Origin of the sequence: Brevundimonas vesicularis (assembly GCF_014204545.1) — a bacterium.
Classification (GTDB): Bacteria; Pseudomonadota; Alphaproteobacteria; order Caulobacterales; family Caulobacteraceae; genus Brevundimonas; species Brevundimonas vesicularis_B.
On the sequence record NZ_JACHLJ010000001.1, the window covers coordinates 558061 to 669532 of the forward strand.

Annotated in this window: 114 protein-coding genes and 4 tRNA genes (2 of these 118 running past the window's edge); 54 read left to right on the forward strand and 64 right to left on the reverse strand. The window is 64.9% G+C overall.

Going from position 1 to position 111472, the window contains the following annotated elements:
• Both HNP47_RS02770 and HNP47_RS02775 read right to left on the reverse strand, forming a co-directional pair.
• Positions 1 to 477 carry the 5' portion of a uracil-DNA glycosylase gene (locus HNP47_RS02770; protein ID WP_184278196.1) on the reverse strand. The gene continues 162 nt to the left of window position 1, outside the view, so the window shows 477 of its 639 coding nt (coding positions 1–477); its start codon is at positions 475 to 477; its stop codon lies beyond the left edge, outside the window.
• Complete coding sequence (locus HNP47_RS02775; protein ID WP_017504890.1) at positions 474 to 1010, reverse strand: NYN domain-containing protein; 537 nt, start codon at positions 1008 to 1010, stop codon at positions 474 to 476. Before HNP47_RS02775 ends, HNP47_RS02770 begins: the two co-directional genes overlap by 4 nt.
• Between HNP47_RS02775 and folK the strand changes: the two genes are divergently transcribed.
• The 13 genes from folK to recO all read left to right on the forward strand — a co-directional run bounded on the left by folK (position 1009) and on the right by recO (position 11952).
• On the forward strand, positions 1009 to 1572 hold the full coding sequence (gene folK / locus HNP47_RS02780; protein WP_184278198.1) for a 2-amino-4-hydroxy-6-hydroxymethyldihydropteridine diphosphokinase: 564 nt from the start codon (positions 1009 to 1011) through the stop codon (positions 1570 to 1572). The two genes, HNP47_RS02775 and folK, sit on opposite strands and share 2 nt — an antisense overlap.
• 84 nt (positions 1573 to 1656) lie before the next feature.
• Positions 1657 to 2016: a DNA-directed RNA polymerase subunit omega gene (gene rpoZ, locus HNP47_RS02785; RefSeq protein ID WP_017504892.1), complete on the forward strand. Its 360-nt coding sequence runs from the start codon at positions 1657 to 1659 to the stop codon at positions 2014 to 2016.
• A gap of 134 nt (positions 2017 to 2150) precedes the next feature.
• Positions 2151 to 4310, forward strand: coding sequence for a bifunctional (p)ppGpp synthetase/guanosine-3',5'-bis(diphosphate) 3'-pyrophosphohydrolase (locus HNP47_RS02790; protein WP_184279080.1), 2160 nt, complete (start codon positions 2151 to 2153; stop codon positions 4308 to 4310).
• The gene (locus HNP47_RS02795) at positions 4307 to 5065 is read left to right on the forward strand and encodes a TIGR00730 family Rossman fold protein (protein ID WP_184278200.1); all 759 of its coding nucleotides are present in this window, start codon (positions 4307 to 4309) and stop codon (positions 5063 to 5065) included. Before HNP47_RS02790 ends, HNP47_RS02795 begins: the two co-directional genes overlap by 4 nt.
• A 50-nt stretch (positions 5066 to 5115) precedes the next feature.
• Entirely contained in the window at positions 5116 to 5700 is a 585-nt protein-coding gene (gene pyrE / locus HNP47_RS02800) for an orotate phosphoribosyltransferase (RefSeq protein WP_184278202.1), read from the forward strand.
• A gap of 4 nt (positions 5701 to 5704) precedes the next feature.
• Positions 5705 to 6442 (forward strand): pyridoxine 5'-phosphate synthase, encoded by a 738-nt coding sequence (locus tag HNP47_RS02805; RefSeq protein ID WP_184278204.1) that lies wholly within the window; start codon positions 5705 to 5707, stop codon positions 6440 to 6442.
• The gene (acpS, locus tag HNP47_RS02810) at positions 6439 to 6840 is read left to right on the forward strand and encodes a holo-ACP synthase (protein ID WP_184278206.1); all 402 of its coding nucleotides are present in this window, start codon (positions 6439 to 6441) and stop codon (positions 6838 to 6840) included. Before HNP47_RS02805 ends, acpS begins: the two co-directional genes overlap by 4 nt.
• Positions 6841 to 6895: 55 nt before the next feature.
• The gene (lepB, locus tag HNP47_RS02815) at positions 6896 to 7789 is read left to right on the forward strand and encodes a signal peptidase I (RefSeq protein ID WP_184278209.1); all 894 of its coding nucleotides are present in this window, start codon (positions 6896 to 6898) and stop codon (positions 7787 to 7789) included.
• Positions 7789 to 8499: a ribonuclease III gene (gene rnc / locus HNP47_RS02820; RefSeq protein ID WP_184278211.1), complete on the forward strand. Its 711-nt coding sequence runs from the start codon at positions 7789 to 7791 to the stop codon at positions 8497 to 8499. The genes lepB and rnc overlap by 1 nt, the downstream gene beginning before the upstream one ends.
• On the forward strand, positions 8496 to 9443 hold the full coding sequence (gene era, locus HNP47_RS02825) for a GTPase Era (RefSeq protein WP_184278213.1): 948 nt from the start codon (positions 8496 to 8498) through the stop codon (positions 9441 to 9443). The genes rnc and era overlap by 4 nt, the downstream gene beginning before the upstream one ends.
• A gap of 15 nt (positions 9444 to 9458) precedes the next feature.
• Positions 9459 to 10697 carry a serine hydrolase domain-containing protein gene (locus tag HNP47_RS02830; RefSeq protein ID WP_311770010.1) on the forward strand — a complete coding sequence of 413 codons (1239 nt, stop codon included), beginning with the start codon at positions 9459 to 9461 and terminating at the stop codon, positions 10695 to 10697.
• Positions 10698 to 10744: 47 nt separating this feature from the next.
• On the forward strand, positions 10745 to 11221 hold the full coding sequence (locus tag HNP47_RS02835; RefSeq protein WP_184278217.1) for a nuclear transport factor 2 family protein: 477 nt from the start codon (positions 10745 to 10747) through the stop codon (positions 11219 to 11221).
• On the forward strand, positions 11221 to 11952 hold the full coding sequence (gene recO, locus HNP47_RS02840) for a DNA repair protein RecO (RefSeq protein WP_039245096.1): 732 nt from the start codon (positions 11221 to 11223) through the stop codon (positions 11950 to 11952). Before HNP47_RS02835 ends, recO begins: the two co-directional genes overlap by 1 nt.
• On the opposite strand, the gene HNP47_RS02845 is transcribed toward recO, so the two are convergent.
• Positions 11949 to 13679, reverse strand: coding sequence for a cytochrome c biogenesis protein DipZ (locus HNP47_RS02845; protein WP_184278219.1), 1731 nt, complete (start codon positions 13677 to 13679; stop codon positions 11949 to 11951). The two genes, recO and HNP47_RS02845, sit on opposite strands and share 4 nt — an antisense overlap.
• A 133-nt stretch (positions 13680 to 13812) precedes the next feature.
• On the opposite strand from HNP47_RS02845, the gene parC reads away from it, so the two are divergent.
• Entirely contained in the window at positions 13813 to 16014 is a 2202-nt protein-coding gene (gene parC, locus HNP47_RS02850; protein ID WP_184278221.1) for a DNA topoisomerase IV subunit A, read from the forward strand.
• A gap of 17 nt (positions 16015 to 16031) precedes the next feature.
• On the opposite strand, the gene HNP47_RS02855 is transcribed toward parC, so the two are convergent.
• The 4 genes from HNP47_RS02855 to metC are packed head-to-tail and all read right to left on the reverse strand — an operon-like array spanning position 16032 to position 22100.
• A complete protein-coding gene (locus HNP47_RS02855; protein WP_184278223.1) occupies positions 16032 to 17444 on the reverse strand; it encodes an FAD-binding oxidoreductase in 1413 nt (470 codons plus the stop codon).
• A gap of 48 nt (positions 17445 to 17492) precedes the next feature.
• Complete coding sequence (gene parE, locus HNP47_RS02860; protein WP_184278225.1) at positions 17493 to 19577, reverse strand: DNA topoisomerase IV subunit B; 2085 nt, start codon at positions 19575 to 19577, stop codon at positions 17493 to 17495.
• Entirely contained in the window at positions 19552 to 20898 is a 1347-nt protein-coding gene (locus HNP47_RS02865; protein ID WP_184278227.1) for an O-antigen ligase, read from the reverse strand. Before HNP47_RS02865 ends, parE begins: the two co-directional genes overlap by 26 nt.
• Before the next feature lie 23 nt (positions 20899 to 20921).
• The gene (gene metC / locus HNP47_RS02870; RefSeq protein WP_184278229.1) at positions 20922 to 22100 is read right to left on the reverse strand and encodes a cystathionine beta-lyase; all 1179 of its coding nucleotides are present in this window, start codon (positions 22098 to 22100) and stop codon (positions 20922 to 20924) included.
• A 104-nt stretch (positions 22101 to 22204) separates the two neighbouring features.
• Here metC and HNP47_RS02875 point away from each other — a divergent pair, with 104 nt between their 5' ends.
• Positions 22205 to 23272 (forward strand): amino acid ABC transporter substrate-binding protein, encoded by a 1068-nt coding sequence (locus tag HNP47_RS02875; RefSeq protein WP_221414896.1) that lies wholly within the window; start codon positions 22205 to 22207, stop codon positions 23270 to 23272.
• Between the two features lie 33 nt (positions 23273 to 23305).
• Positions 23306 to 24628: a dicarboxylate/amino acid:cation symporter gene (locus HNP47_RS02880; protein WP_184278231.1), complete on the forward strand. Its 1323-nt coding sequence runs from the start codon at positions 23306 to 23308 to the stop codon at positions 24626 to 24628.
• Between the two features lie 2 nt (positions 24629 to 24630).
• Here HNP47_RS02880 and sseA read toward each other — a convergent pair whose 3' ends face one another.
• From sseA to HNP47_RS02895, 3 genes are read right to left on the reverse strand one after another with little or no spacing between them, the layout of a single operon-like run.
• Positions 24631 to 25455 (reverse strand): 3-mercaptopyruvate sulfurtransferase, encoded by an 825-nt coding sequence (gene sseA / locus HNP47_RS02885; protein WP_184278233.1) that lies wholly within the window; start codon positions 25453 to 25455, stop codon positions 24631 to 24633.
• Entirely contained in the window at positions 25452 to 26672 is a 1221-nt protein-coding gene (locus HNP47_RS02890; RefSeq protein ID WP_184278236.1) for a cyclopropane-fatty-acyl-phospholipid synthase family protein, read from the reverse strand. Before HNP47_RS02890 ends, sseA begins: the two co-directional genes overlap by 4 nt.
• A 32-nt stretch (positions 26673 to 26704) precedes the next feature.
• A complete protein-coding gene (locus tag HNP47_RS02895; protein WP_184278238.1) occupies positions 26705 to 28162 on the reverse strand; it encodes a deoxyribodipyrimidine photo-lyase in 1458 nt (485 codons plus the stop codon).
• Positions 28163 to 28273: 111 nt separating this feature from the next.
• Here HNP47_RS02895 and kdsA point away from each other — a divergent pair, with 111 nt between their 5' ends.
• The 7 genes from kdsA to HNP47_RS02930 all read left to right on the forward strand — a co-directional run bounded on the left by kdsA (position 28274) and on the right by HNP47_RS02930 (position 35683).
• Positions 28274 to 29152 carry a 3-deoxy-8-phosphooctulonate synthase gene (gene kdsA, locus HNP47_RS02900; protein ID WP_026108227.1) on the forward strand — a complete coding sequence of 293 codons (879 nt, stop codon included), beginning with the start codon at positions 28274 to 28276 and terminating at the stop codon, positions 29150 to 29152.
• Positions 29153 to 29170: 18 nt separating this feature from the next.
• Positions 29171 to 30625, forward strand: coding sequence for a D-glycero-beta-D-manno-heptose 1-phosphate adenylyltransferase (gene rfaE2 / locus HNP47_RS02905; RefSeq protein ID WP_184278240.1), 1455 nt, complete (start codon positions 29171 to 29173; stop codon positions 30623 to 30625).
• An 8-nt stretch (positions 30626 to 30633) separates the two neighbouring features.
• On the forward strand, positions 30634 to 31623 hold the full coding sequence (rfaD, locus tag HNP47_RS02910; protein ID WP_184279082.1) for an ADP-glyceromanno-heptose 6-epimerase: 990 nt from the start codon (positions 30634 to 30636) through the stop codon (positions 31621 to 31623).
• Entirely contained in the window at positions 31623 to 32714 is a 1092-nt protein-coding gene (locus tag HNP47_RS02915; protein WP_184278242.1) for a DUF3089 domain-containing protein, read from the forward strand. Before rfaD ends, HNP47_RS02915 begins: the two co-directional genes overlap by 1 nt.
• Positions 32715 to 32789: 75 nt before the next feature.
• Entirely contained in the window at positions 32790 to 33779 is a 990-nt protein-coding gene (locus HNP47_RS02920) for an SPFH domain-containing protein (protein WP_055809997.1), read from the forward strand.
• Positions 33780 to 33796: 17 nt separating this feature from the next.
• The gene (locus HNP47_RS02925) at positions 33797 to 34255 is read left to right on the forward strand and encodes an NfeD family protein (RefSeq protein ID WP_184278244.1); all 459 of its coding nucleotides are present in this window, start codon (positions 33797 to 33799) and stop codon (positions 34253 to 34255) included.
• Between the two features lie 30 nt (positions 34256 to 34285).
• Positions 34286 to 35683, forward strand: coding sequence for an MFS transporter (locus tag HNP47_RS02930; protein ID WP_184278246.1), 1398 nt, complete (start codon positions 34286 to 34288; stop codon positions 35681 to 35683).
• Here the strand turns inward: HNP47_RS02930 and rnhA are convergent.
• Positions 35680 to 36132: a ribonuclease HI gene (gene rnhA / locus HNP47_RS02935; protein WP_184278248.1), complete on the reverse strand. Its 453-nt coding sequence runs from the start codon at positions 36130 to 36132 to the stop codon at positions 35680 to 35682. The two genes, HNP47_RS02930 and rnhA, sit on opposite strands and share 4 nt — an antisense overlap.
• Positions 36133 to 36242: 110 nt before the next feature.
• On the opposite strand from rnhA, the gene HNP47_RS02940 reads away from it, so the two are divergent.
• From HNP47_RS02940 to tatC, 3 genes are read left to right on the forward strand one after another with little or no spacing between them, the layout of a single operon-like run.
• Positions 36243 to 36461: a twin-arginine translocase TatA/TatE family subunit gene (locus HNP47_RS02940; protein WP_017503863.1), complete on the forward strand. Its 219-nt coding sequence runs from the start codon at positions 36243 to 36245 to the stop codon at positions 36459 to 36461.
• A 23-nt stretch (positions 36462 to 36484) separates the two neighbouring features.
• Positions 36485 to 37042: a Sec-independent protein translocase protein TatB gene (tatB, locus tag HNP47_RS02945; protein ID WP_184278250.1), complete on the forward strand. Its 558-nt coding sequence runs from the start codon at positions 36485 to 36487 to the stop codon at positions 37040 to 37042.
• Complete coding sequence (tatC, locus tag HNP47_RS02950) at positions 37039 to 37929, forward strand: twin-arginine translocase subunit TatC (RefSeq protein WP_184278252.1); 891 nt, start codon at positions 37039 to 37041, stop codon at positions 37927 to 37929. Before tatB ends, tatC begins: the two co-directional genes overlap by 4 nt.
• 99 nt (positions 37930 to 38028) lie before the next feature.
• Here the strand turns inward: tatC and glnA are convergent, their stop codons facing one another.
• Both glnA and HNP47_RS02960 read right to left on the reverse strand, forming a co-directional pair.
• A complete protein-coding gene (gene glnA / locus HNP47_RS02955) occupies positions 38029 to 39435 on the reverse strand; it encodes a type I glutamate--ammonia ligase (RefSeq protein WP_184278254.1) in 1407 nt (468 codons plus the stop codon).
• Between the two features lie 81 nt (positions 39436 to 39516).
• Positions 39517 to 39855, reverse strand: coding sequence for a P-II family nitrogen regulator (locus HNP47_RS02960; RefSeq protein ID WP_008261682.1), 339 nt, complete (start codon positions 39853 to 39855; stop codon positions 39517 to 39519).
• 114 nt (positions 39856 to 39969) lie between these two features.
• Between HNP47_RS02960 and HNP47_RS02965 the strand changes: the two genes are divergently transcribed.
• Positions 39970 to 40806 (forward strand): NAD(P)H-hydrate dehydratase, encoded by an 837-nt coding sequence (locus HNP47_RS02965; protein WP_184278256.1) that lies wholly within the window; start codon positions 39970 to 39972, stop codon positions 40804 to 40806.
• A 29-nt stretch (positions 40807 to 40835) separates the two neighbouring features.
• On the opposite strand, the gene HNP47_RS02970 is transcribed toward HNP47_RS02965, so the two are convergent.
• The 5 genes from HNP47_RS02970 to HNP47_RS02990 all read right to left on the reverse strand — a co-directional run bounded on the left by HNP47_RS02970 (position 40836) and on the right by HNP47_RS02990 (position 50048).
• A complete protein-coding gene (locus HNP47_RS02970; RefSeq protein ID WP_184278258.1) occupies positions 40836 to 44189 on the reverse strand; it encodes an error-prone DNA polymerase in 3354 nt (1117 codons plus the stop codon).
• Complete coding sequence (locus HNP47_RS02975; protein ID WP_311770012.1) at positions 44186 to 45742, reverse strand: DNA polymerase Y family protein; 1557 nt, start codon at positions 45740 to 45742, stop codon at positions 44186 to 44188. Before HNP47_RS02975 ends, HNP47_RS02970 begins: the two co-directional genes overlap by 4 nt.
• A complete protein-coding gene (locus tag HNP47_RS02980; protein WP_184278260.1) occupies positions 45651 to 46430 on the reverse strand; it encodes an ImuA family protein in 780 nt (259 codons plus the stop codon). Before HNP47_RS02980 ends, HNP47_RS02975 begins: the two co-directional genes overlap by 92 nt.
• 415 nt (positions 46431 to 46845) lie before the next feature.
• Positions 46846 to 49359 carry an ABC transporter permease gene (locus tag HNP47_RS02985; protein ID WP_184278262.1) on the reverse strand — a complete coding sequence of 838 codons (2514 nt, stop codon included), beginning with the start codon at positions 49357 to 49359 and terminating at the stop codon, positions 46846 to 46848.
• Entirely contained in the window at positions 49356 to 50048 is a 693-nt protein-coding gene (locus HNP47_RS02990) for an ABC transporter ATP-binding protein (protein ID WP_184278264.1), read from the reverse strand. The genes HNP47_RS02985 and HNP47_RS02990 overlap by 4 nt, the downstream gene beginning before the upstream one ends.
• Positions 50049 to 50288: 240 nt before the next feature.
• Between HNP47_RS02990 and HNP47_RS02995 the strand changes: the two genes are divergently transcribed.
• The 3 genes from HNP47_RS02995 to HNP47_RS03005 all read left to right on the forward strand — a co-directional run bounded on the left by HNP47_RS02995 (position 50289) and on the right by HNP47_RS03005 (position 53189).
• On the forward strand, positions 50289 to 50828 hold the full coding sequence (locus HNP47_RS02995) for an arylesterase (RefSeq protein WP_311770013.1): 540 nt from the start codon (positions 50289 to 50291) through the stop codon (positions 50826 to 50828).
• Between the two features lie 143 nt (positions 50829 to 50971).
• A complete protein-coding gene (locus HNP47_RS03000; protein WP_184278266.1) occupies positions 50972 to 52291 on the forward strand; it encodes a cation:proton antiporter in 1320 nt (439 codons plus the stop codon).
• Positions 52292 to 52892: 601 nt separating this feature from the next.
• Complete coding sequence (locus HNP47_RS03005) at positions 52893 to 53189, forward strand: hypothetical protein (RefSeq protein ID WP_159851325.1); 297 nt, start codon at positions 52893 to 52895, stop codon at positions 53187 to 53189.
• Between the two features lie 63 nt (positions 53190 to 53252).
• On the opposite strand, the gene HNP47_RS03010 is transcribed toward HNP47_RS03005, so the two are convergent.
• Entirely contained in the window at positions 53253 to 53486 is a 234-nt protein-coding gene (locus tag HNP47_RS03010; protein ID WP_159851327.1) for a hypothetical protein, read from the reverse strand.
• Between the two features lie 726 nt (positions 53487 to 54212).
• On the opposite strand from HNP47_RS03010, the gene HNP47_RS03015 reads away from it, so the two are divergent.
• Positions 54213 to 54509: a nucleotidyltransferase family protein gene (locus HNP47_RS03015; RefSeq protein WP_184278268.1), complete on the forward strand. Its 297-nt coding sequence runs from the start codon at positions 54213 to 54215 to the stop codon at positions 54507 to 54509.
• A 38-nt stretch (positions 54510 to 54547) separates the two neighbouring features.
• On the opposite strand, the gene HNP47_RS03020 is transcribed toward HNP47_RS03015, so the two are convergent.
• From HNP47_RS03020 to HNP47_RS03030, 3 genes are all read right to left on the reverse strand, one after another.
• The gene (locus tag HNP47_RS03020; RefSeq protein ID WP_184278270.1) at positions 54548 to 54886 is read right to left on the reverse strand and encodes a hypothetical protein; all 339 of its coding nucleotides are present in this window, start codon (positions 54884 to 54886) and stop codon (positions 54548 to 54550) included.
• A gap of 220 nt (positions 54887 to 55106) precedes the next feature.
• A complete protein-coding gene (locus HNP47_RS03025) occupies positions 55107 to 55907 on the reverse strand; it encodes a DUF1365 family protein (protein ID WP_184278272.1) in 801 nt (266 codons plus the stop codon).
• Positions 55904 to 57241: an NAD(P)/FAD-dependent oxidoreductase gene (locus HNP47_RS03030; RefSeq protein ID WP_184278274.1), complete on the reverse strand. Its 1338-nt coding sequence runs from the start codon at positions 57239 to 57241 to the stop codon at positions 55904 to 55906. The genes HNP47_RS03025 and HNP47_RS03030 overlap by 4 nt, the downstream gene beginning before the upstream one ends.
• A gap of 166 nt (positions 57242 to 57407) precedes the next feature.
• Here HNP47_RS03030 and HNP47_RS03035 point away from each other — a divergent pair, with 166 nt between their 5' ends.
• From HNP47_RS03035 to HNP47_RS03045, 3 genes are read left to right on the forward strand one after another with little or no spacing between them, the layout of a single operon-like run.
• Positions 57408 to 57986 (forward strand): sigma-70 family RNA polymerase sigma factor, encoded by a 579-nt coding sequence (locus HNP47_RS03035; RefSeq protein WP_039245158.1) that lies wholly within the window; start codon positions 57408 to 57410, stop codon positions 57984 to 57986.
• The gene (locus HNP47_RS03040; protein ID WP_184278276.1) at positions 57983 to 58621 is read left to right on the forward strand and encodes a ChrR family anti-sigma-E factor; all 639 of its coding nucleotides are present in this window, start codon (positions 57983 to 57985) and stop codon (positions 58619 to 58621) included. The genes HNP47_RS03035 and HNP47_RS03040 overlap by 4 nt, the downstream gene beginning before the upstream one ends.
• A 50-nt stretch (positions 58622 to 58671) precedes the next feature.
• Positions 58672 to 59424 (forward strand): DUF1295 domain-containing protein, encoded by a 753-nt coding sequence (locus tag HNP47_RS03045; RefSeq protein ID WP_260394571.1) that lies wholly within the window; start codon positions 58672 to 58674, stop codon positions 59422 to 59424.
• A 7-nt stretch (positions 59425 to 59431) separates the two neighbouring features.
• On the opposite strand, the gene HNP47_RS03050 is transcribed toward HNP47_RS03045, so the two are convergent.
• The 9 genes from HNP47_RS03050 to HNP47_RS03090 form a co-directional block, all read right to left on the reverse strand.
• Complete coding sequence (locus HNP47_RS03050; protein ID WP_184278278.1) at positions 59432 to 60388, reverse strand: rhodanese-related sulfurtransferase; 957 nt, start codon at positions 60386 to 60388, stop codon at positions 59432 to 59434.
• A gap of 27 nt (positions 60389 to 60415) precedes the next feature.
• Positions 60416 to 60492: transfer RNA gene (locus HNP47_RS03055), tRNA-Arg, on the reverse strand.
• A 19-nt stretch (positions 60493 to 60511) separates the two neighbouring features.
• On the reverse strand, positions 60512 to 60817 hold the full coding sequence (locus tag HNP47_RS03060) for an ETC complex I subunit (protein ID WP_039245189.1): 306 nt from the start codon (positions 60815 to 60817) through the stop codon (positions 60512 to 60514).
• A gap of 77 nt (positions 60818 to 60894) precedes the next feature.
• Positions 60895 to 60971, reverse strand: a tRNA-Pro gene (locus HNP47_RS03065).
• Between the two features lie 45 nt (positions 60972 to 61016).
• Entirely contained in the window at positions 61017 to 61454 is a 438-nt protein-coding gene (locus tag HNP47_RS03070) for a DUF192 domain-containing protein (protein WP_260394572.1), read from the reverse strand.
• Between the two features lie 63 nt (positions 61455 to 61517).
• Positions 61518 to 62057 carry a cold-shock protein gene (locus HNP47_RS03075; protein ID WP_184278280.1) on the reverse strand — a complete coding sequence of 180 codons (540 nt, stop codon included), beginning with the start codon at positions 62055 to 62057 and terminating at the stop codon, positions 61518 to 61520.
• Between the two features lie 219 nt (positions 62058 to 62276).
• Positions 62277 to 62351, reverse strand: a tRNA-Glu gene (locus HNP47_RS03080).
• A 79-nt stretch (positions 62352 to 62430) separates the two neighbouring features.
• Entirely contained in the window at positions 62431 to 64242 is a 1812-nt protein-coding gene (recJ, locus tag HNP47_RS03085) for a single-stranded-DNA-specific exonuclease RecJ (protein WP_184278282.1), read from the reverse strand.
• A 39-nt stretch (positions 64243 to 64281) separates the two neighbouring features.
• A complete protein-coding gene (locus HNP47_RS03090; RefSeq protein WP_221414899.1) occupies positions 64282 to 64707 on the reverse strand; it encodes a hypothetical protein in 426 nt (141 codons plus the stop codon).
• Between the two features lie 108 nt (positions 64708 to 64815).
• Here HNP47_RS03090 and phaC point away from each other — a divergent pair, with 108 nt between their 5' ends.
• Positions 64816 to 66756, forward strand: coding sequence for a class I poly(R)-hydroxyalkanoic acid synthase (gene phaC, locus HNP47_RS03095; RefSeq protein WP_184278286.1), 1941 nt, complete (start codon positions 64816 to 64818; stop codon positions 66754 to 66756).
• The gene (locus HNP47_RS03100; RefSeq protein WP_184278288.1) at positions 66753 to 67130 is read left to right on the forward strand and encodes a hypothetical protein; all 378 of its coding nucleotides are present in this window, start codon (positions 66753 to 66755) and stop codon (positions 67128 to 67130) included. The genes phaC and HNP47_RS03100 overlap by 4 nt, the downstream gene beginning before the upstream one ends.
• On the opposite strand, the gene msrB is transcribed toward HNP47_RS03100, so the two are convergent.
• The 4 genes from msrB to rplM form a co-directional block, all read right to left on the reverse strand.
• On the reverse strand, positions 67127 to 67630 hold the full coding sequence (gene msrB / locus HNP47_RS03105) for a peptide-methionine (R)-S-oxide reductase MsrB (RefSeq protein WP_184278290.1): 504 nt from the start codon (positions 67628 to 67630) through the stop codon (positions 67127 to 67129). The genes HNP47_RS03100 and msrB overlap by 4 nt on opposite strands.
• Positions 67631 to 67668: 38 nt before the next feature.
• A complete protein-coding gene (gene argC, locus HNP47_RS03110) occupies positions 67669 to 68619 on the reverse strand; it encodes an N-acetyl-gamma-glutamyl-phosphate reductase (protein ID WP_184278291.1) in 951 nt (316 codons plus the stop codon).
• A 101-nt stretch (positions 68620 to 68720) separates the two neighbouring features.
• Positions 68721 to 69215 (reverse strand): 30S ribosomal protein S9, encoded by a 495-nt coding sequence (gene rpsI / locus HNP47_RS03115; protein WP_017503896.1) that lies wholly within the window; start codon positions 69213 to 69215, stop codon positions 68721 to 68723.
• 2 nt (positions 69216 to 69217) lie between these two features.
• Positions 69218 to 69694: a 50S ribosomal protein L13 gene (gene rplM / locus HNP47_RS03120; RefSeq protein WP_055809236.1), complete on the reverse strand. Its 477-nt coding sequence runs from the start codon at positions 69692 to 69694 to the stop codon at positions 69218 to 69220.
• Positions 69695 to 69955: 261 nt separating this feature from the next.
• Between rplM and HNP47_RS03125 the strand changes: the two genes are divergently transcribed.
• A complete protein-coding gene (locus HNP47_RS03125; protein ID WP_184278293.1) occupies positions 69956 to 71341 on the forward strand; it encodes an alkaline phosphatase PhoX in 1386 nt (461 codons plus the stop codon).
• Here HNP47_RS03125 and HNP47_RS03130 read toward each other — a convergent pair.
• A complete protein-coding gene (locus HNP47_RS03130; RefSeq protein WP_184278295.1) occupies positions 71310 to 72410 on the reverse strand; it encodes a COX15/CtaA family protein in 1101 nt (366 codons plus the stop codon). The two genes, HNP47_RS03125 and HNP47_RS03130, sit on opposite strands and share 32 nt — an antisense overlap.
• 134 nt (positions 72411 to 72544) lie before the next feature.
• Here HNP47_RS03130 and HNP47_RS03135 point away from each other — a divergent pair, with 134 nt between their 5' ends.
• Together HNP47_RS03135 and HNP47_RS03140 are read left to right on the forward strand one after the other, a co-directional pair.
• Positions 72545 to 72796 carry a hypothetical protein gene (locus tag HNP47_RS03135; protein ID WP_017503900.1) on the forward strand — a complete coding sequence of 84 codons (252 nt, stop codon included), beginning with the start codon at positions 72545 to 72547 and terminating at the stop codon, positions 72794 to 72796.
• Complete coding sequence (locus HNP47_RS03140) at positions 72796 to 72990, forward strand: DUF2842 domain-containing protein (RefSeq protein WP_184278297.1); 195 nt, start codon at positions 72796 to 72798, stop codon at positions 72988 to 72990. Before HNP47_RS03135 ends, HNP47_RS03140 begins: the two co-directional genes overlap by 1 nt.
• A 77-nt stretch (positions 72991 to 73067) precedes the next feature.
• On the opposite strand, the gene HNP47_RS03145 is transcribed toward HNP47_RS03140, so the two are convergent.
• From HNP47_RS03145 to HNP47_RS03175, 7 genes are all read right to left on the reverse strand, one after another.
• A tRNA-Pro gene (locus HNP47_RS03145) sits at positions 73068 to 73144 on the reverse strand.
• Positions 73145 to 73203: 59 nt separating this feature from the next.
• Entirely contained in the window at positions 73204 to 73611 is a 408-nt protein-coding gene (locus tag HNP47_RS03150) for a MerR family transcriptional regulator (protein ID WP_184278299.1), read from the reverse strand.
• Positions 73612 to 73616: 5 nt separating this feature from the next.
• Complete coding sequence (locus HNP47_RS03155) at positions 73617 to 73925, reverse strand: integration host factor subunit alpha (RefSeq protein WP_184278301.1); 309 nt, start codon at positions 73923 to 73925, stop codon at positions 73617 to 73619.
• A 77-nt stretch (positions 73926 to 74002) separates the two neighbouring features.
• Positions 74003 to 74980, reverse strand: coding sequence for a beta-ketoacyl-ACP synthase III (locus tag HNP47_RS03160; RefSeq protein WP_184278303.1), 978 nt, complete (start codon positions 74978 to 74980; stop codon positions 74003 to 74005).
• Positions 74977 to 76020 carry a phosphate acyltransferase PlsX gene (gene plsX, locus HNP47_RS03165; RefSeq protein ID WP_409360146.1) on the reverse strand — a complete coding sequence of 348 codons (1044 nt, stop codon included), beginning with the start codon at positions 76018 to 76020 and terminating at the stop codon, positions 74977 to 74979. The genes HNP47_RS03160 and plsX overlap by 4 nt, the downstream gene beginning before the upstream one ends.
• 139 nt (positions 76021 to 76159) lie before the next feature.
• Positions 76160 to 76678: a DUF177 domain-containing protein gene (locus HNP47_RS03170; protein ID WP_184278305.1), complete on the reverse strand. Its 519-nt coding sequence runs from the start codon at positions 76676 to 76678 to the stop codon at positions 76160 to 76162.
• Between the two features lie 5 nt (positions 76679 to 76683).
• On the reverse strand, positions 76684 to 77208 hold the full coding sequence (locus tag HNP47_RS03175; RefSeq protein ID WP_184278306.1) for a ubiquinol-cytochrome C chaperone family protein: 525 nt from the start codon (positions 77206 to 77208) through the stop codon (positions 76684 to 76686).
• Between the two features lie 91 nt (positions 77209 to 77299).
• On the opposite strand from HNP47_RS03175, the gene HNP47_RS03180 reads away from it, so the two are divergent.
• Positions 77300 to 77779 carry an outer membrane protein assembly factor BamE gene (locus tag HNP47_RS03180; RefSeq protein WP_184278307.1) on the forward strand — a complete coding sequence of 160 codons (480 nt, stop codon included), beginning with the start codon at positions 77300 to 77302 and terminating at the stop codon, positions 77777 to 77779.
• A gap of 76 nt (positions 77780 to 77855) precedes the next feature.
• On the opposite strand, the gene HNP47_RS03185 is transcribed toward HNP47_RS03180, so the two are convergent.
• The 13 genes from HNP47_RS03185 to HNP47_RS03245 all read right to left on the reverse strand — a co-directional run bounded on the left by HNP47_RS03185 (position 77856) and on the right by HNP47_RS03245 (position 89242).
• Positions 77856 to 80003, reverse strand: coding sequence for a sodium-translocating pyrophosphatase (locus tag HNP47_RS03185; protein WP_184278308.1), 2148 nt, complete (start codon positions 80001 to 80003; stop codon positions 77856 to 77858).
• 177 nt (positions 80004 to 80180) lie between these two features.
• Entirely contained in the window at positions 80181 to 80612 is a 432-nt protein-coding gene (locus HNP47_RS03190; protein WP_184278309.1) for a hypothetical protein, read from the reverse strand.
• A 42-nt stretch (positions 80613 to 80654) separates the two neighbouring features.
• Entirely contained in the window at positions 80655 to 81644 is a 990-nt protein-coding gene (thiL, locus tag HNP47_RS03195) for a thiamine-phosphate kinase (protein WP_184278310.1), read from the reverse strand.
• Entirely contained in the window at positions 81644 to 82168 is a 525-nt protein-coding gene (gene nusB, locus HNP47_RS03200; protein ID WP_066627734.1) for a transcription antitermination factor NusB, read from the reverse strand. The genes thiL and nusB overlap by 1 nt, the downstream gene beginning before the upstream one ends.
• Positions 82165 to 82626, reverse strand: coding sequence for a 6,7-dimethyl-8-ribityllumazine synthase (gene ribH / locus HNP47_RS03205; RefSeq protein WP_017503913.1), 462 nt, complete (start codon positions 82624 to 82626; stop codon positions 82165 to 82167). Before ribH ends, nusB begins: the two co-directional genes overlap by 4 nt.
• On the reverse strand, positions 82623 to 83759 hold the full coding sequence (ribB, locus tag HNP47_RS03210) for a 3,4-dihydroxy-2-butanone-4-phosphate synthase (protein WP_184278311.1): 1137 nt from the start codon (positions 83757 to 83759) through the stop codon (positions 82623 to 82625). Before ribB ends, ribH begins: the two co-directional genes overlap by 4 nt.
• The gene (locus HNP47_RS03215; protein ID WP_184278312.1) at positions 83759 to 84349 is read right to left on the reverse strand and encodes a riboflavin synthase; all 591 of its coding nucleotides are present in this window, start codon (positions 84347 to 84349) and stop codon (positions 83759 to 83761) included. The genes ribB and HNP47_RS03215 overlap by 1 nt, the downstream gene beginning before the upstream one ends.
• Positions 84350 to 84414: 65 nt before the next feature.
• Positions 84415 to 85035 (reverse strand): RibD family protein, encoded by a 621-nt coding sequence (locus HNP47_RS03220; RefSeq protein WP_184278313.1) that lies wholly within the window; start codon positions 85033 to 85035, stop codon positions 84415 to 84417.
• A complete protein-coding gene (gene nrdR, locus HNP47_RS03225; protein WP_039245113.1) occupies positions 85035 to 85505 on the reverse strand; it encodes a transcriptional regulator NrdR in 471 nt (156 codons plus the stop codon). Before nrdR ends, HNP47_RS03220 begins: the two co-directional genes overlap by 1 nt.
• Positions 85506 to 85512: 7 nt before the next feature.
• Positions 85513 to 86796 carry a serine hydroxymethyltransferase gene (glyA, locus tag HNP47_RS03230; RefSeq protein WP_174085132.1) on the reverse strand — a complete coding sequence of 428 codons (1284 nt, stop codon included), beginning with the start codon at positions 86794 to 86796 and terminating at the stop codon, positions 85513 to 85515.
• A 69-nt stretch (positions 86797 to 86865) separates the two neighbouring features.
• Positions 86866 to 87051 carry a DUF6898 family protein gene (locus HNP47_RS03235; RefSeq protein ID WP_184278314.1) on the reverse strand — a complete coding sequence of 62 codons (186 nt, stop codon included), beginning with the start codon at positions 87049 to 87051 and terminating at the stop codon, positions 86866 to 86868.
• Entirely contained in the window at positions 87048 to 88274 is a 1227-nt protein-coding gene (gene hemA, locus HNP47_RS03240; protein WP_017503921.1) for a 5-aminolevulinate synthase, read from the reverse strand. The genes HNP47_RS03235 and hemA overlap by 4 nt, the downstream gene beginning before the upstream one ends.
• A gap of 131 nt (positions 88275 to 88405) precedes the next feature.
• On the reverse strand, positions 88406 to 89242 hold the full coding sequence (locus tag HNP47_RS03245) for a class I SAM-dependent methyltransferase (protein WP_260394573.1): 837 nt from the start codon (positions 89240 to 89242) through the stop codon (positions 88406 to 88408).
• A gap of 148 nt (positions 89243 to 89390) precedes the next feature.
• Between HNP47_RS03245 and hemB the strand changes: the two genes are divergently transcribed.
• A complete protein-coding gene (gene hemB, locus HNP47_RS03250; protein WP_184278316.1) occupies positions 89391 to 90389 on the forward strand; it encodes a porphobilinogen synthase in 999 nt (332 codons plus the stop codon).
• Complete coding sequence (locus tag HNP47_RS03255; RefSeq protein WP_184278317.1) at positions 90389 to 90880, forward strand: GNAT family N-acetyltransferase; 492 nt, start codon at positions 90389 to 90391, stop codon at positions 90878 to 90880. The genes hemB and HNP47_RS03255 overlap by 1 nt, the downstream gene beginning before the upstream one ends.
• A gap of 3 nt (positions 90881 to 90883) precedes the next feature.
• Here HNP47_RS03255 and HNP47_RS03260 read toward each other — a convergent pair whose 3' ends face one another.
• Positions 90884 to 91744, reverse strand: coding sequence for an NAD(P)-dependent oxidoreductase (locus tag HNP47_RS03260; protein WP_184278318.1), 861 nt, complete (start codon positions 91742 to 91744; stop codon positions 90884 to 90886).
• A 116-nt stretch (positions 91745 to 91860) separates the two neighbouring features.
• Here HNP47_RS03260 and HNP47_RS03265 point away from each other — a divergent pair, with 116 nt between their 5' ends.
• From HNP47_RS03265 to HNP47_RS03285, 5 genes are all read left to right on the forward strand, one after another.
• On the forward strand, positions 91861 to 92751 hold the full coding sequence (locus HNP47_RS03265) for a flagellar motor protein MotB (RefSeq protein WP_184278319.1): 891 nt from the start codon (positions 91861 to 91863) through the stop codon (positions 92749 to 92751).
• Between the two features lie 114 nt (positions 92752 to 92865).
• Entirely contained in the window at positions 92866 to 93603 is a 738-nt protein-coding gene (locus HNP47_RS03270; RefSeq protein WP_184278320.1) for an arginyltransferase, read from the forward strand.
• Positions 93604 to 93678: 75 nt separating this feature from the next.
• The gene (yaaA, locus tag HNP47_RS03275; RefSeq protein WP_184278321.1) at positions 93679 to 94449 is read left to right on the forward strand and encodes a peroxide stress protein YaaA; all 771 of its coding nucleotides are present in this window, start codon (positions 93679 to 93681) and stop codon (positions 94447 to 94449) included.
• A 53-nt stretch (positions 94450 to 94502) separates the two neighbouring features.
• Positions 94503 to 95345: a 3-hydroxybutyrate dehydrogenase gene (locus HNP47_RS03280; RefSeq protein WP_184278322.1), complete on the forward strand. Its 843-nt coding sequence runs from the start codon at positions 94503 to 94505 to the stop codon at positions 95343 to 95345.
• Between the two features lie 18 nt (positions 95346 to 95363).
• Entirely contained in the window at positions 95364 to 96431 is a 1068-nt protein-coding gene (locus tag HNP47_RS03285; protein WP_184278323.1) for a patatin-like phospholipase family protein, read from the forward strand.
• Here the strand turns inward: HNP47_RS03285 and HNP47_RS03290 are convergent.
• Positions 96428 to 97345: an L-threonylcarbamoyladenylate synthase gene (locus tag HNP47_RS03290; protein ID WP_184278324.1), complete on the reverse strand. Its 918-nt coding sequence runs from the start codon at positions 97343 to 97345 to the stop codon at positions 96428 to 96430. The two genes, HNP47_RS03285 and HNP47_RS03290, sit on opposite strands and share 4 nt — an antisense overlap.
• Entirely contained in the window at positions 97342 to 97893 is a 552-nt protein-coding gene (locus tag HNP47_RS03295; RefSeq protein WP_137721589.1) for a cytochrome b, read from the reverse strand. Before HNP47_RS03295 ends, HNP47_RS03290 begins: the two co-directional genes overlap by 4 nt.
• Before the next feature lie 134 nt (positions 97894 to 98027).
• Between HNP47_RS03295 and HNP47_RS03300 the strand changes: the two genes are divergently transcribed.
• From HNP47_RS03300 to HNP47_RS03320, 5 genes are all read left to right on the forward strand, one after another.
• On the forward strand, positions 98028 to 99812 hold the full coding sequence (locus tag HNP47_RS03300; protein ID WP_184278325.1) for an acyl-CoA dehydrogenase: 1785 nt from the start codon (positions 98028 to 98030) through the stop codon (positions 99810 to 99812).
• 79 nt (positions 99813 to 99891) lie between these two features.
• A complete protein-coding gene (locus HNP47_RS03305; RefSeq protein ID WP_184278326.1) occupies positions 99892 to 102111 on the forward strand; it encodes a S9 family peptidase in 2220 nt (739 codons plus the stop codon).
• A 5-nt stretch (positions 102112 to 102116) separates the two neighbouring features.
• Positions 102117 to 102674, forward strand: a complete 558-nt coding sequence (locus tag HNP47_RS03310) for a GNAT family N-acetyltransferase (RefSeq protein WP_184279087.1) — start codon at positions 102117 to 102119, stop codon at positions 102672 to 102674.
• A gap of 45 nt (positions 102675 to 102719) precedes the next feature.
• A complete protein-coding gene (locus tag HNP47_RS03315) occupies positions 102720 to 103052 on the forward strand; it encodes a hypothetical protein (RefSeq protein WP_221414900.1) in 333 nt (110 codons plus the stop codon).
• Between the two features lie 57 nt (positions 103053 to 103109).
• Positions 103110 to 104462, forward strand: a complete 1353-nt coding sequence (locus HNP47_RS03320) for a hypothetical protein (RefSeq protein ID WP_184278328.1) — start codon at positions 103110 to 103112, stop codon at positions 104460 to 104462.
• Position 104463: 1 nt separating this feature from the next.
• Here the strand turns inward: HNP47_RS03320 and HNP47_RS03325 are convergent, their stop codons facing one another.
• From HNP47_RS03325 to tpiA, 4 genes are all read right to left on the reverse strand, one after another.
• Entirely contained in the window at positions 104464 to 104628 is a 165-nt protein-coding gene (locus tag HNP47_RS03325; protein WP_184278329.1) for a hypothetical protein, read from the reverse strand.
• A gap of 98 nt (positions 104629 to 104726) precedes the next feature.
• Positions 104727 to 106379, reverse strand: coding sequence for a CTP synthase (locus tag HNP47_RS03330; RefSeq protein ID WP_184278330.1), 1653 nt, complete (start codon positions 106377 to 106379; stop codon positions 104727 to 104729).
• Between the two features lie 122 nt (positions 106380 to 106501).
• Positions 106502 to 106933, reverse strand: coding sequence for a preprotein translocase subunit SecG (gene secG / locus HNP47_RS03335; protein ID WP_017503940.1), 432 nt, complete (start codon positions 106931 to 106933; stop codon positions 106502 to 106504).
• 64 nt (positions 106934 to 106997) lie between these two features.
• A complete protein-coding gene (gene tpiA / locus HNP47_RS03340) occupies positions 106998 to 107750 on the reverse strand; it encodes a triose-phosphate isomerase (RefSeq protein WP_184278331.1) in 753 nt (250 codons plus the stop codon).
• 140 nt (positions 107751 to 107890) lie between these two features.
• Between tpiA and HNP47_RS03345 the strand changes: the two genes are divergently transcribed.
• Together HNP47_RS03345 and trpE are read left to right on the forward strand one after the other, a co-directional pair.
• A complete protein-coding gene (locus tag HNP47_RS03345; protein ID WP_184278332.1) occupies positions 107891 to 109798 on the forward strand; it encodes a peptidylprolyl isomerase in 1908 nt (635 codons plus the stop codon).
• Positions 109795 to 111312, forward strand: coding sequence for an anthranilate synthase component I (gene trpE, locus HNP47_RS03350; protein ID WP_184278333.1), 1518 nt, complete (start codon positions 109795 to 109797; stop codon positions 111310 to 111312). The genes HNP47_RS03345 and trpE overlap by 4 nt, the downstream gene beginning before the upstream one ends.
• Here trpE and HNP47_RS03355 read toward each other — a convergent pair.
• On the reverse strand, positions 111309 to 111472 hold the 3' portion of the coding sequence (locus HNP47_RS03355) for a peptidoglycan-binding protein (RefSeq protein ID WP_174085151.1). Its footprint extends 40 nt past the window's final position; 164 of the gene's 204 nt are visible here — the last part of the coding sequence; the start codon falls outside the window, past its right edge — the gene reads right to left on this strand; the stop codon is at positions 111309 to 111311. The genes trpE and HNP47_RS03355 overlap by 4 nt on opposite strands.

Sequence of the window (111472 nt, forward strand, 5' to 3'; positions counted from 1 at the left end):
AGGCCGTCCAAAGGCTTTCAGGATATTGCGGCGTGAAACGTCGCCCAGGGTCACGATCACCTTCAGATTCGGCAGCAGTTTGAGCCGGTCGATCAGGAAGGGCCTGCAGGTGGTCTCCTCGATCGGCAGAGGCTTGTTGCCGGGCGGGGCGCACCGGACCGCATTGGTGATCATGCAGTCCGTCAGCGTCAGGTCATCGTCGCTGTTGGGATCGTAATGGCCGTGCGCAAAGCCGGCCTTATTCAGCGTGTCATACAGCAGCCAGCCGGCGTGATCGCCGGTGAAGGGACGTCCCGTGCGGTTTGCGCCGGTCCGGCCGGGTGCGAGTCCGGCGATCAGCAGGCGCGCGTTCGGATCGCCGAACGAGGCGGCTGGTCCGTTCCACCAGTCTGGATTCTGACGCGCATTCTCCTGACGATAGGCGACCAGGCGCGGGCACAGGGGGCAGTCACGGGGCGGTTCGGGCGTCAATGTCATTGGGCGGCCTTCGGTCGGCCGAAGTCGGCCATCAGATCGTTCAGGTCCAGGAAGGCGTCGGCCTGACGACGCAGTTCGTCAGCGATATGCGGCGGTTGGGTCTTCTGGGTCGAGATGACAGTGACCCGCACGCCCCGGGCCTGGATCGCCTGAACCACTCGCCGGAAGTCGCCGTCGCCGGAGAACAGCACCGCATGGTCGATGTGCGGCGCTAGCTCCAGCATGTCCACCGCGATCTCGATGTCCATATTGCCCTTGATCCGGCTATGGCCGCTGTTGTCCGTGAACCGCTTCACCGGCTTGGTGACGACCGAGAAGCCGTTGTAGTCGAGCCAGTCCACCAGAGGCTTCACCGGCGAGAATTCTTCGCCCTCGACCACGGCCGTATAGTAGTATGCGCGGGTCAGGATGGACCTCTCGCGGAACCAGTCCAGCATCCGCCGGAAGTCCATGTCGTGCTGCAAGGCGCGGGCGGCGGAGTAGAGGTTCGAGCCGTCGATGAAGATCGCCAGCCGGTCGGTGGGATGAAACATGGTCGAAGCCGTCGAAAGAGATGAAAAATCGGATCGCGCGGTCGCTGTCGGAATCGATGACGGGTTCGACCTGAATGACGCAGTCATCGTGGCCCTGGGCTGCAATGACAAGGGGGCATGGTCGTCCTGCACCGAAGCGCTGGAGGCGGCGCTTGCGCGTTTTCGCAGCGAGGGGATTGATGTCGTCGCACGCTCGTCGTGGTGGTCGTCACTGGCCTGGCCCGATCCGCACGATCCCGCCTTCCTGAACGGCGTGGTCATCGTCCGCACAGAACACGATCCGCATGCCCTAATGGCGGCGCTCGGCCGGATCGAGGACGCGTTCGGCCGCGAGCGGTCGGTTCGCAATGCGCCGCGGACGCTGGATCTTGACCTGATCGCCTACGGACGATTGAGCGGTGATCTGCAGGGATTGATCCTGCCCCATCCCCGCGCGGCCGAGCGGCGGTTCGTCATGGGCCCCATCGCCGAGATCGCCCCAAGTTGGGTGCATCCGCATGGCGGGGCCGCGAGCGACCTAGCCGCTCTGGCCACCGTCGGCGCCGACGCCCGCCCGACCTGACGCCTAACTTCCGCCCCTGTAGCGTTGCAAAAAGCCGTCCTCATCTGTATTTGACGCGGTTCTCCCCCGCGTTCGAGGAATTTCATGGCCCGCGTCACCGTCGAAGACTGCATCGAGAAGGTTCCGAACCGCTTTGGTCTGGTGCTGATGGCTGGCCACCGCGCCCGCAGCATCGCCAATGGCGCCGCCCTGACGATCGACCGCGACAACGACAAGAACCCTGTCGTCGCCCTGCGCGAAATCGCCGACGACACTGTCGTGCCGGACGAACTGCGCGAGACCATCATCACCACGCTGCAACGCGTCGATGAGCGGACGGAAGCCGAGGACGAGGCGGAAACGGTCGCCCTGCTGGCTTCGCCGCAGCACATGAATATGGCCGAAGCGGAGCTGATCCGCGCCCTGCAAAGCGACCGCGACGGCGGTCAGGAGGAGCGGTACTGACGCCCGAAGGAGCCCCTGGCGTCACTATCCTGCCGGCGCGGACCGAGACGGTTTCGCCGGCGCCCCAAGCTGCAAACAAAAACGACCTTCAGACGGCGCTCGTTGATCCGGCGCCGCAGCCCAAGCGCGCGCCGATCCTTCGTCAGTTTGAGCTGATCGAGGCCGTCAAGGCTTATGACCCTACCGCCGACGAAGCGCTTCTGAACCGCGCCTACGTCTATGCGATGAAGATGCACGGCTCGCAGTTGCGAGCCTCGGGCGATCCCTATTTCGCCCACCCCATTCAGGTCGCGGGCATACTGACCGACTATAAGCTCGACACCGCGACCATCGTCACCGCCCTGTTGCATGACGTCGTCGAGGACACGTCCGCGACGCGCGATGACATCGCCGGCATGTTCGGCGAAGAGGTCGCCGTCCTGGTCGAGGGCGTGACCAAGCTGTCGCGGTTGGAGCTTCAGGCGGAACACACGCGCCAGGCCGAGAACCTGCGCAAGTTCATCCTGGCCATCAGCCGTGACGTGCGGGTGTTGCTGGTCAAGCTGGCTGACCGTTTGCACAACATGCGGACGCTCCAGTTCGTGAAGCCGGAGAAGCGCGAGCGGATCAGCCGCGAAACGCTGGAAGTCTATGCGCCTCTGGGACGGTCGATCGGCATCCACTCGATCGCGTCAGAACTGGAAGAGCTGGCCTTCACCCATTTGAACCCAACGGCCAAGACCGCCATCGAGCGTCGGTTGGAAGCGTTGAAGCTGGAGCACGGTCGCGCCATCGACGGCGTGGCGAGCGAGGTCGAGCGCGTCCTGTCCGAGGCTGGCCTGAAGGCCAATGTCTATGGCCGGCAGAAGACGCCCTATTCGATCTGGCGCAAACTTCAGCGCAAGTCGGTCGGCTTTTCGTCCCTGTCCGACATCTACGGCTTCCGCGTTATCGTCGAGGCGGAGGACGACTGCTACCGCGCGCTGGGCGTGATCCACCGCGAATGGCCGATGGTGCCTGAGCGGTTCAAGGACTTCATCTCGACGCCCAAGTCTAACAACTATCGCTCGTTGCACACGACGGTCGTGGGCCCCCGTGGTCTGCGGATTGAGATGCAGATCCGCACCGAGGATATGGATCGGATCGCCGAGGACGGGGTCGCCGCCCACTGGCGCTACAAGAACCAATCCTACGGCTTCGACCGCGAGGCGATGGAGCAAGGCGGCGGGCGTGACCCGCTTCAGAACCTGCGCCACCTGGTTCAGGTGATCGAGCACGGCGAGGGCGGCGAAGACTGGGTCGAGCACGCCAAGCTCGAAATGTATCTGGACCAGGTCTTCGTCTTCACGCCGAAGGGGCAGCTGGTCACCCTCCCTCGCGGGGGAATGCCTCTGGACTTCGCCTATGCTGTCCACACCGAGGTCGGGGACACGGCGGTGGGGGTCAAGGTCAATGGCGAGTTGAAGCCCATGCGCACGCCGCTCCAGAACGGTGACGTGGTCGAGATCATCCGCGGCTCTAAACGCGAAGTGCCTGCCGACTGGCGCAGTCTGACGGTCACGGGTCGTGCGCGCTCCGCCATTCGCCGCCATATCCGCACCTCCGAGCGCGAAGAGTTCATCAAGCTGGGCCGCGTGGCGCTGGATCAGACCCTGGGCCGCGTCGACAAGACGCTGACCGAGGTGTCGTTGAAGCCGGTTCTGGAACTGCTGGCGGTCGCGAGCGATGACGATCTTTTCGAAGGCCTAGGACGCGGACGATTGTCGCCGACGACGGCGGCCGAAATCCTGTTCCCCGCGCTGAAGGGGAGGCTGAAGGCCGGGCCTGAGAAGCAGCGCATCGAGGGCGATAAGGCGCGGCTGTTCGTGCGCGGCGGGGGGTTGACGCCCGGCGTCTCGGTGCATTTCGGTCAATGCTGCACGCCCGTTCCGGGCGACCGGATCGTGGGCATTCTGGAGCCGGAATCCGGCCTGACCGTCCACACCATCGATTGCCAGACCCTGGCCGCCTTCGCCGATGATGATTCGGTCTGGCATGATTTGCAATGGACCCCTCAGGCCGAAACGGACGCGGTCGCCGCCGCCCGTATTCGCGCGACGATCCGAAATGCGCCGGGCGTGCTGGGTCAGGTCACGACCCTGATCGGCGAGGCTGGCGGCAACATCATCAACCTGTCGATGGCGCACCGTCAGCAGGACTTCTTCGACGTGGACGTGGATGTCGAGGTCGAAGACGCCAAGCATGCGACCATGATCATGGCGGCGCTGAGGGCCAATCCGTCGGTCGATTCCGTCGAGCGTGCGCGGGGCGAATGAGCGACCCGATAAAGCCGAACGCGGCGCAGATGGCCTCGCCGTCCTATCGCATGGCGGCGATGGATCAGGACTTCCTGCTGGGCGATTCGATGCGCGGCGTGCGGTTCCTGATGGAATACGCCAAGCCCGAGGAGGGGTTGAGGGCCTGGGGCGTGCGCTCGACCATCGTCGTCTTCGGCAGCGCTCGCATCCGCGAAGGGCACCGTTGGTATGACGAGGCGCGCGCTTTTGGTCGATTGGCGTCCGAGCGGGGCGGGGCGTTTCGGGGTTCCGTGGGCGAGCCGCGCGACAACGTCATCGCCACCGGCGGCGGACCGGGCATCATGGAGGCGGCCAATCGCGGCGCCGTGGACGCCGGTGCGCCCTCCGTCGGGTTCAATATCATCCTGCCGCACGAGCAGGAGCCGAACGCCTATTCGACGCCGGAACTGACCTTCCTGTTCCACTATTTCGCGATGCGGAAGATGCACCTGGCGATGCGAGCCAATGCGCTGGTCGTCTTCCCCGGCGGGTTCGGCACATTCGATGAGATGTTCGAGATGTTGACCCTGCGCCAGACGAACAAGGCGCCGCCGGTTCCGGTCGTTCTGGTGGACAAGGCCTACTGGACCTCGGTGATCGGTTTCGACGCCCTGGTCGAACATGGAATGATCGCGGCCTCCGACCTAAATCTGATCGGATTCGCCGAGGACGCGGAGGGCGTCTGGGCCGAACTTCTGGCGCGCGGGCTGCGGCCGAACGAAAACATCGAATGAAGCGTCGCCGGAGGGTTCATCCGCGCGCGATCCGGGTCTAGAACCCTGTCATGAACACCCAAGACGTCCTCAACGAGTTCCGTGACGCCGGCGCCCTGCGCGAAGGCCATTTCGTCCTGTCGTCGGGTCTGCACAGCCCGGTCTTCCTGCAGAAGAACTTGGTCTTCATGGACGGCGCGCGATGCGAGCGCCTGTGCAAGGCGCTGGCGGACAAGATCACAGCCACGGTCGGCCCTGTCGATGTCGCCATTTCGCCGGCCGTGGGTGGCATCATACCCGGCTACGAGACGGCCAAACACCTGAAGGTCCGTTCGATGTATGTCGAGCGCGAAGGCGGTGCGTTCAAACTCCGTCGCGGCTTCTCGGTCGAGCCGGGCGAGAAGGTCGTCATGGTCGAGGACATCGTCACGACTGGCCTGTCGTCGCGCGAATGCATCGCCGCTATCCAGGCGGCCGGGGGCGAGGTGATCGCCGCCGCCTGTATCGTCGATCGCTCGGGCGGCAAGGCGGATGTGGGCGTGCCGCTGATCGCCCTGGCGTCGCTGGACGTGCCCGCTTACCCAGCCGATGCTCTGCCTCAAGAGTTGGCCGCGCTTCCGGTGGAAGATCCCGGCAGCCGCAGATTGTCGAAGTAGAGCCATGCGCGAACGGGTCAGGCTGGGAGTCAACATCGACCACGTCGCCACGGTGCGAAATGCGCGGGGAGGGACGCATCCCGATCCTGCGCGCGCGGCCGAGGCGGCGCTGGCGGCTGGCGCCGACGGAATCACTGCGCACCTGCGCGAAGACCGCCGCCATATCACCGACGCTGACATCGATGTGTTGAGCGCTCTTTGCGCCCGCGCTGGCAAGCCGCTGAATCTGGAAATGGCGGTGACGGACGAGATGCTGGCCATCGCTCTGCGCCACCGGCCGCACGCCGCCTGTCTGGTGCCAGAGCGGCGCGAAGAGGTCACGACCGAAGGCGGTCTGGCGGTCGCCGGTCAGGAGGCGCGCATCACGCCTGTGGTCAAGGCGTTGGCGGGCGCCGGCATCCGGGTCTCCCTCTTCATCGAACCGTCCGAAGCGCAGGTCGAGGCCGCCGCCGCCGTCGGCGCCCAGGTGGTCGAGTTCCACACCGGCCGCTACTGCCACCTGACCGATCCGGCAGAGCGGGAGGTCGAGTTCGAACGCCTTGCCGCCGCCGCCGCCCAGGCCGACATCCTGGGCCTGGAGGTCCATGCGGGCCACGGGCTGGATTACGACACGGCTCCGCGCATGCTGGCGATCCCGGAAATCCGCGAGCTGAACATCGGCCATTTCCTGATCGGCGACTCGATCTTCATCGGCCTGGACGGGGCGATCCGCCGGATGCGGGCTGCGATGGATGCGGCATGATCATCGGCGTCGGCGCGGATCTGTCGGACATTCGTCGCATCCAGACGTCGCTGGATCGGTTTGGGGATCGCTTCAAGACCCGCTGCTTTACCGAGTTGGAACGCGCCCGCTCGGACCGGAAGCCGGACCCGGCCTGGAGCTACGCCAAACGGTTCGCCGCCAAAGAGGCCTGCGCCAAGGCCCTGGGGACAGGTATGCGGGCCGATGTCTATTGGCGCGACATGGGGGTGGTGAACCTGCGTTCGGGGCAGCCGACGATGGCGTTGACCGGCCATGCGGCCGAGCATCTGGCGCGTCTGACACCGCCCGGGCACGAGGCGAAAATCCACCTGACGCTGAGCGACGAACATCCCTATGCGCTCGCCTTCGTGGTGATCGAAGCCTTGCCGCAGTCGTAATCAGGTTATAGGCGTGCGCGATGACCGCGCGGACGCGGCGAGGATGCCTGATCGCATGAGCGAAGACCAAAAGCCCGACGACGCCAATCGCGACGCCACCCCCGAAGAACGATTTGCGGCCTCGGAGGCGGACGCTCCGGTCAAGTCGGTGCAGGAGCCGACAACGGCGAACCAGACGGTCTATGCCAAGACGCCCAAGGGCGGCGACAAGGCGACCTCGGCGGCCGGCGAAACCGGCGAAATCTTCAAGACCATTGTCTTCGCCCTGCTGATCGCGATGGTGCTGCGGATCTTCCTGTTCCAGCCTTTCACCATCCCTTCGGCCTCGATGGAGCCGAACCTGTACGAAGGCGACTATATCGTCGTCTCCAAGTGGTCGTATGGCTTCTCCAAGCACTCGATCCCGTTCAGCCCGCCGCTGTTCGATAGCCGGATCATGGGCTCGGCACCCAAGCGTGGCGACATCGTTGTGTTCAAACTGCCGCGCGACAACAAGACCGACTTCATCAAGCGCGTGATCGGCCTGCCCGGCGACCGCATTCAGATGATCGCCAACAAGCTGTATATCAACGACAAGCCCGTGCAGGACGTCGTGGTCAGCGAGCAGGAGATCAACGACATCTTCGGCCCGCGCCCGGTGACGGAGGTCCGCGAGACCCTGCCGGAAGGTAAGAGCTTCATGACCCAGGACTTCGGTCCCGGAAACGATCTGGACGACACCCCGGTCTATGAGGTCCCGGCTGGCCACTACTTCATGATGGGCGACAACCGCGACAACTCGATCGACAGCCGCGTCGAACAGTCCAGCGGCGTGGGCATGGTCCCGGCCGAAAACCTGGTCGGCAAGGCGCAGATCATCCTGTTCTCGTGGAAGCCCGGTTCGTCGCTGTGGAACCCGGTCAGCTGGTTCAACGTGCGGCTCGACCGGTTCTTCAACGTCCTTCACTGATGGCCAATCTGAGAGCCGAAGCGGTTGCGGCGCTGGAAACGCGCCTGGGACACAGGTTCAAGGACAAGGCCCTGCTGGAGCGCGCCCTGACCCACGCCAGTGTGGGCGAGGGAGCACCCGTCGGCATCCACGGTCCACGCGACAACGAGCGGCTGGAGTTCCTGGGCGACCGGGTGCTGGGTCTGCTGGTCGCCGAGCGCCTGTCGGCCCAGTTTCCGACGGCGGACGAGGGCCAACTCTCGTCCAGCTTGCACGCCCTGGTCGACAAGGGCGCCTGCGCCCGAGTTGGTGAAGCGCTGGGCGTGGGGCCTGCGCTGCGGCTCTCGCCCGGCGAGACGAAGACCGGCGGGCGCCGCAAAGCCGGCGTCATCGCCGATGCGGTCGAGGCCATATTGGCGGCTGTCTATCTGGACGGCGGGTTGGATGCGGCCAAGGCCGTGTTCGAACGGGCCTGGTCCGACGAACTGGCGGCGCCGCCGTCCCGCAGCGTGACCAATCCCAAGTCCGCCTTGCAGGAGTGGGCGCAAGGGCAGGGCCGGCCGCTGCCGACCTATCGCGTGGCGGATCGGACGGGTTCGGATCATGCGCCAACCTTCACGGTCGAGGTCGAGGTTGATGGCGTGCGGCCCTTGACCGCACAGGGGCGTTCGCGTCAGGAGGCGGAGAAGGCGGCCGCAACGGCTCTCCTCAAACGTGAAGGCGTCATTTGACCGATTTCGAAAACCAGCGCGCAGGCTTTGCCGCCATCATCGGCGCACCCAACGCCGGCAAGTCCACGCTGGTGAACCGGCTGACCGGGTCCAAGGTCTCGATCGTCACGCAAAAGGTGCAGACGACGCGCTTTCCCGTGCGCGGCATCGCCATGGAAGGCGACGCCCAGATCGTGCTGGTGGACACCCCTGGCATCTTCACGCCGCGTCGTCGCCTGGACCGGGCCATGGTCGCCTCAGCCTGGGGCGGCGCGGAAGATGCGGACATCGTCGTTCACCTGATCGACGCCCAGTCCCACATCAACGCCGAAGGCCGGGAGGGCACGGCGGCCGATCGTCGCTCGGCCGAGGACACCGAGACCATCATCGCCAACCTGCAGGCCACCGGGACCAAGGTTGTTCTGGCGCTGAACAAGATCGACGGCATGCGCCGCGACACCCTTCTGGCCCTGTCACAGAAGCTGTTCGAGAGCGGCGTCTATTCCGAGGTCTATATGATCTCCGCCGCCAACGGCGACGGCGTTGAGGACCTGAAGCAGCGTCTGGCCCTGTCTATGCCCAAGGGGCCTTGGCTCTATCCCGAGGACCAGGCGGCCGACGTGCCGGTTCGCGTGCTGGCGGCCGAGATCACGCGCGAGAAGGTCTATCTGCGCGTTCACGAAGAGCTGCCCTATTCTGCGGCGGTGGAGACCACCAGTTTCGAGGACCGCACCGACGGCTCGGCCCGGATCGAACAGACCATCTATGTCGAGCGCGAGAGCCAGCGGCCCATCATCCTGGGCAAGGGCGGCCAGACGCTGAAATGGATCGGCCAGAAGGCGCGCGAGGAGCTGAATGAAATCCTCGGCCGTCAGGTGCACCTGTTCCTGACCGTCAAGGTCGATCCGAAGTGGCAGGACAGCCGCGCCCTCTATGCCCAGTTCGGTCTAGATTTCGACGTCTGAATTCCTGTGTTTGATGTGCCGCGTACCGCCGGGGGGCATCCCCGGATCGTTCTGGGCGTCGTTGGGGCGCTGATTCTCGGCGGCGCGGTCTGGGGCGGCATCGCCACGGCCGTGGCCCCCAAGACCGATGTGGAACTGGCGACCGAGCGCGCCGATGCGCCGCCGAGACCGCCCGTGGTCGTGGTTCAGGACCTGCCGCAACTGGCCGCGCGCTTGGATCGCGAGGCCGCTTCAGGCCGCTTCATGGGCGCGGTTCTGGTGGCCAAGGGCGACAAGGTTCTGTTCCGCCAGGTCTATGGCAAGGCCAACTATGGGCAAGACCAGCCGCTGGCGCTGGGCTCGCGCTTCCGCTTGGCCTCCATCTCCAAACAGTTCACGGCAACGGCGATCCTGAAGCTTCAGGACGAGGGCAAGCTGAACGTCTCCGACCCGGTTTGCAAATGGATCCAGCCCTGTCCGCAGGCTTGGGCGCCGATCCGTATCACCCATCTGTTGTCGCATACGTCGGGCATTCCCGACCTGATGGCGCGGCCCGGTTGGGGCATGCGCCGCACGACGCCGGCGACGCTGGACGAACTGACCGAGGACTCAAAGCGGTTCGGTCTTCAGTTCGAGCCGGGCGCCAAGGTTCAGTACGACAACGCCGGTTTCAACCTGGCCGCCGCCATCGTCGAAAAAGCCAGCGGCAAGCCCTTCCAGACCTATATGCGCGAGACCTTCTTCAAGCCTCTCGGCATGACGGATAGCGGGCTTGATCTCGATGGCGGCGATCACGGCGTCATCATGGGCTATGCCAACTTCCCCGGCGGCCTGGCAGCCCAGCCGAACGCCAACACCTCCATCGTAGCGGGCGCCGGCGCGGTCTATTCGACGCTGGACGATCTGCTGGTTTGGCAACGGGCGCTGCACCGCGGCGGCCTGCTGATCCCCGCCAGCTATCAGCAGATGCTGGCCGACCACGCGCCGGCCGACACCAAGCCGAATGAGCGCAGCCATCCGCGCCGCGACTGGGGCTTCGGAATCTTCGCCAACCGTCTGGGCGATCAGGTACGGCCCAGCTTCCAAGACCGTCAAATCTATCACACCGGCAGCTGGGGCGGGTTCCGCAACCTGATGCTCTATCAGCCGGACGCCGACGTCACGGTGATTGTCCTGTCCAACAACTATCACCTGCGCGACCAGGTCTTCTTGGTCAGCCAGCAGGCCATGGCCGAAGCCTTGGGTCACGAGTTTCCGACGACACTGGCGCGCTGAGGCATCCGACTGTTTCCCGGCGAGGAGAACAGGAGTAGAACAGACCCATGATCGCTCTTTTTGCCGCTCTTGTCCTTTCCGCTTCGTCGACGCAGGCCGCAGGCGATCCCTTCGTCGACGCCGGCGCCGTTCTCGACCGAATGCACGCGGCGGCTTCGCGTGCGGACGGCGACGCCTATTTCGATCTGTTCACGTCTGACGCCCGGTTCATCGGCACGGATGCGACCGAGCGCTGGTCGCTGGCTCAGTTTCGCGTCTATGCCACGCCTTATTTCTCGCAAGGGAAAGGCTGGACCTATCGCCCGCATGACCGGGTGGCGACCTTGGTGCCGGGCGATTGCCGCTGCATCGTCTGGTTCGATGAGTTGCTGGACAACGACGCCTATGGCCTGACGCGAGGCTCAGGGGTGCTGCGCCTGACAGATGATGGCTGGAAGATCGAGCAATATGTGCTCAGTTTCACCGTGCCGAACGACAAGGCCAAGAGCGTGGTCGGGCTGATCGCCCTAGGTCCGGCGGACTGATGGACTTCCACGAAGAGGCGTTCGTCCTGTCGGCGCGCAGTCACGGCGACACGGGCGCCGTGGTCGATCTGCTGACCGAGAATCACGGCCGGCGGTCGGCCTATGTGGCGGGCGGAGCATCGCGCAAGATGAAGCCGTTCCTGCAGGCGGGCGCGCGGGTCGTGGCCGATTACCGCGCCCGCACTTCGGATCACCTCGGCGCGGTGCGGCTGGAGCCGGTAGGCGAGGGGCCCAGCGCCCTCTTCGACGACGCCTTGGCGCTGACAGGGCTGGCGGCGGCGGCGGGCGTGACGCAAGGCGCGTTGCCGGAGCGTGAACCGCATCCCGGCGTCTTTTTGGCGTTCGAGGCGCTGATGGCGGCGTTCGAGATGCCGGCGGTCTGGCCAGCGATCTTTGTGCGGTTCGAAGCTGGCCTGCTTGAAGATCTGGGCTTTGGCCTGGATCTGTCGAAATGCGCTGCGACCGGCACCGCCGACGACTTGATCTACGTCAGCCCTCGCACGGGCCGGGCGGTCAGCCGCGACGCCGGCGCACCCTATGCCGACAAGATGCTGACCCTGCCGCCCTTTATGCTGGGCGCCCAATCCGGTCTGATCGAGGGCGACGTCCGGGCCGGGTTCGACCTGACGGGGCATTTCCTCGAACAGTTCGTGTTTCATCCGCAGAACAAGCCCCTGCCGCCTGCGCGCGTGTGGATGCTGGACAAGCTGGGCGACGCTGGTCGGCTCTAGCCGAAAGTGAAGGCGAAGACCTGAACGCCGGGATCCAGGAACTCGATCTCGAACGTCCGTTCGCGCACCGCGCCCGTCTGACGGACCAGCTGGTAGAGCCGCTCGCCGTCGACCCGGCCAAGGCCTTGGGCGTCGATGTCGCTGCCGGCGTTGGCGCCCGGCGCCGCGCCATCGATCCGGACGCGGAAGCGGACGGGTGCGCCCGGCTTGCTGGGGCCCATGACCAGATGGAGATCACGCGCCTTGAAGCGGAAGGCGATACGGCCGCCGGCCGTCTGCAGGTCGGCATGCTCACGCGTCACGCGCCAGCGGCCCGACAGGTTCCAATCGTTCAGCTTCAGCGGCGCGGCGACATAGTCCTTGATCACGTCGTTGGCCAGGCCGCCGGGAGAGCGGAAGTTGTCGGCGCGGCCATAGCCGACGTAGGTCTCCGGCGATTCGACCCGGGCCATGTCGGCGGCGGCCTCTGCGCCCTGGGCCTGGATTGTGACGACGTTGCTGGCGACGTTCGCGGCGCCCGCTTCCTTCAGAAGTTGCTGGATCACGCGTTCGGAGCCCGCATAGTCGCCTTCGCCGAAGTGGTGGTGACGGATCTGCCCCTTGGCGTCGATGAAATAGTGGGCGGGCCAGTACTGGTTCTTGAACGCCCGCCAGATCGCGAACTCATTGTCCATGGCGACCGGATAGGTGATGCCAAGGCGCTGGACGTTTTGGCGGACGTTGGCCTCGGATTTCTCGAAGGCGAACTCGGGCGTGTGCACGCCGATCACCACCAGACCCTGGTCCTTGTACTTCTCGGCCCAGGCGCGGACGTAGGGGATGGAGCGGATGCAGTTGATGCAGGAGTAGGTCCAGAAATCGACGACCACCACCTTGCCCCTCAGTTGTTCGGTCGTGAGCGGCGGGGTGTTGATCCAGGTCGTCGCCCCGGTCAGCGGCGGCATCACCCCTTCGACGGGCAGATTGGCCAGATCGGCCGGGGCCTGGTTCGTCGGCATGCCGCGCCCGATCCCACCCAGCAGCGCCTGTTCGATCCGGCCCGTGCTGGCGGCCGAAATCCGGGTCAACAGTCCCGTGTCCGCACCCAGGCCAATCACGATCACGCCGATCAGCACCAGAACGCCCAGGCCGCGCCGCACCCATTCGCCGACGCCCAACGCGCCCTTCATGGCCTTGAACACGCGGCCGCCCACCAGCAGGGCCAGACCCAGTGATGTCGCCGCGCCTGCTGCATAGGCCAGCAGCAGAACCGTCGTTCCGACGCCTGCGCCCTGAAGCGCTGCGCCCGTCAGGATCACGCCCAGAATAGGTCCGGCGCACGGCGCCCAAAGCAGTCCTGTCGCGACGCCGAGCAGCAGGGATGAGCGCACGTCGCCCTGATCGCCACCCTGACGCTCGGCGCGATCGGTCAGCCAGGACCCCGCCGCCACGAACGGCCGCATCAGGCGATCGCCCACGGCCGGAAACAGCAGGCTGACGCCCAGCACCGCCATGACGGCCAGGGCGATCCAGCGCCCGACCTCATTGGCCCGAACCGCCCAGCCGCCGCCCAGCGCCGCCAGCGTCGCCACGCCCGCGAAGGTCACAGCCATGCCGACCAACAACGGCAAACCGTTGCGGATGAACGGCCGATCCGCCCGCGCAAAGACGAAGGGCAGAACCGGCAGGATACAGGGACTGACGATGGTCAGAACGCCGGCGAGATAGGACAGCAGGAACAGGATCATGGCGCGGCCTGACGAGAGTGTGTCACTCACATACGCACGGCGGAGCGGTTTGGTGACTCCCCAGCGCGCTTATCCCCCAATCTGGCGCCTTACGGGCTAGACTTCCCGCTTCCGATCCCCGATTCGCAGAGCCATGACGATCCACGCCCCGCCGCCGGAAGGCGGCCGCATCATCGACGAACCGATGGAGACGGCGCTTAGCCGCCGCTATCTGGCCTACGCCCTGTCGACCATCACGAACCGCGCGCTGCCGGACGTGCGTGACGGGTTCAAGCCCGTGCACCGGCGCATCCTATATGCCATGCATCAGATGCGGCTGAACCCGCAGGCGGCGGCGCGCAAATGCGCCAAGGTCGTCGGCGAGGTGATGGGCGGATACCACCCTCACGGCGACGCCTCGATCTATGAGGCCCTGGTGCGCCTGGCCCAGGATTTCGCCCAGCGTTATCCGCTGGTCGACGGACAGGGGAACTTCGGCAACATCGACGGCGATAGCGCCGCGGCCATGCGCTACACCGAGTGCAAGCTGACGCCCGCCGCAGTCCTGCTGCTGGACGGCATCGATCAGGACGCCGTCGATTTCCGGCCCACCTACGATGATCAGGACGAAGAGCCCATCGTCCTGCCCGCTGGCTTCCCAAATCTCTTGGCCAATGGTTCGTCCGGCATCGCGGTTGGCATGGCCACCTCGATCCCGCCGCACAATGTCGGCGAACTGATCGACGCCTGCCAACTGCTGCTGGAGCGGCCGGACGCGACGACCGAGGACCTGGTCCAGCATGTGCCCGGCCCCGACTTCCCGACCGGGGGCGTTGCGGTTGAAGGTCATGCCTCCATCCTGGATGCCTATGAAACGGGGCGGGGCGGGGTGCGTCTGCGCGCGCGCTGGGAGGCCGAGGACCTGGGGCGCGGCGTGTGGCGGATCATCGTCACCGAAATGCCCTATCAGGTGCAGAAGTCGCGTCTGATCGAGGCGTTGGCGGACCTGATCGAGCACAAGAAGGCGCCTTTGCTGGGTGATGTTCGTGACGAGTCGGCCGAAGACATCCGCCTCATCCTGGAGCCCAAGAACCGCACCATCGAGCCTGAAATGCTGATGGAAAGCCTGTTCAAACTGTCCGATCTGGAGGTCCGCTTCCCGATCAACATGAACGTGCTGGACGCCAGCGGCACGCCGCGCGTCATGGGTCTGAAAGACTGCCTGCGTGCCTTCCTGGATCACCGGCGCGAGGTGCTGAACCGGCGTTCACAATGGCGGATCGAGCGGGTCGAGAAGCGCCTGCACCTGCTGGAAGGCCTGCGCATCGTCTTCCTAAACCTGGACGAAGTGATCCGCATCGTTCGCGAGGAAGAGCAGCCCAAGGCTGTCCTGATCGCGCGCTTCGGCCTGACGGAGGTTCAGGCCGACTTCATCCTCGACACCCGACTGCGTCAGTTGGCGCGTCTGGAAGAGATGACGATCGAAAAGGAATTCAACGCCCTGTCCGAAGAACTTGCCAACCTGAAGGCGCTGACGTCGTCTGAAGGCAAGCAGTGGAAGGCGATCTCCAAAGAACTGGAGGCCGTGCGCAAGGCGCTGATCTCGCCGCGCCGGACCACAATCGCCGAGGCGGTGGACACGTCCGCCTTCGTCGCGCCCGAGGCCTTCATCCCGCGCGAGGCGATCACCGTTATCCTGTCGGAACGCGGCTGGATTCGCGCGGCCAAGGGCAAGGTCGAGGATCCGTCGGAGCTGAAGTTCAAGGAAGGCGACCAGCTTGCCTACCTCGTCCCGGCCTATACGACCGACAAGCTGCTGGTGGCGGCCTCGGACGGCCGTATCTTCACCATTGGCGCGGACAAGCTGGCGTCCGGACGCGGCCATGGTGAGCCGCTGCGCCTGATGATCGATCTGGACGAGAAGGCCGAGATCATCAACGTCCTGGCGCATCAGCCGGGCGGCAAGCTTCTGATCGCATCAAAGGCCGGATACGGCTTCATCGCACCGGAAGACGACACGCTGGCGCAGAAGCGCGGCGGCAAGCAGGTGCTGAACGGCGAAATGCTGGCGGTGCTGCGAGTGACCGGCGATCACGTCGCGACCATCGGCGAGAACATCAAGACGCTGATCTTCCCTCTTGCTGAACTGCCCGAGATGGGACGAGGCAAGGGCGTCAAGCTGCAAAGCTTCAAACAAGGCGGCCTCGCCGATATCGCAGTCTTCAACGCCGAGAACGGGCCGGAATGGGCCGACGGCGGCGGACGTCGTCGCAACTGGCCCGACTGGAAGGACTGGCTGGGCAAACGCGCTGGCTCGGGTCGCCAAGGACCAAGAGGCCTGCGGAAGTTCAGATAGGCGGCCCGCCGTCGGTTCTAGAACAGGACCGACGGGTTCATGATCCGCTTGGGATCGATGGCGCGGCGGATGGCGGCCATGGTTTCGATCTCGAGCGGGGACTTGTAGCGCTTGACCTCTTCGGTCTTCAGCCGGCCCAACCCGTGTTCGGCGGAGATGGAGCCGTCGTAGGTTCCGACAACATCGTGAACCACTTGCGAGCCTTCCTTCCAGCGGCCGATGAAGGCGGGAATGTCCTGACCGACACCCGGCAGGATATCGTAATGCAGATTGCCGTCGCCGACGTGGCCGAAGACCGAGATGCGGGCGCCGGGGTGGAAGCGTTCGACGGCGGCCGACGCTTCGTCGATGAAGTCGGCGATGCGGCTGATGGGGACGGAGACGTCGTGTTTCCAGCCGCCGCCTTCGGGCTTCAGCGCCGCTGAATGTTCTTCGCGCAGGCACCAGAAAGCAGCGCGCTGGGCGTCGTTCTGAGCGATGGCGGCGTCAGTGATCAGGCCTTCCTCGAAAGCGACCTCCAGCAGGGCCTCCATCTGGGCCTCGGCTCCGCCCGGGGTGCCCGAGGCGATCTCGATCAGGACATACCAGTCGGGGGTCGAATCCAGCGGCTCGCGTGTGTCGGGAATGTTCTTCAGCACCAGTTCCATGCCGAGGCGCTTCATCAGTTCGAAGGCCTCCACCCCGCCGCCCGTCTCGGCCTTAGCGCGGGCGAGCAGTTCGACCGAGGCGGCGGCTGTTTCCAGCCCGACCACCGCGACGGCGCGCGAGCGCATGATGGGGAAGAGTTTCAGGGTGGCGGCGGTGACAACGCCCAGCGTGCCCTCGGCGCCGATCAGCAGCTGTTTCAGATCGTATCCGGTGTTGTCCTTACGCAGCCGCTTCAGGCCCCGGAAGATTTCGCCGTTCGGCATAACCGCCTCGAGGCCCAGCACCAGGTCGCGCATCATGCCGTAACGCAGCACCTGGGTGCCCCCGGCGTTGGTGGAGATGACGCCGCCGATGGTGGCAGAGCCTTCGGCCGCCAGGCTGAGCGGGAAATGGCGGCCGGCTGCCGTCGCCGCCTGCTGCGCCTCCAGCAGGGTCAGGCCGGCTTCGACCGTCATGGCGTCGTCAAGCGGAGTCACATCGCGGACGGCGCGCATCTTGCGGGTCGACAGCAGGACCTCGCCGAAGGGGATCTGGCCGCCGACCAAGCCGGTGCCGCCGCCTTGGGGCGTGATGGCGACGCCCTCTCGAGCGCAGATCGTCACAGCGCGCGCAACCTCTTCCGTCGAACGCGGGGTCAACAGGATCGCCGTATTGCCCGTCCAGCGATTGCGCCATTCGGTCAGATGCGGCGCGATGACATCAGGATCCTGGGTCCAGCCGCCCGGACCGAGCGCGGCTTTCAGTTCGTCAAGCACGGTGGCGGAGGGGGCGGGCGTCTGCATGCCCCCTTTTGTCAGGGGTCGCCTTGCGTTGGAAGGGCGGCGAGGCCCCTAGACGTCGAGTTCTTCTTTCACGAACTGAGCGTTTTCCTGAATGAACTGGAAGCGCGCGTCGGCGCGCTTGCCCATCAGGCGTTCGACTAGGTCCTCGATGCTGGCCTCGGCGTCGGGCACCGTAATGCGGGCCAGGGTGCGCTTCTTCGGATCCATGGTGGTCTCCTTCAGCTGGGAGGCCATCATTTCGCCCAGGCCCTTGAACCGGCCGATCTCGGTTTTCTTGCCCTTGAACACGGTCGCCAGCAGTTCGTCGCGGTGGGCGTCGTCGCGGGCGTACTCGCTCAAGGGACCGGCGCTGATGCGGTAGAGCGGTGGCAGAGCCATGAACACTCGTCCCTGACGGATCGTCTCAGGCATGACGCGGTAGAAGAAGGTGATCAGCAGGGCCGCGATGTGGGCGCCGTCCACGTCGGCGTCGGTCATGATGACGATCCGCTCATAGCGCAGGTCGTCGATATTGAACCGGTTGCCGGGCTGGACGCCCAAGGCCAGGGCCAGGTCGGACAGTTCGACATTGGCGCGCAGCTTGTCGGCGGTGGCGGAAGCGACGTTGAGGATTTTGCCGCGCAGGGGCAGTATCGCCTGGGTGGTGCGGTCGCGCGCCTGTTTGGCCGAGCCGCCGGCCGAATCGCCTTCGACGATGAACAGTTCGGTGCCCTCGGCGGCCTGGCGGCTGCAGTCCGACAGCTTGCCGGGCAGACGCAGCTTGCGGGTGGCGGCGGCGCGCTGGACCTCCTTGTCCTTGCGGCGGCGCAAGCGCTCTTCGGCCCGATCAATGACGAACCCTAGCAGGGCGTTGGCCTGTTTCGGACTCTCGGTCAGCCAGTGGTCCAGAGGGTCGCGCAGCAACTGCTCCACGATCCGCGCGCCCTCCGGCGAGGACAGGCGATCCTTGGTCTGGCCCTGGAACTCGGGATTGCGGATGAAGACGCTGATCAGGGCGCCGGCGTTGGCGATGACGTCCTCGGCCGTGATGACCGAGGCGCGTTTCTCATTGGTCAGTTCCCCGTACGCCTTCAGCCCCTTGACCAGGGCCGCGCGGAATCCGGCTTCGTGCGTACCGCCGTCGGGTGTGGAGACGGTGTTGCAGTAGGACTGGATAAAGCCGTCCGCCTCTCCGAAACCGGCGGGCGACCAGGTGACAGCCCATTCGAAGGCGCCCGCTTCGCCTTGACGCTCAGCGCGGCCGGCGAAGGTCGGGGTGACGGTCTCCAGCTGACCGATGCGGTCGATCAGGGCGTCGGCCAGGCCGCCGGGGAAGTGCAGACTGGCTTGGGCCGGCGTGGCGTCGGTGATCCGCTCCGGCGCGCAGGTCCAGCGGATCTCTACGCCCCGAAACAGATAGGCCTTTGACCGCGCCATGCGGAATAGACGAGCAGGCTTGAAGGCCGCGCCCATACCGAAGATTTCGTCGTCGGGCTTGAAGCGGATAAGGGTGCCGCGCTTCTTGGATGGACCGATCTGCTGGATCGGGGCCAGGACGTGGCCCCGGCTGAAGGCCTGTTTCCATTCGAAACCGTCGCGCCAGACGGTGACCTCGACGCTTTCGCTCAGAGCGTTGACGACCGAGACGCCGACGCCGTGCAAACCGCCAGACGTTTCATAGGCTTTGCCGGAAAACTTGCCGCCGGAGTGCAGGACCGTCATGACGACTTCCAGGGCCGACTTGCCGGGATGCTTTGGATGTGGGTCGACCGGAATGCCGCGACCGTCATCACGCACCGACAGATAGCCGTCGGCGTCCAGATCGACGGTGATCAGCTTGGCATGCTTCGCCACCGCTTCGTCCATGGCGTTGTCCAGGACTTCGGCGAACAGGTGGTGCAGGGCGCGCTCGTCGGTGCCGCCGATATACATGCCGGGGCGTTTGCGAACGGGTTCCAGCCCTTCCAACACCTCGATGGAGGAGGCGGAATAGCCGGTGGCGGCCGCCGTCGTGGCCGTGGCCTGAACAGCAGGCGGCGCGGGCGTGGGGACGATAGAGGGCGCAGCCGCAGGCGGAGCTGCCACAACAGGCTTGGGCGGCTCGGGTTTGCGAGCTTCGGGTTCGTCGTCAAAAGCGAAGAGGTCGGCGGCCATTCACATAGTCTGAGGCGATTCGGGACCGGGTCTGGTAGGCCCGTGAGGCCGGTCGAGCAAGCGGCGCACGAACCGGGGCCGGATCGAAGGTCACGGCGCGAGCCATAATCGCCAGCATCAGGATCCACGGCAGGTTGGCGTGGGTCAGAAGAACGCTCTCTGAAAGGCTCAAAGCGGTGAAGGCGGATAGATAGGCGATGCTCCAATAGCCTTCGCGCGCACCGAGGCCGTTCGTGCGCGCGATGACGAAGATCGCAGAGAGCGCCATGATGGCCCCTACCGCCACCGCGCCGGGCCAGCCCAGTTGAACGAGCAGATCGATCCAGCCGTTGTGGGCGGAAGGCACGGGCCATTGGGTCTCGATGCGGATCTCGCGCGCGGGGATCGAGTCCACGCCCCAGAAGGCGCTGAAGCCATATCCGGTCCAAGGGCGCTCAGCGACCTTCCGCATCAAGGCCTCCCAGATCAGGGTGCGGCCTGTCAGCGATGGGTCCTTGCCCAGCGCCTCCAGGATAGCGGCGGAGTCGGAGTTCCACAGCCAGGTTGCGCCCGCTGCAATGATGACGGCAAGCCAGATTCCAATGACGGTGATGACGGCGCCGCCTTGTTTCAACGCCCACCATCCGCCGATCATGCCCAGGCCCAGGCCCCAGCATAAAAGCGATGTCTTGGATTGGGTGGCGAGCACCAGAAGCGTGGTCAGACCCAATGTCAGCAGGCAAATCCAGAACCGATGGCTGCGTCCGGCGATATGATCGGCCGCCAGTGTCGCAGCGGCCGAGACGGCGCCGATGACCATGACCAGCCCCATCTGGTTTTTCTCGTACCAAAGACCGCGCCACAGGCCGGCGTTGTCGAACTGGTGGACGCCCACCTTGGGATAGCCGAACACCATCATCAGGCTGCCGACCGCCATCACAAGACACGTGTACATCAGGACGCGCGGCAGGGCGTCGTCACGGAAGCGGGCGCCCAGATAGACGGCGAAGGCGCTGTTGATCGCCATGGCGATGACACGGCGCTCCGTGACCTCGGGATCGATGGACCAGTATTTCGAGACGAAACACAGGACGACCAAGGCGAACATCATCAGCCAAGCGGGCCAGGCGCGGATGACCTTGTCGAAGCGAAAGACGATAAGGCCCGCGATGACGGCATAGACGGGCAACCAAATGAACCGCAGGATCGGCGTCTCGACCTGGGTCGGCGCGATGACGGGCGCGATAAGGGCGCCGGTCAGCATGAAGACGACAAAGCCGGCCGCCCACTGTTCCCACAGCGGCGGCGAATCATCCTGGATCTGAACGGGCGGTTCACGCACGGGCGCACAGTCCTTTGCGGCGCTTAAGGAACCGTGAGCGCGGCCGCGAAGGCAGCGAGACCTCGTTCCAGATCGGCGATCAGGTCGGAGGGGTCTTCCAGACCGACATGGAGGCGGATCAGTTCGCCCTCAAGCACGGGCGGATGATCGCGATAGGCCATCTGATGGGTCTCGTGGGTGATCAGACTTTCGAACCCGCCCCAGGAATAGCCCAGCCCGAACAGGGTCAGAGCGTTCAGGAAGGCCTCGCCCGCCGCCTTGTGACCACCCCTCATGACCACGCCCATCAAAGACGCGCCGCCTGTGAAATCTCGCCGCCAAAGATCATGACCGGTTGAGCCGGGCAGGGGCGGGTAGAGCACGCGAGACACCTCGGGCCGGGCTTGCAACCATTCCGCCACAATCAAGCCTGACCGCGCCTGTTCGCCATAGCGCAGCGGCAAGGTCCGCAGGCCGCGCAGCGCCAGCCAGGCGTCGTCGGGCGAGACATGCCAACCGAGATCCTCAATGGTGTCGCCGATGACGCGCAGGCAGGTGGGATTGTTCGAAGCGATACTGCCCATCAGCACGTCCGAATGACCGCCGACATATTTGGTGACGGCCTGAACGCTGACATCCACGCCATGGGCCAGCGGGCGATAGGCCATGCCAGCGGCCCAGGTATTGTCCACCACCGTCAGCACGCCTCGCGCGCGGCAGGCCTGGGCCAGGGCGGCGACATCGACCATTTCGAATGTCAGAGAGGCTGGCGACTCCATCAGCACCAGCCGCGTGCGCTCGCCGATGGCGGTGACAGCATCCCGCGCGTCGGCGTCTGCGGGCAAAAAGCGGGTCGTGACGCCGCGGGTCGATTGATACCGGCTCAGGAACCGACGCGTCGGACCATAGACGGCGTCTGTCGTAATCACCTCATCGCCCGGTCTCAAAAGCGCCAGTAGCGGAACCGTGACGGCCGCAAGACCCGACGGAACGAGGAAGGCGTCCTTTGCGTCCTCCAGATCGGCCAGGGCGTGGCGAAGATCGCGGGCAGCGCTGGTTCCGCTGAGCCCATAGGTCGGTCCGTCGGTCTCGTCGCGCATGACGGCCGCACTGTCGCTCAACATCGTCGAGGCGCGTTCGATCGGGGGATTGACGCCGCGTCGACCCTGGCCGCGTCGCGTGGCGGCGGCGATCAGGCGGGTGCGGTCCGAAAGCGGCGACATGGCCCCTCCGATGGGTTGCGGATCGGCCCCTAAAGGCCTCTAAAGCCAGCGGGGCGCAAGCGGCGAGGGATAGGAACGCGATGCGGTGCTGGACGATCGGAGCGATGGCCGTTGTGCTGATGACGACGGCTTGCGGGCGCAAGGACGCCAGCCCTGCGTCGGAAACCAGCCCCGCCACGCCCGCGCAAGCGTCTTCGACTGCGGTCGCAAAAAGCCCGACGCTGGCCGCCATCAAACGCCGCGGCCGCCTGAATTGCGGCGTGCATCAGGGGTTGGTCGGCTTCGCCTACACCGACAATCGCGGCCAGTGGCGCGGCTTCGACGTGGACTTCTGTCGCGCGACGGCGGCGGCGGTGCTGGGCGATGCTGAGGCGGTGCGGTTCGTGCCTCTGTCGGCGTCTGATCGTTTCACGGCGCTAAACGACGGCCGCATCGATGTCCTTTGGCGCAACTCATCCTGGACCATGAGCCGCGACGCGGGCGAGGGCTTCGTCTTTGCCGGCGTCAACTATTACGACGGCCAGGGCTTTCTGGTCCGGCGTTCGCTGAACCTGAACAGTGCGACAGAACTAACCGGCGCGCGGGTTTGCGTTCAGTCGGGTTCGACGTCCCAGGCCAACGCCGCCGACTATTTCCGTTCTCGCGGCATCGACTATCGGCCCGTCGTGTTCGAGACGGAGGAAGCGGCGCGCGACGCCTATGGCCGTGAAGATTGCGACGCGTTCAGCGCCGACATCTCTGCGCTAGCCGCCGCGCGGACTGTGCTGACCAATCCCAACGAACATGTGATCCTGTCCGACGTGGCGTCCAAGGAGCCGCTGGGGCCGGTGGTCAAGGCGGGCGACGAACGCTGGGCCTCGACCGTCCGCTGGACTCTGAACGCCCTGATGCTGGCCGAGGAACTCGGCGTCACCAAGGCCAATGCTGAAGATCAGTTCAAGATGACGACGGACCCACGCGTGCGACGTCTTTTGGGCGCCGATGGCGAGTTCGGACCCATGCTGGGGCTGTCGAACGCCTGGGCCAAGGCCGCCGTGGGTGCGGTCGGGAACTACGGCGAGATTTTCGAGCGAAATCTCGGATCGCAATCGGCGCTCGACCTGGCGCGCGGTTTGAACGCACAATGGAACGCGCGCCCGGCCGGCTTGATCTATGGCCTGCCGATCCGATAAGCGCCGACGCTTGCATCGCTTCCTGGGGGACAGATGACCGAGACGAAACGCGGCGGCCTTGCGCTGCATTGGCTGATGTTGATCGGTTTCGCGGTCGGTCTGATCGGGGGATTGCTGGTCAATCTGACGCTCGGAGCGGATACGGCGTGGGTGGTCTGGCTGACGGACAACGTCACCGGACCGCTGGGCCAGATCTTCCTGCGCCTGCTGTTCATGATGGTGATCCCGCTGCTGTTCTCGGCCCTGGTGGTCGGGGTGGCCGAGATGGGCGATCTGAGCTCGCTGGGCCGGGCGGGAATCAAGACCCTGTTGTTGACCATTCTGGTGTCCAGCATCGCCGTGGTGATCGGCCTGGTGATGGTCAATGTGTTCCAGCCTGGGCGAGGCGTGGATCCGGTCCTCGCGCAGCAACTGCTGGACCAGGGACGTGACGGCGCGGCCGGTATCGTCAGCGGCGCGCCCGAAACCATCCAGCTGGGTGATTTCTTCCTCGACCTGATCCCGTCGAACGTCTTCACCGCGGCATCCGAGAACCAGATCCTGCCGGTGATGGTGTTCGCTCTGTTCTTCGGCATCGGCCTGGTGATGGCCAAGTCGCCTGCGACCGACCGCTTGCAGCAGGTCATCGAGGGCATGTTCGAAGTCACGATGAAGCTGATCAACCTCTTCATCAAACTGGCCCCCATCGCCATCGCCTGCTTGATGTTCAACCTGGCGGCCCTGTTCGGCTGGGACCTTTTGGTGCGTCTCGCGGCCTATGTCGGCGTCGCGGTGGGCGCGATGGCGATCCACATGTTCGTCGTCTATCCGCTGGTGATCTGGATCCTTGGCGGCCGGTCGCCGATCGCCTTCTTCAAGGGCGTGCGCGAGCCGATGGTGGTGGCCTTCTCGACCGCTTCATCCAATGCGTCTCTGCCGGTGTCGCTGAAGGCGGCCGAGCAGGAGCTGAAGCTGCCGCGCAAGATCGCTCGCTTCGTCCTGACGGTCGGCGCCACCGCCAACCAGAACGGCACGGCCCTGTTCGAAGGCGTAACGGTGCTGTTTCTGGCCCAGTTCTTCGGCATCGACCTGACGATCACGCAGCAGGTCATCGTCATGCTGGTCTGCATTCTGGGCGGCATCGGCACGGCCGGCGTGCCGGCCGGTTCGCTGCCGGTCGTGGCGATGATTCTGGTGATGGTGAAGGTGCCGCCGGAGGGCATCGGCCTGATCCTAGGCGTCGATCGCTTCCTGGACATGTGCCGCACAACCCTGAACGTCACGGGCGATTTGGTTCTGGCGACTGTCGTTTCGCGCGGCGAGGAAGACGAACCTTTCGACGCCGACGTTGTCGTCCCCGTGGCGCCGCCGGCCTGATCTCACCCGGTTTCGACGGGGGTGTCCGTTCGGGCGCCCCATTCGGCCCAGGAGCCGTCATAGAGCCGCGATGGGCGGCCGAGTTCGGCCAGGCCCAGCGTCAGGACAGCAGCGGTCACTCCGGATCCACAGGTCGTGATGACAGGTCGGCCGATATCCACGCCGGCGTCCGCAAAGGCCTGAACCAGGGCAGCTCCACGCTTCATCGTGCCGTTGTCGTTTAGCAATCGGCCGTAGGGGAGGTTGCGTGCGCCGGGCATATGGCCGCTGCGAACACCGGCGCGAGGCTCGGGGGCAGCGCCCTTAAAACGCGGTGCGCCGCGCGCATCCACGACTTGGGCATCCTGGGCCAAAGCCGCGCGCACGTCATCCAACGAGGCGACAGCATCGGGCGCCATCTTGGCATGGAAGTCTTTTGCATCTGCGACTGAAGGCCCGGAGACGGTCGGCAGGCCGTCGTCACGCCAGCGCGGCAGGCCGCCGTCGAGCACCTGAACCCTCGTCGCGCCCATAGTCTTCAGCATCCACCAGACGCGCGCAGCCGAGAACAATCCGGTCGTGTCATAGACGACGATCTGATCGTCGATGGAGAGCCCCAGCGCCCCGACCGCCGCTCCAAAGGCCTCTGGCGTCGGCATCATGTGGGGCAAAGAGCTGCCGTGATCCGATGTCGCGTCCAGATCGAAGAAGACGGCGCCAGCGATATGGGCCTGCTCGAAGTCGGCGCGCGCGTCGCGACCGTCCAGATGCCAACTGCCATCGACGATCCTTAGATCCGGCGCGCCCAATCGCGCGGCGAGGTCCGTTGTCGAAACCAGCGGGCTCATGGGCGAGACAGGCTCAACTGGATGACGTCGGTGCGGCGAGAGCGGAAACCGGCCTCGCAATAGGCCAGATAGAAGTGCCAGAGCCGACGGAATCGTTCGTCAAAGCCGGAAAGCTTGCTGATCTCGCCCCAGGACGCCTGGAAACGCTCATCCCAAAGCTTGAGCGTCGCAGCGTAGTCGAGGCCGAACCGTTCCACCGACTGCCATGACAGTCCGGCTTTCGACACGACCGGCGCCAGCCGGTCTTCGGAGGGCAGCATGCCACCGGGGAAGACGTACTTTTGGATAAAATCCGTCCGGGCATTGTATTCGTCGAACAGGTCGTCCTGGATCGTGATGATCTGCAGTCCGGCCTTGCCGCCAGGTTGAAGGACGTCGTGAACCTTGCCAAAATAGGCGGGCCAGTACTCCATGCCCACAGCCTCGAACATCTCGATGGACGCCACCCGATCAAATCGACCCTGCACATCGCGGTAGTCGATCAGCTGAATATCGGCGCGGTCGCTCAGTCCCGCGTTGAACATGCGCTGGCGAGCGAAATCGTGCTGCTCTTTGGAAATCGTAATCCCAGTGACGTTGGCGCCGATCTCGCGCGCCGCAAACTCGGCGAAGCCGCCCCAGCCGCAGCCGATTTCGAGCACCGACATGCCCAGCCGAAGATCCATCATTCGGGCCAAGGCGGCGTATTTCTCGCGCTGCGCCGCCTCCAGTGCCTCACCATCGCGGCTGAAGCGAGCCGATGAATAGGTCATCGTCCCGTCCAGCCACTGGGAATAGAAGGCGTTGCCCAGATCGTAGTGGGCGTGGATGTTCTTCTTCGACCCGGTCTTGCTGTTGCGATTGGTGCGGTGGCTCAGCCAGTTGACCACCCACATGATCAGATTGCCGTCGAACAGACGCCGGATGTGATCGTAGTTGTCCACCAGGGTTTCGAGCAGGCCGGCCAGGTGCGGACTGTCCCACTCGCCCGCGATATAGCCTTCGGCGAAGCCGATATCGCCGGCCGCCAGCACGCGGCGCGCGAACTGGTAGTCGCGCACGGTCATCATACCGCTGGGGCCCGGCTGCTTGCCTTGAAGCACGTGGGTCTCGCCATTGGGCAGTTGCACCGTCAAGCGCCCGAAGGTCCAGTTGGCGGCCAGAAGCCGCAGCAACATGGCGAACACGCGCGGTGTTCGGCTGGCGACGGCTTCGATATCGGCGTGTGCGACGCTCATTTTTTGACTTTCAAAGCGGAATACAATGGGGGTCAATCACGGTCGCTGCGGTCGTCGCCACGGCCGGAAACGGTCTTCAGGGCAGCGAGCGCCCGGGCGCGACCCTTCTCGTGTTCGACGATGGGCTTGGGATAATCGCGCCCTAGAACGATTCCGGCGTCACGCAGCACCTCGGCGGGTGCGGTCCATGGCGACTGCAGCCAGCGGTCGGGCAGGCGGCGAAGTTCCGGCACCCACCGTCGCACATAACCGCCATCGGGATCGAACTTCTCGCCCTGCGTGATGGGATTGAAAATGCGGAAGAAGGGGGAGGCGTCTGCGCCAGAGCCTGCGACCCACTGCCAGTTCTGCACATTGCTGGCGCGGTCGGCATCCACAAGCGTGTCCCAGAACCAGGCTTCGCCTTCGCGCCAGTCGATCAGCAGATGTTTGATCAGGAAGGAGGCGACGACCATCCGAACCCGATTATGCATCCACCCTGTCGTCCAGAGCTGGCGCATACCGGCGTCCACCAACGGGTATCCGGTCCGCCCCTGTCGCCACGCCTTGAGGCTCGCGTCGTCTTTGCGCCAGGGCATGGCGTCATACTCGGGACGGAAGCCGCGCTCGGCGATGTAGGGAAAGTGGTGCAGCAGGTGCGCCGAGAACTCGCGCCAGCCGATCTCAGCAATGAATTTGTCGGCCTCCGACTCTGACACCTTGCCGTCTTTGGCCGCCTGTCGGGCGCGGTCAATCGCCCGCCAGGGGCTGATCTCGCCCCAGTGAAGATGCGGCGACAGGCGGCTGTTGGCGCCCTGCCGGTTGGGAAAGTCGCGATCCTTCGCATAGGTCTTCAGGCCGGATGGTATGAACCTGGACAAGGCCTGCGAGGCGCCATCCTCGCCGGGCGTCCAGTCGAAGCCCTTGGACCAATCCGGACAGTGGTGGTGCAGCTTCCAGCCGTCGAGGTCGTCGGATTGAACCGTTTTGGGCGTCTGAATTTGGCGCGGTCCCGTTGTGTGAGCCGGGGCCTCGGCCATGGCCAAGAGGGCTCTCAAGAACGGGGTGAAGACTTTGTACGGCTGGCCTGATCCGTTCAGCACAGCGCCGGGGCGGCAGAGCAGGGCGCCGTTGAAGCCAAGGCATTCGACACCGTCCGCCTTGAGCGTATGGGCGATCTCGGCGTCGTGCTCAAACGCCTCGGGTTCGAACAGGCGGTTGATGAAGACGGTGTCGGCATCGGTTTCGCCGATCAGCACCTGAAGTTGGTTCAGAGCATTGCCCTTGCGAAGAATCAGGCGCGAACCGCGATCTTGAAGCGTCGCATCCAGCGCCCTCAACGACTTGTCGAGCCACCAGCGCGACGCGGCGCCCATCGGCCGCTCGAAATGCTCGTCCAGAATATAGACGGGCAGGATTGGTCGTCCCGTCTCCGCCGCGCGGTCTAGGGCGGGATTGTCATGCAGTCGCAGATCGCGGCGAAACCACAGGATGATAGGTTTGGTGGCCACGTGGGCGAACTCCGTGATAACTTGCGCTCGTCCATTCAGAGCGCCACCTGATGGCCCAATAGCTGCGGCAAAAGCCGCCTCCACAACACCGAACGTCGAAAGAGCCGCCTCGTGAGCCGACCCAACGCTGTCATTACGTTGTCCGAAGGTCTTCGGACGCCTGTCGTCATCGGCGGCGGCGCGAGAATCGCTTTTATCGCCGGTCCTTGCCAGATGGAGAGCCGCCAGCACGCGCTCGAGACGGCTCATGCCCTGAAGGAAATCGGCGAGCGGCTGAACGTCGGCATCATCTACAAGACGAGTTTTGACAAGGCGAACCGGACCAGCGCCAGCGCTGCGCGCGGTATCGGTCTGAAAGACGCCATGCCGATCTTCGCTGAGATTCGCGAGGTCACAGGCCTGCCGACCCTGACGGACGTCCACTCCGAGGTTCAGTGTGGTCCGGTCGGCGAGGTCGTCGACGTGCTGCAAATCCCGGCTTTCCTCAGCCGCCAGACTGACCTGCTGCTGGCCGCCGCCGCCACCGGCAAGGCGATCAACATCAAGAAGGGTCAGTTCTTGGCTCCTTGGGACATGAAGAACGTCATCGCCAAGGTCGTCGGCGCCGGCAATCCCAACGTCATGGCCTGTGAACGCGGCGCCAGCTTTGGCTACAATACTCTGGTCAGCGATATGCGGGCGCTTCCGGTGCTGCGCGAGATCGGCTGCCCTGTCGTGTTCGATGCGACCCACAGCGTTCAGCAGCCGGGCGGGCAGGGCGCGTCGTCGGGCGGTCAGCGCGAGTTCGTGCCGGTGCTAGGACGCGCGGCGGTGGCCGTCGGCGTTGATGCAGTCTTTATGGAAACGCACCAGGACCCGGATAATGCGCCGTCGGATGGGCCCAACATGGTGCCGCTGAGCCAGTTCGAAGCCTTGGCCGCCGAACTGATCGCCTTCGACGACCTGGCCATCAAGATCGGGGCCAAGGCGCCGGTGGCGCAGGCCGCCTGAATCCTCTAGGTCGGACCTATGTCTGACACCTTGGACCTGGGCGCCCTGCAAAGCCTGCTGGAGCGCGTGCGCGGCCTGAAGATCGCCTGCGTCGGCGACCTGATGCTGGATCGCTACGTCTATGGCGAGGTCAGCCGCATCTCGCCCGAGGCGCCGATCCCGGTGCTCCGCACCAGCCGCACCGTCGCCATGCCAGGCGGCGTCGGCAACGTTGCGCGCAATGTCGCGGCCCTGGGTGGGGTGGCGCGGCTGGGCGCCGTGATCGGTAACGACACGGCTGGGGCGGAGCTGACTGCTCTAATCGCCGCCGAGACACACATCGAGGACGTCGTCGCGAGGCCGGCAGGCGCGTCCACCATTGTGAAGACGCGCTTCGTCTCGGGAGGGCAACAGCTGCTGCGGTTAGATGACGAGGCTGCGCCGACCGCGATTCAAGATTCGGACGCGTTTGCAGATGCTTCGGTCTGTTTGCTGTCAGATTACGCCAAGGGTGTCGTCAGCGATGCCCTTCTGGCTTCGGCGCTGAACGCGGCGCAGATATCCGGTGCGCCGGTTGTCGTCGATCCAAAGGGAAGGGATTTCGCTCGCTACGGCGCGGTCGATGTCATCAAGCCCAATGCTTCGGAACTAGCCGGCGCTACCGGCCTGCCGGTCGGGACGGACGCCGAGGTCGAGACGGCGCTTGCCGCCTTGCTGGCCGCCACGACCGCCAAGGCGATCATCGTCACCCGTGCGGGCAAGGGCATGAGCCTGGCGCGGCGCGGCGAACTCGTGAAGCACTTCCCCGGCCGGGCGCGCGAAGTCTTCGACGTGTCTGGAGCGGGCGATACAGGCCTGGCCGCCATCGGTTTGGCGCTCGGCGCCGGCGCTTCGCTAGAGATGGCGGTCGAGTTCGCGATCCTGGCTTCGGGCGTGGTCGTCGGGAAGGCCGGCACGGCCGTGGTTACACCCGCCGAGCTGATCGAAGCCGAGCTAAGCCAGCACGCTACCGCTGCAGTATCCAAGGTGACGCCGCTCGACGAGCTGGCGACCGAGGTCGAAGGGTGGCGACGTCAGGGCCTGAAGGTCGGTTTCACCAACGGCTGTTTCGACATTCTGCACCGCGGCCATGTGGCCTATTTAGCGCAGGCCCGCAGCTGGTGCGATCGTCTGGTCGTGGCGCTGAACACCGACGCCTCCGTCAAACGACTGAAGGGCGAGGGGCGTCCGGTGAATGATCTGGATAGTCGCGCCGTCGTTATTGGCGGGCTGGCCAGCGTCGACCGCGTGACCAGCTTCGACGATCCGACGCCGATCGCCCTGATCGAACGGCTTCGTCCTGATATTCTGATCAAGGGCTCGGACTATACGCGAGAGGGCGTCGTGGGCGGCGATCTGGTCGAAAGCTGGGGCGGCGAGGTCAAGCTGGCCGATTTCAAGGACGGCTATTCGACCACGCGAACGATCGAAAAGATGACAGGGAGCGCGCAGTGACGCCGAGAATGATCGTCGTGACCGGCGGCGCCGGTTTCATCGGCTCGAACATCGTTGCGCGGCTGACGGCGGAGACCGCCTATGATGTGGTCGTCTGCGATCGTCTGGAGACGGCTGACCTGGCCAAGTGGAAGAACCTGGCGAAACACGCGATCGCTGACTTCTGGTCGCCGGAAGAGTTGTTCGAAAAGCTGGAGCGTCATGCCGAACGGATTGAGGCCGTGGTGCACATGGGCGCGATCTCTTCGACGACCGAGCCGGACGCCGACCTGATTATGCGGACCAACTTCACCCTGTCGCGCGACCTGTGGGATTGGTGCGCAATCCGGGGATCGCGGATGATCTACGCGTCTTCCGCTGCGACCTATGGCGACGGCGAGACAGGCTTCAACGACGACGACGATGCAGAATCATTGTCGCAGCTTCGCCCTCTAAATGCCTATGGCTATTCGAAACTGCTGTTTGACCAATATGCCGTTCGGCAGGCCGATCGGGGTCAGGCGCCGCGCCAGTGGGCGGGGCTGAAGTTCTTCAACGTCTATGGCCCTAACGAGGGCCACAAAGGCGGAATGAAGTCGGTCGTGGCTCAAATCTGGCCCAAGGTCGCAGCGGATGAGACCGTGACTTTGTTTCGGTCGCACAATCCGAACTATGCGGATGGCGGCCAGATGCGCGACTTCGTCTACGTCGACGATGTGGTCGATATCATCGAGTTTCTGCTTCACTCGTCGCAGGTCTCGGGCATCTTCAACGCAGGGTCGGGCCAGGCGCGGTCATTCGTTGATCTTGCGCGTGCCACCTTCAATGCCGCCGGCAAGACGCCGTCCATCGACTATGTCGAAACGCCCCTGTCGATCCGCGACCGCTACCAATATTTCACCGAAGCCCGCATGGATCGTATCCGCGCCGCAGGCTTCGAGGGGCAGTCTACGCCGCTGGAAGAGGGCGTGCGGCGCTATGTACAGGACTTCCTCGCCACGGCTGATCCGTACCGCTGATGCGTCGGCTGACCTTCAGGCAATGGGTCGGATATGCAGGCTTCGCGGCCGTCTTCGTGCTGACGGCGGCCGTCGCGGTTTGGAGCGGCGACATCCTGAGGGCAGGTCTGGACCCGCAGGTGCCGTTTCAAACCTACAAGCCGCCGCCCGCGCCCGACTATCGAAAGACATCCTCCTGGGCGCTGATCGATCAGGGCGCGCCTAACCAGGCGGCGGTCTTCTTCGTCATGCCGACCACTTTCGATGGCGGGGCCGAGTGGAATGGGCCGATCGACGATGCGCGGGCCAACGCCTATATGCGGCGCGTCGTGCTGCCAAACTATGCGTCGCCCTTCGCCCGGGAAGGCCGGGTCAGCGCACCGCTGTATCGTCAAGCCAGCCTTTACACCCGCCTGACCTTACGTGATGACGCGCGCGAAGCGCGCGCCTTCGCCTATGAGGACGTGAAGGCCGCCTTCGAGCTGTGGCTGCAGCAGCATCCCTCTGGACCCATCGTGATCGCCGGCGTCGAACAGGGCGGAGAGCTGACGGCGCGTCTGGTTCGCGACCAGCTCCGCGCCGAACCGGCGCTGAAGGACAGGCTTGTCGCCGCCTATCTTATCGAGACTCTGGTCGGGCGCGAGATGTTCAGGCAGGCGATCTCGCCCTGCGACGCCGCCGATCGAACGGGGTGTATCGTAGCTTGGGCGTCGGTGCAGGACGGCGACGAACCGGGCGCGCGGCGCAAGCTGAGACGCGCTCTGGAATGGGACGATCGCGGCGATCTGGTGAACCTGTCCACTGACCCCATCTGCGTGAATCCGGTCACGGGTGCTGCGAACCAGCCGCGCGCCGCGGCGCGTCAGCACAGCGGCGCGACCAATGCGACCGGCCTGGAATGGGGCGCCCGGCCGGCTCTGACTGGCCGGTTGATCTCTACCGAATGCCGTGGCGGCCTGTTGTGGCATAGCGCGCCGGACGCCGATTTCTTGACGGCTGGCGGCAGTTGGGCGGATCGGCGCAAGATCGTCCCTTACAATCTCTTTTACGGCGACATCGAACGCGACGTCAGCGTGCGTCTCGCTGCTTGGCGGGCCAAGCGCGGCCTTTAAAGCGGCCGTCCTCTCAGTTTGTCTGGCGCGGCTCGCGCACAGCGGGTAGGCTTGCCGCGTCAGGGAGGGATTTGAATGGACGTGACCACCATCTTCGCCGGCGTCGTGCTGCTGCTGGCCATCGTGCTGTTGATCAGCGTAATCAAGATCGTGCCGCAAGGCCGTGAATTTACGGTCGAACGGTTCGGAAAGTACACCAAGACGCTGAGCCCTGGCATCGGGTTCCTGACGCCGTTCGTGGAACGCGTCGGTCGCCGTATGAACATGATGGAGCAGGTGCTGGACGTGCCGACTCAGGAGGTCATCACCAAGGACAACGCCATGGTGAAGGTCGACGGCATCGTCTTCATCCAGGTGATGGACTCAGCCCGCGCCGCCTATCGCGTCGACGATCTGCCCTATGCGATTTCGCAGCTGTGCATGACCAATCTGCGGACCGTCGTCGGTTCGATGGAACTGGATGAGGTGCTGAGCCAGCGCGACAGCATCAACACGCGCCTGCTGCATGTCATCGACGCAGCGACCGAGCCGTGGGGCGTCAAAGTCAATCGGATCGAGATCAAGGACCTGACCCCGCCGACCGATATCACCAACGCCATGGCCCGTCAGATGAAGGCCGAGCGTGAACGTCGGGCTGTCATCACCGAGGCAGACGGCGAGAAATCCGCCGCCATCGCTCGCGCCGAGGGCGCCAAACAGGCCGCCATCCTTCAGGCCGAGGGCCGCAAGGAAGCCGCCTTCCGCGACGCCGAGGCGCGCGAGCGCGAGGCTGAGGCCGAGGCCCGCGCCACGGCCATGGTGTCGGAAGCCATCGCCCGCGGGGACGTCAACGCCATCAACTATTTCGTGGCTCAGAAATACGTCGAGGCCTTTGCGGAACTGGCGCGCAGCCCGCAGCAGCGCACCGTCATCGTGCCTGCTGAAATGGGCGCCCTGGTCGGCACAATCGCCGGCATCGGCGAGATGGTGAGCCTGGCTAAGGATCAGAACTCGGGCGCGACCCCACCCGTGCGCCCCGCGCCGCCCCGCCGCCCCGCCGGGGGCTCCGTTTCACCCTCGGCCTGATCCACGGAGGCTGACCGATGATGTCGCTTGCTGATCTTTATGTAGCCCAGCCGTTCTGGATCTGGTTGGCGATCGGGGTTCTGCTGCTGGCGGTCGAGGCGATGTTCTCGACCGAGTGGCTGCTGTGGCCGGCCGTGTCGGCCGGCGTCGTCGCGGTCATGACGGCGGCGGGCGTGCGGTTGGGGTTGCCGGGCGAGGTCGCCGTATTCGCGGTTCTGACCGTCATCGCCACCCTGCTGTCCCGCCGTCTGATCTCCAAAGCCAATCCCGATGGTCCCGACATCAATGACCGAGACAGCCGTCTGGTTGGTCAGCGTGCGCGGGTGGTCGAGACGTTTGTCGCGGGTCGCGGTCGCGTCTTCATCTCCGGCGCTGAATGGCCGGCCGAGATCGTTGGCGAGGCGCCGATCGAAGGACAGGATGTCGTCGTGATGCGCGTGAACGGCTCGTTGCTGACGGTGCAGTCGCCCGTCTGAACGCAACGGTCGCATCGGCGTTCGTCAGGCATGAGAGACATACAGAACGCCGTCACGGACGGTTTGCCGACACCCAGGCGCTATTGGGCCATCGTGTCCATCGGTCTGGGCATCACGCTTGCCGTTCTGGATGGCGCGATCGCCAATGTCGCGCTGCCGTCGATTGCGCAGGATTTACAGGCGTCATCGGCCGCCTCGATCTGGATCGTCAACGCGTATCAGATCGCCATCGTGGTCGCTCTTTTGCCACTGGCGTCGCTGGGCGAGATCGTTGGCTATCGGCGTGTGTCACAGGCGGGTCTGGCCGTCTTCACCCTGGCCTCCATCGCCTGTGTGTTCGCCAATTCCATCGAGACGCTCAGCCTCGCCCGGGTCATCCAAGGCTTCGGAGCGGCAGGCATCATGAGCGTCAATGGGGCCTTGGTCCGTTACACCTATCCGCAGCGACTGCTGGGTCGCGCGGTCGGAATCAACGCGGTGATCGTTTCGCTGGCGGCGGCGGCGGGGCCCACGATCGCAAGCGCCATCCTGGCTGTCGGACACTGGCGCTGGCTGTTTGCACTGAATGTGCCGATCGGCTTGCTGGCGGTGTCGCTGGCGGGTTTCACCCTGCCGCACAACCGACTTCAGCCGCGAAAGCTGAATTGGGTCGGGGCTGCGCTCAACGCCGCCGCGTTCGGCCTGCTGATCACCGGCCTTCAATCGCTCGCGCATGGTGAGGCCGCCGTTCTGGGCTTTGGTCTGACAGGGGCAGGGCTCGCAGCCGGGATCTTGCTGATTCGCCACGAGCGCTCACGGACTTCGCCACTGATCCCCCTCGATCTGCTGGCGCGACCGATGTTCAGCCTGTCAGTCGCCACATCGGTCATATCGTTCACCGCTCAGATGATGGCGTTCGTCGCTTTGCCGTTCTTTCTCCAAGGCGCGTTGGGGCTTACGGCGGTCCAGACCGGCCTGCTGATGACGCCTTGGCCACTGGCGACCATGATCGCAGCGCCGCTGGCCGGCCATCTGTCTGATCGCTATTCGGCGGGCGTGCTGGGCGCCATCGGCCTTAGCCTGTTTGCTTGCGGCCTGATGGCGCTCAGTTTTCTCAGTGCCGATTCGACCCATTTCGACATCATATGGCGCATGGCGCTTTGCGGCGCGGGCTTCGGATTTTTCCAGTCGCCCAACAATCGCGCGATGTTGTCGGAAGCCCCAAAGGACCGCGCCGGGGCAGCGGGTGGAACCTTGGGCATGGCGCGGGTCGTCGGCCAATCCCTGGGCGCCGTGGTGGTGGCCTTCCTGCTGTCAGCCGCGCCGATCAACGGCGTCGGTCACGGGTTCCAGATTGCGGCCGTCACGGCCCTGTTCGGCGCCGTGATGAGCGGATCGCGGGTCCGCCGACGTTCAGCCGAGCCGGATAAGGAGGTCGAGGCGGTCTAGCGCCGGGGCAGTTCCGCGACACCGCGATTCGCCAGTTGGTCGGCGCGTTCGTTCAGTTCGTGGCCGGCATGACCCTTCACCCACCGCCATTTCACGTCGTGACGCAGGCGCGCCGCGTCCAGCCGCTGCCACAGGTCTGCGTTTTTTACAGGCTTCTTATCGGCCGTCAGCCAACCGCGCGCCTTCCAGCCGCGCATCCATTCGGTGATCCCCTGCATGACGTATTTGCTGTCGGTATGCAGTTCGACCTTGCAGGGCCGTTTCAGGGCTTCCAGCGCCATTATGGCGGCCATCAGCTCCATGCGATTGTTGGTCGTGTTGGGCTCGCCGCCCCATAATTCCTTTTCGCGACCGCCGCCGGCCTGAAGCACGGCGCCCCAGCCTCCGGGGCCCGGATTGCCCTTGCAGGCGCCGTCGGTGTGGATGATGACGTGATCGGAGGGACTCATGGTCGCGCAGACCTACAGCCTCCCTTGGCGCGGGGCCATCACTGCGCCTATATGCGGGTCAAATAAGAGTGGATGGGATCGGATGACCGATCCCCGCGAGGAGATTAGCCATGGGCTCCATGAGCATCTGGCATTGGGCCATCGTCATCGTCGTCATCGCGCTGCTGTTCGGCGGCCGGGGCAAGCTGTCGGGCATCATGGGTGACGCCGCCAAGGGCATCCGCGCCTTCAAGGACGGCCTGAAGGACGAAGACAAGAAGGACGGCCCGCACGAGGGCGTCAGCTCGCTGCCGCGCACCGAGGCGGAAAAGGAAGAGCTGAAGCGCTAGTCGTCGTCTGTAAGGGCTGACGCATGGGCGGGCTCGGCCCCGGTATCGGGGGCTTCGAATTAGTGGTGATCGGTCTGGTGGCCCTGCTTGTCGTGGGGCCAAAAGACCTGCCTGTCCTGATGCGTCGCGTCGGTCAGATGGTGGCCAAGGCGCGCGCCATGGCCAACGAGTTTCGATCCAGTTTCGACGAAATGGCGCGTCAGTCCGAACTGGATGACCTGCGCAAGGAGGTCGAGGCGCTGCGGACGGGGCAGGGGGCCATGTACCCCTTGGGCGCAGAGGCGGACACCGCCTTTAAGGACATCAACGCCGGATTGACCGGGCCGACTGCGGCCACTGCACTGCCTGCGCCCGAGCCGGCGGCGCCGGTGATGTCGCCTGCGGCGGACGAATGGCCGGACACGCCGGTGCCTGTCGAGCCCATCACGGCGACGAAACCCAAACGAACGGCCCCCAAGGCCAAGACGGGGACGGGTGCTTCGGGATCGGCGACGGCCAAGGCTCGCTCAGCCGCGAAACCGAAGGCCGCCGCGCCTGCCGCCAAGACCAAGCCCTCGCGCAAGAAAGCCGCTGACCTGTGACGCCTTCCGATCGTGATGAGGCCGAGATCGAGGCGTCGCGCGCGCCCCTGATGGATCACCTGATCGAGCTGCGCGGACGACTGCTCGTCTGTGTGGTAGCTTTCTTCCTGGCTTTCATCCTCTGCTTCGCCTTCGCCAACCAGATCCAGATTGCGCTGATCAAGCCGTATCAGGCCGCTGTGGCGATCCATGCCGCTGCCCTGGCGACCGGCGGCCACGCCAATCCCATCGAACTGATCGCGGTGATGACGGGAATCAGACCCTATCCGCCGGGCAGCGCCGCCGTTGTCCAGCTGATCGCCACGGCGCCGCTGGAACAGCTCTTCACCAAGATGAAGATCGCGGCCTTCGGTGCGGCGGTCCTGACCTTCCCCGTGATGGCGTGGCAGATGTACCGGTTCGTCGCGCCGGGTCTCTATCGCAACGAGCGTGGTGCGTTTCTGCCGTTCCTGATCGCCGCGCCTGTGATGTTCTGCCTGGGCGGGGCATTGGTCTATTACGTCATGCTGCCATTCGTGATGCTGTTCTCGCTGAGCCAGCAGGTGGCCACCGACGGCATATCCGTGGCGCAAACCACCAAGATTTCCGACTACCTCAGCCTGGTGACCTCGCTGCTGCTCGCCTTCGGTCTTTGCTTCCAGCTACCCGTGGTGACGACTCTTCTGGGCCTCGCTGGCCTGATCAGCTCCAAGGTCATGGCGGCCGGTCGGCGCTACGCCATCGTCGCCGTGGTCGTGGTCGCGGCGGTCGTCACGCCGCCCGATCCGATCAGCCAACTGATGCTGGCCGTGCCGCTGGTCATTCTCTACGAAATTTCAATCTGGTGCGTGCGACTGATCGAGCTGCGCCGCAAGAAGGCGGACGATCTGGAAGCCGAGATCGCTTAGCGCCACGTCGGCGTGTCGATCGCTGCTCGAAGCAGCAAGGCCATGCAAAAAGGGCCGGGGAGCGATCCCCGGCCCTTTGTCTTGACTGCGATCAGGTGATCAGCAGCTGTAGTACATGTCGAACTCGACCGGGTGCGGGTGCAGTTGCAGACGCATCACCTCTTCCATCTTCAGTTCGATGTAGCTGTCGATGAAGTCGTCATCCATGACGCCGCCCTTCTTGAGGAAGGCGCGGTCCTTATCCAGGTTCTCCAGCGCTTCACGCAGCGAGCCGCAAACCTCGGGGATCGAGCCGCGCTCTTCCGGCGGCAGGTCGTAGAGGTTCTTGTCGGCGGGCGCGCCCGGATCAATCCGGTTCTCGATCCCGTCCAGGCCGGCCATCAGCAGGGCGACGAAGGTCAGATAGGGATTGCCCATCGGATCGGGGAAGCGGGCTTCCAGACGCTTGGCCTTGGGCGAGGAGACGTGCGGGATACGGATTGAGGCCGAACGGTTGCGGGCCGAATAGGCCAGCTTCACCGGGGCTTCATAGCCGGGGACCAGACGCTTGTAGCTGTTGGTGGTCGAGTTGGCGAAGGCGTTGATGGCCTTGGCGTGCTTGATGATGCCGCCGATGTACCACAGACATTCCTGCGACAGACCGGCGTACTGGTCGCCGGCGAACTGGGGCTTGCCGTCCTTCCAGATCGACATGTGGACGTGCATGCCCGAACCGTTGTCCGCAAACATCGGCTTGGCCATGAAGGTCGCCGACTTGCCGTAGGCGTGGGCCACATTGTGGATCACGTACTTATAGAGCTGCAGCCGGTCGGCCATGGTCAGCAGGTCCGAGAACTTCAGGCCCAGTTCGTGCTGAGCCGGAGCCACCTCGTGGTGGTGCTTCTCGGGCTGAAGGCCCAGATCGCGCATGACGCCCAGCATTTCGCCGCGCAGGTCCTGTCCGGAATCGACCGGATTGACGGGGAAATAGCCGCCCTTGGGTCCAGGGCGATGGCCCATATTGCCTTCGGAATATTCAGCGCCGGTGTTGGCGGGCAACTCGGTCGAATCGTAGCTGTAGCCGGTATCGTGCGGCTGGGTGGACCAACGCACGTCGTCGAAGATGAAGAACTCGGCTTCCGGTCCGAAGAAGACCTGGTCGCCCACGCCCGACGACTGGACGTAAGACAGCGCCTTCTTGGCCATTGAGCGGCTGTCGCGGTTGTAGGGCTCGCCGGTGTCCGGGTTCAGCACGTCGCAGAACAGGAACATCGTCTTCTGCTGATAGAAGGGATCGATGTAAGCCGTAGTCAGGTCCGGCTTCAGCAGCATGTCGGACTCGTTGATGGCCTTCCAGCCCGCGATCGACGAACCGTCAAACATCGTGCCTTCGTTCAGGAAGTCCTCGTCGACCAGGTCGACGTCGAAGGTGACGTGCTGCAAACGGCCGCGCGTGTCGGTGAAGCGGACGTCCACATATTGGACCTCCTGATCCTTGATCTCTTTGAGGATCTTGCTGGCGCTCATTCTCGAAAAGTCCTGTTCTTGTCGTTTGGGGAGGAGACCGGACAGCGACCCGAGGGCCGAGGGCCGGGGAGGGTAGTCAGGTCAGACGGCTTGGGCTCCGGTTTCGCCGGTGCGGATGCGGATCACCTCGGCGACGTCGGACACGAAGATCTTGCCGTCGCCGATCTTGCCTGTGCGCGCCGAGGTCTGAATGGCCTCGACAACCGCGGGCGCGAGGTCGTCGGCGACGACCACCTCGATCTTGATCTTGGGCAGAAAGTCGATGACGTATTCTGCGCCGCGATACAGTTCGGAATGACCCTTCTGGCGGCCATATCCCTTGGCCTCCAGCACAGTCATGCCTTGCACGCCCACGTCCTGGAGCGCCTCTTTGACGTCATCCAGCTTGAAGGGCTTGATGATGGCTTCGATTTTCTTCATGGCGACCCCGGAGCGGCGCACGGAATGCAGCGGCGCTCGGGCGCGAATGGGACACAGCAGGGCCGCTCAAAGCAAGCGATTTTCGCAGGCTGGCGAAGGATAATCGGAACGCGGATGATAGAAACCAACGACCCGACGATCTGGCGCAATTTTCTGCCTTGGCCGAGCGCGGAAACGCACAAGCATGCGCGTGGTCGTTTGACGGTCGTTTCAGGAAAGGCGCATCACACCGGCGCCGCGCGGCTTGCAGCCCATGCGGGGCTCAGGATGGGCGCTGGAGTCGTGCGAATCCTTTGTCCGCCAGATGCAGCGTCGGTGATCGCGCCGGCGGTTCAGGCGGTGATGCTGACGCCTTTTTCTTCACCCGAAAACTTAAGTCGGGAAGCCGCCGGCAGTGACGCCGTCGTGATCGGTCCGGCCGCAGGCTTGGACGATGCAACGATCGCGAACATCCAGGCGCTCGGCTCGACCGGCGCCGTTCTGGTGATCGACGCCGATGGTCTGTCGGTCTTCAAAGGTCGGACTGCCGAATTGTTCGCCGTGTTGGATCGCGACGATATCCTGACGCCGCATGAAGGCGAGTTCGAGCGACTGTTCCCAGGGCTGCTTGCAAAAGGCCGCGAAACGGCCGTTCAAGATGCGGCGCGAGCGGCCCAGGCGACGATCGTCCTGAAGGGCGCACAGACACTGATCGCATCGCCTGACGGCCGCGTCCGCCGAAATGGCAATGGTTCGCCATGGCTGGCGACGGCCGGAACCGGCGACGTCCTGGCCGGCATGATCGGCGGATTGGCCGCCCAGCGCATGAACAGCTTCGATGCCGCTTGCGCCGCAGTCTGGCTTCATTCCGACGCGGCAGAGCGTTTTGGTCCCGGACTGACCTCAGACGATCTCTACGATGCCTTGCCGAAGACGTTGTTCGAGCAGTGGAGTATCGGGAATCAAAAGTGACATTTTGAATTCGGTCCCGCAATTTTGGATCAATGAAAATCTCTAGATCCGGGCAGGATACGCACATCACGGGGATGGCTATGCGGCGGATGGCGGGGTGTCTGGGGATGGGCGACGACATCGGCGCGGGCGAGTTGGACGCTGATTTCGTGATCCTGAGATAGGCGGGACAGTTCGCTGGAGCGATCGATGACGCGGCGGGCGACCAAGTGGACGACGCCTTCGGGGCTCTTTTCAACCACGCCTTCGACCGCCATCAGACGGGCGGCCATGACCTCGCGGCGGAACTGCTCGAACATCCGCGCCCACAGGACAACGTTGATGATGCCGGTCTCGTCTTCCAGGGTGACGAAGATGGCGTTGCCCTTGCCAGGGCGTTGACGGACCAAAACCACACCGCCGACCTTCACCACGGCGCCACCGCGTCGGGCCTCGGTCTGGACGCAGGTCAGGAAACCTTCGGCGTCGAAGATCGGGCGCAGGATGGCCATTGGGTGAGCCTTCAGAGACAGGCGCAGTGTCTGGTAGTCGGCGGCGACATGCTCGCCTAGCAGCATGGTCGGCAACCGGGCGTCGGGTTCGGCGCCGAGCTCGCGGGCGTCTGCAGCGGCGAACAACGGCAGCGGCGCATCGTCAGGCAGGCGGCGAACGGCCCACAGGGCTTCACGCCGGTCTAGCCCCAGCGAGCGGAAGGCGTCGGCGTCCGCCAGTTTGCGCAGAGCGGCAGACGGCAGGGCGGCGTGCCTGGCCAGGGCCTCGATGTCGCGTATCGGGAAGGCGCGGGCGGCGGCGAGCGCCTCTGCCCAATCTCCGCGGAAGCCCTCAATCTGGCGCAGGCCGATACGCAACGCCGGCGTTCTGTCCGAACCTTCCAGACTGTTGTCCCAGCCGCTGTAGGAAACATCGACCGGCCGCACCTCGACGCTGTGTTCGTGGGCGTCGCGTACAATCTGGGCCGGGGCGTAGAAGCCCATCGGCTGGCTGTTCAAAAGGGCGCAGGCGAAGGCCGCAGGATAGTGGCATTTAATCCACGACGAGACATAGACCAGTTGGGCGAAAGAGGCCGCGTGGCTTTCCGGAAAGCCATAGGATCCGAAACCCTTGATTTGGTCAAAGCAACGCTGGGCGAAGGTTGGATCGTAGCCGCGTTCGATCATGCGGCCGACCATTCGGTCTTCGTAGGTGTGCAGTGTGCCGTCGCCTCGGAAGGTGCCCATGGCCTTGCGCAGGCCGTTGGCTTCCTTTTCGTTGAACTCGGCCGCGACCATGGCAACCTTCATGGCCTGTTCCTGAAACAGGGGCACGCCCAGGGTCTTTTCCAGAACCTGTTTCAGTTCGTCTTCAGGATACTGCGGCCCCGGGCTTGAGTAGTCCGGCTCCTCCAGCCCGTTGCGACGGCGGAGATAGGGGTGAACCATGTCGCCCTGGATCGGACCGGGCCGGACGATGGCGACCTGGATCACCAAGTCATAAAGGCGGCGCGGCTTTAGCCGGGGCAACATGTTGATCTGGGCGCGGCTCTCGACCTGAAACACGCCGATGGAGTCGCCCTTGCACAGCATGTCGTAAACGGCGGGATCGTCGCGCGGGATCGCATGCAGCGCCCAATCGTCCCCGTGATGAGCGCGGATCAAGTCGAACGCCTTGCGGATGCAGGTCAGCATGCCGAGCGCCAGCACATCGACCTTCATCAGGCGGAGTGCATCGATGTCGTCCTTGTCCCATTCGATGAAGGTGCGATCCGGCATGGCGGCATTGCCGATGGGGACCAGTTCGTCCAGCCGGTCCTGGGTCAGGACGAATCCCCCGACATGCTGGGACAGGTGGCGGGGGAAGTTCAGCAGCCGCATTGCCATCCTCACCGCACGCTGGATCATGGGATTGGCGGGATCGAGGCCCGCCTGTTCGACATGGCGCTCGCCGATCTCACTGCCCCAACTGCCCCACTGGCTGGAGGCCAGGCGGGCGGTGACGTCCTCGGTCAGACCGAGGACCTTGCCGACGTCACGGATTGCGCTCTTAGGGCGATAACGAATGACGGTGGCGGCGATGCCGGCGCGCTCGCGGCCATAGCGAGCATAGATGTGCTGGATGACCTCTTCGCGCCGCTCGTGCTCAAAATCGACGTCGATGTCTGGCGGCTCGCCACGGTCGGTGGAAAGGAATCGTTCGAACAACAGATCGGATTCCGCCGGGTCCACCGCCGTGATGCCCAACACGTAACAGACAGCGGAATTAGCGGCAGAACCTCGACCTTGGCATAAGATCCGCTTGTCGTGCGCCACTCGCACGATGTCGTAGATGGTCAAGAAGTATGGCGCGTAGTTGGCCTTTGCGATGAAGGTCAGTTCCTTCTTCAGCAGCGCCGTCACCTTCTTAGGCAAACCGTCGGGATACCGCATCTCGGCATGGCGCCACGTCAGGCGCTCCAACCAGCCCTGCGGCGTCTCACCAGGCGGGGTCGTCTCGTTGGGATACTGGTACCGGATGTCACTCAGATCGAAACCGATACGAGCCAGAATTTGCTCCGTTTCGGTGATGGCCTCGGGCGCTTCGCGAAACAGGCGCGCCATTTCGGCGGGCGGCTTTAACCAGCGTTCGGCATTAGCGTTCAGGCGCCGGCCCGCGCTCTCGATTGTCACGCCTTCGCGAATACAGGTCAGCACGTCCTGCAGATCGCGTTGGATCGGGTCATGATAAAGCACGTCGTTGACGGCCAGAAGCGGTGCGCCGCTTTGCTCTGACAGTGTCTTTAGCCGGGCCAGTCTTCGACGGTCGTCGCCGTTGCGCCCCATCACCGCGCCCAGCCAAACCGCGCCGGGCGACGCATCGGTCAACTGCGCCAAGACCTGATCTATGCCATTCAACCGTTCGCCCGGCATGAGGATCAGCAGCAGATCCTCAGGCGCGGTCAGCAGATCGCGCAGTCCTATCTCGCACTGCCCCTTCACCGCCCGGCGATTGCCCAGGGTCAGCAGCCGCGTCAGTCGTCCCCAGCCGGCGCGCGTTTCGGGATAGACGATGACGTGGGGCGTTCCGTCGTTGAAGGCAAGACGCGCGCCCGTCGCCAGTTTGAAGGTCGCGGCCCGTTCTTTCACCATTTGCGACAGAGCGGGATCGTTAAGCGGATCCTCGACATAGGCCACTTCACCGGGCCCGCCGCCAGCCCGCACGACATCGGGCGGCGATAGCCCATCCTCGCGAATAGCGCGCAGGGCGCTCCATGCCCGCACCACACCGGCGACCGTATTGCGATCGGCCAGTCCCAGGCCCGTATGACCCCTCAATATAGCCGTCAGTATCAGATCTTTGGGATGCGACGCACCTCGCAGAAAGGAAAAATTGCTGGCGCTGGCCAACTCGGCGTAGGCGGGCGCAATCATGCGAAAAGACCATGCACGAACCAACGCGGTTCGTCGGTTTCACCATAAAGGCCTTGGCGGAACAGCCAGAAGCGGCGCCCTTCACGGTCCTCGACTCTGTAATAGTCGCGCGTCTTCTGGTCCGGCGCGCGCCACCACTCGCCGCCGATTCGCTCCGGCCCCTCTGCCAGAGCCACCTCGTGCAGCACACGGCGCCAGCGGAAGCGCAGGGGCGAACCGTCCGGCACCTCCGCCAAGGTCTCAACAGGTTGAGGCGGATCGAATATCTGCAGGGGGCGCAGGGGCGGATCGTCAGGATCGAGATCGGGCCAGTCGTGGATCGGCTGCAGGGTCTTCATCGTCGCGGGGACCATCCGACCGGCGCGTTCGGGGATGTGTGACCCAAGAGGCTCGAAACTTAGAACCGCCTCAGGACCCAGACGCGCCGTCAGTCGATCGATAAGGCGACTGAAATCCTCGCCGTCCGCACGGTTGCCGTCCAGGCCGCGCTGAGCCGGTTTCAACGTCTGGGTTTCTAGAACCGACAGCCGCATCTGATCGAAGCCGAAACCGGGATCCAGCGGATTGGCCAAGGCCGCCAGACGTTCTCGGAACAGGCGCAACACCACATTCACATCGCGTGTCGGGTGACCCGTCCGTGCGACAATGCGGCGGATTTGACCATCGACGCGGTAAAAGCCGGCCTCGAACGCCCGCCCACCTTGGCCTGCTTGCTCCAGCCGATCGGAGGTGGCGACCATCAGATCGGATAAAACGCGATCCACATCCGCATCGGTGAGAACGGGTTCAAAGAAGACGCGGTCCATAACGATGGGCGGCGGCGGGCGATGCGGCGTAATCCGAACGTCTTCGTCCCCGAGGACGCGCGCCAGTCTGGCAGGAAAGTCGGCGCCGAAACGGGCAGCCAAGGGCGCGCGTGGGCGGTCGTCCAAATCAGCGATACATTTCAGGCCCGCACGCTGTAGAGCCTGGGTGTCGCGCTCTGACAGTTCCAGCGCGGTGATCGGCAGTCGGCGTACGGCTTGTCGAACCTGCCGTGCATCGTACAGGCCGCCCCGCCCGAAACGGACCAGGGCTCGCGCCGCTTGAGGCGTGGACGCCAAGCCGCTGCGGACCTCCAGGCCAATGCGCCCTGCACGCTGATGCGCGGCGCGCACCAAGCCATCCTCGCCGCCGAACAGATGGGCGCAGCCAGTAATGTCCAGCATCAGTCCGTGCGGCGCGTCCTCGGCGATCATTGGGGTGAAGCGGCCGAAGTCCTCCAGCATCTGCCGCAACAGGACCAAATCCGATCTCGGCCTATGGACGATGGTGTGAAGCCTCGGCGTTCGCGCCCGAGCGTCCGCCAGAGTCAGGCCCGGCATCAGTCCAGCTTGCGCCGCAGCCGGATCAATAGCCGCCAGACGAAGGGCGCCGCAGACCTTCTCGACCAAAACCACCGGCGTTGGGTCAGGCCGAGTTTCATGCGACGCGTCGCGGGCTCTCGCCTCGCGCTTCAGCCGGTCGCTGGGCAGCCATGGGAACCACAGCGCGAGGTAGCGGCGCGGGCTCACGGAACAATCGGGCGTCACGATCCCACTCCAAGACCCAGTTTTTCGCTTCGCCGCCGCCTCTGTGTCGCAGCAGAGTAAGCGAGAAAGATGGATGACCAGGCGCGCCTCCGGCCAGAGGGACGGAGGCTGTTGCTTTCACAGACCATCTTGTTTCAGCCGCGCTTGGAGTTGGTTCGGCCCCAGCACGCATAAAAAAAAGCGTAGCGCCTTCAGACTTGGCCGCCAGAGCAAGGCGTCGACTTGCGGTCAATGACAGGTCTTTGGAATCGCCCCACGCGCTAATCACAACAGAACCGACTGACGAGGTCTTTAATGATTCCTCACCAATAATTAGAAGGCTTTTTATATTGGGGGCTTTTGCAAATAATATTTCAGATGTTTCAATTCCTATTTCTTCGATACCACCACCATAAGGATCTCCAAATTCAGAAATCATCATTGAGTGCACTGCCCATACTAAGCGCCGTCCGTTTGAGGACATTGCGCCAGCCATCAAAGCAAAGGCGTTTACCGCAACAGCGTCGGCCGCAGTGGACGCATATAACTCATGAACCGCTCCCTGCTTAAAAATACGAGATAATGCATCAGGCGTCTGATTTTTAAGGCAATTATCCGTATCTCTCTTTTCGAACGTCGTGAGTTTTTGACGTAAAAGGGATAATCGCTCAGCTCTGTTGATGTTCTCCATTTGTTCTTATTTGCGTCAAGCGTTGAGCTTTTGTCAAGCCATATGGATCGGCTGGAAGGATATGCCGGATGGCCAACTGCGAGTTCGCTTGGACATTCCACGGTCACGGATGGGCGTCATGGCTGGCCGGATCAATCGGTCGCTTCCGGCCGGAAACCAGGAGCAGGGATCGTTATCGTCGCCGGCGATCAAGCGAAGGACTGGATTGTGTGGGGTCGATATAATCGGGGACGGAATGTACGCCGACCTAAGAAAGATCAGCACGCGCGGCGGTCTGCCGCTTCCCGACGGTGTAACGGCTACTCAGGGAGTGGCTCTAACCTTCAATCCGAGCGCAAAGCGACCGGTGAGAAGTTCCTCATTGATCCGACTGTGAACTGACGCAGATTAATTAGACGACTAGGCTTCGACGCAGTCAATCTGATCGGAGAACCGGCGCCGGCCGCCGCGAAAGGGCGTGCAAGGCCGCCAAACCGCCGCCCAGAGCCGCGACGCCCGTGGCGCCGGTCAGAAGAAGAACGACGCCGGTCCAGTCCACGCTCCAGGTCGCCTTGAACGCGAGGGTCACGACCGGCCAGGCGCCGGCGGCGCCGAGAAGAAGGCCGGCGAGACCGGCGATCGCGCCAACTAGGCTGTATTCCACGAGGTAGGCGCTTAGAATCTGGGCGTGGGAACCGCCCAGCACCTTGAGGACGGCGGCCTCGCGCGCCCGCTCGCGCACGCCCGCCGCAATGGCCCCGATGAGAACGAGCAGGCCCGCGAGACCGGCGACGGCCGCGGCCCCGCGAATGGCCAGGGCGAGGCGGTCGAACAGGGTGGCGGCGGCCTCGAGCTGCTCGCGGACGCTGATGATGTTCACCTCTCGGAAGTCTGCGCCAAGCGCCTGCGTCAGGGCGCGTTCTTCGGCGGGCGAGGCGCGGGCGATGGCGACGCTGCGCGGATTGGCGCCTTCGATGGCGGCGGCGTTGAGGACGAGCAGGAAATTGGTCCCGAACCCGCCCGGCTCGGTCCGACGAAGGGCGGCGATGCGCACGTCCATCTCACGGCCCAGCAGTTGCAGGGTCAGGCTGTCGCCCACCTTGAGATCGGCGGCCTTGGCCAGATCCCGCGAGAGCGCGACCTGAGGCGGACCGACATAGTCGGCGGCCCACCATTCGCCGGACACGACATTCGCATCGTCCGGCGCGCCGGCCAGGGCGGACAGGAGAATGTCCTGATCGAAGGCCCAGCGTTCGCCTTGAGGCAGGGCGTCCACATCGACCGGCGCGCCCTTCAACCGCACGATCCGCCCGGTCAGGAGGGGAAGGCGCCGATAGCGATCCGGACCGGGCGTCGCCATCACCTTCGCCACCGCCGCATCGAACGCCGCGCCGCGATCAGCGGGGATTTCCGTGAAGACGACGGATGGGGCTGATCGTGGTGCGACCTCGGTGATCTGGCCCAGCAGGCTAGACTGGATTAGGACGACCATGGCCAGAAGCGCGACACCCAGGCCGATGGCGGGGGAGGCGGTGCGCGCCGCCGAGCGCGGCCCGGCGAGATTGGCCAGTCCCAGCCGCACCGCGCCGCCAGCGTATCGTCGCAAACGCCCGGCCAGGAAGGCCGCCGCACGGCCGAGCGCCCACAGAAGGGCGAAGGCGACCACCGTGCCGCCGATCAAGGCCGCCGCTGCAAGCTTGGACGGCGCGGTCCAAAGGGCCAGACCCGCCAGGCCGATGGCGGCCAGTACAGCGAAGACCAGTTCGACGCCGAGAACCGGTCGGTCGTTAAGCTGGCGACGGAACAAGGCGGAAGGCGGCGTGGCGCGGGCGCGGGCCAGGGGCGCAAGCGCGAAGGCGGCGGCCGCCAGAAGGCCGAATGCTCCGGCCTTGACCAATGGCACCGGATAGACCGCGAAGAGGGCGGGGATGGGCAGGCTGTCCTTCGCCAGCACGCCGATGACCAGCGGCGCGAAGGCCCCGATCACGAGCCCGATAGCGACCCCGACGGCGGCGAGTACGCCGATCTGGATCAGATAGATGTCGCGGATCAGCCCGCCCTCGGCGCCGAGCGCCTTCAGCGTCGCGATCGACGGTTTGCGTCCCTCGAGATAGGCCGAGACAGCGCCCCCGACGCCGAGCCCGCCGGCCACTAAGGACGCCAGACCGATGAAGCCCAAGAAATACTCCAACTGATCGATCAGGCGTCCGGCGCCGGCGGCGGCTTCCGACCGATCCCGGGCTTCGAGCCGGCTTTGTGGAAACTGTTTTTCGATGCCTGTGATGGCGGCCTTGGGATCGACGCCGGCGGGAAGGGCGATACGCACCGCCTCGCCGAACAGGCCGCCGGGCGCGAGCAGGCCGGACTGTTCGACGGCGGGGACCGTCGTCACCACGCGCGGCCCGAGCGCAAAGCCCCGACCCAGGCGGTCGGGTTCGGCCAGCAGGACGGCGCGGGCGACGAACCGCGCGCCGCCGACGGCGAAGGTGTCGCCGAGCTTGAGATGCAAACGGTCGAGCAGGCCCTGTTCGACGACGGCCCCCGCCAAACCGTTCTCAACACGCAAGGCCGTGGCCAGATCAGTAGCGCCGGAAAGTTCGACCGCGCCGACCAAGGGATAGGCTGAGTCGACTCCGCGCATATCGACCAGACGACGCTGGCCGGTTCCGGTCTCGGCCATGCCGTTGGCTCGCACCGAATAGGCCACGGGGCCCAGGGCGGCGAAGGCGGCGCGTTGGTCAGGGCTAAACCGGCCCTGGTCGAGGCTGATGACGACATCGCCGCCGAGAATCTCCCGCGCCTGGCTGGCCAATCCCTGGCGGAAGGCCTCTGCGGTCGATCCCGAGGCGGCGATCGCCGCAACACCCAGCGCCAGACAGGCCAGAAAGATACGGAATCCTGCAATTCCGGAACGAAGTTCGCGACGGGCGAAGCGGAAGGCGAGCCTCATGCAGAGGCCTGCGCCGGGGCGACGACCTGGCCGTCGCGCATCGTCACGATCCGATCCGCACGCGCGGCGAGACGGTCGTCGTGGGTCACCATGACAAGGGCGGCGCCGCTGTCGCGCACGAGGTCGAACAGCAAGTCGGCGACCAAGGCGCCGTTGTTCCCGTCCAGATTTCCGGTCGGTTCGTCAGCGAAGAGAAGCTCCGGGCCGATCGCCAGGGCGCGGGCCAGGGCGACGCGCTGCTGCTCGCCGCCGGACATCTGATGAGGATAATGCGACCGCCGGGGGCCGAGGCCAACCCGCTCCAGCCAGCTGCGCGCCAAGGCTACAGCCTCCGAACGGTGGGCCAACTCCAGCGGCGCGGACACATTCTCCTCGGCCGTCATATTGGGCAGCAGGTGGAAGCTCTGAAAAACGAGCGCGGCGCGACCCCGGCGCAGACGGGCACGGCCGTCCTCGCCCAGCGCGGCCATATCCTGACCAAACAGAATGGCCCGGCCATGGGTCGGAGTCTCCAAACCCGCAGCGATGGAGATCAGCGACGACTTGCCCGATCCAGAGGGGCCGACGATGGCGACGGTCTCGCCAGGCGCTACGACCAGGTCCACGCCACGAAGGATCTCCACGGGGCCTGCTGCGGAGGGCAGGGTGAGGACAACGCCGTCGAGGACGAGCGGGGCGGCTGAAGCCATCGATATGTCGCCTGCTGCATTGGGAGGAGGAAGATCGGTCCCTATATGGGGGCGCAGATCATGACACTAAAGCCCTCCTCGCCCATGCCGCCCATTCGCCGCCGCACGCTCCTAACTGGAGGGGTGGGGCTCGTCCTCGCCGGATGCAGCGCCTCGAAAGAAGACACGTCAGAGACCCCAGCTAAGCCCTCGGTCTCGCCTTCACCCACGGCCGCACCTTCGGACGGACCCGAAAAAAACGTGACCCTGTTGGGCGATTCCATCACCGCCGGATTCGGCCTGCCTTCGGCCGAGGCTCTACCTGTGCGCCTCGAAGAGGCGTTGAGGGCAAAGGGGCTCCGGGTGAGGGTTCGCGGCGCCGGCGTGTCGGGCGACACGACCGGCGGCGGACTGGCCCGGGTCGGCTACAGCGTTCAGGACGACACCGACCTGTGCATCGTGGCCCTGGGGGGCAATGACATGCTCCAGGGCGCCGACCCCAAAACGGTTCGGTCCAATCTGGAGGCGATCATCGCCTCGCTGAAGGCGCGCGATATTCCCGTCTTGCTTGCAGGGATGAAGGCTCCGCCCCAATACGGCGCCTACGCCGTCGAGTTCGACCGCATCTTCGCGGACCTGGCGCGCAAGGAAGATGTTCCGACCTATCCCTTCCTGCTGGAAGGAGTGGCCCTGGATCGCCGATACAATCAGCCAGACGGCATCCATCCCAACGCCCAGGGGGTGCGCGTTATCGTTGACGGATTGGCGCCGGTCGTGGCGGCTGCGCTGGCGAGGCGCTGATCGCGGCGGTCGACCAGCCTTGAGGCCTGCGCAGCGCTGCCGACTTCGCGATCACCGCCCAGAATATCCGTCTGGCTTTTAACGAGGGCGACGCCATCTTTCGAACGCAGTAGGCTAGGGCCCGCCAAGGGGGAATCGGCCGCATGACCAATGCTGAACTGAGCGTGGCCTTCTTCCTGCAGATGGCGATCATCATCGCCGCCTGCCGCATCGTCGGCTGGCTGGCCAAGCGTTACCTCGGCCAGCCGCAGGTGGTGGGCGAAATGATCGCCGGAGTGATCCTGGGCCCGTCCCTGTTCGGGCTGTTGGCGCCCGATGTGCAGGCGGCCCTATTCCCGAAAGAATCGAAGTCAATCCTGTTCGTCGGCGCCCAGCTGGGCGTCGGCCTCTACATGTTCCTGGTGGGACTGGGCTTCCGTCGCGACCACTTCCGCGCCAATGCGAAGAGCGCCGCCGCCGTGTCGCTGGCCGGCATGGCCGCGCCCTTCCTGGTCGCTGTCGCCATTGCGCCCTGGCTGGTCGCTGAGGGTTTGTTCGGGCAGGGCATCCAGACTTGGCAGGCCATGCTGTTCATGGGCGCGGCCATCTCGATCACGGCCTTTCCCATGCTGGCGCGCATCATTCATGAGCGGGGGCTCAGCGGCACGCGGCTGGGTTCGCTGTCGCTGGCGGCCGGCGCCATCGACGACGCCGGCGCTTGGTGCGTCCTGGCCATCGTTTTGGCCGGCTTCGGCGCCGGGCCGATGGTGGCGGTGACCGCAATCGCCGGAGGCGGCGCCTTCGCACTGTTCATGCTGACGCTTGGCCCGAAGCTGCTGGCGCCGCTGGGCCGGATCGTCGAGCGGGAAGGGCGGCTCGGCCCGACAGTGCTTGGGATCGTGCTGATCCTGTTCATGCTCAGCGCTTGGGCCATGGACGCAGTCGGCATCCATGCCGTGTTCGGCGGCTTCATCCTGGGCGTCGCCATGCCGCGCGGCCTGTTGAGCGACGAGGTCAAGCGTCAGCTGGAGCCGTTCGCCGTGCTGGTGCTGCTGCCGATGTTCTTCACCTTCTCGGGGCTGAACACACAGCTGACCATGGTCAACAGCCTGGGGCTGCTGGCCGTGACCATCGTCATCCTGCTGGGGTCGATCCTGGCCAAGGGCGGCGCCTGCTGGGCCGCCGCGCGCCTGACGGGTCAGGACAACCCCACGGCCATGGGTATCGGCGCCCTCATGAACGCGCGCGGCCTGATGGAGCTGATCATCATCAACATCGGCCTGCAGAAGGGTGTAATCGGCCTGGCCCTGTTCTCCATCCTGGTGCTGATGGCCATCATCACCACCCTGATGGCCTCGCCCCTGTTCGAATGGGTTTATGGTAGAAAGGCCAGAGAGCGTGGCGAGTTGGGCGGGTTGAACGATCCCGATTTGGGGCTATCGCCGGACCATCGCAGATCTACAGCACATGCTCGCGACATCTAGCTAGCTTTTCTGTGGAAATGCCAAACGTTAGGATGAACGATGGCACCGCCTAGAAAACAATCTCTTCGCAGATCGCACAGGTTCGGTCGGTGTTGTCGATCTAATCAGCTGTAAAACCGTCAGAAAGTTGCAGTTCGGATGCGGCAGCCCGTTGCAGCCGCTATGATGGCGAGTGTTGCAGGCTGTGGCGGGCACAGCCGCTCTTCCCTGCCTCCGACCCAGCAGACAGCGAACCTTCTGAGAGCTGTGGATAAACGCCAAGAGGAAGCGAGATGGACCGCTTCTGACTCATAGCAGCGGTTCAGATCGTCCGCTGTCGGCACCAGGTGTTAGCGATGCCCCGATAGGCCCGGACCTGACTCACAGCGGCGGTTCGAAGCGACGGCTTTTGGTGCCGTCTTTCTAGTTCCGAATCCTGGTTCTCCAGCTCTACTGGCTGAGAAATCGATCCGAGCCGATGCCGATTTCCTCTACCGTTCAAGGGTCGATCGAGTTTGTTCGCTCGACGCTGGGCGCCGCCGTTCACCCTCGATCCCTAGCTGAATGTGGACGGCCCGCAGGGGTGGATTAAGGTGCTCACCTCAACCGAAGGATGACGCTCATGATGGCCTATGGCTTGAACTACCAATACTTCCCGAAAAACAGCCCGAACGGTCGTCCGCTCGATTCAGGAGCGGCCCTGCTGGATCATCCTGTGAAGGCTGAGGAGTTGGTCCTCCTCCCCAACGTGGGCGACTACGTCCAGGTCGATAACAGCGTCCGGGGCGGCGATACCTTCGCTGGGAAGGTGCGTAGCAAGCTCTTCCGCTACACTGTCACCAATGACCAGCAGTGGTGCCAGATCAACATCGTCGTCGAGGAAGATGACGACGACTGGGGCTTGCTTATCAAGGAGTAAGGGCGGGTTTGTCCTGTGAGATACAGAAGCCCCCCCAGCGAATGCCGGGGGGGGCTTTTCTCATTATTCAGGTGTGTGGTTGGCGTCGGCCGACACAATGATCGCGTTGTTGCCGATCCCGATGATGAGCCCCTGACCCATGAAAGCTTGGCGGAGTTTCTCGTGCCGCTCGTTGGCGAAACGCTGCATATCGTTGGCTTTGTAAAACTCAGGCCAAGTCATGGTCATCACCTTCTCCCCGGTGGCGCGCAGACGGTCGGCGAGTTCAGCGGCGACGACAGTTTCTCTCTTCGGCATTGGGCTTTCTCCAGTCGCTTCCCGCGTGGAAGCGATCCATAAGCGACGTATAAGATCGCCATAAGGAGCGTGCAAGAGTTATATAGCGGTCGCGTAAGGCCGAGCCTATCCCATTCCAACGTGTGCGGGTTTCGCCTTCCTCAACGTGTGATAGCGTTGCCGTTTCCAAATCGTCGAGGGGAACAATGCGTCCAGCCTTTGCCTTGTTCGCGCTTCTCATGATCTTCGCATGTGGTCCCACAGCGGAGCCTGAGGCTGAGAAGACAGCCACGGCCGAGGTCGCACGCTTCGAAGGCCTGATCGTGGAAGGGACGCCAGTCGAGGCTCGGTCGTCGGGCTTCACTGACTGTGTGGCGGAGGGGAACTTTCGCTTCAACCCGCCTGAGACCGGATCATGACCTCGCCAACGCCGGCCTTGGAGTCCGGCAGGGCCCCGTAAAGCCAGCAATCGAAGGGGTCGTTGAAAACCGCCGCGCCCGGATGGAAACACTTCCCTTCCAACTAGGCGTTGAGCCTCTCTGTCCAAGGCGGTGACAAGTCCGATCCCACGCCCAAGAATTTGTAAAGCAGCGGCGGTGGGCCGTCGGGCGGATAAGGATCGGTCATGGATCAAGGTTAGGCGAGGGCGGAGCTTCTGTCCCGACTGGATCTCGCGATTGTCTGTCTGGAGGGAACTGCTTAGCCTCCCACTAGCGGTGACCGGCCCGTGTCTTAAGGTTGAACCAGATGCGCCGTGATGATGCCTTGGCGGGCCTGCGTAGCCTCGAGACATTCTTGAGGGGCCGTGGAGTGTCGCAAATCTACCTGTTCGGATCGGTTGCTCGCGATGAGGCAGCGCCAGGCTCTATAGTGGGGGTGGCTTTTGACATCGCGCCCGGTTCTGACTTCGACGCTTTCGATCAGGGCGGCCTCTACCTCGACCTGGTTGATGCTTTGGGCACCCAAGTCAATTTCATCGAACGACGGAACCTCCGAACCACGTCGAAAATAGGTGTCGAAGTGGACCTGATACGAGTGTTTTGACGGGCCAGCTCGGCTAGTCGATTAAACTTATCATGGGGCTATGGCTGCTCAGGCGTTTGGGCCAGCAAGGTTGCAGCTCCAGAAGTAGTCGCGATGCTTCGCCACGGTTGAACGTCGGCACGTGAGAGCAAATTTGCCGAAAGCACCGCTTCCAAGGACGAAAGATCCGCAGAAATCAAAGCAGCGTCCAAATCAATCGGCGGAGTCATGCGTTCGGCTTGGTGGTAGAGCGCATTCGCTGCTGCGGCGTACTTTGCTCGGGTCGATGACGCCAACTGGCCGTTGAGAAAGTCGATCCAGATGGTGGCGCTGTAGCGCGGTACTCCAAAAGAATCGGCGCAGTACGGCCCGAGCAGAGCCGCGGAACAATCTTGCATACTCGAACTCAGACAGCTGCCTACAAGCGTAGCTATGACTGCTATCTCAGCTTCGAACTATCCAGATCAAGCCCAGAAAAATCGTGCTGTGGCCCGCACGAAGCCCCGTCGCTGCGTGGTTTGGAGCTCCGCGCCGGCGCTTCGTGCTACAGTCTGCAACAGAAACGAATATGTGCGGCCTTCGCATAATATATCTTAGGCGACATGTTGAGCGCATTGTTCAGGGGCGCAATCGGCTCTCTTGAGCTTGGCGTTGAATGGTCACCGGCATACCTGCCGGTTTGGGCTGCTGTGTTAGACCAACGCCCTTGACCCAGAGCTTCAGAGCTTCCCAATGGATCGCCGCGACTACCTTGAATGTCATCAGCGGGATCGCTGCCGTCGCGGCGGCGATGTTGCGATCTTCCAACCGTTCTCGCTTTGCCGCCATGGCGGCCGTGATCAGCACGCCCTCGGCATCTATCCCATCAATGGTCATGTCCAGGCGATCGCCAGGCGTATGGCCACGGAACTGGTAATCCATCTCCATGCCCATGAATGGCGACACATAAAGCGCCTTGGCCGCGCCCTGGCGAATGACGCCTGCGGCCTGATCTTCGATCGGGATTGGAATGACATAGGCGTGTCGGATGCCGAAGGTGCTGGTCACCTCGTACACCATGGCGGCCAACCGTCCGTCGGGCCAATGGCAATAGTAGATGCTGATTGGGTTGAAGACGTATCCGAGGACGCGCGGCATGGTTAACAGGCGGACAGGTCCGCCCTCCAGATCGATGCCGGCTTGAGCCATCCACGCATCTACCTGAGGACGCAGCGCGCCAGAACCGTCTCCGTAATCCTTGTCGTGGAAGGACAAGAGATTGAACCGATTGCGCGAAAACAGGCGCAGGCGCGCGTCCACATCATCGATTTCCGACAGGTCGAGCAGAAGCCAGAAGACGCGATAGTTCAGCTTATGGATCTTGGGACGAAGGCGTCGGTGCAGGACCCGGCCGCGATAAAGGGCCGAGCTGAGTGTCACGCGGCGCGTTCCAGCTGCGCGCCCATAGGCGTCGTCAAATGAATGCGACCGCTTTCGTTGGCGACCGACCAAGGGCGCCGCACGCCGCCAAGCTGCTCCGCGACGGCAAGGCCCGATTGCAGGCCGTCCTCGTGGAAGCCCGCGCCGAAGTGGGCCCCACAGAACCAGACGCCCCCCTGCCCTTGCAGGCTCCACAACTGCTTCTGCGCCTGTATGGCGGCGGGATCGAAGATGGGATGCTCGTAGAGTTCGCTACGCAAAATCGTGTCGGCGCGCGGCGGACGCGGTGGATTGAGCGTCACGAACAGATCGTCGCCCGGCAGACCTTGCAGTCGGTTCATCCAATAGGTCACGCAGAGGCCGTCATCTGCTCCGATGTAGTTCCAGCTCGCCCAGGCGCGACGGCGATGCGGCATCAGGCCGGCGTCGGTATGCAGGACGGTCAGATTTCGGCTGTACCGGAAAGCGCCGAGCAGCGCCTTCTCGCGCGCCGTCGGTTCGGCCAGCATCGCCAGAGCCTGATCGGCATGCGAACCGATCACGACTTGGTCGTAGCACTCGACGCCGCCTTGGCTGTCGTGAACGAAGACGCCCTGGTCGCTGCGCCGCACCGCCGTGACGCCGTGGTCCAGCCGAATGTCCTGGATGGCACGAGCGAGATGTTCGACATAGACGCGGCTGCCACCCTCGACGGTCCGCCAGAGGGGCCGCCCTACCAGTTTCAGCAGGCCGTGATTGCCGCAGAAACGGATGAAGGACTCGGCTGGATAGTCCATCAGCGTGTGCGCCGGCGATGACCAGATCGCGGCGGCCATGGGCAGCAGGTGATCGTCGCGGAACGCCTCGCTGAACCCTTCACGCTTTAGATAATCGCCGAGCGTCAGCGAGGAATCCGACATCCCAGCCAAGTCCTTGGGCGCGTCGCGATAGAAGCGCAGGATTTCGCTTAGCATCGACCAGAAGCGAGGACGCAGGGCGTTGCGACGCTGAGCAAACAAGCCCGGCGCGGCATATTCGAACTGTCCGTCATCCAGCGAGACAGCGAACGACATATCCGTCGCCCGTGTCGCGATCCCCAAATGCTCGAACAGGGCGATCAGATTGGGGTAGGTTGCGTCGTTAAAGCAGATGAAGCCAGTGTCGACCGCGATATCCCCGGAAGGCACGCTGGCCATCACCGTATTGGAATGCCCGCCCAGGCGGTCGCCCTTTTCGTACAGCGTCACGTCATGGCGATCGGAAAGAAGCCAAGCCGAAGACAGGGCGGCGACGCCAGATCCGACCACAGCGATCTTTTGACGTTCGGCAGAGGGCGTCGCGGACGACAGAGGCATGAAAACTCCGAAAGATACGCCGCAGCGCAATCGCTGGGGCATGAACGGATTACGGGTCGCCGTCATGTTCGGATCGCGATTGATCCAGACATTTCCGCTGAGCGTATTAGTGTTCATGCATGCCGAGCCGTTATCCTTCGCATCAACGCCATGTCGGTCAAACCGCATGAAGGCGCTCGACAGCTTGCCTGATCCGTTGCTGCACGATCGTCTGATCGAACAGATCGCTCTGAGGCGTGATCGCGACGCTTTCGCTGCACTCTTCGCCTACTTTGCTCCGCGGCTGAAGGCCTGGCTGATCAAGTCGGGCGCGACGCCCGGCGCGGCCGAGGACTTTGCGCAGGACGCCATGCTGACCGTGTGGCGCAAGGCCGACTTGTTTGATTCGTCCAAGGCGCGCGCCGCCACGTGGATTTTCACCATCGCTCGCAATCGTCGCCTGGATATGCTGCGCCGTGACGCGCGTCCCTTGCCGACGCCGGAGATCGAGCTGGCGGGGGACGACGTCCGCCGGCCGGATGAACTGCTGTCGATGTCGCAAGACGCGGACCGCGTGCGCGACGCCCTGGCGCGGCTCAGCGCCGACCATGTCGAGGTCCTGCGTTTGGCCTTCTTCATGGACAACTCTCATTCCGAGATCGCCAAACATCTCGGCCTGCCGCTCGGCACCGTCAAATCCCGTATTCGTAACGCCATGACCAAGCTCCGTTTGATACTCGCGCCGTCCGAGGAGGCTGCGCGATGACACCTCAGCGCAATCCTTCCGAAGAGCGTTTGCTGGCCTATGCGGCCGGCACGCTCAGCCCTCCCGAGGCTGTGGTGATGGCGGCGCATCTGGCGATGCGCCCGACTAATGACGCCTGGGTGCGCGACCTGCAGTCCGTAGGCGGCGAATTCCTGGACGAGACTCACCCCTCCCCCCTGTCGAATGACGCGCTCGCCTTGGCGATGGCGCGGATCGAGACGGATACTGGCAAAGCCAATCACAGCGCGCCTTTGAACGACATGCCCGAGCTGCCCGAGCCGCTGCGACGCTATGCTCTGGGCCCATGGCGCTGGGTCGGGCCCGGGATGCGTGTGCGCGACGTCCATGCACCGCGGGATGGTGATTGTCGCGTCATTCTTCTGAAGATCGAGTCGGGTCGAGAGACGCCGAAACATACGCATGGCGGCGTCGAGCTGACCTGCGTCATCTCCGGCGCCTATGCGACCGAAACCGAGCGGTTCGATGTGGGGGACTTTGAAGAGGCGGATCCGGAGGTGCTGCACCAACCCCGTGTCGTGTCGGACGAGCCGTGCCTGTGCGTCGTCGCGCTTGACGGTCAGATTCAGCTGGATGGATGGGTTGGCAAGCTGATCCAACCCTTCGTTCGCCTGTGATTGCTCTTGCGACCATTTGGGGTGTCGCTGCCCTCTTTCTCGTTGTCGTCATGTCTACGGCCTGGCTGGTTCAGAAACGAACCGGCCAGGGCGGTTGGGCGGACGCCTTCTGGTCGCTTGGACTGGGTGCAGCCGGCGTCGGCGTCGCGCTGTTCCCGATCGATGGCGCCGCTCCTTCATTGCGCCAGTATCTTGCAGCGCTTCTGATTGGCCTTTGGGGCTTGCGACTGGGGTCCCACATCGCCGTTCGCGCCGCCCAAGAGGAGCGCGAGGACGCTCGCTACGCGCGTCTGCGAGAGGACTGGGGCGCCGGTTTTCAGGCCAAGATGTTCGGCTTCCTGATGCTGCAAGCCGGAGCCGCCGCCTTCCTGGCGCTCAGCGTGATGGCGGCGGCGCGCAACCCGGCGCCGGGCCTGACGCTTCAGGACGCCGTAGCAACGCTGATCTTTGTCGGAGCCCTGGTGGGAGAAGCCGTTTCCGATCGCCAGTTGGCGGCCTTCAAACGCAACTCGGCCAACAAGGGTGGAATCTGCGATGTTGGTCTGTGGGCCTGGTCACGCCACCCGAACTACTTCTTCGAATGGGTGAGTTGGTGCGCCTGGCCTGTGTTCGCGATCAATCTGAGCGGCGAATGGCCTTGGGGTTGGCTGGCGCTGACGGGGCCAGCCTATATGTACTGGCTTTTGACCCAGGTGTCCGGCGTGCCCTTGCTGGAAGAGCATATGCGCCAATCAAGACCCAAGGCGTTCGAGGCCTATGCCGCCCGCACCAGCGCCTTCTTCCCTCGCCCGCCCCGGCGATGAGGCGATTTTAGTCTTTCTGAGCTGATCCCAGATGCGTCTCGCCGCGTTCGCGGGCCATCTCCATCTGCCTGTGACGCTCGGCATATCGCTGCCGTTGGATTTCATCACGGGCGTCGTGACAGCGCTCGCAGCACACGCCTTCGACATAGTGCGGCGAAGCCCGACCGGCCTCGTCAACTGGCAGACGACATCCCCGGCACAAGGAGTGGGGGCCTTGGCTCAGGCCGTGCCCGACCGAGACGCGTTCGTCAAAGACGAAACACTCACCGCGCCATAGGCTGTGATTCTCATCCACCGTCTCAAGATAGCGAAGAATGCCGCCTTCCAGATGGTGGACGTTCTGCACACCTTCGGCTTTCAGGAAGGCGGTCGATTTCTCACAGCGAATGCCGCCGGTGCAGTACATGGCCACGCGCTTGGCGCCGGTCTGCTCAAGCAGGGCGCGACCTTCGCTCCGGAACCAGTCGGGAAAATCGCGAAAGCTGCGGGTATTGGGTTGGACTGCCCGTTCAAACGCGCCGATCTCGCCCTCATAGTCGTTGCGCGTATCGATCACCAAGGTCTCGGGATCGGTGATCAAGGCGTTCCAGTCCGTGGCCGCAACGTAGACGCCCGCCTGGTTCGCAGGGTCCAGATCCGGTTGTCCCATGGTGACAATCTCGCGTTTGACGCGCACCTTCATCCGGTGAAACGGCAGGGCGTTTGTCCAGGCGTATTTGAGTTCGAGCGTCTCGAAGCCTGGCATGGCGTGGATCGCGGACAGCACCGCTGCAATGGCTGTTTCCGATCCTGCGATGGTGCCGTTCAGACCCTCCGGCGCGACGAGCAGCGTCCCCCTCACCTGCCCAGCATCACAGACAGCCTGAAGCGTCTTGCGTACGGATTCGGGGTCGGCCACCGGCGCGAACCGGTAGAGTGCGGCGACACGGACGGCATGATCGGACGAGGTCTGATGGTCGGTCATGGATCAGCCCCTCGAAGGCGCCGGAGATGGCGCGCCCAGCAGGACTCGAACCTGCAACATCCCGCTTAGAAGGCGGGTGCTCTATCCGGTTGAGCTATGGGCGCTCTGGCAAGACGTCAGGCGTCAGTGCGTCCAGGACTGCTTGCGGTTGGTGGCGAAATTGTCGGCATAGGCCTTGATGATCACCGGCGGATCGTTCGGCTCGTGCAAGCGGAAGGCGATGCCGTGACGCTCGGCGTATTCGATCGCCTCTTCCTTCGATTCGAAGCTCAGCCGAACCTGGCCGTTCATGTCGGTGGAACTGGTCCAGCCCATCAGCGGATCGATGGTGCGCGCCGACGCCGGTTCGAATTCCAGCCGCCAGTCACGGCTCTTGGCCTTGCCCGACTGCATCGCAGTTTTGGCCGGGCGGTAGATGCGAGCCAACATGGCGAAATCCTCAGTGACGGCGGGGTCTGTGACCCTGCCATAACGCGCGCTGGACATATGATCCAGCGGCCTTCCGTTGGTCGGGGCGAGAGGATTCGAACCTCCGACCCTCTGGTCCCAAACCAGATGCGCTACCAGGCTGCGCTACACCCCGGACCGAACGGAGCGCTCTATTGGCACTTCGCGACGCGATCCGCAATCAAGGCTTGAAATAAGGATGTAAAACTTTGTCGCCGGGCTTGGCGTTGATTTCGGCTGCCCGCCCTGCCCGCAGTTCAAGGACGCCGTTGGCGGCGCCATTGGAAGGGATCGGCGCCTCGGAGAAGGGCGTGGCGTGCGAAGCGATGGAGACGATCCGACCCTGCGGATCGATATACAAAATGTCCAGCGAACTGGGCGTGTTGCGCATCCAGAAGCTTTGCTCGCGCGGCGCTTCGCCCGGCCACTGGAACAGCATGCCGCGGTCGGCCTCGAGCGGCGGACGGAACATCAGCCCCCGTTGACGTTCGGGCTCTTCGTCGGCGATTTCGACCCAGAACTGATGCTCGCCCGACGTGGTCACGACGGCCAGCTTCTGAAGCGGCTCGCCATTGGGACCGACCGGCGCCTTGGCCGCGCATCCAGCGAGAGCGAGCATAACCAGGCCCGCCATTGCAAAACGTCTCGTCGCCTTGATCATACGCCTCTCCTGGGCGCTCGATCAGTCGCCCGTTCTGATGTCCGCCACCACCAGACCTTTGGGCCCATTGGCGAATCGCACCCGCACCGCATCGCCAGGGATCAGATCATCCAAGCCGCAGCGACGCAGGGTTTCGATGTGGACGAAGATATCGCCCGGCTCGCGATCGCGCACGACGAATCCGTAGCCCTTGGTCCGATTGAACCATTTGACCAGGGCAGTCTCCAGCTGTTCGTCACTTTCGACGACCGGCCGCGGCGGCGGCGAAGTCACGGGTCGACGCACGGCGGGCGTCGCTTCGCCCTCGCCCAGGTCATGGATCTCGATCGTCTGCCAACCCTTGGCGCGTTTGACGCAGTCGCAGGTGATGGTCGCACCTTCATCGGCCGCATCACGGCCGAGATCCCGCAGGCTGCTGATATGCAGCAGGACGTCTCTCGTTTCGGTCAGGGTCGGATCGTCGGGGACGATGAACCCATAGCCTTTGACGGCGTCGAACCACTTCACGCGCCCAGTGACGCGAACGGTCTGCGCCGTTTCCGTCTCTCTAAAGTCAGACACTTAAAAACCCCCGCCCGCGCCTCCAGCGGACTCGTTTTATATTTAACACCGTTCCGCGAAATTTTGAAAAGCGGAAAATGCGCGTCAATGCAGAAGCTTGCGTTTGGGGAGTGCAGACGCGCGTCGTAGGCGCCGGCGAATTACCGCAAGTTTCGTCCACAATCCGGGTTAGGCTGTTTTTAGGGAGCCTCGTAGGGCTCAACCATAGTCCTGCCCGCGTGGCAGTCCCTAGGGGAGTCGAACCCCTCTTTTCAGGTTGAAAACCTGACGTCCTAACCGATAGACGAAGGGACCGCTGCGCGGGAGAGCCGGCGATATAGCCGCGCCCTCGGAGCGGTGCAAGCGTGGATTTTCAGTTTTTTTGGAGCCGCCGTCAGATCATTCGAGGATCGGCGACATCCTCGATCTCGAACTGCACGCCCTTGCGCCCATTCCAGTCGTCAGCCTTCAACCGGCCCACGACGCTCAGCCCGCCCTGCCCCGACAGCAAGGCTTGGCCCGTCGGCAGATCGGCGCAGCGCCAGGCGATGGCCTTGACCGACGCGCCATCTGGACCGACCAGCCGGCACCGCACATGACCGCCATTCATGGCGACGGGTTCGCGGGCTTGAACCCCGCTTAGGGCGAAGCTGGGCTCCGGGTTGGCGGGGCCGAATGGGGCCAGACGCTCGAACGATTCGAACAGATCGCGCGTCGCCGCCGCGGGGTCGATCAGGGCGTCGATCTCCAGCACGTCCTGTGCGACAGCTTCGACCCTTTCGGTAGCGAGTCTCTCGTTCAGGAAGGCGGTCAGCTCGGACACACGCGCACCGTCCATCGCCAGGCCTGCCGCCATGGCATGACCGCCGCCAGCGAGCAGGATCCCGCTCTCCCCGGCCGCCTGGATCGCGCGTCCCAGGTTCATGCCTGGCTGTGACCGGCCCGAGCCCTTACCAAGACCGGTTACGGGATCGACGCCAATGACGATCACCGGCTTGCGCCAGCGCTCGCGCAAACGGCCGGCGACGATCCCGACCACTCCCGGATGCCAGTCCTCGCCCGCGACTACGACGACGGCGCTCTCGTCGGCATGGGCGCCGGTCGCCTCGACTCGACGAACGGCGGCGTCGGTGACCGCTCGCTCGACATCGCGCCGTGACACGTTCAGGGCATCGAGCTCGATCGCCAGGGCCTCGGCCTCGGCCGGATCATCTGTCGACAACAACCGCGCGCCGAGGTCGGAGCGACCGATGCGTCCTCCGGCATTGATGCGCGGCCCCAGAATGAAACCGGCATGATTGCTCTTGGCCGGTCCCGGTTCGGCGCCGGCCGCCGCCAACAGCGCGCGCAGACCCGGATTGCGCCAGTCGCTCATGACCTTCAGACCAAGGCCGGTCAGGGCGCGATTGAAGCCGGTCAGCCCGGTCACGTCGCAGATGGCGCCAAGGGCCGCCAGATCCAGCCACTGGCGAATGTCCGGCTCGGGCGTCTCGGCGAACAGGCCTCGCCGCCGCCCCTCCCGGTTCAGCGCCGCCAGAAGTACGAACACGACTCCCGCCGCCGCCAAATTGCCCTGACCCGAGTTGCAGCCCGGCCGGTTTGGGTTGACGACCGCCAACGCCGTCGGCGGCTCGCTGCGCATCAGGTGGTGATCGATAACGACGACGTTAAGGGCGATGGCCGCCGCATGGGCCAGGGCTTCGTTCGCCGCCGCCCCGCAATCCACCGTGATGACCAGGTCCGCGCCAGACGCCTTCAGCGTATCGAAGGCCTTGGCGCTGGGGCCGTAACCTTCGGTCATCCGGTCCGGAACATAGATCGACAGCGCGTGCCCCATCGCCCGGAACCAACGCACCAACAGCGCTGCGCTGGAGGCGCCGTCCACGTCGTAGTCGGCGAACACATGAATGTTCGCCTTGGCCTGAAGCGCGTTCAGGATCGCATCGGCCGCTGCGTCCATATCCATGAAGCTGGACGGGTCGGGAAACAGGGCGCGCAGGGTCGGGGTGAGGAAATCTTGGCCCTGATCGGCGCGAACGCCCCGCGAGGCCAAGGCCCGGGCCAGCGGTTCTTCCAGGTTCAGGGTTTGCATGTGCGCGCGCGTCGTTGCGGCGTCGGCCGGACGTTGACGCCAGGCGCGCCCGGACAGGGATCGAGACACGCCGAGGAATGCGTTCAGTGTCTTTGCGCCGCTGTCGTCTGCCATCAGCGCATTATCGCGGGATTCTGCCTCCCGCGCGACGGGTCATCGCGTCGGGCGGCGGTCGAGCGGCGGAGGAGCCTTGGCCTTGTCACGCAGGCTTTGGGCGAAGGCCTCGATATCCGCCTGGGTTCGGACAGCGTCAGGCGACACGGGAACAGCGTTCACGGCCGCGCGTATTTCGGCGGCGAGCGCCTCGGCGTCGCCGAGCGTCCAGTCGATGCGTGCGATCTCGCTGGTCAGCGTCGCGCTGTCGCCTTGGAGACGCTGCACATTCGAAGCAACCTGAGTGACCGGCGGCAAATCGGTCGGCGCTGCCGGAAAGTCCTCCCAGCGTGGATAGCGCCCATTGGCGTCGACCAACTCCTGGATACGTGGCGCCAGCGGCGAGACAGCCTCCGTCTTGGAGGCGGATGCGCCGACACAGCCGCTCAATGGCGTCGCGATCGCGGCTGCGGCGATCAGGATCATCTTTTTCGAGTGCGACGCGTTCATTTCCTTGATGGTCTTATGCCATCATCGCGGGGCGCGGAAGGGTGGATGAACCACCCTCTGGCGCAGGATGCGCGAAGGACGATCATGGCCAAAGCTCCAACGACGCCGACAGACGCCTCGGACCGCCCCGTACGCAAGGCCGGACGTCCGACGTCCGCCAAGCCCCGCCCGCCTCGCCAGCCCAAATCGAAACCTGCCGAAAGGCGGGAAGCCGCCTCTGAAACCCACGCAGAGCCGACCCCAGAACCGACCGCAGCGACGCCCAACCAGGCCGAGTTGATCGAAACCCTGTCGATGAACTTGGCCAAAGCGGCCATGATGGCCCAGAGCGCGATCGCCGAGGCGGCGCTGACCCAAGCCGATCGGCCGGCCGCCCTTTCCGCCGATCCCTTCAACGTCGCGCCAGCCATGACGTCAGTCATGACCAGTTTGGCCGCCCAGCCCGACAAGATGATTCAGGCTCAGGCCGACCTGTTTAGCCGCTATATGCAGCTCTGGTCATCAACGGCGCGTCAGGCGGCCGGCGAGGCGCCCGATCCCGCTCCGGCCGACAAGCGGTTCAAGGACCCGGCATGGTCCGAAAATCCGATGTTCGATATGATGCGGCGATCCTATCTGCTGACGTCGGACTGGATGAACGGTCTGATCGCCGGGGTCGAGGACGTCGATCCGACGCTGAAACGTCGCGCCCAATTCTTCACCCGCCTGCTGACCGACGCCTTCTCGCCGTCCAACTTCCTGGCCTCCAACCCCGTCGCGCTGAAGGCCTTGGCGGAGACCAGCGGTGAATCGCTGGTGAAAGGTATGCAGAATTTCGCCGCCGACCTTGAGCGTGGCGGCGGATCGCTGCGCATCAGCCAGGCCGATTACGGCAAGTTCGTCGTCGGTGAAAACGTCGCCACCGCACCGGGCCATGTCGTGTGGCGCGATGAGCTGTTCGAATTGATCCAATACGCGCCGACGACTGAAACCCAGCACGAAATCCCGCTGCTTATCTTCCCGCCGTGGATCAACAAATTCTACATCATGGACCTGCAGCCGGCGAACTCGCTGATCCGCTGGCTGTCGGCTCAAGGCTTCACGGTCTTCGTCTGTTCCTGGGTCAATCCAGACAAGGACAAGGCCGGCTTCGGCTTCGACGACTATCTGGAAAAGGGCATCTATCGCGCGGTCGAGAAGACGCTGGAACAGGCGGGAACCAAGCAACTGAACGCCGTGGGCTATTGCATCGGCGGCACCCTGCTCGGCGCTGGTCTGGCGCATATGGCGGCCAAGGGCGACAAGCGCATTGCCGCCGCCACCTTCTTCGCCGCCCAGCACGACTTCGCCGAGGCCGGCGACCTGCTGCTATTCACCGACGAACACTGGATTGCGGAGATAGAGCGTCAGATGGATGCGGCGGGCGGCGTCTTGCCGGGCGCAGCTATGGCCGAAACGTTCAACGCCCTGCGGTCCAACGACCTGATCTGGTCCTTCTTCATCAGCAATTATCTGCTGGGCAAGGATCCGCCCGCCTTCGACCTGCTGTTCTGGAACGCCGACCAGACGCGGATGCCCAAGACCCTGCATTTGGACTATCTGCGTCAGATGTACGGGGCCAACGCCCTGGCCACAGGGCAGTTCGAGATCGGCGGCCAGACGGCGGACCTGTCGAAGGTCAAGATCCCGCTCTATTTCCAGGCCAGCCGAGAGGATCACATCGCGCCGATGAACTCGGTCTATCGGTCCGCCAAACTGTTCGGCGGCAAGGACGTGACCTTCACCCTGGCTGGGTCAGGCCACATCGCCGGCGTCATCAACGCCCCCGCCGCAAAGAAGTACCAGCACTGGACCAACCCTGCCCTGCCCGCGACCTTGGCCGAATGGCAGGCTGACGCGGTCGAACATCCCGGCAGTTGGTGGGAACATTGGGCGGCCTGGCTCGGCGCGCGATCCGGCGCTCAAATCCCCGCCCGCGACCCCGCCAAAGGTCCGCTCAAGCCCATCGAGCCGGCACCGGGCAGCTATGTGAAAGTGAAGTCTTGAACCGTCTCGAACCCAACGCCCTGCTCGCCGTCAGCACAGGCGTCGCCTTGATCCTGCTGATCATGACGGCCAGCTTGTTTGGCGAACCTGGCAACACGGTCAAATATGTGATCTCGGCCGTCATCTGCGCGGCCGCCTTTGTCCTGCTCAACGACCGGATGGCGCGCGCGATGAAACGACCGGTCGCTCAGCCGCTGATCCACGTCAGCGCGCCGGGCACGGCGGTCTGGGCCGGACTGTTTCCATTGATCGTCATCGCCATGGCCTGCGCGCCCGTTTTCTTCGCCGGTCACGACTATGGTCTGCTGGTGATCATCGCCTCGGTCATCTTCGGCCTGACCGTCGATTCGGCCGTGCGCGCGCGTCACGCCTAGGCCGAGACGAACTTCAGCGCCACGCCGTTGTTGCAGTAGCGCAGCCCCGTCGGACGCGGACCGTCTTCGAACACATGCCCCTGATGTCCAAGGCAGCGGGCGCAATGATATTCGATGCGTGGAATGCCGATGGCCAGGTCACGCTTCCTGCCGATATTGGCGGCGATCACGTCATAGAAACTGGGCCAGCCGGTGTGGGAATCGAACTTCCACTGCGATCGGAACAGCGGCAGATCGCAGCCCTTGCAGACGAAGGTCCCGCGTGCGTGCTGATCGTTCAACGGGCTGGAATAGGGGCGCTCCGTCCCCTCGTGTCGCATGACGCGCCAGGAGGCGTCGCCCAAGCGTCGTCGCCAATCCGCATCGGACACCCGACGATAGGGCGAGGCCGCGTATTGCCCCTCCCCGGCTTCGGACGTCTCAGGCGAACAGGCGGACAGGGCGAGCGCGCCGGCGCCCATCAAAAGGCCCCGGCGATGCACGATCAGGGACTGGGTCATGTCCCTGATACGACGCACGCCGCCGAATGGTTTCAGCCTTAGATCAGACCGGTCGCCTCATCCAGGCCCAGCATGATGTTCAGGTTCTGCACCGCCGCGCCCGACGCGCCCTTGCCCAGATTGTCGAGCAAAGCGACCAGCCGAGCCTGCTCGCCGTTGCGATCGCCGAAGACATGCAGACGTAGGCGATTGGTGCCGTTCAGGCCTTCGGGCTCGATGCCGGTCATCGCTTCGGTCTCCTCCAGGTCGGCGACCTCGACGAACCGCGGGCCGTCATAGGCCTCAACCAGGGCGCCGTGGAGCCGTTCGACAGAGGGGGTTTCCGGCAGGGCCGCCAGATGCAGCGGAACCTCGACCAGCATGCCCTGGCGGTAGTTTCCGACCGCCGGCGTAAACAGCACGTCTCGGCTGAGACCTGTGTGTTTGGTCATTTCGGGCACATGCTTGTGCCTCAGCGTCAGACCATAGGCGCGATAGGCGGTCGTAGCGCCCCCGCTGTCTTTTGGGGCCGCCTCAAACTCGGCGATCATGGCCTTGCCGCCGCCGGAATAGCCCGACACCGCATTGACCGTGACAGGATAGTTGGCTGGAACCAGACCCGCCTTCACCAGCGGCCGCATCAGGCCGATGAAGCCCGTAGGATAGCAGCCGGGGTTCGACACGAACTGAGAGCGGGCGATCAGCGCACGCTGCCCGGCATCCATTTCGGGAAAGCCATAGGCCCAGCCCGGCGCGACCCGATAGGCGGTCGAGGCGTCGATCACCTTGACCGACGGGTTCTCGATCATTGACACGGCTTCCCGCGCCGCATCGTCGGGCAGACACAGGATCACGGCGTCGGCGCCGTTCAGGGCCTCGCGCCGTGCATCCGCATCCCGACGACGCTCGCCCAGCAACAGCAGGTTCAGATCCGGGCGCGCTTCCAGCCGCTCGCGGATTTCCAGCCCCGTGGTGCCGGCCTCGCCGTCGATGAAGATGGTGTGGGTCATTTGTCTCTCCCGTCCCTTCTCCGCTTAAGGAGCAAAGGCGCAAGAAAAAGGGCGCTCCGGGTCTCCCCGAAGCGCCCCAAATCCAAACCGCGTGAACGCGATTAGCGCTTCGAGAACTGGAAGCTGCGGCGAGCCTTGGCGCGGCCGTACTTCTTGCGCTCGACGACGCGGCTGTCGCGGGTCAGGAAGCCGTGCGGCTTCAGGACCTTGCGCAGTTCCGGTTCGAAGTGCGTCAGGGCGTGCGACAGGCCGTGGCGGATGGCGCCGGCCTGGCCCGACAGGCCCGAACCTTCAACGGTGCAGATCACGTCATATTGCGTGGCGCGGTCCGAGACGGTCAGCGGCTGAGCGATCATCATGCGCAGCACGGGACGAGCGAAATACTGCTCCTGGTCCTTGCCGTTGATGGTGATCTTGCCGGTGCCGGGCTTCACCCAGACGCGAGCGATGGCGTTCTTGCGCTTGCCGGTCGAATAGGCGCGGCCCTGGGCATCCAGCTTCTGGACATAGACGGGCGCGTCGTTCTCGACCGAAGAGCTCAGGCCCTTCAGAGCGTCGAAGCCGGTGGCGGTTTCGGTGTTGGTCACGTCGGTCATGCTCAGACGCTCCGGGTGTTCTTGGGCGACGCCGACTTGAAGTCGATCGTTTCCGGTTGCTGGGCTTCGTGGTCGTGCTGGTTGCCAGAGAACAGGCGCAGGTGCGTCATCTGCTTGCGGGCCAAAGGGCTTTCCTTGGGCAACATGCGCTCGACGGCCTTTTCAAGCACGCGCTCGGGGAAGCGGCCGCCCAGAACCTTCTCAGGCGTGGTCGACTTGACGCCGCCCGGGTGACCGGTGTGGCGATAGTAGATCTTGTCGGTGTTCTTCTTGCCGGTGAACACCACCTTATCGACGTTGGTGACGACGACATAATCGCCGCAGTCGACGTGCGGGGTGTAGTCGCCGCGGTGCTTGCCGCGCAGACGGTTGGCGATGAAGGTCGCGAGGCGGCCCACCACGACGCCTTCGGCGTCGATGTGGATCCACTTCTTTTCGACCTCGGCCGGCTTCAACGAAGCCGTAGTGCTCTTCAGCATGAGGGAGTTCCTGGAGACGAAATCGGGTCCGGCCCCCGAGGGAACCGAATGAAGGCGCGCTGATACAGGAGACGATTGGTCGCGTCAATGCGACGCCACAACACCACATGTGACGCAACGCATTGTTTGAGCGCAGCTTTTTATATACGGTAATAAAATACCCGACGCAGGGAGTACGGGTAGCGTTACGGCGTAACACAAAACGTCATCAAACCATGATTATTGGCTGGCATCGCAACGGCGACACTTTTGGAGCCCTTCATGATCCTTCATCGTCGCAGTCTGATCGCCACGGGCGCAGCCGCAGCCTTCTCGGGGCTGGCGCGTCACACCGCCGCTCAGACGGGGGGTGAAGAGACCTACATCAACGACGTCCCTGGCTACGGCCCACTGCTGCGCGATCCCAATCGCCTACTCGATCTGCCCGAAGGCTTTTCCTATCAGGTCGTGGCCCAGAGCGGCGACACGATGGACGACGGCCTGTTCGCTCCGGGTCAGCCCGACGGCATGGCCTGCTTCCCGCTGGAAGGATCTCGCGTGGCCCTCGTCGTCAATCACGAGCTGAAAGGCTCTAGCGGCCTGCATCGCAACCTCGGCCCCGGCGGCCTTCGTGAGGAACGGCTTGACCTGCTGGACGCCAGCCGGGGCTACGACACCTACAAGAATGGCCGCCCCCTGCCCGGCGGCTGTTCCACCATCATCTATGATCTGGCGGCCCGCCGGATGGTCAGCCGACATCTGACGCTGGCCGGCACCTCGACCAACTGCTGTGGCGGCCCGACGCCGTGGGGCAGTTGGCTGACCTGTGAGGAAACGCTGGAGACGCCGGCCGACGCCGATGTGACCAAGAGCCACGGGTGGGTCTTCGAAGTGCCCGCGACCGCGACCGGCCTGGTCGATCCCGTGCCGCTCAAGGCGATGGGCCGGTTCGATCACGAGGCCGTCTGCGTCGATCCCCGCACGGGCGTCGTCTATCTGACCGAAGACGACAACGCCGGCCTCTTCTATCGCTTCATTCCCAATGCGCCCGGCAGGCTGATCGAGGGCGGCCGGCTTCAGGCGATGGCTTGGAAAGGCGCGCCCTCGGCGGACACCCGCAATCAGGACGGTCGCACCTGGGCTGTCAGCGATTGGAGGGAGATCGAATGGATCGATCTGGACGACGTCGAATCTCCCAATGGCGACTTGGCCAAGCGCGGTCATGCGGCCGGCGCGGCCTGGGTTGCGCGGGGCGAAGGCGTCTGGTGGGGCGAAGACGAACTGTATTTCACCGCAACCTCGGGCGGGCCGATCCGCCGCGGTCAAGTGCTGCGTCTGGTGCCCGGGCTAGGCGGCGCCGCCGATCGTCTTCAGCTGTTCGTCGAGAGCACTGATCCAAAGACGATGAATATGGCCGACAACATCACCGTCGCGCCTTGGGGACATCTGATCCTGTGTGAGGACAACTATTCCTCGGACGTGCGCAACCACCTGAAAGGGGTCACGCCAGAGGGCAAGGTCTATACGATCGGCCGCAACGTCTTCACCGGTAACTCCGAGTTCGCCGGCGCCTGCTTCTCGCCGGATGGCGAGGTGCTGTTCGTCAACATCATGTACCCCGGCATGACCCTAGCGATCAGAGGCCCATGGTCCTCGGTCCGGACATGAAGATGCGCGGCTGAGCTCGCAGCACCAGCCAGAGGTTCACGGTGGCCGTCGCCAGCACGATGGCGGCGCCCGCCTGGTGCAGCACGCCCAGCCACACCGGAACGGCGTGCACCAAGGTCACGATCCCCAGCAGAGCCTGGAACCAGATTACACCCGCAAGCGTGAAGGCGCCGAGCCCCATTCCCTCCGCCACGCGCCAGCGCCAGGCCTGGAAGGCGTAGATGCTGACGGCGATCAGCAGACCATAGGCGACCAGTCGGTGATTGAACTGCGTGAGCGCCTGATCATGCAGGAAGGCGGCCGCGCCCAGGCTCCAGTCGGCCGGTGGCAAAACGGCGCCGTTCATCAGCGGCCAGTCGGTATAGACCAGCCCCGCATGACCGCCGGCCACGAGGGCGCCCAGCAGACATTGCAGGAAGACCGCGCCCAGCAGCAGGCCGGCGCCCCTCGCCCAGCCCGACGGCGGGCGGCCATGATCTTGGCCGTTCCAGGCCTCCAGCCCCGTCCAGATAAGGGCGGCGAACAGCACGAACGCCAGGCCCAGGTGCGTCGCCAGACGCTCCGGCGCCACGCTGACACGCTCGGACAGGCCGCTGGACACCATCCACCAGCCGATCAGACCCTGAAGGCCGCCTAGAGCCAGGAGCAGGACACAACGCCAGATCAGGCGATTGGGCATCGCCCACTGGTGAAATACCGACCGGGCCGGCGCCAGACGGCACAGCAGGAAGACGATCAGCGGCAGGGCGAACACCATACCCACCAGACGCCCGATCAGCCGGTGCAGCCATTCCCACCAGAAGATGCCCTGAAACTCGCCTAGGCTCATGCCGGCGTTGACCTGCGCGTACTGCGGGATCTGCTTGTACTTCTCGAAGGCCTCGGCCCACTGCGCGTCGTTCAGAGGCGGAATGGCGCCCATGATGGGCTTCCATTCTGTGATCGACAGGCCAGAGCCCGTCAGCCTCGTGATGCCGCCAATCACCACCATCAGCAAGACGACGGCGGCCGTGGCGAACAGCCACACGGCGACGGCGCGGTTACGATCTGGATTTCCGAAACGGTTCATTCGACGCCTGACACTGACCCGGATATGGTGTCGCGTCGAACGAAGACCAGACGCGACCGGTGCGGTATGCCCGCCCCAAGCGACAAGATCGAGTCGGATTGAGTTAACGGCGCTGTCGCCGCAGGAGATCAGGGTTGCAATACGCCGATATCGCCGCCGCCGTCGCAGGCGGCCTGCTGCTGGCCTGGATCGCCGACCTTCTGACGGGCCGGCGCGGCTTCGGCGGCACAAGCCTTGTGTCCGGGATCGGCCTGGCCTGCGGATGGTTTCTGGCGGTACGGGTCTTCGCGGTCAGCACGATGGACAGCTGGGTCTGGGTGCCGTGGGCGCTCGTGGGATCGGGCATCTGTCTCGTGGCCTTCTTCCTGTTTCGGAACAAGCGCTGATGCCGCCGCGTCTGCGTCGCTTCGTCGCCGCGATCGGCGTGCTGCTCTTTCTCGTTTTCTGGGTCTGGGGCCTGATCGCCCTGCGCGGAATGCTGCCGCCGTCGCAGTGGATTGACTTCCTGTTCTTCGGCATCGGCGGCACCGCCTGGGGCCTGCCGCTCATCCCTTTGCTGCGATGGACCGAGCGGGGCTGAGCGCCAAACCTGCCACCAAATACGGCGATGGGGCCGCCCGCAAGGACGACCCCACCATCATCATTCTTTTCCAAGAATGGTCGGAGCGACAGGATTCGAACCTGCGACCCCTTGACCCCCAGTCAAGTGCGCTACCAGGCTGCGCCACGCTCCGAAGGCGCTCCCTATAGACGGGGGGACCGCTGTCCGCAAACGCTAAAACGACTTTTCCACCTACCGTGAAAGAACGGCGTCCAGACGCGCCTTGGCCTGTTCCAGATCGGCCAGAACCTTATGCAATTTCGAGGTTTCGGCCCGCGCGACATCGGAAGACGCCGTAGCGAACGTGACATCGCCGTCGTCGATCAGTGCAGCGGCCTCCGCACCGATAAGCTTTTTCAGCCCCTGTTCCTTGTGCAGACGCTGCACGCCGCGAATCGTCAGCCCGTCATTGTGCAGCAGGCGTTTGACCGCCTTCAGCACCGCGATGTCCTGAGGCCGATAGAAGCGCCGACCGCCGGCCCGCTTCACAGGTGTGACGAAATCGAACTTCGTCTCCCAGAACCGCAGGACATGCTGGGGCGCGCCGACCTCTTCGGCCGCTTCGGAAATGGTTCGGAAGGCGTCGGCGCTCTTGGCCACCGCGATCAGGCCTCGACGACGGCGTCGTGAACCCGGCTTTTCATGATTTGCGAAGCGCGGAAGCTGATGACCCGGCGCGGATTGATCGCCGCCGGTTCGCCCGTCTTGGGATTGCGGCCCATCCGTGCGCGCTTCTCACGCACTTGGAAGACGCCGAAGCCGGACAGTTTCACCGTCTCGCCGCGCTCGAGCGATTCGACGATCAGTTCCAGGGTGCGCTCGACCATGCTGGAGCATTCCTGACGCGACAGGCCGACCTCTTCATGCACGGCTTCGCACAGGTCGGCGCGCGTCACGGTCTGTTGGCCTGCCATCGTATCCCCGCTGTCATGCGATCCGCTCGCATCCATAGGGGCGCAAAGCCCCCGAAAAATCAATGCCTCGATGTCGATTAGAGCCGAAGCGCGCAGGCGCCCCATGTCAGGCCGCCGCCCATGGCTTCAAGCAGCACCAGATCCCCCTTCTTGATTCGCCCGTCCTGGATCGCAGCATCCAGAGCCAGCGGGATCGAGGCGGCGGAGGTGTTGGCGTGGGTGGCGACGGTGGAGATCACCTTGTTCTCGTCCAAACCCAATCGGTCGCCGACGCCCTTGATGATTCTCTGGTTGGCCTGGTGCGGCACGAACCAGTCGACATCCGCGATCTGGATGTTGGCGGCGGCGCAGGCGGCGGTAATGCCTTCTGCGATATTTACGACCGCATGGCGGAAGACTTGATTTCCGGCCATGCGCAGATGACCGACGGTCCCCGTCGTCGCCGGGCCGCCATCGACGTAGAGCAGATCGGTCTTGGATCCGTCAGCCCGCAAGGCGAAGCCCAGCATACCCTGGTCGTCCGATGTCCCCTGCCCTTCGCGCGGTTCCAGCACCACGGCGCCGGCCCCGTCGCCGAACAGGACGCAGGTGGTCCGGTCGGTCCAGTCCATCAGCCGCGTCATTTCCTCGGCCCCGATCACTAGGGCGCATTTCGACAGGCCCCGCGCCACGAAGCCGTCAGCGACGCTGAGCGCATAGACGAAACCGGAGCAGACGGCTTGCACGTCAAAAGCGATGCCGACGCCCGCGCCCAACTTGGCCTGGACGATCGATGCGACCGCCGGGAAGGTCATGTCCGGCGTGGTGGTGGCCACGATAATCAGATCGACATGGGACGCCGCCTTGCCCGCGTCGGCGAGCGCCTTCCTGGCGGCCTCGACGGCCAGATCGCTGGTCGGCTGGTCATCGCGCGCCTTGTGACGCTGTTTGATGCCGGTGCGCTCCTGAATCCATTCGTCGGACGTGTCGATGAATTTGGCCAGGTCGGCGTTTGTGACGATTTCGTCCGGCAGATAAGAGCCGACGCCGGTCACGGCGCTGCGGGTCACGGTCACTGGAGGGGTTCTCCCACGGCTGCGGCGGGCTTGGCGGCATGGTCGAACACCGCGTCCAGCTTGCCCAGGTTGTCCCCCACCTTGCTCATATAGTCGCTGCGGGCCAGATCGACAGCGATGCGGATCGCATTGCCGAACCCCTTGGCGTCGGCGCCGCCATGGCTCTTCACCACAATACCGTTCAGGCCCAACAGGGGGCCGCCGTTGATGGCGCTGGGGTCGATCTTCTCGCGCATCTTCTTCAACGCCGGCATGGCGATGACGGCGCCCAGCTTAGATTGCAGGTTCGAGGTCAGGGCCTCTTTCAGCAGGGCGGAAATATAGCGCGCCGTGCCTTCGGCAGTCTTCAGCGCGATATTGCCTGTGAAGCCGTCGGTCACCACCACATCCACCGTGCCCTTGGCGATATCGTCGCCCTCGACGAAGCCGTGGTAGTTCAAATCGAACGGACCATCGCGCAGGATTGCGTGCGCCTCCTTGACCTGTTCGTTGCCCTTCATGTCTTCCGAACCGACGTTCAACAGGCCGATGGTCGGGCGGGCGATACCGCGCACGGCTGACTGGAACGCCTCGCCCATGATGGCGAACTCGATCAGCTGCTCCGCATCGCTGCCGATGTTGGCGCCGACGTCCAGAACCGCCGTGTGGCCCTTGAAGGTGGGCCAGCTGGCGACGATGGCCGGACGCTCAAGCCCGGGCGCAGACATCCGCAGAATCAGTTTCGAGATCGCCATAAGAGCGCCGGTGTTGCCGGCCGAGACGACGCTGCCGGCCTGGCCCGTCTTCACCGCCTCGATGGCGTTCCACAGGCTGGAGCCCTTGCCGCGCCGCATGGCCTGGGCCGGCTTTTCGTCCATGGCCACGACCTTGTCGGTGTGGCGGACTTCGCACATGTCCGCCGTCAGGCCGCAACGCGCCAGTTCGGGAGCGATCTTGGCCTCGTCGCCATGCAGCAAGAAGCGAACCCCCTCGCCGTCATGAGTGCGGATATAGCTGCGGATGCCGGGAACGACGACGGAGGGCCCGTGATCGCCGCCCATGGCGTCAAGCGAGATCGTAACTGGGGCTGGCAAATGGACCTCTTATGGCCGCGTCGTCTTGTCGCGCGACGCTTGGCAGGATGCGCTGGACGATAGCGCCGACGCCGGGGGATGCAACCACCCGGCCCTTACGTCAACCTCAGCCTTGGTCGTCTTTGGCCTTAAGCGCCTTCAGGGCTGCAAACGGCGAAATCTCCGTCGGCTCCTCAGGTTGCACGAACTCTGCGCCGGGCTTGCGCGGGAACGGATCAAGCGAGAGCACCAACTGCTCGACCGCATACTGGCCCAGGTCGATCTTGCCGTCCTCGATCACATCGGCGTCTTCTTCATCCAACGTGACTTCGATCTCGTCGGTTTCCTCGGGCTTGGCTTCGACAAGCTGAATGGAGAACCGGCGATCCACATCGACTGGCAAGGGCTCCAGCGTCAGGCCGCAGGTCTGCACCGCGTGTGCGGTCACCCTGCCCTTCATCGTCCATTCGCTGGTCGACGGCGTCGGCTTGATCTCCAGATCGACAGCGAAATCGTCCAGCCCCTGAAGATCGAGACTGCGGGCGATTCGCATGCGAGTGTCTGCATCCGGTTCCAGCCGGCGGCTTAAGCCCGCGCCGATCTGATTGACCCGCACCGTTTCGCTGTAGGGGAGCGTCACGCTCATCTCTTTCAAACTTCCGTCCAGGCCGGCGTCGCCAGCACCTTGTTGAAATCCTGCGCCGCCAAGGCCGCGCGTGTCGTCAGCGCATAGCGCGCCAATGTGTCCGCATGGGGCGCTTGCGGGTCTGCATAGACATTCTTCGCCATCGCCTCCGCCAAAGCCGCCGCATCGCCGGCGCGCAGGGACTGCTCATAGGCGTTCATCCGGCCGTAGAGGGCTTCGCCCAGCTTGCGCATCTTCTTGCCGACGGCGACGTCGCCCACGCCCTCCTCTCGCAAGACGTGATCCAGCGCCGAGACATAGACGTCGAACACCGCCTGAGCCGCATCCTGGCCCTGAGCCGTGTTCTCATCGCGCAGCCGCAGCACCAGCAACAGCACATGCAGCGTGTAGAGTTCGAATCGCGCGTCGATCCGGTCATCGACCGCCAGTCGCGTGTAGAAGGCCGGATTGCGGGCCTGGCTGACGGCCTTGGCGTAGAGATCGTCGCCAAGACGGACGCCGGACCGGGGTTTGAACAGGTTTTTCAGCATGGGTTTCAACGGCCCCTTTTCCGCCGCGCCGTTGAACTAGGACGCAGGTCCGTCTAGGTCAAAGACCTTGTTCTCTCGCAGGCGCCCGACCATGTCCCGTTTCGTCCCGCTTTTCGTCGCCGTTTCGCTGGCCGGCCTGTCGGCCGCCTGTGCTCCGACCATCGGCTCCAACGGCTTCCAGGCCATCGACGCCAAGCCCCAGGACGTGGTCGCCGGCACCGACACCAAGGAAACGGTCCTGGCCAAGCTGGGTTCGCCCTCGACCACCTCGACCTTCGAGCCTGATCAGGTCTGGTACTACATCAGCCAGACGACCGAGAAATACACCTACAACCTGCCCAAGGTGTCTACCCGCACGGTGACCGAGATCACCTTCGCGCCCGAAGGCGACCAAGTAGCGTCCGTCCGCACCCTAGGCCTGACGGACGGCGAGCAGATCGCCATGAACCGTAACGAGACGCCGACGCGCGGCCGCGAGCTGACGGTGCTTGAACAACTGCTCGGCAACGTCGGGCGCGGCCAACTGCCTCGCACCGAAGAAGACCTACCCGGCCAGCGCCGCCCCGACTAAGGCCACCTTCTCCTCCCAAACAAAGACGCCCCGGAGATCGCTCTCCGGGGCGTTTTCGTATCCGCAGTCTGACGACCTAGCCGATGTTGCCGCTCGCCAGCACCGCCAGCAGCAGCAGGGCGACGATGTTGGTGATCTTGATCATCGGGTTCACCGCCGGACCAGACGTATCCTTGTAGGGATCGCCGACCGTGTCGCCGGTCACGGCTGCCTTGTGGGCTTCGGAGCCCTTGCCGTGGACGACACCGTTCTTGTCGGTGAAGCCTTCCTCGATCACCTTCTTGGCGTTGTCCCAGGCGCCGCCGCCCGACGTCATGGAGATGGCGACGAACAGGCCGGTCACGATCACCCCCATCAGCATGGCGCCCAGGGCCGCAAAGGCGTTGGCCTTGTCCGAAATCGCCAGCACCGCCACGAACAGGACGATGGGCGACAGCACCGGCAACAGCGACGGCACGATCATCTCTCGGATCGCCGCCTTGGTCAGGATGTCGACGGCCCGGCCGTATTCCGGCTTCACCTGATAGGTCATGATGCCGGGGTTCTCGCGGAACTGGCGCCGCACTTCCGCAACGACGGACTCGGCCGCCCGTCCCACCGCCATCATCGACATCCCGCCGAACAGGAAGGGCAGCAGCCCTCCGAACAGCAGGCCAACGACGACGTAAGGGTTGGTCAGATCGAAGGCGATCTCCCCCATGCCCGCAAAGAAGGGGTAGTCCGCCGGGTTGGCCGAGAAATACTGCAGGTCCGACGTATAGGCGGCGAACAGGACCAGCGCCCCCAGACCCGCCGAACCGATGGCATAGCCCTTGGTCACCGCCTTGGTGGTGTTGCCCACGGCGTCCAGGGCATCCGTCGAATGCCGCACGTCGCTGGGCAGGCCCGCCATCTCGGCGATGCCGCCGGCGTTGTCGGTCACGGGTCCGAAGGCGTCCAGCGCCACGATCATTCCCGCCACACCGAGCATGGTGGTGGTGGCGATGGCGATGCCGAACAGGCCGGCCAACTGGAAGCTCGCCACGATGCCGACGATGATCGTCAGCGCCGGCAGCGCCGTCGCCTCAAGCGAGACGGCCAGGCCTTGAATGACATTGGTGCCGTGCCCGGACACCGAGGCGTTGGCGACCGATCGCACCGGGCGGAAGCCGGATCCGGTATAGTATTCGGTCACGACCACGATCGCCGCCGTCACCGCCAATCCAACCATGCCGGACCAGAACAGCGCCATCGGCTGGATTTCCAGACCGCTGGCCGTCACGATCGGCCCCGTCACCATCTGGTCTATCACCCACCAGACCGCACCGATGGACAGGACGCCGGTGACGATCAGCCCCTGATAGAGCGCGCCCATGATGTTGTTGGACTTGCCCAACCGCACAAAGAAGCTGCCGACGATGGAGGTCACGATGCACACCGCGCAGATCGCCAGCGGCAGCACCATCATCAGATCCACATAGGGCTGGCCCCTGAAGAAGATCGCGGCCAGCACCATGGTCGCAACGGTCGTCACGGCATAGGTCTCGAAAAGGTCGGCCGCCATGCCGGCGCAGTCGCCGACATTGTCGCCCACATTGTCGGCGATGGTCGCGGCGTTACGAGGATCGTCCTCGGGAATGCCCGCCTCGACCTTGCCCACCATGTCGCCGCCCACGTCGGCGCCCTTGGTGAAAATGCCGCCGCCCAGGCGCGCGAAGATCGAGATCAGCGAGGCGCCGAAGCCCAGCGCCACCAGCCCATCGATCACTTCGCGGCCCGTCGAAGCCAATCCCAGATGCTGGGTCAGCACGATGTAGTAGCCTGACACCCCGATCAGAGCGCCGCCTGCCACGAACATGCCCGTGATGGCGCCCGAGCGGAACGCCAGGTTCAACCCTTTGGACAGGCTTTCGGACGCCGCCTGAGCCGTGCGCACATTGGCCCGCACCGAGATCAGCATCCCGGCGTAGCCGGCCGCGCCAGACAGGACGGCGCCGATCAGGAAGCCGATGGCGGCGTAAGCGCCGATCAGGAAATAGGCGGCGATCAGGATCACGATCCCGACGATGCCGATGGTCAGATATTGCCGCTTCAGATAGGCCGAGGCGCCTTCCTGGATCGCGGCGGCGATCTCTCGCATCTTGTCGTTGCCGGTGCTCGCCTTCATCAGCACGGCGGTCTGTGCGGCGCCATACAGCACCGCCAGCACACCGGCCGCGAAGACCAGCGTAAGTGAGTTCGTCATTGGCGTTTCCATGCCCTTGCAAACAGGCGCGCAGGCCTTGGCGCGGTCGGGCGTTATCGCCTCTGTCCGCCTTCCGGTCCCCCCGCACGCGGCGAACGCGTCAGTGCGTTCTTTGGGATTTGCAACGGGAGCCTGTCATGGCAGGCGGAGTGACGCAACAGCGGTCGGTCAGGCCGTTCAGCGGGCGGTCTGCATGCCCGTTCGGCGACGCGGCGACTGGCTGACGACCTCGACGCGCCGGACGGAGCCGCGACCCGAGATCGCCGCAGACGCCGCAACCAGCGAGGCAGACAGGGCCCGCTCGTCCAGCCGTGTCCAGTCGCCGGGCACGGTGAAGGGGGTCTTGTGCGCGGCGCGGACGACGGCGTCGCGGAAGAAGGCCTCCTTGGGCTTCATCTGCTCGACGGTCTTGCCGCCGCCGAGTTCGAGCCTGAGGGCGACGAAAACGTAGTTCCGCAAACGCCCGCCCTCGATGACGGGCAGGCCGAGGCCCGCGATGCTCAGGGCCGCAGGCGCAGACTCCGTTTCGCTGCCGGAGGCGGAAGCGCGACTGGCGGCGGCGCCGGTCAGGGCGGCGGTTCCGGCGGCGATCAGGGTTCTACGGTCCATGACGACATCCTGCCGGACGGGCGTTAGGATTCCCTTGCCGCCTCAGCCGTGGGTCCAGCCGTTTCTGGCCATCGGCACGGGCTGACCATCGTAAAGGACCGTCAGGCCCTGACCATTGGTGACCTCGCCGACGCGGGTCAGGCGAATCAGCCGGCGCTCGGCCTCGCGCCGCAGGGAGTCTTCGTGGCGCGGATGGGCGGTGAAGGCGATCTCATAGTCGTCGCCGCCGCTGGCGAGGTCTTCCAAAGACAGCTGCGGATCGACCCGGTCGTCGAACCAGGCCTGAGCCGCCGCGGACAGGGGCAGGACGTTCAGATTGAGCGCCACGCCGACCCTGCTCGCCTGCGCGATGTGGGCCAGGTCGGCGGCCAGGCCGTCCGACACGTCGACGGATGCGGTGGCGAACTCGCGCACGATGTCGGCGAAGTCGGTCCGTGGCGTCGGCATCCGATAGTGGCTGACCAAGGCATCCATCCGCTCTGGAGCCAGAGCCAGCTGTCCTTGCGCCGCCTTGAGCCCCAGAAGCCCGTCCCCGATGACGCCGGTGACGAAGACGAGGTCGCCGACCTGCGCCCCGGCGCGAGAAACGGTCTTGCCCGTCGGCGTCCACCCAAGGGCCGTCAGAGAGAGGGACAGCGGGCCGGGCGTCCTGACCGTGTCCCCGCCCAACAGGTGAACGCCGAACCGCGCCTGATCCTCGGCCAGCCCGGCCGCAAACGCCTCGCGCTCGGGCCAGCCGCAGCGCTCGGACCAGAAGCAGGCCAGAAGATAGCCGAATGGCTCAGCGCCTTTGGCGGCGAGGTCCGACAGATTGACCCGCAGCAGCTTCCTGGCGACCGTGTCCAGCGGATCGTTGGGCAGGAAATGCACGCCCTCGACGATGGCGTCCTTGGTCAGGACGAGGTCATAGCCGGGCCGTGACGGCAGCGCCGCCACATCGTCGGCCAGCCCCCTGCCCCACTCGGGATGGGCCAGGGGCTTGAACAGCCGCTCGATCGTCTCGAACTCGCCCGCGACGTCGAGCGCCGGCATTATTTGCGGGTGTCTTTCGCCACGCCGTCCAGCGCCGCGTTGACGAAGCGGGCCTCGGCGTCGTCGAAGAAGGCCTTGGCCAGTTCGACATATTCGTCGATCACGACCTCGCGCGGCGTCTCGGGATGCTTGATCAACTCCCACGCGCCCGAACGCAGCAAGGCGCGCAGGGTGGCGTCGATCCGCTCCAGCTTCCAGTTGGAGGCCAGGCGGGCCTTGATGGCCGCGTCGATGTCGCGCTGGCTTTCGATCACGCCGCGCACGATGTCGGCGAAATAGGCTTCGTCGGCCTCGGCCAGGGCTTCGCCCTCAATGTCCGTGTCGAAGCGGAAGTTGGAGAATTCGGTGATCACCGTCTCCACTCCCTCGCCCGCCAGTTCCATCTGATACAGGGCCTGGACGGCGGCGAGACGCGACACGGTGCGGGCGCGACGCTGTTTGGAGCTTAGATTGGGCTCGGCGCGCTGCTTTTCGGCTTCGGCGAGTTGTTCGAGGACGGCTTTGACGCTGTTCGGTTCAGTCATGCGCCGACGCCATGACGCAACCGCTTCTTCAATGCAATGAGGTCCAGGCACGCCTTGGCGGCGCCGCCGCCTTTATCCCCTTCCGAAAGACGGGCCCGATACCAGGCCTGGTCTTCGTCTTCGGTCGTCAGGATGCCGTTGCCGATGATGACGCCCTTGACGCCCAGCGCCATGATGCCGGCCGCCGACTGATCGGAGACGATCTCGAAATGGTAAGTCTCGCCACGGATGACCGTGCCCAGAGCGACATAGCCGTCATAGCGCGGTGCGGTCGGAAAGCGGCCGGCCTCCTCGGCCAGGGCGATGGCCGGCGGCACTTCCAGCGCGCCGGGCACGGTGATGACGTCGAAGTCGGCGCCGCGCGCCTTCAGCGTCTCCTTGGCCCCTTCCAACAGGGCGTCGGCCAGATCGTCGTAGAAGCGCGCCTCAACGATCAAAATACGGGGGGCTTCGGTCACGCCTTGGTTTCTCCATCCATGTCGCGCCAGCCGACGATGCGCAGGCCGTAGCCTTCCAGCGCCGTCGGTTCGGGTCGCGTCGAACTCATCACGATCATATCCCTGACGCCCAGGTCCAGCAGGATCTGAGCCCCCACGCCATAGGCGCGCAACGATCGATCCATCGCCGCTGGCTTGTCCGCGCCCGCCAGCCGTTCGGCCAGCGAGGTCAGCGACGGATCGCGCAGGAAGACGACGACGCCGGGACAATCATGGTCAGTGATCTGTTTCAGGGCGCTGGGCACATAGTCCTGGCGCGCCTCGACGTGGCCCAAGAGGTCGCAGGCGAAGTCCACCTGGTGCATTCGCACCAGGGTCGGTTTGGCCGGATCGATGCGCCCCTTGACCAAGGCCACATGCTCGGCGCCCTCGATGGTGTTCTTGTACAGCATCAGACGGAACGGGCCGCCGTGAACGCTTTCGAACGGCGTATCCATGATCCGCTCGACGAAGCGTTCGGTGCGGCGGCGATAGGCGATCAGGTCGGCGATGGTGCCGATCTTCAGCCCATGCAACTGGGCGAAGGCGACCAGATCGGGCATCCGCGCCATCTCGCCGTCGTCCTTGATGATCTCGCAGATCACCCCCGCGGGCGTCAGGCCGGCCATGCGGCTGATGTCCACCGCTGCCTCGGTGTGGCCAGCGCGGACCAGCACGCCGCCGTCGCGCGCGACCAGCGGGAAGATGTGTCCCGGCGAGACGATGTCGTCCATGCCCTTTGCCGCGTCGGTCGCCACATGAATGGTGCGCGAGCGGTCGGCGGCGGAAATGCCCGTCGTGACACCGTCCTTGGCCTCGATCGAGACGGTGAAGGCGGTCTTCATGCTCTCGCGGTTGTCGGCGGCCATCGGCGGCAGGCGCAGTTGCTGCGCGCGCTCGGCGGTCAGGGCCAGGCACACCAGGCCGCGCGCCTGGCGGATCATGAAGTTGATCTGGTCCGGCGTCGCGAACTGGGCGGGGATGATGATGTCCCCTTCGTTCTCGCGATCCTCGGCGTCCACCAGAATGTAGGGACGGCCGTTGCGGGCGTCTTCCAGAATGTCCTCGATGGGACTGATGGGGCTGTCGTTCATGTTCGCGGCCTGGGCTTGCATCACGCGGTCTCCTGCCACCGCGCGAGGTATCGCGCCAGCATGTCGATCTCCAGATTGACCGGATCGCCCACTTTCAAACGCCCCAAGGTCGTCACGTCCCAGGTGTGCGGGATGATGTTCAGCGAGAAGACCTGACCCTCGACGGCGTTTACGGTCAAGGACACGCCGTCCACGGTGATCGACCCCTTGGCGGCGATATAGCGATGCAGAGGCGCGGGAGCCTCGACCTCGATCCGGTGCGATCCGCCTTCGGGCGTGATCGAAACCACCCGCCCAAGACCATCGACGTGGCCGGACACGACATGGCCGCCCATCTCGTCGCCCAGCTTGGCGGCCCGCTCCAGATTGACGCCGTCGCCTGTCTTCCAGGCGCCCAGAGTGGTCTTGGACAGGGTCTCGTTCGACACTTCGACGGCGAACCATCCGGCGCCCTTTTCGGTCACCGTCAGGCAGCAGCCCGCGTGGCTGATGGAGGCGCCCAGGTCGATGCCGTCGGTGTTCCACGCGGTCTCGATCTCGTAACGGCGGTCGCGATCGGTCTCGCGGACCTCGCGGACGCGGCCGATGTCGGTGACGATGCCGGTGAACATTTGGACTCTGGACCCCTTGGGAGAAAAATACCGTCTAATTCGTCTAATCGTCTAATTGGACGGCGTCAGAGACGGGCGTAGCGTTCCCACAGATCGTCCCCGACGGGCTCGACGCCCAGGCGACGGAACTTGGGGGCGTCGGCCAGCTTTGCAAGAGCCAGTGCGGCGACGCAGGGCCGCCCCTCCCCGCCCAGCAGGATCGGGGCGCGAAACCATTCCAGCGCATCGACGGCGTTAGCGCGCAGGAAAGAGGCCGCGACCTGGCCCCCGCCTTCGATCAGAAGCGAGGTTGCACCGGCGGCTTCCAAGGCTTTCAGCACGGCAGGGATGGTCGGACGACCGTCTTCGGCGGCGACCTGCACGACCTTGGCGGCGCCGATCGCGCGCGGCTCCGCAGCGGTCAGGATCAGGGTGTTTTCGCTGGCGACCTTCGCCGTCTGCGGCGTGCGCAGGCGGCTGTCCAGCACGACCCGAAGCGGCTGATCCACGCTGCGGCCCGGAAGGCGGGCGGTCAGTTCGGGATCGTCGTGCAGAACCGTCTCGACACCGACCAGAATGGCGTCATGCCTCGCGCGCAGGCGGTGACCCTCCAGCCGCGCCGCCTCGCCGGTGATCCACTGGCTTTCACCCGATGCCGTGGCGATCCGCCCGTCCAAGGAGGTCGCCAGTTTCAGCGTGACCCGCATCAGGCCTTGCCGGACGGTTCGTCGAACCCTTCGTCGCCCAGAAATTTGGCGAAGTCGCCGGTGTGGCGGAAATCCTTGTAGACCGAGGCGTAGCGGACATAGGCCACCTCATCCACGCCCTTCAGCGCCTTCATGATGAAGTCGCCGACCGTGCTGGACGGGATTTCGGTCTCGCCCAGGCTTTCCAGCTGGCGGACGATCCGGTTGACCATCTGCTCGACCTGATCGGCCTGAACCGGGCGTTTGCGCAGGGCCACGCCCAGCGAGCGTTCCAGCTTGTCGCGATCGAAGGGCGTGCGCCGTCCATTACGTTTCAGGATGACCAACTCACGCAGTTGCACACGCTCGAACGTCGTGAAGCGCCCGTTGCAGTTCGGGCAGGACCGGCGGCGTCGAATGGCCGAGCCGTCGTCCGACGGCCGGCTGTCCTTCACCTGAGTATCCTGATGACCGCAAAAAGGGCACTTCATCAGGAGCTTATCCGTAGATCGGGAAGCGGTGCGTCAACTCTCGCACCTGGGCCGCGACGCCTGCGACCACGGCCGGATCGGCTTCGTCGCCGCCGTTCATCGACGAGACGACATCGGCGATCCAGTGACCGATCTGCTTGAACTCTTCCTCGCCGAAGCCGCGCGTGGTGCCGGCCGGGGTGCCTAATCGCACGCCGGAGGTGACGGTGAAGGGGGCGGTGTCGAACGGCACGCCGTTCTTGTTGCAGGTCATCAGCGCCTTTTCGAGCTCATGCTCGGTCGCCTTGCCGGTCACGCCCTTGGGCCGCAGGTCGACCAGCGCCAGGTGGCTGTCGGTGCCGCCCGAGACGATGGCCAGGCCGCGCTCGATCAGGACGCCGGACAGAGCCTGGGCGTTTTTGACTACCTGTTGCGCATAGCCCTTGAACTCGGGCTTCAGCGCCTCGCCGAAGGCCACGGCCTTGGCGGCGATGACGTGTTCCAGCGGGCCGCCTTGCAGGCCGGGGAAGACGGCGGAGTTGATCTTCTTGCCCAGATCAACGTCGTTCGAGAGGATCATGCCGCCGCGCGGACCACGCAGGGTCTTGTGCGTGGTCGTGGTGACGACGTGGGCGTGCGGGATCGGATCCGGATAGGCGCCGCCAGCGATCAGGCCCGCATAGTGGGCCATGTCCACCATCAGATAGGCGCCGACGCTGTCGGCGATTTCTCGGAAGCGCTTGAAGTCGATGTGGCGGCTGTAGGCCGAGGCGCCGGCCAGGATCAGCTTGGGCTTCTCGCGCTCTGCCATTTCGGCGACGTGGTCATAGTCGATCAGATGGGTGTCTTCGCGCACCTTGTAGGTCACAGGGCGGAACCACTTGCCCGACTGGTTCGCCGGCGAACCGTGCGTCAGGTGTCCGCCGCAGGCGAGATCCATGCCCAGGAAGGTGTCGCCGGGCTGCAGCAGGGTGAAGAAGACCGCCTGGTTCGCCTGGGCGCCCGAGTGGGGCTGGACGTTGGCGAAGGCCGCGCCGAACAGTTGCTTGGCCCGCTCCCGCGCCAGATCCTCGGTCACGTCGACGAACTCGCAGCCGCCGTAATAGCGACGACCGGGATAGCCTTCGGCGTATTTGTTGGTCAGGACCGAACCCTGTGCGTCCAGAACCGCCTGAGACACGATATTCTCGGACGCGATCAGCTCGATCTGTTCGCGCTGACGGCCCAGCTCGCCCTGAATGCCCTTGAAGACATCAGGATCGGCGTCAGCGAGCGTCTTGGTGAAATAGGCGTCGTGGGTGAAGGCCGTCACGCTGGAATCCCCGGAAATCAGAAGCTGGCCTATCTATCCCCAGCCGCGCACGACCACAACATCTAGTGGTCAGCCTTTGCCCAGAGCCCGCCTCAACTTGGCGATCGCCACCCGTTCGACGGACTTCGGCTCATTGACCGGCCCCATGGCGCTGACCTCCCGGCCCGTCGCAACGTGGATGGCCGCGCATTTGAGGTAGGGGCCGTTGCGGGTGAATTCGACGATGACCTCTCCGAGGCCGTCGTCCGTCGTCATGCGGCGACGGGTCGGCGCGCCACGTTACAGTGGGCGAACAGCTTGTCCATCGCCTGGACCAGATGATCCATCATGGCGTCGGTGTGGTTCGGCGAGGGCGTGAAGCGCAGGCGCTCGGTCCCCTTGGGCACGGTCGGATAGTTGATCGGCTGAACATAGACGCCGTACTCGTCCAGCAGCATGTCCGAGATCATCTTGCAGTGGACAGGATCGCCGACGTGCACCGGCACGATATGGCTCTCGCTTTCCATCACGGGAATGCCGGCGGCGGCGAAGCGGGCCTTCAGCGTCGCGGCGCGTTCCTGATGCTGGACGCGCAGTTCGGGGTGGGCTTTCAAGTGACGCACCGAGGCCAAGGCGCCGGCGGTCAGGGCCGGCGGCAGCGAGGTGGTGAAGATGAAGCCCGAGGCCCAGCTGCGCACCGCATCGATGATCATGGCGTCGGCGGCGATATAGCCACCCATCACGCCGATCGCCTTGCCCAGTGTGCATTCGATGATGTCGATCTGGTCCAGCACGCCGTCGCGCTCGGCGACGCCCGCGCCGGTTTCACCATACAGGCCGACCGCATGGACCTCGTCCAGATAGGTCAGGGCGCCGTATTTCTTGGCGAGCGCAATAGTGCCAGCCAGATCGGCGATGTCGCCGTCCATCGAATAGACGCTCTCGAACGCGATCAGCTTGGGCGCATCGGCCGGCGCCGCCGCCAGCAGGGCCTCCAGATGCGCCAGATCGTTGTGCATGAAGACGTGACGCTCGCCGCCGCCGTGGCGGATGCCGGCGATCATCGAGGCATGGTTCAGCGAATCGGAGAAGGTGATCAGGCCCGGAAGGATCTTCTGCAGGGTCGACAGCGTCGCCTCGTTGCCGACATAGCCCGAGGTGAACAGCAGGGCTGCTTCCTTCTGGTGCCAGTGGGCCAGCTCGGCTTCGAGATCCACGGCGGAGCGGGTCGTACCGGAGATGTTGCGCGTTCCGCCCGCGCCGGCGCCTACCGCATCGATCTCACTATGCATGGCGTCCAGCACGACGGGGTGCTGGCCCATGCCGAGATAGTCGTTGGAGCACCAGATGACGACGTCCTGTTCGGAGCCATCCTCGCGGCGACGCACGGCCTGCGGAAACTGACCGCGCACGCGCTTCAGATCGGCGAAGACGCGATAGCGTCCTTCGCTGCGAACCTGCTCCACCGAGCTATTAAAGGCGGCCTTATAGTCGAACAAACTACGCGTTCTTTCGCTTATGGCGATGTCTTTGCGTTGTTTGCTCTCCCGAAGCGGGCTTGTCCATGTCCGCCGCATGGACAAAACGCCCCAAACCCTTAATTGATAACGGTTCTCAGTATCGAGATCGATCAGCCCGGCTTGCGGAAGCGATAGACGAACTGGTCCGTCTTGCCGCGGATCTTCTCGTCGAAGACGTTCAGGCTGTGGTCGTCTGCGGGATTGGCGACGGCCTGGCTCTCACCCTCGAAGACAAAGCCGGCCGCTTCGACCTCGCGCTTCAGATAGTCGCCTTCGATGCGGTGCAGGGTCTGAACCGCCGAGATGCCCGTGCCGGGCGCGGCTTCATGGTCGATCAAAATGTAGCGGCCGCCGGGCTTCAGCGCCGCGAACACCGCCGCGTTCATCTTGGCCACGTCGGTGTTGAAGCCGGGGATGTGGAAGTCGTGATATTCCTGGCTCATGAAGATCATGTCCAGCGGCTCGGCGTAGGTCATCGAGTCCAGCAGGCCGTTGACCCGCGTCACGTTCGAATAGGCTGCGACAAGTGCATCGGCCCCGGCGTTCTCGCGCGCCATCGTCCGCTCAGGTACGAAGGCGTAGACGCGGCCGGTCGGGCCGACCACGTCGGAGAACAGACGCGTAAAATAGCCGGCGCCGGGGCGAATGTCGGCGACCTTGTCGCCCGGCTCGAGTTGGGCGAAGGCGAGAATCTCGGCCGGATGGCGCAGCGGATCACGCGCGACCTCTTCTGCCGGACGCTTGGGATCGGCGACGGCGTCACGATATAGTTGGGACTGACCGACAACTCTGTCCGCTTCCGCAAATGCTGCATTTGCCGCTTCATCAGCAGTGATCGCAGGAGTAACGACAGTCCGTTCCCCGCCGTCGGAAGACACGATAATGCAGGCCGAAAGGCCCGTCGCCAGAGCCAGAACCGCCGCGCCGGCCGCCAATCGCTTGATCATCGTCATCTCCCAGGATTTTCGGCGATAGGCTCGCATTTCGCCGATCCGCGCAAGCCGTCATCACGCACGAAACGATCCGACGCATCACGCGATTTGCGCACCGGTCGTTGCGGCGCTAGTCCGACGCTGGATTGTCCAAGGTCTCGCCATGCTTCCCTATCAGCCCGCCCCCTTCCCGCTTGCCCGTCCGCGCCGCCTGCGGTCCAGCCCGTGGGTGCGGCGGCTGGTGGCGGAAACGACCCTGACGCCGGCCGATCTGATCTGGCCGTTGATCGTCCATGACGGCGCCGAGGATCGCGTCCCGGTCGCCTCCATGCCCGGCGTGTTTCGGCTTTCGCCCAAGGCGGCGGCGGCGGCGGCGGTCGAGGCGCGCGACCTCGGCATTCCGATGGTGGCCCTGTTTCCTAATGTCGACGGCGCGATCAAGGATGCGGTCGGCACCGGCGCGACCGACCCCGACGGCCTGATTCCCGACTGCATCAAGGCCATCAAGGACGCCGCGCCCGAGATCGGCGTCATGACCGACGTCGCCCTGGACTGCTACACCGACCACGGCCACGACGGGGTGATGGAGGGCGACCGGATCGCCAACGACGCCTCGCTGGACCGTCTGGCCGAACAGGCCTTCATCCACGCCCATGCCGGCGCCGATGTCGTGGCCCCGTCGGACATGATGGACGGCCGCATCCAGGCGGTGCGTGAGGCGCTGGAGGCCAACGGGTTTCAGGACACGCTGATCCTGTCCTACGCCGCCAAGTTCGCCTCGGCCTTCTACGGTCCCTATCGCGACGCCGTGGGCTCCTCGGCGATGCTGAAGGGCGACAAGAAGACCTATCAGATGGATTACGCCAACTCCGACGAGGCGCTGAAGGAGGTGGCGATGGACCTGTCGGAAGGCGCCGATGCGGTGATGGTCAAGCCGGGCATGCCCTATCTGGATATCGTCCGGCGCGTGTCCGAGACCTTCCGCGTACCCACCTTCGCCTATCAGGTGTCGGGCGAATATTCGATGATGCAGGCGTCCATCGCCAATGGCTGGCTGGACCGGGACCGTGCGATCCTTGAAACCCTGCACGGGTTCAAGCGCGCGGGTTGCGCGGGCGTGCTGACCTATTTCGCACCGCAGGCCGCACGGCTGCTGGGCTGATGGGCGTGGAGATCCGGCCGATCACGGAGGCCGACTGGCCGGGCCTGTGGCCGATCATCGAAACCGTCACCCGCGCGGGCGAGACCTATACCTATCCGCTGGACATGACGGAGGCGCAGGCGCGCGCCATGTGGACCCCGCCGCCGCCCGGCGGAACCTTGGTTGCGGTTGAGAATGGCCAGGTGTTGGGCGCCGCCAAGATCATTCCGAACCAGCAGGGAAACGGCGCCCACGTCGCCAACGGCAGCTTCATGGTGGCGCCCGAAGCGCGCGGGCGCGGCGTGGCCCGCGGTTTGGGCGAAGCCGCGCTGGGTTTTGCGCGGGATGCGGGCTTCCGGTCCATGCAGTTCAACGCCGTGGTCGAAACCAATACCGTCGCCGTGGCGCTGTGGAAGAAGCTGGGCTTCGAGATCGTGGGCACGGTTCCCGAGGCCTTCAATCACCCGACGCACGGACCGGTCGGCCTGCACGTCATGCACCGCCGGCTTTAGGCGTCAGTCGCGAGGTCGCAGTCGCGCCGCCAGGCTGGAGGTGTCCCAGCGGTTTCCGCCCATGGCCTGAACCTCGGCGTAGAACTGGTCGACAAGGGCCGTCAGAGACAGGCGCGCGCCGTTTGCGCGCGCCTCGTCCAGCACCAGCCCCAGGTCCTTGCGCATCCAGTCCACGGCGAAGCCGAAGTCGAAATCGCCCTTGGCCGCCGTCTTCCAGCGATTGTCCATCTGCCAGCTTTGCGCCGCGCCCTTGGACACGGCCTCATAGGCGGCGTCGGTGTCCAGTCCCGCGACCTGAGCGAAGTGGACGGCCTCGGCCAAGCCCTGGACGACGCCGGCGATGGCGATCTGGTTGACCATCTTGGTCAGCTGGCCCGAGCCGGCCGGTCCCATATGTTTGATCGCCTTGGAATAGGCCTTCACCACGGGCTCGACCTTCGCCAGGGCGGCGGCATCCCCGCCGGCCATGACGCTGAGCTGTCCGTTCTCGGCGCCCGCCTGGCCGCCCGACACCGGCGCGTCGATGAACGACCGCCCCTGCCCGTTCGCCAGTTCGGCCATTTCGCGCGCCACCTTGGCCGAGGTCGTGGTGTGATCGACGATCACGGCGGCCTTCGACAGATGCGGCAAGGCCTCGGTCACCACGGCCCGCACGTCCTCGTCATTGCCGACGCACAGGATGAACAGGTCGACGCCCTGCGCCGCCTCAGTCACCGTCGCCGCCGCCTTGCCGCCCGTCGTCGCCGCCCAAGCCTCTGCTTTTGTGACAGTCCGATTGAAGCCGGTCACATCATGGCCCGCCTCGACCAGATGACGGGCCATCGGGGCGCCCATGACGCCCAGGCCGGCGAATGCGATCTTCATGACAGGCTCCTTGATCCTGCCGTCGGACTAGGCCGCGCCGCGTCGAGGTTCAAGGTCAACGCCCGGTTAACCTTGGCCAGCCCACAATGGGACACCATTCGTCGGGGTGCGCGTCCATGTCCGTGAGCGATCGTCCGATCCTCATCAAGAAGGTCAAGAAGGTCTCCGGCGGAGGCCACCACGGCGGTGCGTGGAAGGTGGCCTATGCGGACTTCGTGACCGCCATGATGGCCTTCTTCCTGCTGATGTGGCTGATCAACACGACCGACCCGGAGCAAAAGCGCGGCATCGCCGAATATTTCGCACCCGCCAGCGTGTCCGAGACGACGTCGGGTTCGGGCGGCATTCTGGGCGGCACATCGCTGGGCGACCATGGCGTCAAGAGCACCGGCTCGCAGTCCGTGCTTGAAGAACTGGCGCCCGAGGCGCCCGCGACCGATCAGACGGGCTCCAGCCTGTCGTCCGCCAGCGACGCGGCTCTCCAGGCCGAGATCCAGAAGCGTGAGGCCGCCGAGTTCGCCAGCGCGGCCGAATCGCTGCGTCAGGCCATGCAGTCGATGCCGGAGCTGGCCGAACTGTCGAAACAGCTGATCGTGGACCAGACGCCCGAGGGGCTGCGCATACAGCTGGTCGATCAGGAAGGCCGGTCGATGTTCGACAACAACTCGGCCCGCCCCAACGCCCGCGCCCAGGTGCTGCTGCGCGCCGTGGCCAAGGTGATCAACCAGTTGCCGAACCGCATCTCCATCACCGGACACACCAGCGCGGCGCCCGGCTCCAGCCGCGCCAGCGCCCCTGCGGACTGGACCCTGTCGTCCGAGCGCGCCAACGGCTCGCGTCTGGTGCTGCAAGGTTCGGGCGTCGATCCCGACCGGGTCTATTCGGTGGCGGGCAAGGCGGGGTCAGACCCGCTCTATCCGGACGATCCGACCCTGGCCGGCAACCGCCGCATCGCCATCGTGCTGTTGCGCGAGGCGCCGGTCCTGCCGTCGGACACCTCGCTGTGACCCGGCTCGGCTGCAACGCGAACACGCTTGCAGCCGGAACACGGATGACGCCAAATCGCGCGATGAGCGTTGTGTCGTCGCAATATTGGCAAGATCGGATGCGGACCTGAGGCCGTGACCCAGCACGTACCGACCCGACAGCTTCGCTTCTTCATGACCTCGGTCGCGCCCTGCCCCTATCTGCCGGGCAAGACGGAGCGGAAGGTCTTCGCCAACCTGCCCTTTTCGGACGGCGCGCACGTCAATGACGAACTGACGCTGGCCGGTTTTCGCCGCAGCCAGAACATCGCCTATCGCCCGGCCTGCGAGGCGTGCGACGCCTGTGTCTCGGTACGGCTGCCGGTGCCGGAGTTCACGTTCAGCCGTTCGCAGCGCAAGGTTCTGGCCCGCAACGCCGACCTGTCGCGCGATCTGGTCGAGGCGGAGGCGACGACCGAACAGTTCCAGCTTCTGCGCCGCTACCTGACCACGCGCCATCCGACCGGCGGCATGAGCGACATGGGCTGGCTGGATTACGTCGCTATGGTCGAGGACACGGCCGTGCGCACCCATCTGATCGAATACCGCCTGCCCTCGACCGACGGCGGGCCGGGCGATCTGGTCGCCGTAACCCTGACGGACCTGCTGAAAGACGGGCTGTCGATGGTCTACAGCTTCTATGATCCGACGATGGAGCGGCGCAGCCTGGGGCGGTTCGCCATCCTGGATCATGTGCGCCAGGCCGCCATCGTCGGTCTGCCGTTCGTCTATCTCGGCTATTGGGTCCAAGGCTCGGCCAAGATGGACTACAAGGCCGACTTCCGCCCGATGGAAACCCTCGGCAAGCTAGGCTGGTCGCGCCGCGACGCCTGAGACGCCCTTCGCCGCAGCCGGTTCAAATCGTCATCGAAGCATCCTATGTGGGCGGCGACATTACGGAGCCGCGTCTTGCTGATTGTTCTTTCCCCGGCCAAGCGCCTCGATTTCACCGAAGCCGATGCGGCTATTCCGGGCACAGATCGGCGGTTCCTCGAAGACACCGCCAGCCTGTCCAAGACCGCCAAGCGCCAGACCAAGGCGGACCTGCGTCGGCTGATGGGGATTTCGGACGATCTCGCGACCCTAAACGCCGCAAGGTTCAAGGCTTTCGATCCTGAATCGACCGAGGGCGTTCAGGCCGCCTTCGCCTTTGCCGGCGATGTGTATGAGGGCTTGCGGGCGCGTGAACTGGACGCCGACGCCCTGGCGTTCGCGCAGGATCACTTGCGCATTCTGTCCGGCTTTTATGGGCTGCTGCGTCCATTGGACCGGATCCAGCCCTATCGCCTGGAGATGGGCACGCGGCTGAAGACGCGTCGCGGGGCCAGCCTGTACGACTTCTGGGGCGACCGGATTTCCAAACAGTTGAACGAGGATGCCGAAGGCCAGTCGGATCCGACGCTGGTGAACCTAGCCAGCCAGGAATATTTCGGGGCCGTTGATGCAAAGGCTCTGAAACTGCCTGTCGTCACGCCCCAGTTCCGGGAAGAGAAGAACGGCGAGAGCCGCATCATATCCTTCTTCGCCAAGAAGGCGCGCGGGGCCATGGCGCGGTTCGCGATCGACGAGCGCGTGGAACGGGTCGCGGACCTGAAGGCTTTCGACCGGGACGGTTATGCGTTCGACAAGGCCGCCTCGACCGACGCCGAGTGGATATTCATCAGATCGGGAAATTCTTGATCCCGACATCGACCTCCCGCTAATCTCGCCAAAACAAACGAAGGGGCGGATTCATGTCGCAAGAGCCTAAGGACTCCACGGGCGCTGACGGTCGGGCGGCACGCGGTATCGGCGATCTGAAAGGGCAGGTTGCGGTCATCACGGGCTCGACCTCCGGCATCGGGCTGGCTCTGGCGCGGGCCGTGGCGGCAGGCGGCGGCGACGTCGTGCTGAACGGCCTGGGCGAGCCGGCGGAGATCGAGCGCACCCGCGCCGATCTGGAGGCCTCATCCGGCGTTCGCGTCCTCTATCATCCGGCGGACATGACGCGCGGTGACGAAATCGCCGACATGATCGCCTTCGCTGAACGCGAACTGGGACGCCTGGACATTCTGGTCAACAACGCCGGCATCCAGCACGTCGAATGCGTCGAGAACTTCCCCACCGAACAGTGGGAGAAGATCATCGCCATCAACCTGTCCTCGGCCTTCTACGCCACGCGCGCGGCGATCCCGATCATGAAGGCGCAGGGGCGCGGCCGGATCATCAACATGGCCTCAGCGCACGGTCTGGTGGCCAGTCCGTTCAAGTCCGCCTATGTCGCGGCAAAGCACGGCGTCATCGGCTTCACCAAGACCGCAGCGCTGGAACTGGCGCGCGACAACATCACCTGCAACGCCATTTGCCCCGGCTTTGTCGAGACGCCGATCGTGACCAAACAGATCGCGGATCAGGCGCGCACGAGAAATATGACCGAGGAGCAGGTGCTGACGGACGTGATCCTGGCGGCTCAGCCGACAAAGCGGTTCGTCACGACAGATGAGTTGACCGGCATCTTCCTCTATCTGGTCAGCGACCTCGGCGCCTCGGCCAACGGGGCCAGCTTCTCCATCGACGGCGGCTGGACCGCGCAGTAGCTAAGGAAGGCGGCGGTCATGGCGATTTTTAAGCGCAAGACCGCCGAGGCGGCGGGCTCCGTTCCCGCCTCTCCCGCCCGACGTCCCATCTGCCTTGCACTTCAGGGCGGCGGCGCACACGGCGCCTTCCAATGGGGCGTGCTGGATCGTCTGTTGGAAGACGATCGGCTTGATATTCGCGCGGTGTCCGGCGTCTCAGCGGGAGCGATGAACGGCGCGGCCCTGGTGTCTGGGCTTGCATCGGGCGATGGCCGCGCGGCGTTGGACAAGCTCTGGCGAGAGATCAACCAGTCCGGCGGTCGCAACGTTTTCGGCGACAGCGCGATCTGGAATGCTGCGCGAACGCCCGACTGGATCAAGGACAACCCATTCTGGCGTGCGGGCGAGACGCTGGCGATGTCGATGAGCCCGTATGAATTCAATCCACTGAACCATAATCCTCTGAAACGGGTTTTGCAGGCCTCGGTCGATTTCGGCGCCGTCCAGGCCTCGGACATCCGGCTGTTCGTCGCCGCCACTGCCGTGCGCCAGGCGAAAGCGCGCATCTTCCAGACGCACGAAATCAACGCGGATGTCCTGATGGCGTCGGCGTGCCTGCCCCATCTGTTTCAAGCCGTGGAGATCGACGGGGAGCCCTATTGGGACGGCGGCTATCTGACCAATCCGCCGCTGTGGCCGTTGACCGGAGACGACACGCCGGACGACGTGGTGCTGATTACACTCAATCCGATGGTGCGCGACGAGACGCCGAAAAGCGCAGGCGACATTGTCGATCGGCTGAACGAGATCGTCTTCAACGCGCCGCTGGTCGCCGAACTGCGCGCCATCGCCCTGGCGGGTGAACTGATCGAACATGGGCAGCTGAAAGGCGGCGGCGCCGGACCTTATCGGCACGTCCGATTGCACGCGATCGAGGCGGACGGCTGGCTCTCGGACCTGTCGCTGCGATCCAAGTTCAACACCGAATGGGGTTTCCTCAACGACATGAAGGCGCGGGGACGTGCGGCCGCCGACGATTGGTTGAATGCTTGCCTGGTCAGCGTCGGACGCCAGTCCAGCGTCGATCTTCAGGCCCGCTTCGGCTAGCCGACGAAGCCTGCGGCGCGGCGCAGACGGTCGTTGATGGCTTCACCCAGTCCCGTCGTCGGAATCGGCGACACGGCGATACCCGTCGGCCGTGTGCGGTCGGCCTCGCGCAGCAGTCGGAACAGATTGGCGGCGGCTTCGCGCAGGTCGCCCGACGGGCTGAGGCTCCAGCGCGGCTCACCGGCGTCAGGGCCAAAGCCGAGCAGGATCTCGCCGTCACCCGCCTGCTCCGCCTCGATCCGAACCGGAGCATCCGGCGCATAATGCAGGGTCAGTCGCCCGGGCGAACGATGCCCCTCGATGCCCTCTTCAATCGGACCGACGACCGCCTCTACCTCGGACCGGGTGATGGCCCCTGGACGCAGCAAGGCGACCCGTCCCCCCAGCACCGACACGACCGTGCTTTCCAGACCGACCTGGCAAGGCCCGCCATCGACAGCCGCTGAGACGGCAAAGCCTGTCTCTTCGACAGCATCTGTGAAGGTCGTCGGGCTCGGTCGGCCGGAACGATTGGCCGAGGGGGCCACGACCGGGCCGCCGAACGCCGCCAACACTTCCCTCGCCACCGGATGCGCCGGAACGCGGATCGCGACGCTGTCCAGTCCGGCGCGCGCCAAGTCGCAGACGCGTCGGTTATCCAGGATTGGCGTGATCAGGGTGAAGGGTCCGGGCCAGAAGGCGTCCGCTAAGGCAAGTCCGAGCGGGCCGAGCTCGCCAATCTTGGCCGCCGCATCGACATCCACGACATGCGAAATCAGCGGATTGAACTTCGGCCGCCCTTTCGCGGCGAAGATGGCGGCGACCGCCTCAGCATTGCTCGCGTCGGCGCCCAGTCCGTAAACGGTCTCGGTCGGCAGCAGGATCAGATCGCCGTTCGCCAGCGCCTGAGCGGCTTGCAGCGGCGTTTGGCTCACGGTCGGCGCGGGATGATCGGGATCATCCGGTGCAGCACATTGTCCCGATCGATGAACTGATGCTTCAGCGCCGCGATCACATGCAGGGCAATCAAGACGTAGAGGCCCTTCACCGCCAGTTCGTGCAGCCCCATCAGGCTGCGCGCCGTTTCGCGCCCGCCGCCGACGGGCAGCAGGGGCCAGGAGAAGAGGCCGAACCACTCGATCGCGCGTCCGCCCGCCGATGATGCGAGCCAACCGGTCATCGGAATGACGATCAGAGCCAGATAGAACAGAACGTGCGTCGCGCGCGCCGCCACCTTCTGCCAGCGCGGCAAGGCCGACGGCAAAGGGATCGCCGGATGCGCCAAGCGCCATCCGATCCGCGCAAGGGTCAGCACCAGGATCGTCAGACCCAGCGACTTGTGCAGCATGACGAACTGGCCCGAAATCGGCCCTTCTGTATTCTCATGCGCCGTGATCAGCAGCACCTGCGCCAGAACGGCGGCGGCGATGCCCCAATGCATCAGCAGGGAAACGACCGAATATCGATTGCGGGGCTCGCCCATGTCTTCCCTTCCGCGACGGCACGGCGTCACCATGCATTCAGCCACTTTGCACTGAGACGGGGCGCGTCGCCAAGACGCTTGCAGCGACAGGCCCCGACGCGGCACTTAGGCCGCAAAGACGATTGAGGAAACCCATGACCTATCGCGCGCCCGTTCGAGACCTGGCCTTCACTCTGGAATCCGTCGCCGGCATGGCCGACGTGGCCGCAACCGGCGCCTTTCCCGACTATGACGCCGACGTCGCCGGCGCCGTTCTGGAGGCGGCGGGGCAATTCTCCGAAGAGGTGCTGGCCCCGCTAAACCGGCTTGGGGACCAGAAGGGCTCGACCTACGCCAACGGCGCCGTCACCGCCGCGCCCGGCTTCGCCGACGCCTATCGCCAGTTCGCGGCCGGCGGCTGGACCGGGCTGTCGGCTTCGACCGAAGCGGGCGGACAGGCCCTGCCCAAGGCGCTGGAACTGGCGGCATATGAGACCGTCCATGCCGCCAACATGGCGTTCGGCCTGTGTCCCATGCTGTCGCTGGCCTCGATCGAGGCGCTGGAGCAGGTCGGAACGGAAGAGCAGAAGGCCAAATATCTGACCAAGCTGGTCAGCGGCGAATGGACCGGCGCCATGGTGCTGACCGAGCCGGGCGCCGGATCGGACCTGGGTTCGCTGATCACCACGGCGACGCCGAACGGCGATGGGACCTATGCGCTGAACGGGCAGAAGATCTACATCACCTGGGGCGACCACGACGCGACCGACAATATCGTGCATCTGGTGCTGGCCCGCCTGCCGGACGCGCCCAAGGGGCCCAAGGGCATCAGCCTGTTCCTGGCGTCGAAGTTCGCGGTCAAGGAAGACGGCACGCTGGGCGATCGCAACGCCTTCCGCCCCGTCGGCGTCGAGCACAAGCTGGGCATCCACGCCTCGCCAACCTGCGTCATGAGCTATGAAGGGGCGACCGCGGAGTTGGTCGGTCAGCCGAACCAGGGCCTGGCCCATATGTTCGTGATGATGAACGCGGCGCGCCTGGCCGTCGGCGTCGAGGGCGTCGGCATCGCCGAACGCGCCTATCAGCACGCCCTCGGCTATGCCTTGGACCGCCGTCAAGGTCGTTCGGTCTGGACCGGAGAGGCCAACGCCCCCATCTTTGACCATCCCGACGTGCGCCGCATGCTCAGCGTCATGAAGGCCAAGATTTCGGCGGCGCGCGCCGTGTGCCTGTCGACCGGCGTCGCCGCTGATCTGGCCCGTCACGCCGGCACCGAAGAGGAACGCCGTCGCTGGAAGGGACGCGAAGATCTGTTCACGCCGATCGCTAAGGCCTGGTCCACCGATATCGGCTGCGAGGTCGCCTCGATGGGCGTCCAGATCCACGGCGGCATGGGCTTCATCGAGGAGACCGGCGCGGCGCAATACTATCGCGACGCTCGTATCGCCCCGATCTACGAAGGCACCAACGGCATCCAGGCGATGGACTTGGTCGGCCGCAAGCTGTCGATGGACGGCGGCGATGCAGCCAAGGCGCTGATTGCGGACATGAAGGCGACGCTGGGCGATCTCGGAAAGCTCTACAGCGGCAAGCCCGTCGAACGGTTCGCCACCGCCATAGAGGCCGTCGAGGACGCGACCCTGTGGCTGCTGGATCAGAAGGCCGATCCGAATGCGGCGGCCGATGTGTTGGCGGCGGCCGACGCCTATCTGAAACTGCTGGGTGATGTAGCCGGCGGCTGGATGCTGGCCAAGGGCGCGCTTGCCGCCAAGGCGAAGCTGGACGCCAACGAGGGCGATCCGGTGTGGCTGCAGGGCAAGCTGGACCTCTACGAAGTCTATGCCGCCAATGTGCTGGGCCACGTCTCCAGCCGTCTTGCGGCCGTGGGCCAGGGCGGCGACCTGCTGCGGCGCATGACGGTGGACGCGCTGGCCGGATGATCGGCTTGGCGTTTCTTCGTTTGACGTAGATGGGGCCGGACCTTCAAGGTCCGCCCCTCAAACAAGCAGGGAGCGTCCGATGAATCGTCGGCAACTGATCATCTCCACGGCGGCGACCGCCCTCGCCGTCTCGGCCTCCCCCGCGCTCGCCCGTCAGTCCACCGGATCCCCCATGCCTCAGCCGCCCGTCGCCAAGAAAATCCCTGTCGTCATCGAACAACTGGGCCGCACCCGGACCGACGACTATCAGTGGATGAAGGACGACAATTGGCAGGCGGTCCTGCGCGATCCGACCCTGATCAAGGCCGAGGTCAAGGAACACCTGACCGCCGAGAACGCCTACCGCGAGGCCATGATGGCCTCCACCCTGCCCTTGCAGGAGACGATGTTTGCGGAGATGCGCGGCCGCATCAAGGAAGACGACAGCTCGGTTCCGGCGCCGGACGGCGGCTGGAACTACTATGTCGAATATCAGACCGGCGATCAGCACCCCCGCTACATGCGCGTCGAGCGTCAGGGCACCTGGATGGTGGATGGTCAGCCGGTGACGAAGAATTTCGTCATGGCTCCCACGCCTCAGCTGCTGCTGGACGCCAACGAGCTGGCCAAGGGCAAGGCCTATTCGGAAGTGTCGGCCGCGAGCCACAGCCCGGATCACACCCTGTTCGCCTATGCCGAGGACGCCCAGGGTTCCGAGGTCCACAAGATTTACGTCAAGGATCTGGCGACCGGCGAGGTGCTGCCCGAGGTGATCGACAGCGCCACCGGCGACTTCGTCTTTTCGCCTGACAGCCAGTGGATCTTCTGGACTAACCGCGACGACAACGGCCGCCCGGACAAGATCTTCCGTCGTCCGGCGCGCGGCGGCGAGACCACCCTGGTCTATGAGGAAGCCGACGACGGCATGTTCATTGGCGTGGGCCGCACGGCCGACGACCAGTTCATCGTGGTCGGCATCCAGAACCAGGAAACGTCGGAGGCGCGCTACATTCCCGCCGCCACGCCGACGGCCGAACCGGTCGTGCTGGAGCCGCGCGTGGTGGCGACCCGCTACGACGTCGATCACTGGGGCGACCGCTGGGTGATCCGCACCAATGCGGACGACGCCATCGACTTCAAGATCGTCCAGGCCCCGACGGCGACGCCGTCAAAGGCGAACTGGACCGACCTCGTCCCCCACACGCCCGGTCGCTTCATCGAAGGCCTGGACCTGACGAACGCCCACCTGGCGCGCCAAGAACGCGCCGACGCCAACACCCGGATCATCATCCGCGATCGGGCCGGCGCCGAGCATGAGATCGCGGTCGACGAACCCGCCTTCGCCCTGTCGCTGGCCGGCGCATCCGAGTTTGAGACGACGACCACCCGCTACGCCTACAACTCGCCGTCCACGCCGACCCAGACCTTCGACTACGACATGGCGACGCGCGAGCGGACTCTGCGTAAGACCCAGCAAATTCCGTCCGGTCACAACATCGAAGACTATGTGGTCGAACGGGTGAACGCGCCGGCTTCGGACGGCCAGTTGGTGCCGGTGACGGTGCTGCGTCGCAAATCGACGCCGGTCGATGGCTCGGCGCCCCTGCTGCTCTACGGATACGGCTCCTACGGCATCCCCATGCCGGCCAGTTTCTCGACCAACCGGCTGTCGCTGGTGGATCGCGGCTGGATTTACGCCATCGCCCACATTCGCGGGGGCTCCGACAAGGGCTGGGGCTGGTTCCGGGATGCCCGGAAGATGACGAAGAAGAACACTTTCACCGACTTCATCGCCTCCGCCGAACACCTGATCGACAAGAAGTACGCCGCGGCCGGCAACATCGTGGCGCAGGGCGGATCGGCGGGCGGTCTGCTGATGGGGGCTGTCAACAATATGCGGCCCGACCTTTGGGCCGGGATCATCGGTCAGGTGCCGTTCGTGGACGTGATCAACACTATGAGCGACACCTCTCTGCCGCTGACGCCGCCCGAATGGCCCGAGTGGGGCAACCCGATCGAGGATCCGGCCGCCTACGACTATATGATGAGCTACAGCCCCTACGATCAGGTCGAGCCGAAAGCCTATCCAGCAGTCCTGGCGACGGGCGGTCTGTCCGATCCGCGCGTCACCTACTGGGAGCCGGAGAAGTGGGTGGCCAAACTTCGGTCCGCCACCACCTCGGGCAAGCCCGTGCTGCTGAAGATCAACATGGAGGCCGGTCACGGGGGCGCGGCCGGGCGGTTCGATTATCTGAAGGAAGTCGCCCACGACTACGCCTTCGCGGTCTGGGCCATCGACAAAGGCTGGGAGCACGCGTGAGCGCGCTGACGGTTCGCGACGCCCGTCCCGGCGACATTGCGGCGATCACGGCCATCTATGCCGAAAGCGTCGCCAACGGACGCGGCACCTTCGAACTGGAGGCGCCCGACGAGACCGAGATGGCGTCGCGTCTGGCCGCCGTCGCGGCCTTCGGCCTGCCGCGACTGGTGGTCGAGATCGACGGCGCGGTCGCCGGGTACGCCTATGCCGGGCCTTTCCGCACCCGTCAGGCCTATCGCTACATGGTCGAAGACTCCATCTACGTCGCGCCTTGGGCCAGGAGCCGCGGCGTCGCCGGCGCCCTGCTCGATGCGCTGATCGTCCGATGCGAAACGATGGGTCTTCGTCAGATGGTCGCGGTCATCGGCGATTCAGAGAACGTCGGCTCAATTGCCCTGCACCGCACGCGGGGCTTCACCGACTCCGGCGTGTTCAAGGCGGCCGGCTGGAAGCACGACGACTGGCGCGACGTGGTGTTCATGCAGAGGGTGCTGGGCGATGGCGGCGCGACAGCGCCAGACGCGGCGGGTCTGCCGCTTGTCGACAAGAAGCCGCCGCGCTGACGCATTGCGGCGTGATCACCCGACGCCTATCCTGACGCCGTGAAGATGGTTCAATCCCTGTTGTTGCTGATCGGCGCCCTCTCGGTGCTGGCGCTCGGCGCGGTCGGCGCCTCGGCGTCGCCGGCGACCGCCGCGCCTTGCCATCAGACGGGCCATGAGACAGGCCAGTCTTCGCCTGACCAGACCCCAAACCATGCGCCCAAGGTCATGAAGGCGATGATCTGCTGCGTCGCCTGCGTTGCGACGCCCACGCTGGATCCTGCCCCGATGTCCGGTCCGACCCTTTCGCCGTCGCGCATCGCCGCAGTTCCGGCCGCCTTGCCAGTCGGGCAACGGCTGTCGCCCGAACCTGGACCGCCCCGCCTCCTGATCGTCTGACACACCTCGCGCCCCTCGCAGGGCGTATTCCGTCATGATCATCAGAGGAGGCCTTGAATGGCTATCCGTACTCTCGTCGGCGCCTGCGCCGGCGTTTCCCTGCTCGCCCTGGCTGAGGCCGCGGCGGCGCAGGATCACTCGCACCACGCGTCGACCAAGCCCACTGCCGATCCGCACGCAGGTCACGACATGCCCATGTCATCCGCCGAACCGATGACCGATCACGCCAGCATGGGTCACACGATGACCAGCCCGTATGGCCCTTGGCCCATGAGCCGCGACGCCTCCGGCACCGGCTGGCAACCCGACGCGGGCGAACACGGGGGCATCCACACCGTCCGTGGCGACTTAATGGTGATGACCCACGCCATGCTGAACCTGGTCTATGACAGCCAGTCTGGGCCGCGCGGCGGCGACAAGACCTTCGTCGCCGGCATGTTGATGACCTCGGCGCGGCGTGACTTCGACGACGGTTCGAAACTGAACCTGCGCGCGATGCTCAGCCCCGATCCACTTATGGGCAAATCCGGCTATCCGCTGCTTCTGGCGGCGGGAGAGACGGCGGACGGCGTCAATCCGCTGGTCGATCGCCAGCACCCGCACGACCTCTTCATGGAGCTGTCAGCCAGCTATTCGAAACGCCTGTCCGACAAGGACAGCGTTTACGGCTATATCGGCCTGCCCGGCGAGCCCGCCTTCGGCCCGCCCGCCTTCATGCACCGCATGAGCGCGATGGACAGTCCCGAGGCGCCGATCACCCATCACTGGCTGGATTCGACCCACATCGTTTTCGGTGTGACCACCCTGGGCTGGGCGCACGACCGCTTCAAGATCGAGACCTCGGCCTTCAAGGGACGCGAACCGGATGAGGAGCGCTGGGGCATCGATTCGCCACGGCTGAACAGTTGGTCGGTCCGCGCCGCCTGGAATCCGAGCGACGAATGGTCGCTGCAGGTGTCCTACGCCGATGTCTCTGCGCCGGAGCAGTTGGAACCCGACAAGGACGAGACGAAATGGTCGGCTAGCGCCATCCACACCCGCCGTCTGGGCGATGACGGCTGGTGGTCCTCGACCCTGGCCTGGGCTCGCAAGACCAACGACCACGGCGAATCGAAGGACGGCTGGTTGCTGGAATCGGCGATCCATCCAAACGACCGCTGGACGGTCTTCGCCCGCGCCGAGCGAATCGAGACGGATGAACTGGTTCCCGGCGTCGGCGGCGGCCATGGCCCGCTCTATACGGTGGGCAAGGCGTCGGTCGGTACGGTCCGCGACTGGCGGATCGCCGAACACGTCCGGTTCGGCCTCGGCGGTCTCTATGCCATGAATCGCGTGCCGACGGCGTTAGAGCCTCTGTACGGCGGCGATCCCGACGGGGCGATGCTCTTCGTGCGGCTGAAGATCGATTAATCTAGCTCAAGGCCTGCCCGGCTTCGGCCGGGCGGGCCGGCGGCTGGTCCAGAAGCCGCAGCGCTTCATAGCCGACCAGGATCACGCCGAGCACGAGCATCAGCGCTCCGGCGATCAGCACCAGGCGCACGTGCCGGTGCAGGTGATAAAGCAACTCGCCGATCATCGACGGTCCCGCCGCATTCGGATCGTGCCAATTCGATCCGTTCCGGACAGTCTACTGCAAAACGCGGACCTGATGGAGTCCGTCAGAACCGCGTTCCGTCAGACCAGGCGGCTTTGCACCACCGCCGCGCCGATGAAGCTGGCGAACAGAGGGTGCGGCGCGAACGGACGGCTCTTCAGCTCGGGGTGATACTGAACGCCGATGAACCAGGGATGGTCCGGGCGTTCGACGGTTTCGGGCAGGACGCCGTCAGGCGACAGACCGGCGAAGACCAAACCGCCTTTCTGCTCGATCGCCTCGCGATAGTTGATGTTGACCTCGTAGCGGTGTCGGTGACGCTCGCTGATCGCGGTCGAGCCGTAGATCTCTGCGATCTTGGACCCGGCTGTCAGAGTCGAATCATAGGCGCCGAGACGCATGGTGCCGCCCAGGTCGCCGCCCTGCTGACGCAGCACGCGTTGATTGCCTTGGGTCCATTCGGTCATCAGACCGACGACCGGCTCGGCGGTCGGGCCGAACTCGGTGGACGAGGCCTTGGGATAGCCGGCCAGGTTCCGCGCCGCCTCAATCACTGCCATCTGCATGCCGAAGCAGATCCCGAAATAGGGGATGTTGCGCTCACGGGCGAAGCGGGCCGCCTCGATCTTGCCTTCCGAGCCGCGCTCGCCAAAGCCGCCCGGCACCAGAACGGCGTGGGCGCCCTGAAGCCGCACCTCGCACGCCTCGGGATCGCCCTCGAAGGTGTCGGCCTCGACCCAGTCGATGTTGACCTTGACGTTGTTGGCCACGCCGCCGTGATGAAGCGCCTCGATCAGCGACTTGTAGGCGTCCTTCAGCACGGTGTATTTTCCGACCACGGCGATGGTGACTTCGCCATCGGGCTGCAGGCGGCGACGCGCGATTTCCTGCCAGCCGCTCAGATCCGGCTCAGGCGCGTCGTTGATGCCGAAGTGCGCCAGGACCTCGCGGTCCAGACCCTCGCGGTGATAGTCCAGCGGCACGGCATAGATGTCGGCGGAGTCCATCGCCTGGATGACGCCGCTTTCGCGCACGTTGCAGAACTGGCCGATCTTGCGCTTTTCCTCGGCCGGGATCGGCTGCTCGCAGCGGCACAGCAGGATGTCCGGCTGAATGCCGATGGAGCGCAGTTCCTTGACCGAGTGTTGGGTCGGCTTGGTCTTCATCTCGCCGGCCGTCTTGATAAACGGCAGCAGCGTTAGATGGACGAAGCAGCTCTGGCCGCGCGGCAGGTCCTGCCCTAGCTGCCGGATCGCCTCGAAGAACGGCAGGCCCTCGATGTCGCCGACCGTGCCGCCGATCTCGACCAGAACGAAATCGACGTCTTCGCCCGCGTCCGTCAGGGCGGGCGTCAGGCAGAAGGATTTGATCTGGTCGGTCACGTGCGGAATGACCTGGACGGTGGCGCCCAGATAGTCGCCGCGACGCTCCTTCTCCAGAATGGTCGAATAGATGCGGCCGGTCGTGATGTTGTCGGACTTGGCCGCCGACACGCCGGTGAACCGCTCGTAGTGGCCCAGGTCCAGGTCGGTCTCGGCGCCGTCGTCGGTCACGAAGACCTCGCCGTGCTGATACGGGCTCATCGTGCCCGGATCGACGTTCAGATAAGGGTCGAGCTTGCGCAGGCGGACCTTGTAGCCGCGCGCCTGCAAAAGAGCGCCGAGAGCGGCGGAGGCGAGGCCTTTTCCTAGCGAGGAAACCACGCCGCCGGTGATGAACACATAGCGAGCCATGGGGGGACACCTTACTCCATGATTCGCGGCTCGGTCATGCCGCCGTCGAATCGAACTGTTGATCAAAAGAAGAAAGCGCGCCCTGCGGCGCGCTTTCGGAAACTCGGGTCTTTGTCTGAGCCTTACTGAGCGGGCTGTTGGGCCGGCGCCGGAGCGGTGGAGGCCGACGGCAGGCTGGCTTCCAGATCATCCAGCGAGGGCGTCGCCGGTTTGGCCGGCGCAGCGGGCTGTTGCTGGGCGGGCTGCTGCGTCTGGGTCTGCGGCGTCGTGGCCAACGAACCCACAGCGTCGGCGTCGATGCCCGAGACCGAGGCGCGGTCCATATTGCCGACGACCGTCAGAATGATGGTCAGGGCGAACAGCGCTGCCGCCAGCCACCAGGTGGTGACGGTCAGAAGATTGCCAGCGCCGCGTGCGGTCATGAAGCCCGACGGACCGCCGCCCATGCCCAGGGCGCCGCCCTCGGACTTCTGAAGCAGGACGATGCCCGTCAGCGCGATGGCGACGATGATGATGGCGACGAGCAGGATGGTCTGGAGCATGGCGTCATTCATGTGGGCGCGGATCTGCGCCGATCAAGCGGCGGCCTCTATCATCGAAGCGCGCCAGGGGCAAACGTCACGCGGCGGCGTTGACGATCGGCATGAAGTCCTCGGCCTTCAAGGACGCGCCGCCGACCAGGGCGCCGCCGACGTCCGGCGTGGCCAGAATATCCCGCGCATTCTCCGGTTTGACCGAACCGCCGTACAGAATGGGAGCCGTTCGAGCGCCTTCTCCCAGCTTTGCAACGATGGCGGCGCGGACGGCGGCATGGACCTCGGCGATCTGATCCAGCGTCGGGGTCAAGCCCGTCCCGATGGCCCAGACGGGTTCGTAGGCCACCGCAAAGTCGCGCTCGGCCAGGCTGGACGGCAGCGAGCCCGCGACCTGGCCCGACACCACGGCGATGGCGTCGCCCGCTTCCCGCTGCTGTAAGGTTTCCCCCACGCACACGATGGGCTCCAGCCCTGCGGCGACGGCGGCCTCGACCTTGTTGGCGACGTCCGCATCGGTCTCGCCGAACGCCGCGCGGCGCTCGGAATGCCCCAGAATCACGACTGTCGCGCCGGCGTCGACCAGCATCTCGGCCGACACCGAGCCGGTGAAGGCCCCTGCGGGCTTCTCATGGCAATCCTGACCGCCCACGGCCACGCCGCCGCCCGCCAGGGCGGACCGCATACGCTCGATCAGCGTCGCCGGCGGGCACAATACAACACGGCATCCCTGCCCCGTCGTTCCGACGGCGTCCCTGATCGCCTCAGCCTGCGCCAAGGCGGCCGAGACGCCGTTCATCTTCCAATTGCCGACGATCATCTTCACGGATTGTTTCATGGCCGCCTGTCTAGAAGGCGAAAACCGCCAAGCCAAGAGGCGTCGCCGCAATCCGGACACGAAGCCATCCTTGCAGCGGCGGCCCCGCCCCGACTATACGCGACGATTGACGCCAATATCGGCCAGTCCCGGGTTTTCGAATGCTCACCGCCTTCCGCGCCTTCTCTCGATCCAAATGGGCGGCCGCCCTGCTTGTCCTGATCGCAATCAGCTTCGTGATCGTCGGCGCGCGTATGGACGTCTTTTCCAACCTGGGACCGAAACACGTCATCGATGCGGGCGACCGCTCAATGAACGAAGTCGAGTTCCGCACCGCCTTCGATCAGGTGCGTGAACGTCTGCAGCAGCAGGTCGGCCGTCCCCTGACCAACCAGGAGCTGGTTGCGGAAAACATCCACGTTCGCTTCCTGACCGAGCAGACGCAGCAGTTGGGCTTCCTGAACTGGGCCTATAAGGCAGGTATCCGCCCGGGCAAGGAACTGATCGTCAAGCAGATCCGCCAGATCCCGGCCTTCTTCAACTCGGTCACCGGACAGTTCGACCAGCAGGCCTATGAGGCTGCTCTGGCGCAGCAGAACCTGACGCCCGCCATGCTGGAGCAGGACCTGCGCGACCAATACGCGACGGAGCATTTCGGCGCCGCCGTCTTCGCCGGCGCGCGCGTGCCGCGCATCTATGGCGCGCTGCTGGCCGGTTCCGCCTTCGAAAGCCGCGACGGTCGTTGGTTCGAGGTGACCCCGGCGATGGCTGGCCAGGTCCCCGCCCCGACCGACGCCCAGTTGAACGCCTTCATCCAGGAGAACGCCGACCGCCTGCGCGCGCCCGAGTTCCGCATGGTGTCGGTGGTTCTGTTCACACCTGAGGCTTCGGCCAATGCGCCGATCTCGGAAGACCGTATCCGCGAGCGCTTCGAGTTCAAGAAGGACACGCTGAGCAAGCCCGAGACGCGCTCGTTCGTCACCCTGACTGCGCCCAACCGCGAGACGGCCCAGAAGATCGCCGCCGCCCTGCGCGCGGGCCAATCGCCCGCCGACGTCGGCCGCGCCAACAACATCACGCCGGCCGCCTTCAACGAAACCCCCCGCTCGGCCATCGGCGACGCCGCAACCGCAGCCGCCGTCTTCGGCCTGCAAGCCAATCAGGTGTCCAACCCGGTCCAGGCCGGTGTCGGCTTCGCGGTCGCCAAGGTCACGGCCGTTCAACCCGCCGCGCCCGCCACGCTGGACAGCGCTCGTGAGGAACTGATCCAGGAACTGCGCGCCGAGGACGTGAAGACCCAGACCTACGCCAAGGTCGAGAAGTACGAAGCCGCCCGCACCGCCGGCAAGAACTTGGCTGACGCGGCGCGTGAAGCCGGCGGTCGGGTTGTTGACCTGCCGCCCTTCACCAAGGACGGCAAGCTGCCGAACGGTCAGGCGCTTAACGCGCCGCCGCAAATCTTCGAGACAGCCTGGAGCCTGACCAAGGGCGGCGAAAGCGACGTCATCGACGCCGGTCAGGGCCAGTATTTCGCCGTGCGCGTCAACGACATCCGCCCGTCAGCGCTGCCGACCCTGGCAGAGGTGCGTGAGCCCCTGGCCGCCCAATGGATCCAGCGGGAGACCATGCGACGGCTGTCGGCCAAGGCCGAAGAGCTGACGACCCGCGTGCGCAATGGCGAGGACATCGCCGCTGTCGCCCGCTCGGTCAATGCGCCGCTGACCGTGCGCACCGGAGTCATCCGCAATCAGCAGACCCAGGAAGCCCTCGGTCAGGGCGTGCTCCAGGGCCTGTTCGGCCAGTCCAAGGGCCAGGCCTTCTCGCAGCCGGCGTCGCAGACCGCCTATGTGGTCGGCCGCGTCGACAACGTTCGCGCAGCCAATCCGGCCGTAGCCGGACCGCTGGCCGAGCAGGTCCGTCCGCGCCTGACCCAGGAGTTGGTGCAGGCCATGGTCGAATCGTCGGTCTCGGCGGGCGCCCAGCGCTCCAAGGCCAAGAACGACCCGGCCCAGGCGCTGTCGGCCCTGGGTCTGTCGGGTGGCGCAACGCCCGCCGCACCGGCGCAATGACCGACGACGCTTCGCGCGACCTCACGTTTGACGCCTTCGCCGCCGGCCTTTCGGCCGGTCGGCCGCAGGTCGTGGTTCGGCGGGTCATCGACGACCTGGAAACCCCGGTCTCGGCCTACCTGAAGCTGGGACGCGACCGCCCGTACGCCTGTCTGCTGGAATCGGTTGAGGGTGGCGCGGTCAAGGGGCGCTATTCCATCCTCACGCTGGATCCTGATGTGGTCTGGCGTTGTCGATCCAACGCGGCGGAACTTTCGCGCGGCTCAGCCATAGGCGAAGGTCGATTCACGGCCGAACCCTTGCCGGCGCTGAAATCCCTGCGCGCGCTGATAGCGGCGTCGAAGTTCGATCTGCCCGAAGGACTCCCGCCGATGGCCGCCGGCCTGTTCGGCGTCTTCGGCTACGACATGGTGCGACTGCTGGAGCCGCTGGGTGCGCCAAACCCTGATCCGCTCGATCTGCCTGACGCCGTGCTGACGCGGCCGTCGCTGGTGGCCATCTTCGATTCGGTCCGCCACGAGATCGTTCTGGTATCCGCCGCCTATCCCGACGCCGGCATCGCTTTCGAAGAGGCGTTCGACGCCGCGACGGCGCGGCTGGACGCGTTCGAGACGGCCTTGCGCCAACCCTTGCCCGTTCGCGCCGCTCCGCAGCAAACGCCGGCTCCCGTCTTCACCTCGCCGGTTGACGAGCCAGCCTTCGGCGAGATGGTCGCCAGGGCCAAGGACTACATTGGCGCCGGCGACATCTTCCAGGTCGTGCTCAGCCACCGCTTTTCGGCGCCTTGGACGGACGATCCCTTCGCCTTTTATCGCTCGCTGCGTCGCCAGAATCCGTCGCCCTATCTGTTCTATCTGAACTTCGAAGGCTTCCAACTCGCCGGCTCCAGCCCCGAGATCCTGGTTCGGCTGAAGGACGGCGAGGTCACGATCCGGCCGCTGGCCGGCACCCGCATGCGTGGCGCGACGCCAGAGGCGGACAAGGCGCTGGAAGTCGAACTGCTGGCTGATCCGAAAGAGCTGGCCGAGCATCTGATGCTGCTGGACCTTGGCCGCAACGATGTGGGCCGCGTCGCGGCGCCCGGCACGGTCGAGGTCACCGAGAGCTTCGTCGTCGAACGCTACAGCCAGGTCATGCACATCGTCTCGAACGTGCGCGGCAGGGCCGATCCCAGGCTGGATGCGGTGGACACGCTGCTGGCCGCCCTGCCCGCCGGGACCCTTTCCGGCGCGCCCAAGGTGCGCGCGATGGAGATCATCGACGAACTGGAAAGCGAAAAGCGCGGCGTCGGTTACGGCGGCGGCGTCGGCTATATTTCAGCCGGCGGCGAGGCGGACATCTGCATCACCCTGCGCACCGCCCTGTTCGCCGACAACCAGATCTTCGTTCAGGCCGGGGCGGGCGTGGTCGCCGACAGCGACCCTGCGGCCGAATATGCCGAGACCCAGCATAAGGCGCGCGCGCCGATGCGGGCAGCGGAAGACGCCTGGCGCTTTAGAGCCGGCAATCGCTAGCGCGAAATCGTCATTACCGGGTCGTTGAACTGCACGCCCGGCCCGATGATGACGACGCCCGCCATCAAAACCGCCGCAGTCGCTGCGAGCGCGGCTGCGCCAAGCGCGGCGACGGGGTTGGGCTTGGTTTCGACCACGACCAGCTTCGCCTTTGCAGCGG

Bases quoted from the DNA above. Each gene is read 5' to 3' on its own strand.
- HNP47_RS03325 (WP_184278329.1), bottom strand. From the start codon at position 104,628: ATGATCGGCGAGTTGCTTTATCACCTGCACCGGCACGTGCGCCTGGTG.
- HNP47_RS03245 (WP_260394573.1), bottom strand. From the start codon at position 89,242: ATGATCAAGCGATTGGCGGCCGGCGCGGCGGTTCTGGCTCTGGCGACG.
- HNP47_RS03000 (WP_184278266.1), top strand. From the start codon at position 50,972: ATGACCAATGCTGAACTGAGCGTGGCCTTCTTCCTGCAGATGGCGATC.
- HNP47_RS03130 (WP_184278295.1), bottom strand. From the start codon at position 72,410: ATGAACCGTTTCGGAAATCCAGATCGTAACCGCGCCGTCGCCGTGTGG.
- HNP47_RS03045 (WP_260394571.1), top strand. From the start codon at position 58,672: ATGTCTACGGCCTGGCTGGTTCAGAAACGAACCGGCCAGGGCGGTTGG.
- HNP47_RS03180 (WP_184278307.1), top strand. From the start codon at position 77,300: ATGTCCCGTTTCGTCCCGCTTTTCGTCGCCGTTTCGCTGGCCGGCCTG.
- HNP47_RS03175 (WP_184278306.1), bottom strand. From the start codon at position 77,208: ATGCTGAAAAACCTGTTCAAACCCCGGTCCGGCGTCCGTCTTGGCGAC.
- ribB (WP_184278311.1), bottom strand. From the start codon at position 83,759: ATGCAAGCCCAGGCCGCGAACATGAACGACAGCCCCATCAGTCCCATC.
- tatB (WP_184278250.1), top strand. From the start codon at position 36,485: ATGGGCGGGCTCGGCCCCGGTATCGGGGGCTTCGAATTAGTGGTGATC.
- HNP47_RS03050 (WP_184278278.1), bottom strand. From the start codon at position 60,388: ATGACCGACCATCAGACCTCGTCCGATCATGCCGTCCGTGTCGCCGCA.
- thiL (WP_184278310.1), bottom strand. From the start codon at position 81,644: ATGCCGGCGCTCGACGTCGCGGGCGAGTTCGAGACGATCGAGCGGCTG.
- lepB (WP_184278209.1), top strand. From the start codon at position 6,896: ATGAGCGAAGACCAAAAGCCCGACGACGCCAATCGCGACGCCACCCCC.
- HNP47_RS02915 (WP_184278242.1), top strand. From the start codon at position 31,623: ATGCGTCGGCTGACCTTCAGGCAATGGGTCGGATATGCAGGCTTCGCG.
- HNP47_RS02990 (WP_184278264.1), bottom strand. From the start codon at position 50,048: ATGGCTTCAGCCGCCCCGCTCGTCCTCGACGGCGTTGTCCTCACCCTG.
- HNP47_RS03305 (WP_184278326.1), top strand. From the start codon at position 99,892: ATGAATCGTCGGCAACTGATCATCTCCACGGCGGCGACCGCCCTCGCC.
- rnhA (WP_184278248.1), bottom strand. From the start codon at position 36,132: ATGAGTCCCTCCGATCACGTCATCATCCACACCGACGGCGCCTGCAAG.
- HNP47_RS02890 (WP_184278236.1), bottom strand. From the start codon at position 26,672: ATGAGCGTCGCACACGCCGATATCGAAGCCGTCGCCAGCCGAACACCG.
- HNP47_RS03295 (WP_137721589.1), bottom strand. From the start codon at position 97,893: ATGGGCGAGCCCCGCAATCGATATTCGGTCGTTTCCCTGCTGATGCAT.
- HNP47_RS03125 (WP_184278293.1), top strand. From the start codon at position 69,956: ATGATCCTTCATCGTCGCAGTCTGATCGCCACGGGCGCAGCCGCAGCC.
- HNP47_RS02925 (WP_184278244.1), top strand. From the start codon at position 33,797: ATGATGTCGCTTGCTGATCTTTATGTAGCCCAGCCGTTCTGGATCTGG.
- HNP47_RS03185 (WP_184278308.1), bottom strand. From the start codon at position 80,003: ATGACGAACTCACTTACGCTGGTCTTCGCGGCCGGTGTGCTGGCGGTG.
- HNP47_RS03020 (WP_184278270.1), bottom strand. From the start codon at position 54,886: ATGCAAGATTGTTCCGCGGCTCTGCTCGGGCCGTACTGCGCCGATTCT.
- HNP47_RS02980 (WP_184278260.1), bottom strand. From the start codon at position 46,430: ATGGAGAACATCAACAGAGCTGAGCGATTATCCCTTTTACGTCAAAAA.
- pyrE (WP_184278202.1), top strand. From the start codon at position 5,116: ATGAACACCCAAGACGTCCTCAACGAGTTCCGTGACGCCGGCGCCCTG.
- rfaE2 (WP_184278240.1), top strand. From the start codon at position 29,171: ATGTCTGACACCTTGGACCTGGGCGCCCTGCAAAGCCTGCTGGAGCGC.
- HNP47_RS03265 (WP_184278319.1), top strand. From the start codon at position 91,861: ATGTCCGTGAGCGATCGTCCGATCCTCATCAAGAAGGTCAAGAAGGTC.
- argC (WP_184278291.1), bottom strand. From the start codon at position 68,619: ATGACCCACACCATCTTCATCGACGGCGAGGCCGGCACCACGGGGCTG.
- metC (WP_184278229.1), bottom strand. From the start codon at position 22,100: ATGTCGCCGCTTTCGGACCGCACCCGCCTGATCGCCGCCGCCACGCGA.
- trpE (WP_184278333.1), top strand. From the start codon at position 109,795: ATGACCGACGACGCTTCGCGCGACCTCACGTTTGACGCCTTCGCCGCC.
- HNP47_RS02835 (WP_184278217.1), top strand. From the start codon at position 10,745: ATGATCGCTCTTTTTGCCGCTCTTGTCCTTTCCGCTTCGTCGACGCAG.
- rpsI (WP_017503896.1), bottom strand. From the start codon at position 69,215: ATGACCGACGTGACCAACACCGAAACCGCCACCGGCTTCGACGCTCTG.
- parE (WP_184278225.1), bottom strand. From the start codon at position 19,577: ATGGCCGCCGACCTCTTCGCTTTTGACGACGAACCCGAAGCTCGCAAA.
- rfaD (WP_184279082.1), top strand. From the start codon at position 30,634: ATGATCGTCGTGACCGGCGGCGCCGGTTTCATCGGCTCGAACATCGTT.
- HNP47_RS02930 (WP_184278246.1), top strand. From the start codon at position 34,286: ATGAGAGACATACAGAACGCCGTCACGGACGGTTTGCCGACACCCAGG.
- glnA (WP_184278254.1), bottom strand. From the start codon at position 39,435: ATGAGCGCCAGCAAGATCCTCAAAGAGATCAAGGATCAGGAGGTCCAA.
- rnc (WP_184278211.1), top strand. From the start codon at position 7,789: ATGGCCAATCTGAGAGCCGAAGCGGTTGCGGCGCTGGAAACGCGCCTG.
- HNP47_RS02965 (WP_184278256.1), top strand. From the start codon at position 39,970: ATGATAGAAACCAACGACCCGACGATCTGGCGCAATTTTCTGCCTTGG.
- secG (WP_017503940.1), bottom strand. From the start codon at position 106,933: ATGAATGACGCCATGCTCCAGACCATCCTGCTCGTCGCCATCATCATC.
- HNP47_RS03060 (WP_039245189.1), bottom strand. From the start codon at position 60,817: ATGTTGGCTCGCATCTACCGCCCGGCCAAAACTGCGATGCAGTCGGGC.
- HNP47_RS03040 (WP_184278276.1), top strand. From the start codon at position 57,983: ATGACACCTCAGCGCAATCCTTCCGAAGAGCGTTTGCTGGCCTATGCG.
- HNP47_RS02855 (WP_184278223.1), bottom strand. From the start codon at position 17,444: ATGCAGACGCCCGCCCCCTCCGCCACCGTGCTTGACGAACTGAAAGCC.
- sseA (WP_184278233.1), bottom strand. From the start codon at position 25,455: ATGAGCCCGCTGGTTTCGACAACGGACCTCGCCGCGCGATTGGGCGCG.
- HNP47_RS03090 (WP_221414899.1), bottom strand. From the start codon at position 64,707: ATGATCCTGATCGCCGCAGCCGCGATCGCGACGCCATTGAGCGGCTGT.
- HNP47_RS02920 (WP_055809997.1), top strand. From the start codon at position 32,790: ATGGACGTGACCACCATCTTCGCCGGCGTCGTGCTGCTGCTGGCCATC.
- HNP47_RS03220 (WP_184278313.1), bottom strand. From the start codon at position 85,035: ATGCGGGTCACGCTGAAACTGGCGACCTCCTTGGACGGGCGGATCGCC.
- HNP47_RS03170 (WP_184278305.1), bottom strand. From the start codon at position 76,678: ATGAGCGTGACGCTCCCCTACAGCGAAACGGTGCGGGTCAATCAGATC.
- parC (WP_184278221.1), top strand. From the start codon at position 13,813: ATGACGATCCACGCCCCGCCGCCGGAAGGCGGCCGCATCATCGACGAA.
- recO (WP_039245096.1), top strand. From the start codon at position 11,221: ATGGACTTCCACGAAGAGGCGTTCGTCCTGTCGGCGCGCAGTCACGGC.
- HNP47_RS03030 (WP_184278274.1), bottom strand. From the start codon at position 57,241: ATGCCTCTGTCGTCCGCGACGCCCTCTGCCGAACGTCAAAAGATCGCT.
- HNP47_RS03280 (WP_184278322.1), top strand. From the start codon at position 94,503: ATGTCGCAAGAGCCTAAGGACTCCACGGGCGCTGACGGTCGGGCGGCA.
- HNP47_RS02805 (WP_184278204.1), top strand. From the start codon at position 5,705: ATGCGCGAACGGGTCAGGCTGGGAGTCAACATCGACCACGTCGCCACG.
- acpS (WP_184278206.1), top strand. From the start codon at position 6,439: ATGATCATCGGCGTCGGCGCGGATCTGTCGGACATTCGTCGCATCCAG.
- HNP47_RS03070 (WP_260394572.1), bottom strand. From the start codon at position 61,454: ATGCTCGCTCTCGCTGGATGCGCGGCCAAGGCGCCGGTCGGTCCCAAT.
- HNP47_RS03315 (WP_221414900.1), top strand. From the start codon at position 102,720: ATGGTTCAATCCCTGTTGTTGCTGATCGGCGCCCTCTCGGTGCTGGCG.
- HNP47_RS03255 (WP_184278317.1), top strand. From the start codon at position 90,389: ATGGGCGTGGAGATCCGGCCGATCACGGAGGCCGACTGGCCGGGCCTG.
- phaC (WP_184278286.1), top strand. From the start codon at position 64,816: ATGGCCAAAGCTCCAACGACGCCGACAGACGCCTCGGACCGCCCCGTA.
- HNP47_RS03330 (WP_184278330.1), bottom strand. From the start codon at position 106,379: ATGGCTCGCTATGTGTTCATCACCGGCGGCGTGGTTTCCTCGCTAGGA.
- HNP47_RS02970 (WP_184278258.1), bottom strand. From the start codon at position 44,189: ATGATTGCGCCCGCCTACGCCGAGTTGGCCAGCGCCAGCAATTTTTCC.
- HNP47_RS02845 (WP_184278219.1), bottom strand. From the start codon at position 13,679: ATGATCCTGTTCCTGCTGTCCTATCTCGCCGGCGTTCTGACCATCGTC.
- folK (WP_184278198.1), top strand. From the start codon at position 1,009: ATGGTCGAAGCCGTCGAAAGAGATGAAAAATCGGATCGCGCGGTCGCT.
- HNP47_RS02985 (WP_184278262.1), bottom strand. From the start codon at position 49,359: ATGAGGCTCGCCTTCCGCTTCGCCCGTCGCGAACTTCGTTCCGGAATT.
- HNP47_RS03010 (WP_159851327.1), bottom strand. From the start codon at position 53,486: ATGCCGAAGAGAGAAACTGTCGTCGCCGCTGAACTCGCCGACCGTCTG.
- HNP47_RS03140 (WP_184278297.1), top strand. From the start codon at position 72,796: ATGCCGCCGCGTCTGCGTCGCTTCGTCGCCGCGATCGGCGTGCTGCTC.
- HNP47_RS03155 (WP_184278301.1), bottom strand. From the start codon at position 73,925: ATGGCAGGCCAACAGACCGTGACGCGCGCCGACCTGTGCGAAGCCGTG.
- tpiA (WP_184278331.1), bottom strand. From the start codon at position 107,750: ATGAAACAATCCGTGAAGATGATCGTCGGCAATTGGAAGATGAACGGC.
- HNP47_RS03035 (WP_039245158.1), top strand. From the start codon at position 57,408: ATGAAGGCGCTCGACAGCTTGCCTGATCCGTTGCTGCACGATCGTCTG.
- recJ (WP_184278282.1), bottom strand. From the start codon at position 64,242: ATGGCAGACGACAGCGGCGCAAAGACACTGAACGCATTCCTCGGCGTG.
- plsX (WP_409360146.1), bottom strand. From the start codon at position 76,020: ATGGGCGGCGATCACGGGCCCTCCGTCGTCGTTCCCGGCATCCGCAGC.
- hemB (WP_184278316.1), top strand. From the start codon at position 89,391: ATGCTTCCCTATCAGCCCGCCCCCTTCCCGCTTGCCCGTCCGCGCCGC.
- HNP47_RS02940 (WP_017503863.1), top strand. From the start codon at position 36,243: ATGGGCTCCATGAGCATCTGGCATTGGGCCATCGTCATCGTCGTCATC.
- HNP47_RS03190 (WP_184278309.1), bottom strand. From the start codon at position 80,612: ATGGACCGTAGAACCCTGATCGCCGCCGGAACCGCCGCCCTGACCGGC.
- msrB (WP_184278290.1), bottom strand. From the start codon at position 67,630: ATGACCCAGTCCCTGATCGTGCATCGCCGGGGCCTTTTGATGGGCGCC.
- HNP47_RS02795 (WP_184278200.1), top strand. From the start codon at position 4,307: ATGAGCGACCCGATAAAGCCGAACGCGGCGCAGATGGCCTCGCCGTCC.
- HNP47_RS02775 (WP_017504890.1), bottom strand. From the start codon at position 1,010: ATGTTTCATCCCACCGACCGGCTGGCGATCTTCATCGACGGCTCGAAC.
- HNP47_RS03345 (WP_184278332.1), top strand. From the start codon at position 107,891: ATGCTCACCGCCTTCCGCGCCTTCTCTCGATCCAAATGGGCGGCCGCC.
- HNP47_RS03015 (WP_184278268.1), top strand. From the start codon at position 54,213: ATGCGCCGTGATGATGCCTTGGCGGGCCTGCGTAGCCTCGAGACATTC.
- HNP47_RS03235 (WP_184278314.1), bottom strand. From the start codon at position 87,051: ATGACGACGGACGACGGCCTCGGAGAGGTCATCGTCGAATTCACCCGC.
- HNP47_RS02875 (WP_221414896.1), top strand. From the start codon at position 22,205: ATGGCCGTTGTGCTGATGACGACGGCTTGCGGGCGCAAGGACGCCAGC.
- HNP47_RS03005 (WP_159851325.1), top strand. From the start codon at position 52,893: ATGATGGCCTATGGCTTGAACTACCAATACTTCCCGAAAAACAGCCCG.
- HNP47_RS02960 (WP_008261682.1), bottom strand. From the start codon at position 39,855: ATGAAGAAAATCGAAGCCATCATCAAGCCCTTCAAGCTGGATGACGTC.
- nrdR (WP_039245113.1), bottom strand. From the start codon at position 85,505: ATGAAGTGCCCTTTTTGCGGTCATCAGGATACTCAGGTGAAGGACAGC.
- rplM (WP_055809236.1), bottom strand. From the start codon at position 69,694: ATGCTGAAGAGCACTACGGCTTCGTTGAAGCCGGCCGAGGTCGAAAAG.
- HNP47_RS03320 (WP_184278328.1), top strand. From the start codon at position 103,110: ATGGCTATCCGTACTCTCGTCGGCGCCTGCGCCGGCGTTTCCCTGCTC.
- rpoZ (WP_017504892.1), top strand. From the start codon at position 1,657: ATGGCCCGCGTCACCGTCGAAGACTGCATCGAGAAGGTTCCGAACCGC.
- HNP47_RS03215 (WP_184278312.1), bottom strand. From the start codon at position 84,349: ATGTTCACCGGCATCGTCACCGACATCGGCCGCGTCCGCGAGGTCCGC.
- HNP47_RS03285 (WP_184278323.1), top strand. From the start codon at position 95,364: ATGGCGATTTTTAAGCGCAAGACCGCCGAGGCGGCGGGCTCCGTTCCC.
- HNP47_RS03300 (WP_184278325.1), top strand. From the start codon at position 98,028: ATGACCTATCGCGCGCCCGTTCGAGACCTGGCCTTCACTCTGGAATCC.
- nusB (WP_066627734.1), bottom strand. From the start codon at position 82,168: ATGACTGAACCGAACAGCGTCAAAGCCGTCCTCGAACAACTCGCCGAA.
- HNP47_RS03260 (WP_184278318.1), bottom strand. From the start codon at position 91,744: ATGAAGATCGCATTCGCCGGCCTGGGCGTCATGGGCGCCCCGATGGCC.
- HNP47_RS02880 (WP_184278231.1), top strand. From the start codon at position 23,306: ATGACCGAGACGAAACGCGGCGGCCTTGCGCTGCATTGGCTGATGTTG.